Annotated in this window: 106 protein-coding genes and 1 riboswitch (2 of these 107 cut by a window edge); of the genes, 54 read left to right on the top strand and 52 right to left on the bottom strand. The window is 38.6% G+C overall.

Annotated elements, in window-relative coordinates; genetic code table 11:
* Positions 1–41, bottom strand: the 5' end (the start) of a protein-coding gene (locus BBI00_RS11630) for a BON domain-containing protein (protein WP_065398921.1). It extends 448 nt beyond the left edge of the window; 41 of the gene's 489 nt are visible here — the first part of the coding sequence; it begins with the start codon at positions 39–41; the stop codon falls past the left edge of the window.
* A 222-nt stretch (positions 42–263) separates the two neighbouring features.
* On the opposite strand from BBI00_RS11630, the gene BBI00_RS11625 reads away from it, so the two are divergent.
* Together BBI00_RS11625 and BBI00_RS11620 are read left to right on the top strand one after the other, a co-directional pair.
* Positions 264–1514, top strand: a complete 1251-nt coding sequence (locus BBI00_RS11625) for a dicarboxylate/amino acid:cation symporter (RefSeq protein WP_065398920.1) — start codon at positions 264–266, stop codon at positions 1512–1514.
* A gap of 3 nt (positions 1515–1517) precedes the next feature.
* Entirely contained in the window at positions 1518–2240 is a 723-nt protein-coding gene (locus tag BBI00_RS11620) for a phytanoyl-CoA dioxygenase family protein (protein WP_065398919.1), read from the top strand.
* Between the two features lie 174 nt (positions 2241–2414).
* On the opposite strand, the gene BBI00_RS11615 is transcribed toward BBI00_RS11620, so the two are convergent.
* Positions 2415–5216, bottom strand: a complete 2802-nt coding sequence (locus tag BBI00_RS11615) for a GH92 family glycosyl hydrolase (RefSeq protein WP_065398918.1) — start codon at positions 5214–5216, stop codon at positions 2415–2417.
* Positions 5217–5310: 94 nt separating this feature from the next.
* Here BBI00_RS11615 and BBI00_RS11610 point away from each other — a divergent pair, with 94 nt between their 5' ends.
* A complete protein-coding gene (locus BBI00_RS11610; RefSeq protein ID WP_065398917.1) occupies positions 5311–7653 on the top strand; it encodes an outer membrane beta-barrel family protein in 2343 nt (780 codons plus the stop codon).
* Positions 7654–7686: 33 nt separating this feature from the next.
* On the opposite strand, the gene BBI00_RS11605 is transcribed toward BBI00_RS11610, so the two are convergent.
* A complete protein-coding gene (locus BBI00_RS11605; protein ID WP_065399720.1) occupies positions 7687–8142 on the bottom strand; it encodes a hypothetical protein in 456 nt (151 codons plus the stop codon).
* Between the two features lie 209 nt (positions 8143–8351).
* Here BBI00_RS11605 and BBI00_RS11600 point away from each other — a divergent pair, with 209 nt between their 5' ends.
* The 4 genes from BBI00_RS11600 (at position 8352) to BBI00_RS11585 (ending at position 12849) form a co-directional block, all read left to right on the top strand.
* Entirely contained in the window at positions 8352–9272 is a 921-nt protein-coding gene (locus BBI00_RS11600; protein ID WP_065398916.1) for a hypothetical protein, read from the top strand.
* Positions 9273–9276: 4 nt separating this feature from the next.
* Positions 9277–11214, top strand: a complete 1938-nt coding sequence (locus BBI00_RS11595) for a metallophosphoesterase (protein WP_123902266.1) — start codon at positions 9277–9279, stop codon at positions 11212–11214.
* 231 nt (positions 11215–11445) lie between these two features.
* Positions 11446–12555 (top strand): Mrp/NBP35 family ATP-binding protein, encoded by a 1110-nt coding sequence (locus tag BBI00_RS11590; RefSeq protein ID WP_065398914.1) that lies wholly within the window; start codon positions 11446–11448, stop codon positions 12553–12555.
* A gap of 45 nt (positions 12556–12600) precedes the next feature.
* The gene (locus tag BBI00_RS11585) at positions 12601–12849 is read left to right on the top strand and encodes a NifU family protein (protein ID WP_045500144.1); all 249 of its coding nucleotides are present in this window, start codon (positions 12601–12603) and stop codon (positions 12847–12849) included.
* Between the two features lie 179 nt (positions 12850–13028).
* Here BBI00_RS11585 and BBI00_RS11580 read toward each other — a convergent pair whose 3' ends face one another.
* The 12 genes from BBI00_RS11580 to BBI00_RS11530 all read right to left on the bottom strand — a co-directional run bounded on the left by BBI00_RS11580 (position 13029) and on the right by BBI00_RS11530 (position 28901).
* Entirely contained in the window at positions 13029–13460 is a 432-nt protein-coding gene (locus tag BBI00_RS11580; protein ID WP_065398913.1) for a hypothetical protein, read from the bottom strand.
* A gap of 8 nt (positions 13461–13468) precedes the next feature.
* A complete protein-coding gene (locus BBI00_RS11575; protein WP_065398912.1) occupies positions 13469–14545 on the bottom strand; it encodes an efflux RND transporter periplasmic adaptor subunit in 1077 nt (358 codons plus the stop codon).
* Between the two features lie 12 nt (positions 14546–14557).
* Entirely contained in the window at positions 14558–17710 is a 3153-nt protein-coding gene (locus BBI00_RS11570; RefSeq protein WP_065398911.1) for an efflux RND transporter permease subunit, read from the bottom strand.
* Between the two features lie 15 nt (positions 17711–17725).
* Positions 17726–19111, bottom strand: a complete 1386-nt coding sequence (locus tag BBI00_RS11565) for a TolC family protein (protein ID WP_065398910.1) — start codon at positions 19109–19111, stop codon at positions 17726–17728.
* Positions 19112–19180: 69 nt separating this feature from the next.
* Positions 19181–19588 (bottom strand): HYC_CC_PP family protein, encoded by a 408-nt coding sequence (locus BBI00_RS11560; protein WP_065398909.1) that lies wholly within the window; start codon positions 19586–19588, stop codon positions 19181–19183.
* 333 nt (positions 19589–19921) lie between these two features.
* Entirely contained in the window at positions 19922–20314 is a 393-nt protein-coding gene (locus BBI00_RS11555) for a DUF3060 domain-containing protein (protein ID WP_083988481.1), read from the bottom strand.
* 172 nt (positions 20315–20486) lie between these two features.
* The gene (locus BBI00_RS11550; RefSeq protein ID WP_065398908.1) at positions 20487–23525 is read right to left on the bottom strand and encodes a choice-of-anchor I family protein; all 3039 of its coding nucleotides are present in this window, start codon (positions 23523–23525) and stop codon (positions 20487–20489) included.
* Between the two features lie 141 nt (positions 23526–23666).
* The gene (locus tag BBI00_RS23330) at positions 23667–23816 is read right to left on the bottom strand and encodes a hypothetical protein (RefSeq protein WP_165602518.1); all 150 of its coding nucleotides are present in this window, start codon (positions 23814–23816) and stop codon (positions 23667–23669) included.
* On the bottom strand, positions 23813–24466 hold the full coding sequence (locus BBI00_RS11545; protein ID WP_065398907.1) for an NAD-dependent epimerase/dehydratase family protein: 654 nt from the start codon (positions 24464–24466) through the stop codon (positions 23813–23815). Before BBI00_RS11545 ends, BBI00_RS23330 begins: the two co-directional genes overlap by 4 nt.
* 393 nt (positions 24467–24859) lie before the next feature.
* Complete coding sequence (locus BBI00_RS11540) at positions 24860–25744, bottom strand: Ppx/GppA phosphatase family protein (protein WP_065398906.1); 885 nt, start codon at positions 25742–25744, stop codon at positions 24860–24862.
* Positions 25741–27813: a polyphosphate kinase 1 gene (gene ppk1 / locus BBI00_RS11535; protein WP_065398905.1), complete on the bottom strand. Its 2073-nt coding sequence runs from the start codon at positions 27811–27813 to the stop codon at positions 25741–25743. Before ppk1 ends, BBI00_RS11540 begins: the two co-directional genes overlap by 4 nt.
* A 122-nt stretch (positions 27814–27935) precedes the next feature.
* On the bottom strand, positions 27936–28901 hold the full coding sequence (locus tag BBI00_RS11530) for a hypothetical protein (protein WP_065398904.1): 966 nt from the start codon (positions 28899–28901) through the stop codon (positions 27936–27938).
* Positions 28902–29062: 161 nt separating this feature from the next.
* On the opposite strand from BBI00_RS11530, the gene BBI00_RS11525 reads away from it, so the two are divergent.
* The 4 genes from BBI00_RS11525 (at position 29063) to dnaK (ending at position 38635) form a co-directional block, all read left to right on the top strand.
* Complete coding sequence (locus tag BBI00_RS11525; protein ID WP_065398903.1) at positions 29063–29500, top strand: T9SS type A sorting domain-containing protein; 438 nt, start codon at positions 29063–29065, stop codon at positions 29498–29500.
* Between the two features lie 15 nt (positions 29501–29515).
* Entirely contained in the window at positions 29516–35995 is a 6480-nt protein-coding gene (locus BBI00_RS11520; RefSeq protein ID WP_065398902.1) for a polymorphic toxin type 23 domain-containing protein, read from the top strand.
* A 26-nt stretch (positions 35996–36021) separates the two neighbouring features.
* Positions 36022–36555, top strand: a complete 534-nt coding sequence (locus BBI00_RS11515) for a hypothetical protein (RefSeq protein WP_123902265.1) — start codon at positions 36022–36024, stop codon at positions 36553–36555.
* 181 nt (positions 36556–36736) lie between these two features.
* Entirely contained in the window at positions 36737–38635 is a 1899-nt protein-coding gene (dnaK, locus tag BBI00_RS11510) for a molecular chaperone DnaK (protein WP_065398900.1), read from the top strand.
* Between the two features lie 104 nt (positions 38636–38739).
* On the opposite strand, the gene BBI00_RS11505 is transcribed toward dnaK, so the two are convergent.
* Together BBI00_RS11505 and BBI00_RS11500 are read right to left on the bottom strand one after the other, a co-directional pair.
* Positions 38740–39243 (bottom strand): SRPBCC family protein, encoded by a 504-nt coding sequence (locus BBI00_RS11505; RefSeq protein ID WP_065398899.1) that lies wholly within the window; start codon positions 39241–39243, stop codon positions 38740–38742.
* Between the two features lie 4 nt (positions 39244–39247).
* Complete coding sequence (locus BBI00_RS11500; protein WP_065398898.1) at positions 39248–39562, bottom strand: ArsR/SmtB family transcription factor; 315 nt, start codon at positions 39560–39562, stop codon at positions 39248–39250.
* A 238-nt stretch (positions 39563–39800) separates the two neighbouring features.
* On the opposite strand from BBI00_RS11500, the gene BBI00_RS11490 reads away from it, so the two are divergent.
* From BBI00_RS11490 to BBI00_RS11480, 3 genes are all read left to right on the top strand, one after another.
* Complete coding sequence (locus BBI00_RS11490) at positions 39801–40337, top strand: hypothetical protein (protein WP_065398896.1); 537 nt, start codon at positions 39801–39803, stop codon at positions 40335–40337.
* 224 nt (positions 40338–40561) lie between these two features.
* On the top strand, positions 40562–41041 hold the full coding sequence (locus BBI00_RS11485) for a hypothetical protein (protein WP_123902264.1): 480 nt from the start codon (positions 40562–40564) through the stop codon (positions 41039–41041).
* 191 nt (positions 41042–41232) lie between these two features.
* A complete protein-coding gene (locus BBI00_RS11480; RefSeq protein ID WP_065398894.1) occupies positions 41233–42372 on the top strand; it encodes a cytochrome-c peroxidase in 1140 nt (379 codons plus the stop codon).
* Positions 42373–42535: 163 nt separating this feature from the next.
* On the opposite strand, the gene BBI00_RS11475 is transcribed toward BBI00_RS11480, so the two are convergent.
* The 7 genes from BBI00_RS11475 to BBI00_RS11450 form a co-directional block, all read right to left on the bottom strand.
* The gene (locus BBI00_RS11475; RefSeq protein ID WP_065398893.1) at positions 42536–42889 is read right to left on the bottom strand and encodes a cupin domain-containing protein; all 354 of its coding nucleotides are present in this window, start codon (positions 42887–42889) and stop codon (positions 42536–42538) included.
* A gap of 17 nt (positions 42890–42906) precedes the next feature.
* Positions 42907–43329, bottom strand: a complete 423-nt coding sequence (locus tag BBI00_RS11470; protein WP_065398892.1) for a DoxX family membrane protein — start codon at positions 43327–43329, stop codon at positions 42907–42909.
* A gap of 123 nt (positions 43330–43452) precedes the next feature.
* Positions 43453–44247: a helix-turn-helix domain-containing protein gene (locus BBI00_RS11465; protein ID WP_065398891.1), complete on the bottom strand. Its 795-nt coding sequence runs from the start codon at positions 44245–44247 to the stop codon at positions 43453–43455.
* Positions 44248–44405: 158 nt separating this feature from the next.
* Positions 44406–44801, bottom strand: coding sequence for a DUF7674 family protein (locus BBI00_RS11460; protein WP_034699318.1), 396 nt, complete (start codon positions 44799–44801; stop codon positions 44406–44408).
* 51 nt (positions 44802–44852) lie between these two features.
* Complete coding sequence (locus BBI00_RS23680) at positions 44853–44984, bottom strand: hypothetical protein (RefSeq protein ID WP_262487256.1); 132 nt, start codon at positions 44982–44984, stop codon at positions 44853–44855.
* An 82-nt stretch (positions 44985–45066) separates the two neighbouring features.
* Positions 45067–45423 carry a DUF7674 family protein gene (locus tag BBI00_RS11455; protein WP_065398890.1) on the bottom strand — a complete coding sequence of 119 codons (357 nt, stop codon included), beginning with the start codon at positions 45421–45423 and terminating at the stop codon, positions 45067–45069.
* 11 nt (positions 45424–45434) lie between these two features.
* Positions 45435–45599: a hypothetical protein gene (locus tag BBI00_RS11450; protein ID WP_228394753.1), complete on the bottom strand. Its 165-nt coding sequence runs from the start codon at positions 45597–45599 to the stop codon at positions 45435–45437.
* A gap of 475 nt (positions 45600–46074) precedes the next feature.
* Here BBI00_RS11450 and BBI00_RS11445 point away from each other — a divergent pair, with 475 nt between their 5' ends.
* From BBI00_RS11445 to BBI00_RS11430, 5 genes are all read left to right on the top strand, one after another.
* Entirely contained in the window at positions 46075–47088 is a 1014-nt protein-coding gene (locus tag BBI00_RS11445; RefSeq protein ID WP_065399718.1) for a nucleoid-associated protein, read from the top strand.
* Positions 47089–47149: 61 nt separating this feature from the next.
* Positions 47150–48112 carry a hypothetical protein gene (locus tag BBI00_RS11440; protein WP_065398889.1) on the top strand — a complete coding sequence of 321 codons (963 nt, stop codon included), beginning with the start codon at positions 47150–47152 and terminating at the stop codon, positions 48110–48112.
* Between the two features lie 295 nt (positions 48113–48407).
* Positions 48408–48578, top strand: a complete 171-nt coding sequence (locus BBI00_RS23325; protein WP_165602517.1) for a bacteriocin-like protein — start codon at positions 48408–48410, stop codon at positions 48576–48578.
* Positions 48579–48664: 86 nt separating this feature from the next.
* Positions 48665–49510 (top strand): GLPGLI family protein, encoded by an 846-nt coding sequence (locus BBI00_RS11435; RefSeq protein WP_065398888.1) that lies wholly within the window; start codon positions 48665–48667, stop codon positions 49508–49510.
* Positions 49511–49636: 126 nt separating this feature from the next.
* Entirely contained in the window at positions 49637–50410 is a 774-nt protein-coding gene (locus tag BBI00_RS11430) for a cyclase family protein (RefSeq protein ID WP_065398887.1), read from the top strand.
* Positions 50411–50559: 149 nt separating this feature from the next.
* On the opposite strand, the gene BBI00_RS11425 is transcribed toward BBI00_RS11430, so the two are convergent.
* From BBI00_RS11425 to BBI00_RS11400, 6 genes are all read right to left on the bottom strand, one after another.
* A complete protein-coding gene (locus BBI00_RS11425) occupies positions 50560–51309 on the bottom strand; it encodes a succinate dehydrogenase/fumarate reductase iron-sulfur subunit (RefSeq protein ID WP_065398886.1) in 750 nt (249 codons plus the stop codon).
* A 13-nt stretch (positions 51310–51322) separates the two neighbouring features.
* The gene (locus BBI00_RS11420) at positions 51323–53239 is read right to left on the bottom strand and encodes a fumarate reductase/succinate dehydrogenase flavoprotein subunit (protein WP_065398885.1); all 1917 of its coding nucleotides are present in this window, start codon (positions 53237–53239) and stop codon (positions 51323–51325) included.
* Between the two features lie 11 nt (positions 53240–53250).
* Positions 53251–53907 carry a succinate dehydrogenase cytochrome b subunit gene (locus tag BBI00_RS11415; protein ID WP_065398884.1) on the bottom strand — a complete coding sequence of 219 codons (657 nt, stop codon included), beginning with the start codon at positions 53905–53907 and terminating at the stop codon, positions 53251–53253.
* Positions 53908–53923: 16 nt separating this feature from the next.
* The gene (locus tag BBI00_RS11410) at positions 53924–55354 is read right to left on the bottom strand and encodes an anion permease (RefSeq protein WP_065398883.1); all 1431 of its coding nucleotides are present in this window, start codon (positions 55352–55354) and stop codon (positions 53924–53926) included.
* A gap of 19 nt (positions 55355–55373) precedes the next feature.
* On the bottom strand, positions 55374–56540 hold the full coding sequence (locus BBI00_RS11405; protein WP_065399717.1) for a porin: 1167 nt from the start codon (positions 56538–56540) through the stop codon (positions 55374–55376).
* 171 nt (positions 56541–56711) lie between these two features.
* Entirely contained in the window at positions 56712–57761 is a 1050-nt protein-coding gene (locus BBI00_RS11400) for a linear amide C-N hydrolase (RefSeq protein WP_065398882.1), read from the bottom strand.
* Between the two features lie 359 nt (positions 57762–58120).
* On the opposite strand from BBI00_RS11400, the gene BBI00_RS11395 reads away from it, so the two are divergent.
* From BBI00_RS11395 to BBI00_RS11385, 3 genes are all read left to right on the top strand, one after another.
* Complete coding sequence (locus tag BBI00_RS11395; protein WP_228394752.1) at positions 58121–60343, top strand: ATP-binding protein; 2223 nt, start codon at positions 58121–58123, stop codon at positions 60341–60343.
* A gap of 20 nt (positions 60344–60363) precedes the next feature.
* Positions 60364–60915 carry a biliverdin-producing heme oxygenase gene (locus BBI00_RS11390; protein ID WP_065398880.1) on the top strand — a complete coding sequence of 184 codons (552 nt, stop codon included), beginning with the start codon at positions 60364–60366 and terminating at the stop codon, positions 60913–60915.
* A 116-nt stretch (positions 60916–61031) separates the two neighbouring features.
* Complete coding sequence (locus tag BBI00_RS11385) at positions 61032–61958, top strand: malate dehydrogenase (protein ID WP_065398879.1); 927 nt, start codon at positions 61032–61034, stop codon at positions 61956–61958.
* Between the two features lie 101 nt (positions 61959–62059).
* Here the strand turns inward: BBI00_RS11385 and BBI00_RS11380 are convergent, their stop codons facing one another.
* A complete protein-coding gene (locus BBI00_RS11380; protein WP_065398878.1) occupies positions 62060–62620 on the bottom strand; it encodes a hypothetical protein in 561 nt (186 codons plus the stop codon).
* A 73-nt stretch (positions 62621–62693) separates the two neighbouring features.
* On the bottom strand, positions 62694–63611 hold the full coding sequence (locus tag BBI00_RS11375) for an alpha/beta fold hydrolase (RefSeq protein WP_065398877.1): 918 nt from the start codon (positions 63609–63611) through the stop codon (positions 62694–62696).
* A 492-nt stretch (positions 63612–64103) separates the two neighbouring features.
* Between BBI00_RS11375 and BBI00_RS11370 the strand changes: the two genes are divergently transcribed.
* The 6 genes from BBI00_RS11370 to BBI00_RS11345 all read left to right on the top strand — a co-directional run bounded on the left by BBI00_RS11370 (position 64104) and on the right by BBI00_RS11345 (position 74431).
* On the top strand, positions 64104–65768 hold the full coding sequence (locus tag BBI00_RS11370; RefSeq protein ID WP_065398876.1) for a T9SS type A sorting domain-containing protein: 1665 nt from the start codon (positions 64104–64106) through the stop codon (positions 65766–65768).
* Positions 65769–65770: 2 nt separating this feature from the next.
* Positions 65771–69124 (top strand): DUF5977 domain-containing protein, encoded by a 3354-nt coding sequence (locus tag BBI00_RS11365; protein ID WP_065398875.1) that lies wholly within the window; start codon positions 65771–65773, stop codon positions 69122–69124.
* Positions 69125–69135: 11 nt separating this feature from the next.
* Positions 69136–73179: a DUF6443 domain-containing protein gene (locus BBI00_RS11360; protein ID WP_065398874.1), complete on the top strand. Its 4044-nt coding sequence runs from the start codon at positions 69136–69138 to the stop codon at positions 73177–73179.
* A gap of 5 nt (positions 73180–73184) precedes the next feature.
* Positions 73185–73667: a hypothetical protein gene (locus BBI00_RS11355; protein WP_123902263.1), complete on the top strand. Its 483-nt coding sequence runs from the start codon at positions 73185–73187 to the stop codon at positions 73665–73667.
* A gap of 179 nt (positions 73668–73846) precedes the next feature.
* Positions 73847–74143 carry a papain fold toxin domain-containing protein gene (locus BBI00_RS11350; RefSeq protein WP_065398872.1) on the top strand — a complete coding sequence of 99 codons (297 nt, stop codon included), beginning with the start codon at positions 73847–73849 and terminating at the stop codon, positions 74141–74143.
* A 3-nt stretch (positions 74144–74146) separates the two neighbouring features.
* Positions 74147–74431 (top strand): hypothetical protein, encoded by a 285-nt coding sequence (locus BBI00_RS11345; protein ID WP_065398871.1) that lies wholly within the window; start codon positions 74147–74149, stop codon positions 74429–74431.
* Positions 74432–74821: 390 nt separating this feature from the next.
* On the opposite strand, the gene BBI00_RS11340 is transcribed toward BBI00_RS11345, so the two are convergent.
* From BBI00_RS11340 to BBI00_RS11300, 9 genes are all read right to left on the bottom strand, one after another.
* Positions 74822–75544, bottom strand: a complete 723-nt coding sequence (locus BBI00_RS11340; protein ID WP_065398870.1) for a YwqG family protein — start codon at positions 75542–75544, stop codon at positions 74822–74824.
* A 129-nt stretch (positions 75545–75673) separates the two neighbouring features.
* Entirely contained in the window at positions 75674–76231 is a 558-nt protein-coding gene (locus tag BBI00_RS11335) for a putative glycolipid-binding domain-containing protein (protein ID WP_065398869.1), read from the bottom strand.
* A gap of 48 nt (positions 76232–76279) precedes the next feature.
* Entirely contained in the window at positions 76280–76855 is a 576-nt protein-coding gene (locus tag BBI00_RS11330; protein WP_065398868.1) for a Crp/Fnr family transcriptional regulator, read from the bottom strand.
* 8 nt (positions 76856–76863) lie between these two features.
* On the bottom strand, positions 76864–77412 hold the full coding sequence (locus BBI00_RS11325; RefSeq protein WP_065398867.1) for a hypothetical protein: 549 nt from the start codon (positions 77410–77412) through the stop codon (positions 76864–76866).
* Positions 77413–77544: 132 nt separating this feature from the next.
* Entirely contained in the window at positions 77545–77796 is a 252-nt protein-coding gene (locus tag BBI00_RS22960) for a hypothetical protein (protein WP_083988480.1), read from the bottom strand.
* A gap of 105 nt (positions 77797–77901) precedes the next feature.
* Positions 77902–78678 carry a GLPGLI family protein gene (locus BBI00_RS11315; protein WP_065398865.1) on the bottom strand — a complete coding sequence of 259 codons (777 nt, stop codon included), beginning with the start codon at positions 78676–78678 and terminating at the stop codon, positions 77902–77904.
* 4 nt (positions 78679–78682) lie between these two features.
* Positions 78683–79219, bottom strand: coding sequence for a GNAT family N-acetyltransferase (locus BBI00_RS11310; RefSeq protein ID WP_065398864.1), 537 nt, complete (start codon positions 79217–79219; stop codon positions 78683–78685).
* 8 nt (positions 79220–79227) lie between these two features.
* Positions 79228–79620 (bottom strand): VOC family protein, encoded by a 393-nt coding sequence (locus tag BBI00_RS11305; RefSeq protein WP_065398863.1) that lies wholly within the window; start codon positions 79618–79620, stop codon positions 79228–79230.
* 9 nt (positions 79621–79629) lie between these two features.
* Complete coding sequence (locus tag BBI00_RS11300; protein WP_065398862.1) at positions 79630–80430, bottom strand: hypothetical protein; 801 nt, start codon at positions 80428–80430, stop codon at positions 79630–79632.
* A gap of 105 nt (positions 80431–80535) precedes the next feature.
* Here BBI00_RS11300 and pafA point away from each other — a divergent pair, with 105 nt between their 5' ends.
* On the top strand, positions 80536–82182 hold the full coding sequence (gene pafA / locus BBI00_RS11295) for an alkaline phosphatase PafA (protein WP_065398861.1): 1647 nt from the start codon (positions 80536–80538) through the stop codon (positions 82180–82182).
* A gap of 58 nt (positions 82183–82240) precedes the next feature.
* Here the strand turns inward: pafA and BBI00_RS11290 are convergent, their stop codons facing one another.
* Positions 82241–83368, bottom strand: coding sequence for a tetratricopeptide repeat protein (locus tag BBI00_RS11290; protein ID WP_065398860.1), 1128 nt, complete (start codon positions 83366–83368; stop codon positions 82241–82243).
* Positions 83365–84960: a helix-turn-helix domain-containing protein gene (locus tag BBI00_RS11285; protein ID WP_083988542.1), complete on the bottom strand. Its 1596-nt coding sequence runs from the start codon at positions 84958–84960 to the stop codon at positions 83365–83367. The genes BBI00_RS11290 and BBI00_RS11285 overlap by 4 nt, the downstream gene beginning before the upstream one ends.
* A gap of 212 nt (positions 84961–85172) precedes the next feature.
* Between BBI00_RS11285 and BBI00_RS11280 the strand changes: the two genes are divergently transcribed.
* The 3 genes from BBI00_RS11280 to BBI00_RS11270 all read left to right on the top strand — a co-directional run bounded on the left by BBI00_RS11280 (position 85173) and on the right by BBI00_RS11270 (position 89759).
* Positions 85173–86486 (top strand): T9SS type A sorting domain-containing protein, encoded by a 1314-nt coding sequence (locus BBI00_RS11280; RefSeq protein ID WP_065398858.1) that lies wholly within the window; start codon positions 85173–85175, stop codon positions 86484–86486.
* Between the two features lie 134 nt (positions 86487–86620).
* Positions 86621–86796: riboswitch (cobalamin riboswitch) on the top strand.
* 33 nt (positions 86797–86829) lie between these two features.
* Complete coding sequence (locus tag BBI00_RS11275) at positions 86830–88671, top strand: TonB-dependent receptor plug domain-containing protein (RefSeq protein ID WP_065398857.1); 1842 nt, start codon at positions 86830–86832, stop codon at positions 88669–88671.
* Positions 88672–88688: 17 nt separating this feature from the next.
* Positions 88689–89759 carry a hypothetical protein gene (locus BBI00_RS11270; RefSeq protein ID WP_065398856.1) on the top strand — a complete coding sequence of 357 codons (1071 nt, stop codon included), beginning with the start codon at positions 88689–88691 and terminating at the stop codon, positions 89757–89759.
* A 158-nt stretch (positions 89760–89917) separates the two neighbouring features.
* On the opposite strand, the gene BBI00_RS11265 is transcribed toward BBI00_RS11270, so the two are convergent.
* The 8 genes from BBI00_RS11265 to gldB form a co-directional block, all read right to left on the bottom strand.
* Entirely contained in the window at positions 89918–91336 is a 1419-nt protein-coding gene (locus BBI00_RS11265) for a CCA tRNA nucleotidyltransferase (protein WP_065398855.1), read from the bottom strand.
* 37 nt (positions 91337–91373) lie between these two features.
* Complete coding sequence (locus BBI00_RS11260; RefSeq protein ID WP_065398854.1) at positions 91374–91718, bottom strand: nuclear transport factor 2 family protein; 345 nt, start codon at positions 91716–91718, stop codon at positions 91374–91376.
* A gap of 108 nt (positions 91719–91826) precedes the next feature.
* The gene (locus BBI00_RS11255) at positions 91827–92375 is read right to left on the bottom strand and encodes an L-threonylcarbamoyladenylate synthase (RefSeq protein WP_065398853.1); all 549 of its coding nucleotides are present in this window, start codon (positions 92373–92375) and stop codon (positions 91827–91829) included.
* 221 nt (positions 92376–92596) lie between these two features.
* Positions 92597–93109, bottom strand: a complete 513-nt coding sequence (locus tag BBI00_RS11250) for a DinB family protein (RefSeq protein ID WP_065398852.1) — start codon at positions 93107–93109, stop codon at positions 92597–92599.
* Positions 93110–93197: 88 nt separating this feature from the next.
* Entirely contained in the window at positions 93198–93644 is a 447-nt protein-coding gene (locus BBI00_RS11245) for a GNAT family N-acetyltransferase (RefSeq protein WP_065398851.1), read from the bottom strand.
* Positions 93645–93711: 67 nt separating this feature from the next.
* Positions 93712–94851, bottom strand: a complete 1140-nt coding sequence (locus BBI00_RS11240) for a cystathionine gamma-synthase (RefSeq protein WP_065398850.1) — start codon at positions 94849–94851, stop codon at positions 93712–93714.
* 111 nt (positions 94852–94962) lie between these two features.
* On the bottom strand, positions 94963–95286 hold the full coding sequence (gldC, locus tag BBI00_RS11235; protein ID WP_027374510.1) for a gliding motility protein GldC: 324 nt from the start codon (positions 95284–95286) through the stop codon (positions 94963–94965).
* A gap of 32 nt (positions 95287–95318) precedes the next feature.
* Positions 95319–96302 (bottom strand): gliding motility lipoprotein GldB, encoded by a 984-nt coding sequence (gene gldB / locus BBI00_RS11230; protein WP_083988479.1) that lies wholly within the window; start codon positions 96300–96302, stop codon positions 95319–95321.
* Positions 96303–96357: 55 nt separating this feature from the next.
* On the opposite strand from gldB, the gene BBI00_RS11225 reads away from it, so the two are divergent.
* From BBI00_RS11225 to BBI00_RS11195, 7 genes are read left to right on the top strand one after another with little or no spacing between them, the layout of a single operon-like run.
* Positions 96358–96990: a leucine-rich repeat domain-containing protein gene (locus BBI00_RS11225; RefSeq protein ID WP_065398849.1), complete on the top strand. Its 633-nt coding sequence runs from the start codon at positions 96358–96360 to the stop codon at positions 96988–96990.
* 12 nt (positions 96991–97002) lie between these two features.
* Positions 97003–97530, top strand: coding sequence for a GNAT family N-acetyltransferase (locus tag BBI00_RS11220; RefSeq protein WP_065398848.1), 528 nt, complete (start codon positions 97003–97005; stop codon positions 97528–97530).
* A 2-nt stretch (positions 97531–97532) separates the two neighbouring features.
* Positions 97533–98066 (top strand): GNAT family N-acetyltransferase, encoded by a 534-nt coding sequence (locus BBI00_RS11215; protein ID WP_065398847.1) that lies wholly within the window; start codon positions 97533–97535, stop codon positions 98064–98066.
* Between the two features lie 13 nt (positions 98067–98079).
* Positions 98080–98874 (top strand): NAD(+) synthase, encoded by a 795-nt coding sequence (gene nadE / locus BBI00_RS11210; RefSeq protein WP_065398846.1) that lies wholly within the window; start codon positions 98080–98082, stop codon positions 98872–98874.
* A gap of 31 nt (positions 98875–98905) precedes the next feature.
* Positions 98906–99421 (top strand): ribonuclease domain-containing protein, encoded by a 516-nt coding sequence (locus BBI00_RS11205; RefSeq protein WP_065399715.1) that lies wholly within the window; start codon positions 98906–98908, stop codon positions 99419–99421.
* 49 nt (positions 99422–99470) lie between these two features.
* The gene (locus BBI00_RS11200; RefSeq protein ID WP_228394751.1) at positions 99471–100091 is read left to right on the top strand and encodes a Zn-dependent protease; all 621 of its coding nucleotides are present in this window, start codon (positions 99471–99473) and stop codon (positions 100089–100091) included.
* Entirely contained in the window at positions 100088–100399 is a 312-nt protein-coding gene (locus BBI00_RS11195; protein WP_065398845.1) for a barstar family protein, read from the top strand. Before BBI00_RS11200 ends, BBI00_RS11195 begins: the two co-directional genes overlap by 4 nt.
* 166 nt (positions 100400–100565) lie before the next feature.
* Here BBI00_RS11195 and BBI00_RS11190 read toward each other — a convergent pair whose 3' ends face one another.
* Complete coding sequence (locus BBI00_RS11190) at positions 100566–101048, bottom strand: cytidine deaminase (protein WP_065398844.1); 483 nt, start codon at positions 101046–101048, stop codon at positions 100566–100568.
* A 99-nt stretch (positions 101049–101147) separates the two neighbouring features.
* On the opposite strand from BBI00_RS11190, the gene namA reads away from it, so the two are divergent.
* From namA to BBI00_RS11120, 15 genes are all read left to right on the top strand, one after another.
* Positions 101148–102200 (top strand): NADPH dehydrogenase NamA, encoded by a 1053-nt coding sequence (gene namA / locus BBI00_RS11185; protein WP_065399713.1) that lies wholly within the window; start codon positions 101148–101150, stop codon positions 102198–102200.
* 21 nt (positions 102201–102221) lie between these two features.
* Positions 102222–102500 (top strand): DUF2752 domain-containing protein, encoded by a 279-nt coding sequence (locus tag BBI00_RS11180; RefSeq protein WP_065398843.1) that lies wholly within the window; start codon positions 102222–102224, stop codon positions 102498–102500.
* Between the two features lie 210 nt (positions 102501–102710).
* Entirely contained in the window at positions 102711–103115 is a 405-nt protein-coding gene (tssD, locus tag BBI00_RS11175) for a type VI secretion system tube protein TssD (protein WP_065398842.1), read from the top strand.
* 151 nt (positions 103116–103266) lie between these two features.
* The gene (locus tag BBI00_RS11170) at positions 103267–105198 is read left to right on the top strand and encodes a type VI secretion system Vgr family protein (protein ID WP_065398841.1); all 1932 of its coding nucleotides are present in this window, start codon (positions 103267–103269) and stop codon (positions 105196–105198) included.
* 1 nt (position 105199) lies between these two features.
* Positions 105200–105376, top strand: coding sequence for a hypothetical protein (locus BBI00_RS23320; protein WP_165602516.1), 177 nt, complete (start codon positions 105200–105202; stop codon positions 105374–105376).
* A 23-nt stretch (positions 105377–105399) separates the two neighbouring features.
* Positions 105400–106773 carry a phospholipase effector Tle1 domain-containing protein gene (locus tag BBI00_RS11165; protein WP_065398840.1) on the top strand — a complete coding sequence of 458 codons (1374 nt, stop codon included), beginning with the start codon at positions 105400–105402 and terminating at the stop codon, positions 106771–106773.
* A gap of 81 nt (positions 106774–106854) precedes the next feature.
* Positions 106855–107895, top strand: coding sequence for a DUF2931 family protein (locus BBI00_RS11160; protein WP_065398839.1), 1041 nt, complete (start codon positions 106855–106857; stop codon positions 107893–107895).
* Positions 107896–108930 carry a hypothetical protein gene (locus BBI00_RS11155; protein WP_065398838.1) on the top strand — a complete coding sequence of 345 codons (1035 nt, stop codon included), beginning with the start codon at positions 107896–107898 and terminating at the stop codon, positions 108928–108930.
* A 137-nt stretch (positions 108931–109067) separates the two neighbouring features.
* A complete protein-coding gene (locus tag BBI00_RS11150; RefSeq protein ID WP_065398837.1) occupies positions 109068–109565 on the top strand; it encodes a DUF4280 domain-containing protein in 498 nt (165 codons plus the stop codon).
* A 3-nt stretch (positions 109566–109568) separates the two neighbouring features.
* On the top strand, positions 109569–112364 hold the full coding sequence (locus BBI00_RS11145; protein WP_065398836.1) for an OmpA family protein: 2796 nt from the start codon (positions 109569–109571) through the stop codon (positions 112362–112364).
* A 1-nt stretch (position 112365) separates the two neighbouring features.
* Positions 112366–112971 (top strand): hypothetical protein, encoded by a 606-nt coding sequence (locus BBI00_RS11140; protein ID WP_065398835.1) that lies wholly within the window; start codon positions 112366–112368, stop codon positions 112969–112971.
* Between the two features lie 5 nt (positions 112972–112976).
* Positions 112977–113687: a hypothetical protein gene (locus tag BBI00_RS11135; protein ID WP_065398834.1), complete on the top strand. Its 711-nt coding sequence runs from the start codon at positions 112977–112979 to the stop codon at positions 113685–113687.
* A 37-nt stretch (positions 113688–113724) separates the two neighbouring features.
* On the top strand, positions 113725–114495 hold the full coding sequence (locus BBI00_RS11130; protein WP_065398833.1) for a hypothetical protein: 771 nt from the start codon (positions 113725–113727) through the stop codon (positions 114493–114495).
* Positions 114496–114519: 24 nt separating this feature from the next.
* A complete protein-coding gene (locus BBI00_RS11125) occupies positions 114520–115173 on the top strand; it encodes a hypothetical protein (protein WP_065398832.1) in 654 nt (217 codons plus the stop codon).
* An 80-nt stretch (positions 115174–115253) separates the two neighbouring features.
* Positions 115254–115343: the start of a hypothetical protein gene (locus BBI00_RS11120; RefSeq protein ID WP_065398831.1), read on the top strand. Its footprint extends 693 nt past the window's final position; 90 of the gene's 783 nt are visible here — the first part of the coding sequence; it begins with the start codon at positions 115254–115256; its stop codon lies beyond the right edge, outside the window.

Here is a 115343-nt window from a genome sequence, read left to right as displayed (position 1 = left end):
ACAGCTACAGCTAATGCAGCCATTGCGATAGTTTTTTTCATATTGTATATTTATTTTAATGTTGTTATACAATCAAATGTAATAATAAAATTTGTACCAAAAGAATAAAAAGTCAATAAATCTTTCTTAAATTTTTTACAATATTTTATAAACCAGGGTTTTAATTTTTAGAGATTAAAAACTTAATGTAAAGTTAATCCGTTTTGAAGAAAATCTTCTGCCAATTCAAAAACCATTATATTTGCGCAAATTGAACTATATATATGAAAGGACAGAATAAACTTTTTATAGCAATTATCATTGCGCTTATTCTAGGAGTGGGAATAGGAGGAATTGTACATGTGAAGTATCCGGAAAGTGCAGAACCTTTTTCCAAGAATATCAAGCTACTGGGAACCGTGTTTATCAGGCTGGTACAGATGATCATTGCGCCTTTGGTTTTTACTACACTGGTGGTGGGAATTGCTAAAATGAGTGATATCAAAATGATCGGAAGGGTAGGAACAAAGGCAATGCTTTGGTTTATTTCCGCTTCTCTGGTTTCCCTTTTCATAGGGTTGATGCTTGTGAACTGGCTTGAGCCGGGGCATGTAACCAAGCTGCCTATCCAGGATGTAGCTTCTGCGGAAGATCTTTTGAAAAGCAGCAAGAGCTTTTCTATGGAAGATTTCGTAAAGCATATGATTCCTAAAAGTTTATTTGAGGCCTTTGCGACCAATGAAGTACTGCAGATTGTGGTATTTGCCATTATGTTCGGAGTGGCTCTGGCTAACCTGGGAGAAGAATATTCCAAACCTGTAGTTAAGCTTTTTGATATTATTGCTCATGGTATCCTTAAAATGGTAGGTTATATCATGTGGTTTGCTCCATTTGGGGTATTGGGAGCGATTGCAGCTGTAGTGGCTACCAACGGTTTTGAAATATTTAAGGTATATGCTATCTATTTAAGGGATTTCTTCTTTGCACTGGGAGTGCTTTGGCTGGTCCTTTTACTGGTAGGATATTTTATCTTGGGGAACCGTCTTTTTGACCTTTTAAAAAGAATCAAAGAGCCGTTACTGATTGCGTTCTCTACAACCAGTTCAGAAGCCGTATTCCCGAAACTGGTGGAAGAGCTTGAGAAATTCGGATGCAACAGCAGAGTAGTCTCTTTCATCCTGCCGTTAGGATATTCTTTCAACCTTGACGGAAGTATGATGTATATGACTTTTGCTTCAATCTTTATTGCGCAGATCTATGGCATCGAAATGACGATCGGGCAGCAGATCACAATGCTTCTGGTACTGATGCTAACTTCCAAAGGTATCGCGGGAGTACCGAGAGCATCTCTGGTAATTATTGTTGCTACCTGTTCCATGTTCGGAATTCCGCCGGAAGGGATTGCCCTGATCTTACCGATAGACCACTTCTGTGATATGGGAAGAAGTATGACGAACGTATTAGGAAATACACTGGCAACTTCTGCAGTTTCTAAATGGGAAGGACAGTTGACAGAACCTATAGAAAAAATTTAAAAGATGAGTGTAAAAAACTTAGAAACTTATAAAAGCCATATTCTTGAATATGGCTTTACTGTTATTAATGATATTTTTTCCCGGGAAGAAATTGATGCCATAAGCAATGTTCTTCAGAATATAGATACTTCAAAAGAAAACTTCAGGAAGTCTGAGGACCTATTTGCCATAAGGCAGTTTTTAAAGGAAATCCCGGACATCAAGGATCTTGTTTTTAATGATACGATCCAAAAAGTGATCAACGAGATCTTTGGAGAAAAATATTTTGTAGTGAAAAGCATTTATTTTGATAAACCGGAGACTTCCAACTGGTATGTTGCCTATCATCAGGATCTCACTATTTCTGTTGACAAAAAGCTGGGTTTACCGGGTTTCGGACCTTGGACTACAAAACAGAATCAGTTTGCCGTACAGCCTCCACTGCAGGTTTTGGAAAATATATATACCATCAGGATCCATCTGGATGATACCGATGAAAACAATGGGGCACTAAAGGTGGTTCCGAAATCACATGCCAAAGGAATCTACAGACCTGAAACGATTGACTGGACCATAGAAACAGAACATATCTGTAACGTAGAAAAAGGAGGCATTATGATCATGAAACCTCTGACCCTTCATGGTTCCAACCGGACGACTAATGGACACAGAAGGAGAGTCATCCATATTGAATTTTCAGATATGGAACTTCCTGACGGGTTGAGATGGTCTGAAAGAATGAATTAAAAATGCTCTTCGAATTTTCGAAGAGCATTTTTTATGGTTGGAAGCCGCATGCCGGTTGTTTCCAGATCAATATCAATTTGTTTTATCGACTTTCTGAAATCTAAATTTTTACAAGCGGACTTCAGAAAAGTAATCTGTCAAGCAGTATCTTCCATCTTCGTGCTCTCATCTTCCTTACTTTGCAGAAATCTCATCAATAAAAATATAAGCTTCCCCTCCGGCTCCCTGATGCCACTCCGGAAGTTTCCCAAAATAGTAGGCTTTTACTTTGATGTATTGAGCTTCTGTCGGAAGAATTTCAGCAGAGAAATCTTTGATCTGCACCTTTTCATCTTTCGGATCAATATCATTATCGATGGTTTTCAGAAGAATGAAATCTTTACCGTTCATAGAGGCATAGTATTCCACTTTTTTAGGCATCAGGATCCATGCTTTACTGTCCTGAAGGTAGGCAGATGACAGTTTTGTAATGTGTTGGGGAGATTTAAAATCAATAATCGCTTCGAAATTCTGCCCCTGATAGCCGTGCCATTCCCCTTTTCTCCAGTTTACCTCACCTCTGATCCCGTCAATGAGGGCAAGTTTTCCGTTGGCGGTATATTGAGGGGTGGCTTTAGACAGGATATTGATATCCCAGTAATTCGGTCTTCTGTTGAATCGGGCCGTGGTTACAGAACTTTTCTCACCATTTCTTTCTGAATAGGCATGAACCTCTGTGGTTTTACTGATAGAAAAAGGCCCTTTATAAGCTGTGAAGGTTTTTCGTTTATTACGGTCACTTTCATCCATTGTCATATAATAGACTTTATCTCCCGGATTGAGCGGAGTGATCTCAACTTTGGTGTTGAAATCAAAGATGCGGTCTGCGGCAATAACCGGAGAAGCAGTAAGCTGCGCATATTTAAAATCTTTAACCGGCTTTATGTTTTCAAATCCCAGCTTTTTCAGCTCGGCTCTGCCTGTATTTTTAGTAATCGTTCTGGTAGTTCCGTCTTCAAGATGAATTTTAATTTCATCAAAATAAGGGGTGGTGGTTTCCCATTCAGGCAATCCCGGCGTTACGGAATAAATTCCCATAGCACTTAAAACATACCACGCACTCATCTGGCCGCAGTCCTCATTCCCAATCAGTCCGTCCGGAGTATTTTTATAGAAATTATCAAGGATATATTTAATCTTGGCGTCTGTTTTTTCAGGCTTGTCTACAAAATTGTACAGGTAAGCGATATGATGGCTTGGCTCATTTCCCTGGGCATATTGCCCCATTAATCCCGTAATATCCACCTGCTCCCTGCCCGTTGTTTTGTCCGGTGCGGCAAAAATGGCATCAATAAACTGTTCAAACTTTTCTTTCCCGCCATGTGCTGCGATCAGTCCCGGAATATCCTGCTGCACAGAGTAGGAATAATGCCATGAATTGCCTTCCGTATAATTGTTATTGACTTCTCTCGGATCAAAAGGCTCATACCAGTTACCGTTCTTTCTGGGCTGCATGAAGCCGCTTTTAGGATTATAAAGGTTTTTCCAGTTTTGAGAACGTTTCATAAAGTACTGGTAATCTTCTTTTTTACCTAAGATTTTGGCCATCTGGGCGATACACCAGTCGTCATAGGCATATTCCACTGTTTTGGAAACACTTTCATGCTCATCATCGATGCTGATATAATTATTCTGTTTATAAGCGTTCAGGCCAAAGATATCCAGCATAGCAGAGTTTTTCGAAGCCTGAAATGCTTTTTCATAGTCAAACCCTTTAATTCCTTTTGCCATAGCATCGGCAATTACAGAAACAGCGTGGTAGCCGATCATACATTCTGTTTCATTGGAAGCCAGTTCCCAGACCGGAAGTTTTCCCCCCTGTTCATATTGTCTGATGAAAGTATTGATAAAATCAGCCGTTCTTTTTCTGTCGATTAAAGTCATTAAGGGATGTGCCCCTCTGAATGTATCCCAAAGCGAAAATACAGTGTAATAATCAAATCCATTGGCTGTATAGAGTTTATTATCACGTCCTCTGTATCTTCCGTCTGCATCCATATTGATGTTGGGTTGGGTGAAAACATGGTACAAAGCCGTATAGAAAACAGACAGTTTGTTTCTGTCATCAGATTTTACTTCAATTTTTGAAAGCTCTCTGTCCCAATCTGCTTCGGCCTGTTTTTTTACAGTATCAAAATCATCGGATTTTGCCTCTGCCAGCATATTTTTCTCTGCACCTTCATATCCGGTGGGGGAGACAGATACTTTGATATTGATTTTTTCTCCTTTTTTAACGTCAGCAGAAAAAGCCAGAGCGAGTCTCGTTCCGGTAAAAAGATTGTTTTCCTGTTTTCCGTTGACGTCTTTTTTAGAGATTTTCATGGGTTTTGAAAACTCAATTCTGGCATAGATATATTGATTGGCAGCCCAGGCTTCACTTCTTCGGAATACTTCAATGGTTTTGTCATCTATGATTTTTACTTCTCCTTCCAGCAGCTTATCCCTGTGATTCAGATCCAGAATAATATGGGCATTTCCTGCATTATTGAATTTATATTCGTGATAGCCAACCCTTTTGGTACTGGTAAGGCGTACATCAATATTATTTTTATCCAGCTTTACAGAATAAAATCCAGCTGCTGCCTTTTCATTTTTATGCGAAAATTTTGAAGAATAATCTTTAGGGTTCAGCCCCGGATTTCCCATCCCGGGCATCAGCATGATATCTCCGTAGTCAGAAACTCCGGTTCCGTTCAGATGGGTGTGCGAAAAACCATAGATCACCGAATCGGAATAGTGATATCCGCTGCATCCGTCCCAGCTCCCGTCAATTCTGGTATCCGGAGAAAGCTGTACCATTCCGAAAGGTACAATAGCTCCCGGGAAAGTATGGCCATGGCCGCCGGTTCCTATCATCGGGTTGACGTATTGTGAATATTTTTGGGCAGAAATAATCTGGGTGATCAATAAAGAAAATACAAGAATTCCTTTTTTCATGTTCTGATTTTATAAAGCGAATATATTGAAAAACGGACAAACCGATGTAATAAAAGACCTTGATAGCTTGTCTTAAAAGAAACTATCAGAATTCATGAAGAAAACATTACTTTCTGTAATTATGCTGCTGCCTATGGCTGCATTCTCCCAAAGTATAACAGGTAAAATCACTCAAACCGGGAATACTGTTTCCTATGCTGAGGTGGTAGCAGTCAAAGACCAGAAGAAACAGACGGCCATTTCGGATGAAAAAGGAAACTATTCACTGAAGCTTTTTGAAAACGGGAAATATACAGTCAAACTGATCTATGACGGTGAAGAATTATCTACAGTGGATGTTGTGGTAAAAGGAGATGTGAAACAGGATTTTTTCATTGAGAAAAAAAAGGAAAAACAGATTGAAGGAGTTACTCTTACTGCCAGAAAAAAACTTATTGAGAGAAAAGCCGATCGTCTGATTTTTAATGTTGCCGGCTCTGTTGCCTCCCAGGGAATGGATGGCGCAGATGCTCTGGCAACAACTCCGCTGATCAAAGTAGATGATAACTCCGGGGTTTCAATTGCCGGGAAAAGCGGCGTGGCAGTCATGATTAATGAAAGAATGCTGAATCTTTCAGGGAGCGAACTGATCACCTATCTTAAAAGCCTGAGGTCTGAAAATATTGAAAAAATTGAAGTCATTACAGCGCCTCCTGCCAAATATGAAGCCCAGGGAAACAGCGGACTGATCAATATCGTTCTGAAGAAAAACCAGAACCTCGGATGGAATGGAAGTATTACCTCATCTCTTCAGCAGCAGACCTATACGGGGACTTCCAACAGCGCCACCCTCAATTATCAGAATGAAAAATTACGGTCTTCACTGAAATTAAGACACTATCAGTATGAAAAACATTCTTATGAAAACTACAGGATAGAAGGAGCGGATGGTCTTAAAAGCTCGGATGACAGAAGAGATTTCGGAAATGGGCTGGGAGCCAATCTGAGCCTTGATTATCAGCTGGCCCCAAAATCAAATATCGGGTTTATCTATGATTACGGATCCGGACATTCTAACATGGATATCATGAATACTTCAGATTATTTTCAGAATGATCATTATACGAATTCCTTATTAACTTCTGCAGAACACAGAGCAAACAGTGCACAACAAATGATAAGTGCCTACTACGATGTGAAGTTCGGAAAGAAGGATCATAAACTAAGTATCACAGGAAACTATTTTTCGAATATCCCGAAAACGACCATTGATTTTACAACAACGGAAAATTCCGGAGATCAGTTTATTGTAAAGTCACCTTCACTCGTAGATTATAAGATTTATTCGGGGCAGGCAGACCTTACGCTGCCCTATCAATTTGCCAAAACGGAAGCCGGGGTAAAGTTTACAAACTTTGATAATGATTCTGAAATTTCCTATCAGAACCTCGAAGGCGGAAATTATATTACAGATCCTGAAAAGAGTAACAGTTTCAGATATAATGAAAAGAACTATGCCGCCTACATCAGTTTCGAAAGATCTTTCAATGAACAGTGGTCTGCAAAAGCAGGATTGCGTTATGAATATTCTATGGTAAACGGAAATTCTCTGACTTCGGGACAGCAGACTGAGACTTCATACGGAAAATTCTTTCCTACCGCTTACATTTCCTATAAAAGCAATGAAAACCATACCTTCAGCCTCAATTATTCAAAAAGAATCAACAGACCGGGATTCCGTGCTATAAACCCGTACCGATGGTATATCAATATCAACTCTTATTTTACCGGAAATCCTTTTTTACAGCCTTCCATTAATCATAATTTTGAGTTTTCATATGTTTATAAAGGAAAGCTGTCTGCTTCTGCTTACTTTCAGAGAAAATTAAACGCATCTGATCAGATTGTTATTCTTGAAGGTGAAAACAAAACCAGTACTTTTGCCAATTTCTATAATGCCAGCAGCATGGGGCTGTCCCTGAATTATTCCGACACGTTTTTCAGACTGTGGGAAGCCAATTATTCCGGGGATATATCATATATGGAAACCCAGGTCTTTGCCACTGATGCGGCCTCCAGAAAAGGAAGCGGATATGAGTTTAATTTCCAGAATAACATTTCTTTAAACAAAAGCAAAACCGTGCAGCTGATCCTTAATTACTGGATGCGCCTGCCTTCCAATTCAGGAAATGTACGCTGGGATTATCTGGGAAACTTTACCACCGGTTTAAAGATGAATCTTATGGATAAAAATCTGCAGCTTAATGTATTTGTTTCGGATATCTTCAAACAGTCTAAGAGCAAAGGCCAGATCTATTATACCACAGGAACCCATTACTTTAATAATTATTATGATGCCAGAAGACTTAACCTTTCGGCTACCTATACTTTTGGAAATAAAAAGATAAAAGGTGCGGATCGTAATGTGAAATTTGATGAGAAGAACAGAGCAAATTAAAGCTCAGAAGCTGGAGGCTGCAACTTTTCTTTTTCATACTTCTCCTTCAAAAAGATCAGCCAGATAATTTTTTTTATCATCCTCATCCTTTGTTGTTCCCAGATACTTTTTCCATGCCCGGGATTCATGATACACAATGCCCATTTCCCATACGCAGTAAGTAGGGAGGTGGGTTTTATTTCTGTCCCATATTTCAAAATTTCCGGAACCGTCGTAGTAAACACTTTCCCACAATTCATTTTCACTTCGCCAGGTACATACCAGAAGAAGGTAATTTTTTCCGCAACGGTGCATGATGACAAATCCCAGATCTTCAATATCCTGAAAATTTTCTGTCGCATTTTCTATACAGCGCTGTGCATTATAAATATCCTGTGGCGTAATTTCTGCCGGATCAGTGGCCAGATCGTACCATTTGAATTTTGTTTTCCCGACTGTGAAAAGTCCTTTGGGAGCAGCATATTTGGATGGGTAGGTACCAGATTTCATAGCTTGTTTTTTTGTGATGGGGGGAGCTTTCACAATAAGAAATATAAAATTGCTTACAGAAAGCTCATGCCGGCAAATCTAATGATTTTCTGCCGATTACGAATCTGGAAATATGTTTTTGTTGCAGCTACGGAATACTACAAAAGTGTTATTGGGTATCAGTAATTTATTCGTTACATTTGATCATAAACTAATAAAAACTGACGATCATGAACCTTCAATTAATTGAAATTGCTATCGGGCTTATCTTCGTGTATCTTCTGCTCAGTATTTTTGCCATGACTTTAATGGAGATCATCTCAACATTTTTACGCATGAGGGGAGAATTGCTGAAAAGCACCATTGAGAAAATGCTTTTTAATAAGGATAAGAGTCCGGAAAAAATCAATGAATTTTACAATCAACCTCTTATTCTTTTCCTTGGAGATAACGTATCCACCTGGTCCTGGCTGGATCATCTTCTTGCCGGCAAATTCAAAAAACTGCCGAGCTATATCAAAAATGAGGACTTTTATACCATCCTTTTAGGGTTTATCAATGATCAGAAATATTCAGACTCACTTGCAGAAATCGAAGAAAAAATAGAACAGGCCCCTTTCTCAGAGAATACCCGGTTGCATCTTAAGTTTCTGATCCAGAAATCCCGGGGAAATATTGCCGGGTTTAAACAGGAGGTTATTCACTGGTTTGAGGAATGTATGGAGCGAGCCAATACATGGTATTCCAGAAGAGTACAGTATATCGTGCTGGTATTGGGTTTTATGATTGCTTTTGCAGTCAATGCCGATACACTGCGAATGGTGGATCAGATGAATAATGATGAAAAACTAAGAAAGGAACTCGTGCAGTCTGCATCGGAATATGTGAAAAACAATCCGCAGGGAAACAGCAGTGCTTCAAAAGATGCTTTAGATACAAAAGTGAAGGAAGAATATCACACGTTGCTTAATGAATCCCATAATATACTGGGTTGGAAAAATGTAGAACTGCAAAGGTGCGGCTGGTTTTTCAGAATAGTGGGATTTCTGCTGACTGCCTTTGCCATAAGCCTGGGTTCCAGTTTCTGGTTTGATATGTTGAAAAAGATCCTTAATATAAGAACGCTGGGTAAGCCGACACAAACACCTTAATGCCATGAAATCAATATTTTTTTACCTTTTACTGTTGGTGGCCGTTACTTTTATTATCTTTTACCTTAAGGATTATCTGTATGCTTCCAGAAAAGTAAAGATCTTCAAAGACAGCAGGGGAAATTATCCTTATTACTTTACTCCCAGAAGACCTGTGAAATGGTTTGATTTTACCGGGCTTATCAATAGTTTTAAAATGGTTGCGCTTTCTTCGGATATACTTTCCATCATTGATAAAAGAGAGGTGCAGACTGCTTTGGGAAAAGATTCCGGAGATGAATTGACGGATCATGATGCGGATGAATCAGAAAAGGAATTCTGGTTTGATTTCATTGCTGATACCGGAGATGGCTTTGATGCTACCACCACGGTTTTTTTCCATTTGACAAGAGATACGTATACCTATTCGTTTAAAAATGAATTTGACCGCGATGCCGGTTCAGAAGTTGAAATCAGGCTGAAGAAAGGAGCAGCCCTGGTGGTGGGCGGAGATCTGGTCTATCCTGTAGGCTCTGAAAATAGTTACAGAGACCGGTTCAAAGGGCCTTTACGATTTGTAGCTCCGGACAGAAGAGAACCGGGGCCTGTTCTTCTTGCAACACCGGGAAATCATGATTGGTATGACGGTTTAAGCGCTTTCTTCAGGCTGATGTGCCAGAAAAGTAAAATCGGGAATTACCGTACGGTTCAGAACAGAAGCTATTTTGCTTACTCATTAAGGAAAAATGTCCATCTTTTAGGGGTAGATAATCAGCTGCTCGGTGATATTGATATTCCTCAGATGGCTTTTTTTACTGAATATGTGGTAAAAATATCCAGAATGAATGCCAGGAACCATATCATTATGCTTATTGCAGAACCCTACTGGTATCATTATGACATCAAAGACAGATATCAGAGAAGGCAAAGGATGGACAGCCTGGAATATATTATCAAAGCCCTGAAAGTAGCGGTTAAAAACCTGGAAGTGGACAACGTGAAGTCGGAAATTATTTTTGATGTGGTACTTACTGGAGATATTCATCACTATTCACATTACAAACTGGACGAAAGCTTCGAAGGCTATGATCAGGAGATCAAACATTATATTACATCTGGCGGCGGAGGGGCTTTCGGGCATATCACCGATTTTTTAAAAGATGAAATTACGCTTCCCATCCTGCAGAATTCAAAGACCACAGAACTGAAATATCAGCTGAACGGTATTTATCCTTCCAAAGAAAAATCATGCAGGAAGACATTATGGAATCTTATTTTCTTTATCATTAATTATGAATTTACCTTCCTGTTACTGGTGGTTTCCTTAATTGTTACCTATACCTATGCTTATTCGGATTCTATTTTTAAATGGCTGATATTACTTCTGATTCCCGGCCTGTTTGTATTCATAATCACAAAAGTGACCAATGCAGAAGTTTCTGCCAAAGAGAAATGGACCAGCCTGATCTTCAGAGGACTTTTGTTCTTATCATCTTTCGCTCTTCAAATATTGATATTAGTCCACGAATTCACCTTTCTAAGTGATGATCATTTTCCTTTCAAAGGGCTTGATACGGTGAAGAATTTTTTAAAAATTCAGGGATCGGATTACTTTATTTCCCAATGGATCATTTCTGCCATTTTGCAGTCAGTACTTTTCGGGTGGTATATATTTTCAGGATATCATTTATTTAAATTCTATGTTACCGAAGTTTCATCAGCAAAAGTCAATACCGGGAATAAAAACTTTCTGAAATTTAAAATTACAGATTCGGAAATTGTCATCTACGTGGTCAGAATAAAAAAGACTTACCAATGGATGAAGCTGTTGAAAAAGAAACGGATCGATGATCTTCAGAAAGAAATGCTCGGGAAAGATCCGAAGAAATTTATAAGAGAACATTTTAAAACAGATCCTGACAAAAATGTAAAAATTATTGATAAAATAACCATTCCGTTATAATTTCAGCTTCAATACCATTCCGCTGAAAAAAATCCCTTCATGTACTTTTCCTCCGTTAAATATTCAATAAAAAAACGGATGAAAATACCTTTTCTATAGCGGTTTCCGATAAGAATATTCTGATGGATAAAACCCTGAAGCCCTGTGTTTACAAAAGAATTTATCTATGATTGTGTTTACTTATTCTAAATAGGTAAAAAATCCGTAAATTTGTAAACAATTTATATTTATATGTTGACGAAAGAAAAGGTTCAGGAATTCCTTAAAGAAATAGAAGTAGACGATTTAGTAAACAATCTTCAGATCATGGGTAATGACGTATATATTGATATGACCGCTCATTCACCTGCAATGCACGAAAAGAAAAAACTGGAAGCTGCCATGAAGCAGGCTTTTGCCAGTGAATTTGGAGAAGATATTCATCTGAAACTTAAGATTGTTTCTCCGGAACCTAGTGAAATTCAGCAAAGTCAGATCAAAGGAAAACAAATTCCGGGTATTCAGAATATTATCGCTATTGCTTCCGGTAAAGGAGGAGTAGGGAAGTCTACCGTTTCTGCAAATATGGCGGTAACGTTAGCTAAAATGGGCTTTAAAGTAGGATTGTTAGACGCTGATATCTACGGACCGTCAGTACCTACAATGTTTGATACTGAAGGTCAGAAACCGATTTCTGTAGAAGTGAACGGTAAAAACCTGATGAAACCTATTGAAAATTATGGAGTAAAAATGCTTTCGATAGGATATTTCTCAGGCGCTAACCAGGCAGTGGTGTGGAGAGGGCCAATGGCTTCCAAAGCACTGAACCAGATGATCAGAGATGCTGCATGGGGCGAACTTGATTTCTTATTGATTGACCTTCCTCCGGGTACAGGTGACATCCACTTATCCATCATTCAGGAAGTTCCGGTAACAGGTGCAGTGATCGTAAGTACCCCTCAGCACGTAGCTTTGGCAGACGTAAGAAAAGGGATTGCTATGTTCCAGATGGAAAGCATCAACATTCCGGTTCTTGGATTGATTGAAAATATGGCGTATTTTACTCCGGAAGAACTTCCTGACAATAAATATTATATCTTTGGAAACCAGGGAGCACAATATCTGGCAGAAGATCTGGGAATTCCTGTATTGGGAGAAATTCCACTGATCCAAAGCATCAGAGAAGCAGGAGACGTTGGAAGACCGGCAGCGTTACAGGAAGATTCTAAAATTGCAGAAATCTATACTGAAACAGCAAGAAAAATGGTTGAAAGCTTAGTGGAAAGAAATAAAAACCTGCCTCCTACTGAAGCGGTGAAGATCTCAACGATGGCAGGATGCTCTCCAAAAGCAAAAAAATAATTAATTTCAATTACATTTGAAAAAACCGAATTGAACTGAAAAAATATGGAAACAAACATAACGCACGAAGATACAGTAACAAGAGTAATGGAAGCTCTGGAAAGCATCAGACCGTTTTTGAATAAAGACGGTGGTGATATTGAGCTTATTGATGTGAAAGATAATCAGGTTTTTGTAAAGCTTTTAGGTAACTGTTCCGGATGTTCACTGAACTTTTCAACCCTGAAGTTAGGCGTTGAAAATACAATCAAACAGCATGCTCCGGAAATCGAAAAAGTAGTGAACGTAGAGTAAAAACTACGACTGAGATATTTTTAAAGACAGACTTTTTTTAAGGTCTGTCTTTTTTTGTTTCAAGAATGACTTCCTTTGCGTTAATCATCTGAAATATTACTGGATAGCGGTAAAAATAAACCTGACAGCTTTCTGAAACCTGTCAGGTTTTGGTATATAAAACAATATAATTAATAAACCTATGAATTCTGAGCTAGAAACTTTTTATAGTTCTCCTCATTTTCAAAATAAGCCACTTCCCCTCCGTCACTGATCATGACAATGTAAGCATCGGCTTTATCCACGGTTTTTCCGGTATACGGATCTACAGCTTCTCTCACTTTCTGATCCTTTGGAATACGTTCCACACACATTTCACAGCAGCCGTAATAGATTTTTCCGTTATGGGGTACTTCTATCTGCTTTTTACCCATATAAGCGTTGTTGACCATACAGACCGTTTCATTAGGAACCTGATCTCCTTTGGCAAATTTTCCGGAAGATACGGGCTTTATATTCTGGGTCACAGAAGTTTCCTGTCTGCTTTTTTCGTGCTTTTTATCAGTACATGCAGATAAAGCAATAGTACTGAAAGCTACAATGAACATGTTTCTGATTAATAATGTTGTCATCTTTTATATTATTTAATTAAACTTCCTTCCATAATTTCTTCATTTCCTTTTTTGATGATCTGGTCACCTTCAGAAAGATCACCGAAAACTTCAATAGTATCATTCAGGATCCGCCCTTTTTTTACAGAGACAAATTTTGCCTTTCCGGCCTCTTTTCTGATGATATAAATTCCCATATTGCTTTCCACCAGTGCAGACCGTGGTATAAAGAATGTAGCTTCCGTATTCTGTAAAGGAATCATGGATTCAGCTACCATAAAAGGTTTTAATTCCCTGGAATGATTGATGAAATCAGCCTCTATTTTTTCAGACCTGAGTTTTAAATCCAGTGAACCGGATTTTCTGGAGATCCTGGCCTTAAAACTTTTCTCAGGAAGAGCACTGATCCGGAACGCAATAGTATCTCCTATGGTCAGATAAGGAACACTGGCTTCAGGAACGGATAAGCTGAGACGGAGTCTGGAGGTATTTTGTATTACCATCAGCGGTGTATTACCCATTGGCCCTACATAAGCTCCCAGATCTACATTTCTTTCTGTGATCACTCCACTGAAAGGAGCACGGATCACCAGATACTGACTGATATCCTGAATTTCACGATAGGCAGATTTTGCTGCATTCAGCTGAGCTTCATCAGAAAGTTTACGGGCTGTGATCTGATCAAGGGCATCTCTGGCAATGGCTCCTTTCGTTTCATTGGCTCTGTATGTTCTGTCGTAATTGGATTTTGTTGCCGCATATATTGCTTCCTGGGCCTGCCATTTCGCCTTGGCACTTGACGCCTGGGACTGTATTTCCGGAGCTTCCAGAACCATGAGGACCTGTCCGGCACTGACGTAAGAACCGATATCAACATTGATCTTCTTCACATAGCTCTGTACTTTGGCGAATAAAGCAGTTTCCTGGTCCGGTACCAGCTCACCCGGAAGTTTAAGTTCTACTTTGGGATTGCTTTTTTTCAGTGTTACTGTTTCCATTGCGGGCATCATCATAGGAGCTGCTTTCTGAGTTTCCGGTTTTTCTTTACAGGAAGCCGGAATTATGATAAGGCTTAATGCAAGGGCGGTGTATATAATATTTTTCATACGATGTAAAAATTAAGAGTTGGGATTAGAATAATGAATACTTTCTTCATCTTCAGGATCTAATGAAGGTGAAACGGTGCCGGCATTGTTCTGCATCCATCCAAAAACAAGAGGAAGAATGATCAGTACGGAGAATGTAGAAAAAATAAGTCCTCCGATCACGGCACGGCCCAGTGGAGATACCTGATCACCACCTTCTCCGAAACCTATGGCCATAGGAAGCATTCCGGCTGCCATTGCCAATGTGGTCATAATGATAGGACGGATACGCAGTCTGGCCGCTTGAATACCTGCTTCCGGAGCGTTCCCTGTTGATTTTCTAAGCGTTTCTGCATTACTGATCAGTAAAACGGCATTAGCAATGGAGACCCCCACAGACATGATCAGCCCCATATATGATTGGAGATTAAGAGTAGAACCGGTTAACTTCAATAAAGCTAAAGACCCTACAACCACAAACGGAACTGTTGTCAGGATAACCAGTGAAACACGGAAAGACTGGAAAGTGGCCGCCAGCATCAGAAAAATAACGGCAGCGGCAATTAATAATCCCGAAGAAAGGCTGCTCAGGGTTTCATCCAGGACAGGAGCCATCCCGGCTACTTCAATATTGATTCCTTTGGGCAATTCCCCCAGTGATTCAATTGCTTTTTTTACATCTTTGGAAGCCTGTTCCAGGTCTGTTTTATGAATATTGGCTGTTACAGTTGTATACCCCATTGTTCCCAGGTTGTAGCTTTCCCCTAATTCTTTTGCAGGAGTAATCGTTGCCACATCTCCCAAAACAGGCCTGTCTGAATTTTTCGATAATGGAAGGCCGGCCAACTCTTCTTTACTGTTCAGAATATTCTGTGGAGTCTGCACCTGTACATCATAAGCGATCCCCATCATTCCTCCTACCCAGAAATTTTTATTCGTATACCGGCTGGAAGCGGTGGCTGTTACCAGTGATTTTGCAATATCCTGTGCATCCAGACCCAACTGGGCCGCCCGTGTTCTGTCGATATTGATCTGCAGGGCAGGGTAGCTCATTGATTGGGGAATCTGCTGATCACGCATATATTCTATTTCTTTCAGTTTTACCAGGAGTTTTTCTGCATACATCCGGTTCATTTTTTTCATCATTCCGGAAATACGGATTTCCACGGGAGTATTGGTTCCCTGGCTCAGAATTTTTTCTGTCAGCTCTATAGGCTCGAAAGAGATCTGCAACTCAGGCATCTTTTCTTTGTAATATTTTCGGAGCTCATCTTTAAACTCATCGGAGTTTCCTTTAAACTCTTTCAGGGCCACCTGCATCAAAGCTTCATGAGGCCCGGCATTGTACAGATAAATAGGGCTCACGGCAAACGTAGAAGGATGCTGCCCGATAAATACGGAAGAAATGGCGATATTATCTTTTCCTACCTTATTTTTGAGGTGCTCCAGAAATTTCTTGACTTTAATTTCCGTTACCTCTATACGGGTTCCTTCCGCTGCTTTGATACGCACCTGAAACTGACGTGAATTAACAGCAGGCAGAACATCTTTTCCTGTGATCCGGTAAAGTCCCGCTCCAATACCTACAACTGCAGCAAGGCTGATGCTTACAACAAGCTTTCTTTTTCTCATCAGTGAAGATAAAAATGCAGTAAAACGATCCCGGAAACGGGTAAAACGGTCAGGCTTATGATTTTCACAGGTCTTCGGATCATGCTTCATCATCCAGTTGGCCATTACAGGAACAAAGGTTTGAGATAAAATAAAAGATACGATCATTGAAAAACCGATTGCCATTGCCAGAGGCATGAACAATGATCCCGGAATACCGCTCATCATAAAAGCAGGAGCGAATACTGCCAGAATGCACAGCATGATCAGCAGCTTAGGAAATGCAATTTCCCGGCAGGCATCCCAGATGGCCTGAGCTCTGGTTTTACCCATAGCAAAATGCTGGTGTATATTTTCGATCGTTACTGTACTTTCATCCACCAGGATTCCGATGGCTAATGCAAGACCCGATAAAGACATGATATTGACCGACTGTCCGAATAACTTCAGGAACAGTACTCCGGAAATAATGGATATCGGAATGGTCATGATGACGATCAGCGCTGCACGGCGGTCATTTAAAAACAGCATTACCATCAGTCCGGTAAGAAGAGCACCAAGAATACCTTCTATCACCAAGCTTTTCAAAGCATTTGAAATATAGACCGACTGGTCAAATTCATAAGAGATCTTTACATCATCAGGCATATTTCTCTGGATCTTCGGCAGAGATTCCTTCAGCTTATTGACAACTTCCAGTGTGGAAGCATTGCTGGCTTTGGCAATATTGATATAAACAGACCTTTTCCCGTCTATCAGGGCATATCCGGTGGCTACATCTGCGCCGTCTTTTACCGTGGCTACATCCCGGATGTAAACATTGTCTGCCGTTCCTTTGAAAAGGGGAATATCGCCAAGCTCTTCAACCTTTTTTACCGTATTGTTGGTAGGAGTCAGATAATTGGTTTCGCCAATGTATACGTTTCCTGAAGGAGAGGTGATATTGTTACGGCTTATGGCTTCCACAACCTGTTCCGGAGACAGATGATGTGCCCTTAGCTTGAGAGGGTCAACATTAATTTCTATGGTACGGGGGCTTCCTCCGAATGGCGGAGCTGTTGTGAGCCCGGGAATTGCAATAAGAAAAGGACGGGCATTGAAGTTGGCAATATCCTGAAGTTCGTTATTGGTCTTTGTATTGCTTCGGAAAACGAGCTGTCCCACGGGTTGTGAAGAAGAGTCGAAGCGGATAATAAAAGGCGGTGGTGCCCCGGGAGGTAAAAAGACCTGTGAACGGGTAGACAGGGCATTGATCTGGGCAATGGCTTCTCCCATGTTGGTTCCTTCATAGAAATTCACTTTCATCAGGGTGAGGCCCTGCGTGTTTTTAGATTCGATGCTTTTTATTCCGTTGGTAAAGAGAAGCATATTCACATACATTTTCGTGAAATAGCCTTCCATTTGCTGAGGAGTATATCCGTTGAAAGAGTGGGCTACATATACTACCGGAAGATTCATTTCCGGAAGAATATCCACCTTCACATCTTTGGCGGCCCTGATTCCGAAAAACAGCAGCCCCAATACCAATACCATTACAGATATTGGTCTGCGTAATGCAAACTTTATAAGATTCATGTTGTAAATTTTGGGTTATTGGGTAATTGCCTGAGTCAGAATAGAAATATCACCTTTCGATGCGGCTATCAGTAAAACAGCCTGCCAGGAATTGTTCTGGGCAATTTCATAATTGATCTCGGCACGGTTCAGCAGATACAGGGCCTGGGTAAAGTCAACAATGGTTGTCAATCCGTTTTCATACAATGCTTTCTGCTGACGGAAGGCATCGTTGGCAGCCTGCATCTGAATCCGGGATTCTTTCACTTTGGCCAAAGCATTTTTATATTGGGATTCTGAAAGGCTTTGCTGGCTGGATAATTCCTGCTGCAGCTGATGATAATCAAAATCCAGTGCTTTTGTAATCAGCTTCTGTTCGCTGACCTTAAAGCCGGTTCTGTAAAAATCAGTAAGGTTCCAGCTGAGGTTGACCCCGACAATATAATTCATCCTGTCTACTCCAACTCCCTTCAGGTAAGATTGTGAAAAAGCCGTATTATCCTGAACATAATTCCACCCGAAACCGGATCCCCGGCCCTGGAATGCCCCAAAGAGAGAAACTGACGGCAATTTTAATGTATTTAAATGAGTTTCCTGTTGTTTGCTTTTATTGATCTTCTGTGCAACCCATAGAGCGCTTGGATGGTTTTCAACAGCTGAGGTTTTCATCACCAGAGACGGTGTGTTTTTACTGAAATAATGATCCAACTGATAATCTGTAAAGTTTTCTGCCAGCAGATCTGCCAGTTTTTTATTGTATTCCAGTACATGGTCATTGGCATTGATGGTTGCAGTTTGTGCGCCGGACATTTCCGCTTTGGCAAGCGAAGCATCCACTTCCGGGATCAGGCCGCTTTCTGCTCTTGCTTTGGCAATAGTATAGATAACTTCTGAGCGTTTGTAATTTTCGTACTGAACATTTTCCAGACGCTGGCTTACAAGAAGATTAAAATAAGCTGCCGCCGTTTTTACCTGATGCTGAAAAATTTCCTGGTTCAGATCTGCTTTCTGTACTTCTGTATCTGCTATCTCAATATTTTCTTTGGATTTAAGTTTTCCAAAGGTGTAGACATTCCAATTGATATTGGTGAGATACAGGCTTCCGAATGCTGAGTTCCAGTTCTGATCTGCAAGAGGCATTGAGGTTGAAGAGATGCCGGGACCACCCTGGCTGTACATAGGACCATTCTGTGCATTGATCGTTCCGAAGTTCTGCTGAGCCATTAAGGTCACTTCCGGAAGATAATAGGTTCTCTGATGTTTTAGCCTTTCCTGGGAAGCTTTTATATTGATTTCCTTTTTTTTGATAGACTGGTAATTTTTTTCTGCCCTTAGCAATACGTCCTCCAGACTTGTCAGTTGGGCAAAGGACAGGGCAGGGCAGCCCAGCCATAAGATGAGTGCTCTGAATGATAAATTCATAGAATATTTTTAGAATTAAAATTGAAAAATAGGAGTCCCCGAAGGGATCACGTTATGATCCAACAGATTCTAAATTCTATAAACGCAGTGAAGGATAAAAAGGGAAGGGTAGTTAAGATGGTATTTTGAAGGGTCAAAATAGAAAGCATGTTTTTCAGCAGCAAATGCTGATGAATTGTCAAATACCGTTCCTAAGGTATAATACGGAATGGAAGCAGATAAAAACTTTACCGGTGAGGTTTTGTAAGAGTGGGGAAGGTTATCTTCTTTACAGATCTTTTTGACCTCCAGTTTGCAACAGCCGTTGTGGTCTTTTTGTTTATTGGCTTTGCATTTCGGGCAATCCAGGTCAGAAAGTTTTTTCAGCCCTACATGTATTTCGCTTGAATTTTCTTTACAGACGTGTCTGCTGGTAGTAAATCCTGAGGAAACTACTATATAGAGGAGGAGAAACAGTATGTGGAAAACCCTTTTCATTTCGTGGGGTAAAATTAAATTGAATATTGCTCACGATGTTATAGAATTATGGAGGAAATTTATACTTAAAAGGATTTTTGGGAGGAAGTCAGAAGCTGAAAACTGGGAGGTAGTATTATAGGATAATGCACAGAAGCTGTTTGGTTTTGGCAAATCACAGGGGACTGGAGGATTGACAATATTGATTATTGGGAAATGATTGTAATAACTTCTATGGGTGCAGAAGATAAATAAACCTAACAGGTTTCTGAAACCTATTGGGTTTTACAGACCAGAGATTTCAATCTTAAATAAAAAATAAAGGCTCAGATGATCAATCCAAGCCTTTTTTATTTATTGTTTTACTACCTTATTTCCCACCCCTGTAAGTGAGGCATCCGGTTTTCCTGATTTTGTTCCAGAAGTTCTGTAGTATACGGTATTGCCACCACCTTCTATGGCAACTTTATCTACCCTGTCGATATAGACTTTATTGCCTGTTCCTGAAACGGAAACCTTTTTGGCACTTCCTTTCACGGTAACCGTATTATCCCCTCCTGAAACTTCTACCGTTCCTCCGTTAAGGGTATAGTTAAGTTTATGGCCTACGCCCTCCACTTCTACTTTTTTATTGCCATCGGATTGTGCTACGCCTTTTATGGATTCTACTTTGCTGGATTGAGCAAATGCAACTCCTGTTCCGGTCAGCAAGAAGGCAAGAACGCCTATCGTTTTAATATTTTTCATTGTGATTTGGTTTTGTTGGGGATAAATATAGACATAAAATAAATTAAGTACTGCCAATTAAAAGTTAAATCATCTTAAATATTGAACTTTACGAAGGCAGATTTTCAATCGTTTCCATAATAAAAAAGCTTCGGATATCCGAAGCTTAAAAAAATTAAATTATAAAATAACCTTACTGTACAATGATTCTCTTCAAATGTCCTTCTGAAGTTTTCACAAGGTAAACACCTGCAGAAAGAGCTGCAGTATTGATTGTTAAAGCATTTTTCTCTTTTCCGATCAGTTTTCCTGACATATCATACAATTCATAATCCTGCTTTCTGTTGAAATAAAGTGTATTTCCTTTGTTCACAGGATTAGGGAATATATTGAAGGTTGCTGTTTCTGATTTTGTTTCAACCGTTCCTAAAGTTGGTGGCATTGCCACTTCATACATTGATAATGTTCCGCTGATCTCATTGGCAATGATGACATAGCCTTTATTGGTTGTGGTATTTTCCGGAGCGATGTAAATAATTCCTTCCGGGCCGTTGTCTCCGCCGTACGCAGAGGTAGAACGGGAATGTTTATAATCTGTGAAGGTAGGGTTGTTAGGATCTGTAATATTGTAGACCATTACTCCTCCGGTCCGTTCAAGGGTAATGAAAGCGTAAGTCTGTCCGTTAATGGTTCCTAATGCCACTCCTTCAGGTTCCGGTCCTTTTGCACGGCTTCTGTTTTTAACGGCATTGGATTCATTGTCAACATTGAACAGCAAAGGATGGCTGGCTGCAATATATCTTTCGAACTGGTCCCCGCTGTCATATACAATCTGCCTGGTATCTGCATTGAAAATTGAGAATGATCGTGCTCCCAGTGCCGCCATTTCTTCAAAGTCTGTATCTCCGTCCGTATTTCCGGTAGCAGATGAAACCCTGAATCTTCCTAAATTATGAGAAGCTTTTAATAGTGCTGAATTAGGGAAAATTGCCGGATCTAAAATATAACTGTTAGCTCCTACAGTTGTTCTTTCGCTATATCCTGAAAGGTCTTTTTCATCACCTTCATTAGCCGTTACAATATATTGGGTATTCCCGACCTTGTAATTCTGTACGGCATCAGGAACGTAATAGGCCTTTACCGGCCAGTTGGCGATCAATATTTCTCCGTTATTGTCTGAAGCATCGAAGCCATTACCCGGAAGGCTCATATCTTTTTTGCCCAGTCCCCAGATTCCGGTGATTGTTTTCGTGGAAAGATTAACCTCAGCGATAGCATTGTTTTCCTGCAGGGTTACCCATGCTTTCTGGCTGTCTGCACTGATGGTTACGTATTCCGGCTCCAGATCCTGGGAAAGAGTATTGTTGGTTCTTACTTTTCTTAATCCTGTAGCCGTTAATGCTGCCACCTGGGAATCAAAATTATTGAAATTAAGAGTGGTCACATGAGACTGGGTAAGGTTTCCAATTCCTCCTGAAATATCGATGATACTGATGGTCCCTTCAGGATCTGTAGTGTAGGCATCATTGGGTTCCCCTTCATTGGCCGTAACTACTTTTGTACCGTCAGGTGTGAAGGTAACCATATCCGGAAGAGCCCCTACAGAAACCTGCTTCAGGAAGTTTCCGTTGATGTCAAAGAATACGACAGATCCGTTTTGTTGCGGATTGGTATTCGGGGAAGCGGCAGCGATGATTCCGTTTTTCACAGCAATACTTGTAATACCTCCATACGCAGCCATGTTGACTGTTTTTACAACTGATGGTGTGGAAGGTGTGCTGAAATCAATAATATCAAAAACATCCGTAAGTGAGCTGATTGTAAATAAACGCTGGGTTGCAGGATCATGAACAACAATCTCCGTAGAGCTGCTATTGTTGCCTGACGGATCAAAACTTCCTATATAATTCAGCTGGATCTGCTGGGAAGGTACAGGGGCCTGTTTATCATTATCCACAATATAAACCGTTGCTGAATTATCTCCGGAAATGGTCGCTCCGGACGGATTTTCAAGGCTTACCACGAAATATTCAGCCTGCTGCTCTTCCAGGCTGTCGTCAATAATAGGAATAGTAACGGTATAACTGTTGGTGGAAGGCGTGATATTGATCGTTTGATTCACTAATGTAAAGTCATTATTATCTGCCGTGCTGAAAGGAGCCGGCTTCACAACAAGATTGACTGTAGCAGCTGAAGGGTTTGCAATATTGATTTTAAATGCCAGGTTTCCTGCATTTTCATTGACTTTAATGAAATTTTTATCTAAAGAAATGGTGGTACCTGCTGTGGTAAAAGTACTGGACGTTACTGACGTTACTCCATTATCACTGAAATCCTCAACCATATTGGGTTTAAGTGCTACATAATAGGTCTGTCCCGGCACTAAGCCGGATGCAGGGATTAGGGTGATGGTGTTGTTGCTGAAAGCAGTGGTGAAGGGAACCTGTGTACCTGTAGCATTTCCCAGACGGAATTCTACTAGGCTTTGTGCATTAGAATCGTTGATTGCTGAATTATCTGTAAGTCTTACATTTTCGTTAAAAGCGATTGTCGGATTTACAGCGGTAGAGGCATTATTGGTATTATGGGCCGGAAGATAGGTAACAGTGGGCGGAGTGGTATCCGCACCTCCTGCTGGGCTTGCGTCTACTGTGAAATTATCAAAGCGGTTGTTACCCCCTGTTCCTCCTCCGGTAGCGGTAAATTCAACTTTTAGTTTGAAATTGGGATTATCGGAAGCTCCCGGAACGGCTGAAAAATCTAAAGTAACCAGCTGTGGATTGGCATCCTGAGGATTCACGGTCTGATACGGAACAAACGTAGTTCCGTCTGTTGAGTAAAACCATGTCTGTGTTCCTGCTCCCTGACCGGATCTCCGGGTAGAAAACTTCACAACAATGTTCTGGTATCCCGTTGTCGGAATAGTAAACTGCAGGGCTCCTCCGATAGGATTGTTGAATCTCAGGTGAGTTCCGGAAGGATCACTGTTTCTGGCATTCAGATTATCCACATTAAAGTTCTGTCCGGTACCGTTCGCAAAATCGATGATACTTGTGCCACCCGCTATGGCTGTAAGGGAACCATTGACAAGGGTAGAAGAAGGAGTTGTGACAGAGGCTTCGGAAGTATTGTTGTTAAAATTCCAGTAATGGATCAGCGTCTGTCCGGAAAGTGCGCTCTGAAAAAAGAATGCGGCAATGACAGACCCTTTTAATAGGTAGTTGTTGATCATTTTGTACTTCAATTAGATACATACAAAAATGAACTTTATGTTTCGCAACTATTTTAATGGAATTTTAAGAAATGTTTAAAAAATAGGTTTGTTTCTGATACAAGATAAAATAAAAGTTCAACAAATAAAATACAGAGTCAGTTATCTCACTGATTTTCCTGAAAAGTTTAAAATTTTTCCTGCCTTGCTGCCTTCCAGCGGATGTTTCTGCATATAGAAAAATCCTGAAATTGCAGTCAGAACCAAGAGTACAAAAATAACCAGAACAATTCTTTTTAACATGTCTCTCATATCGCTAAATTTTTAATATCTCTAATTTCTAAAGTTGCTGTAGGATATCCCTTTTGTGTGACACTGATCATTGCTCTTCCTACTTCGTGTAAAGTTAATGATTTTGTCGGTAAAAAAACAGGGAAAATCCAAATAAAAGGTTTGAAAAACCATTTTACATTCAATTGGCCGTCAACAGGTTTCATAAATCCGGGTCTGAAATTGTAAGCTCCTCTGAAGTTCATTTTTTTCAGAGCATTCTCTGTTCTTCCTTTTACCCTTGCCCACATCAGCTTTCCGCTTTCTGTGCTGTCTGTACCTGCTCCGGATACATAGCTGAAAACCATTTCCGGATTCTGATGAAGTACTGCTTCTGCAAAGCGGATAGTGGTATCATAAGTAATTTTAGTATATTCATCTTCATTCATCCCTACACTGCTGATCCCGGCACAGAAGAAACAGGCATCATAGCCTTTCAGATTTTCATCATGGATATTGATTGACAGAAAGTCAGGGATGAGATATTCCTTCAGCTTAGGATGCTTTTTTCCTGACGGTTTTCTGCTTATACTGAGTATTCCGGAAACATTGGGATTTTCAAGGCATTCCATTAAAACACCTTCACCTACCATTCCTGTAGCGCCGGTAAGAATTATTTTTATTGAGTCCATTGTTTTGCTATTGATAGTTGCATGACGGATGGAACGGGGGAATTACTTTAAAAAAATATAAGATATTGCAATTATTTATACGGATATCAGTTGGGGCGGGCTTTAGCCCGGCCAGATTAATTTAAAATATTCCACTGGCTTTAGCCAAAACCTGAAAAATATGATGTTTTGTATGAATTATTCCTGTTTACAGTGATGATTAGATTGCTTCGCTTTGCTCGCAATAACGGAAGGGTAGTAAAGTATGGGAATATCCAGCCCCGATTGCAGCGGCATCCTTTTTCTGTCTGGGTATCAGGAAGGGGAAAAAGATACAGCGGAAAGCGGGAAACAGCTCCTGAAAAATAAAACCGGCTCAATATTGGGCCGGTTTTACTATATTGTTGTATACCGTTATTTTCTGTGCTGTAACTGGCTGTAGATATTCTGGATCAATCCGTCTGCAACTGAAATTTTCGGGACAAAGATGCGGTTGATATCAGACCATGACATGATATTGTTGAAAATGTTCAGGGCATGAACCAAAACATCGGCTCTGTCTTCTCTGAGGCTGTATTTTGTCATTCTTTCTTCCACAGAAAGCTCATTGAACTCTTTGTGAACCTTCTTGAGATGTGATAAAGACATGGGTTTGCCGTCTTTCGTCTTGCTCATGGAGAATACCTTATTGATATTTCCTCCTGAACCGATGGCTACGATTGGTTTTTTGCTGTTGATATTTTTTCTGATCTCTTCCTTCATTTCTTTCCAGTTGTCTATTGTAACCAGGTTGTTCAGAAGGCGGATCGTTCCGATATTGAAGGATCTTTCGTATACCATTTTACCGTTTTCATAGAAAGTAAGCTCTGTGGAACCTCCTCCCACGTCAATATACAGGTAGGCAAATTCTTTGTCAAGACCTTCAGCTACGTGGTTTTCATAGATCAGGGTGGCCTCTTCGTCTCCAGAGATGATCTCAATATTGATTCCGGAAGTTTCCTTCACCTGGCTGATGATCTCGTTTCCATTGGCAGCGTCACGCATGGCACTGGTGGCACAGGCTCTGTAGTGGTCTACTTTATAGATTTTCATCAGGTCACTGAAAATCTTCATAGAATCAATGACCATTTTTTCTCTTTCCGGGCCTATTTTTCCGATGGTGAATACATCCATTCCCAGCCTCAGAGGGATTCTGAGAAGGTTAAGTTTGATGAATTCAGGTTTTCTGTTGTTGATCTTTACTTCATTGATAAGAAGTCGGGCTGCATTACTTCCTATGTCTATCGCTGCTATTTTCATTTTTTATTCGTTTTAGCTTTCAAATATTTATAGGTTTCTATTTGTGATCGGCATTCTTTTTTATCATTTCTTACATATTCATTGCTCAGCCTTTTGTCTAAGATCCTTGCTTTGACGTTATCTCTGAGCTGGATGTCCAGGATATCTTTCAATTCTTTTTTAAGGTTTTTGTCTGTGATCCTGGCAGCGGCTTCTATTCTGTAATCAAGGTTTCTGGTCATCCAGTCTGCGGAGGAAATATACATATCTTCTGCTCCTTTGTTATAGAAATACATTACCCGGGCATGTTCCAGATATTCGTCAACAATACTGATGGCTTTAATCTTCTCTTTAAATTCCTTCTGGTTTACGGCACAATAAATACCTCTTACGATCAGTCTTATGATAACCCCTGCTTTGGCTGCATCATATAATCTTTCAATCAGCAGCCTGTCACTTAAAGAGTTTACTTTTACAATGATTTCTGCCTTTCTTCCTGCTTTGGCTTCTTCAATTTCCTTGTCTATATGATGAAAAATCTTATCACGCATAAACTGCGGACAGACTAATAAGTTTTTGCATGTTTTTAAAACCGGAAGAAAATCGTCCTTTGGTTTTTTCAGCACATTGAATACCTTATTAATATCTGCCATGATGCCCCTGTCAGAAGTCATCAGCAAATGGTCTCCGTAGATGCGGGCCGTTTTTTCGTTGAAGTTTCCGGTGCTTACAAATCCGTATTGAATGGTTTTATTGTGCGATCTTTTTTTGATGACACACAATTTGGCATGTACTTTTTTGTTAGGAATTCCAATAAGAACAGTAATTCCTTCCGGTTCCAGCATATCTTTCCATTCCAGATTGGATTCTTCATCAAACCTGGCCTGAAGTTCAAGCATTACGGTAACCTCCTTACCATTTCTGGCCGCATAGATGAGTGCGTTGATGATTTTTGAGTTGCTTGCCAGACGGTAAGCGGTAATCTGTATAGATTTTACATCCGGATCCATTGCTGCCTCACGCAGAAGGTCAATCACCGGATTGTATTTATGATAAGGGAAGGTAAGAAGTACATCTTCCTTCATGATTACATCTGTAACTCTTTCCCCATGCTCAAAAGCCTGGTGGGTAAATGAAGTTCTTTCTACAGGTCTTTCATAGGTTTCAAAGACGTCCGGAAAGTCCATGAAATGTTTGAAATTATGGATTTTTCCTCCCGGAATAATGCTGTCTTTCTTGGTCAGATTCAGTTTTCTGATAAGAAGTTCCAGCAGGGCCTTGTCCATATCTTTATCAAAAACAAAACGGGTAGGTTTTCCTTTTCTCCTGTTTTTAAGTCCTTTTTCTATTTTTTCTGCAAAGTTGGTCCTGATATCGTTGTCCAGATCAAGCTCCGCGTCTTTGGTTACTTTAAAGGCATTGGCGGCAAACTCATCATATCCGAAATATGAGAAAATATGCGGAAGGTTAAAAGTGATCACATCTTCCAGCAGCATTACATTTTTCTCTTCCGGATCTTCCGTAGGAAGCAATACAAACCTTCCTACAAAACGGGACGGGATTTCAATGATGGCATAATTGCTGGAATATTGCCAGTCTTTTTTTCGCATGGCTACCCCAAGATAAAGGCTCTTATCTCTGAGATAAGGCATCGGCGTATTTTCATGAAGAAGAATAGGAATTACATTAGATTCCACCACTTCATCGAAATATTGTCTTACAAATTCTTTCTGTTTGGCGGTCAGGTTTTTCGAATTCTTGATAAAAACCTTATGGTCAGCCATTTCTGTCTGGATCTTTTTCCATGTTTTGTCAAAGTTTTGCTGTTGCCTCATGACAACCTCATTGATCCGCTGAAGAATTTTGGAAGGTGGCTGGTAAAAAGACTCGGCAATCACTTTTTCTTTAAAATCCATGGCGCGCTTTAATCCGGCAACACGTACCCTGAAGAATTCATCCAGATTGTTGGAAAAGATTCCGAGGAAACGTATTCTTAAATGCAAAGGAACTTTTTCATCCATGGCTTCCTGTAAAACCCTTTCATTAAAGGCAAGCCATGTAATATCTCGTGGATTAAAGTGTAATGACATTCTAAATGTGTATATTTTACCAAAAATAATAATTCGTACAGATTTTACCGTATTTTTTAGGTTAAACTTTGATTAATTTTAATCCCTCTGAACAGTATTCTTTGTAATGGAGAGTAAGCTTATTATTGATCGTAGTTCTGTAATAATTTTTTTATTTCTTCAATTTTTTTATACATTTTATTGAAAAAAATATATCGGGCTTTATTATTGGCAGAAAGTAATTCGGAGTTTTTGAGAATCAATTCAAGGCTTTTTTCATAGTTTCTACAAACCCTTTCGTCTAACGTGTAGTAATAACTCAGGATGTTGTAAGGTAAAAATAGCATTTTCTGATCTGAAAACCTGATGAAAACACTATTATTCATGATGAGAAGGTCGTTTTGGTATAGTTTGAAAGGCGTTTTCTGTTCGGTGATTATTTTTTCCTCAATCAGGTTTAGCATTTCCACGATCTCTTTGCAAATCTTTAAGGCACTGTCAGTTGTAATCAGCTCGAGCTGGTGAAAATAAATAATCTGTTCAAGGAGGGTATAAATGGTAACATTGCTCCAAATCTCAGTAGAGCTGACATCATTATAAGCTTCAGACAGCAGAATGGCTTTCCGGGTAATGTTTTCCGGGATTTCAAAATTTTCAAAGTTTATTCTCTGTGAGAAAAAAGCAACATCCATCAGTTTCAGCCACGCATAGATTTTAAACTTTCTGAGATTTTCAAACCTCATAAAATAAAATAGAGGAATATCCTTGGCTGCATAAATAAATTCAACATCCGGTTTATTCTTTACTTTCTGAAGATTCCTGATAGAAGATTCAAAATACATTTCCAGGTCATCCATATTATAGATATCATGCGTCTTGTTTAAAACAACATTATTCTGATGGGAAGAATGGATGAGGTCCAGTGATATTCCAAAATGCGACGCAAGGGAAATTCCTTCGTTCAAAGTAATATGGCTCTTCCCGCTGATTCTTCTGTAAGCTGTGTCATTAGAAAGTGCCAGCTTATCAATCATTACATCTACCAGATTCTTTTTTCCTCCGGATTCTTTTAATAACAGATCAAAGAGGTTTTTCTGATAATTTTTCATGTGAATTAGTGTTTTATTATCAAAAATATCTAAAAAAAATAAATAATAGTTATTTTTTAGATAATTAATCTGATGTGACCTTGCGGTTCAGGATGTATTGTCCTTTCGCAGCTGATTTGTTTTCTGGATTTTTGTATATACTAATAATCTAAACAAAACTTATGGGAAAATTTTTATCGTTATTTCTTTTCTTATTGGTTTCAATAGGAGGGATAAAGTCACAGACGCTCACATTTGAATATGAAAGTGGCGGAAATCAGATTGTAAGGAAGTATTGTGCAATGTGTGTCGCTCTTAAGAATGCAATGACCGAGCAACGGATCACCCAAAAAGAGTTTCCTCCCGAGGAATACCAGGTTAAAATTTATCCAAACCCTACAAAAGGTAAAGTAAATCTGGTCTGGTCTGCTGAATTAGGCAAAATGATTCAAAAAGTGGAATTTGTTGCCTATAATTTTACCCAGTACCGGGAGCTTCCTTTTGACAGGAGAGAGAATAAGATCTTATTGGATCTTTCAGAACATCCGATAGGAATGTACGTTGTGGTTTTTCATCTGAACAGCGGAGAAAAACTTACTTACAAGATCTTGAAACAATAACCAACATCACACAACATGAGAATCAGAATCTACTTTTTAATAACCTTGCTTTTTATATCAGGGTTATTCAACGGACAATCTGTAGGTCAGACACCTGGTGATTTGTCTGTTTCTTCATCGGGAGCTGCTAATTATACAATACCTATTGCCAATCTTCCGGGAATCAAAGATATGGTACCGGGGATTTCTTTAGCGTATTCCAGCCAGAGCGGCAATGGCCTTGCAGGATGGGGATGGAATATTGCAGGGATATCATCTATTACAAGAATACCATCTACAAAGTTTCATGACGGGATTATTGACGGGGTAGACTATAATGATAAGGACAGGTTTGCGTTTGACGGGCAGAGGCTTCTCTTAAAATCCGGAACTTATGGAGCAGACGGAGCAGAGTATCAGACGGAAACGTATTCCAATATTAAAATAGTTTCGCATGGTAATGTAGCCAATGGGCCGGAATATTTTATGGTATATTATCCAGACGGTAAAACCGCCAAATACGGAGGACCGAGTGGCTTTTTGGGAATGAACAGCTTTGAATGGAAAATCAATTATATAGAAGATGCCCAGCAAAACAGAATCCGGTTTACCTACGACAGTTTCAATAATTATATTTATGTTCAGACGATAGAATACGGGAATAATGCAGCCATTAATCCTAATGACAGTCCGAATAAAATAAAGTTTTACTATAAAGATGCTGCCAGAACAGACCAGGCTTATATTTTTGGTTCCCGGGATATTTATTCACACAGAAAACTGGACCGGATAGAGGTAACGGGCAACGGACAGCTTTTCAGAAAATACCAGCTTACCTATAATGTAACGTCTTTAAATTACGAAAGACTTGTATCTGTTCAGGAGTATAACGGGAGTAATGAAAGTATTAAACCTGTTATTTTAGAATATGACACTACAGATAACGGAATTACCAATAATTCAAAAACAATAACGAGCGTTTCTCCGGCTTACGACAGAAACAACTGGCAGTATACTTCGGGATATTTCGATAATGACAGTTCGATAGATTTTATGACTTATCCTAATTCCAGGGATCAGCTTTACAGATTCAATTCCAGTCAGTTGACCAATTCCAGTTCCAATGTAACGGGCACCCTGATTAATGTAGAAAAATTCACGAATATTTTTTCAACGAAATTAGTACTGCCCAATAATAAATTTTATAATCTGGATGCAGTAACTACGGTAATTGCTGACAATACGACCCCTGTTACTGATGATGAGATTATAAAAATAAACAATTATACTTCGAGCAGCAATACCAGCTCGCTTGAGCTGGTATTCACAAATTCTTACAGATTTCCGACTGCTTTGAATGAAAGATGTATTGTTATTAACGGAAGTAATACCTACAATACCAGAATCCCCAAGACTTATCTCACAGGAGATTTTGATGGAGACGGAGTATCTGATATTCTGGCTGTAGTTCGTCCTTACTCCGTATCCCAGACCTATTACTGTGGTCCTGCGAAACAAAGTACAGATGCCAACAGACCACCGCCGGATTGCTGTACACAGGGTACAACGATTGATATTTCCCAGGTTTTTTTACTGAAACTGGATCCTAATAATTCCAGTGTACAGACACCGGCTACTCTGGGATACAATTATGTCGTAAAATCAGATTCCAGAATTTACGTTGCCGATTTTGAAGGCGATGGTGTTGCTGATTTATATATCATCAATCCCGGCCAGCTCTATGTATATGGAATGAAAAACGGAGCGTTTGTTCAAAAAGCAACTTTTTCCAGCGGCCTTATTAAAAATGAATATCCATGTTATCTTGCTGATTTCAATGGAGATGGTAAAACTGATATGGTAACTCCTATAGAAAATGCAACTACCAACTGGTATTTTATAATCAACTCCGGAGAGACATTTATGGGAAATGTAAGGGATATAGGGACCAATTATTTTAAGCCTCAGGTAATCAACTCCTGTTATCCGGCTCCGTCAGGCGGTAATATCTGCGGATATATGCTTCAGCAGACTTACTATACTTTTACAGACATCAACGGAGATGCAAAAGCAGATTTGTTCTATCACGATATCCTGACTCCGCATAATGTGCCGGAAGCAGGACCCAACGCGAATGGTGCTTATCTCGCTTATGGAGATAATTACAGCATCAGAGATAAAGGAGGGGTGAAGTACAATATGGGAAGCAATGTCAATGGTATGCCTACTTTTTCAGCCTATATAGATGGCTGGCAGAATAATTTTACCTATGGAGGAGCCATCAATAAAGGGACACCGATATTTTTGAATAATCCTAATATTGCCAATCAGAACTTAGATTATGCTTTTTTTGGTGGGGATAAGATCAAATATGTTTCGTTCAAAAAAGATAACCGTATAGATGTTACTTTGAAAAGAATCAAAACCAATGATCTGGTAACGGAAATTACCTATGATACCGCAATAGATAACGGGAGCGGTTCAGGAACCTATACCGGAGATTCTTCCGAGTTGTATCCTTATATCAACCTGAATATTGCCCCGTCTATGAAGCTGGTAAGAAAAATTGAGAAAAGCTTTAACGGAGAAACCAAAATCCAGGAGTACAGATATAAAGGCGCTGTAATGAATTTGCAGGGGCTTGGCTTTATAGGATTTAAAGGAATAGCCAAATCTTCCGTGTATGGAGGAACTGTAACTCAGCCTTTATGGGCAGTTTCTTTACAGGACCCACAGAAAAGAGGTGCTGTTAAAGAGAGTTACATGAGCGAAACTCCAGACTTCAATTCTCCGGGTTCTTTTGTTTCAAAAACGATTAATACTTATACCACATCGCTGTTGCCTAATAAGGTTTTTGTCAATTTACAGTCACAGATCCAGCAAATTGATAATCTGACAGGGACGACGACCAATCAGTATGTAGACATTTACGATTCCTATAATAATCCTAAAAAAACAAGGATCGTAGCCAATGGTGGTGAAAAAATAAACCTGATTGACTATGAAGATAACCCAACCGGAACCGGTTCTCAGTATTATATAGGAAGACCTGTGAAAAAAGCTGAGACACAGACGTTAGGAACAGATGTTTTCTCTAAAGAAATGCTTTTCACTTATACCAACGGACTTGTTACACAAACCAAAAGGAAAGGAAATAATACAGATTATATTACCGAAGATCTGGAATATGACCAGTTTGGAAATAATACCCAGAAAACCCTTTCTGCACCTGGTATAGCTCCAAGAATAGAGAAGACTCAGTATGATACTTCCGGAAGATTTGTCATTAAAACCACAGATATTTTAGGAAACTCAACTTTGTTAGCTTATGAGTCTAATTTTGGAATCTTACTGTCCAAAACCAATCACCTGAATCAGACCGTATTGTTTGGGTACGATACCTGGCAGAGAAAAGCACAGGAAAAAGATATTTATAATAATGTTACCGAGTATTTCTATGAGTGGATTACTTCAGGAGATTTTATAAATGGTATCAGATCAAGAATCGTTGACGCTTCAGGAGCAACCAAAGAAACATTAGTGGATAACTGGGGCAGGAAACGTCTTGAACGTGGGCTTTCTATCAACAGTAAATGGATAGAAAAAAGAACGGAATATGATGTTTTGGACAGGGCTTACAAAGTAAGTGAACCCTACTTCTCTACGGTTTCTCCAAGCAAATGGACGATTACGGAATATGACCTGTACGGAAGACCTGTCAAAAATATATTCCCGACCGGAAAAATTATTACCACATCTTATAACGGTTTATCCGCAACTGTGGTAGATGGACAGCGAACGCAAACCATTACTAAAGATGAATGGGGAAATAAGGTTAAAATGTCAGATAATGGAGGGGTAATTAATTATACTTACTATGCCAATGGAGGTCTGAAATCTACAAACTATGCAGGGCACGTCATCAGTGTAGAACAGGACGGATGGGGACAGAAAACCAAAATGTCTGATCCTTCTGTAGGGGGTGATTATACCTATGTTTATGATAATTTAGGACAGCTTTTGAAAGAAGAGAACCCTAAAGGGAAAACAGTGTTTGTATACGATCAGTATGGAAGAACCGTCAAGAAAGAAGTTTCCGGAGCCAATACAGACATCAAGATTACTTATAATTATAACGCCCAGGGTCTTCTTGCTTCCGAAACAGGAACCTCTGACGGGGTAAACAACTCCTATACCTACAAGTATGATAATTTTTACAGAGTCGCAGAACGTGAAGAAAATAATGGCTCAGCAATCTTCAGAAATCATTATACTTATGATGCTTTGGGAAGGATCAATAAAGAAACCAAAGAAACCATTTTCGGCAACATTTCCAGTATTTTTATTATTGAAAATGTTTATGCTTCCTGCGGTTTACTGGTAGCCATCAACGACGGTAACGGGGATGCAATATGGAAATTAGGAAGTGTAAATGAAAAAGGGCAGGTGATCTCAGCATATTTCGGAAATGGAACGGATATCAACAATACCTATGACGACAATTATTTTATCGAAAAGATAAGACATAAGAACAGCACTTCAGGACTTATCCTGGAAAACGAATACAGCTTTGTAGGAAGTACAGGACTGTTGAAAGGCCGGAAGAATTTGGCTGTAGCCAATGGCTGGAATGAGGTTTTTGAATACGACACCTTACAAAGACTGGTTTCCTGGAGTAATCCTGCTGGAGTTCAGTCCCAGACCTATGATTCGTTTGGAAGAATTGATAACAACAGTACCGTAGGAGATTATAAATATGCAGATACTAACAGGTATAGAAAAACAGAAATTAATCTGAACGCTGTGGGGGATGCATATTATAAAGTGAATCAGCTTCAGATGGTATCTTATAATGCCTTTAAAAATCCGGTCACTATTTCGCAGGATGGAAATGAAATGGCAAAATTCGGGTACAATATCCATCAGACAAGATCATCGTCAGATTATAACTACAATCTTGATTTCGCATACTATATGAGGCATAAGATCTACTCGGATAATACTTCAGTAGAAATTATTGAAAACTCCTTTATGGGAAAAACTCCTCCTCTTTTTGTACGGACAAGGATTGTAACATATATCGCAGGTGATCCATATTCTGCACCGGCTGCTTATATTGAAGATTTCGATCCTAATGACGAATCAATAAACAAGGGGCTGCATTACCTTCACAGGGATTACCAGGGAACCATTATGGCAATCTCAGACAGGTCAGGAAAAATTGAAGAAAGAAGACAGTTTGATCCATGGGGAAATCTGGTATATCTTGAAAAGAACGGGCTGAAAATAGATCTTAAAAAAGCAAATCCTGACCTGCTGATAGAGCGTGGATATACTGCTCACGAACATTTCTTCCAGGTAGGTCTTATTCATATGAACGGCAGGATGTATGATCCTAAACTGCATACCTTCCTGTCTGTAGATAATTTTATACAGGATCCTTTCAATACACAAAATTATAACAGATATGGATATGTGCTGAATAATCCTTTGATGTATACCGATCCCAGTGGTGAGATATTCTGGCTGGCGGTTCTTGCCGGTGCCATTATTGGAGCTGTTACCGGTGCCGCAAGTTATATAGGGCAGGCAATACAGACGGGTGACTGGAGTTGGGGTAAATTCGGAATGTCTATTTTGGGAGGTGCATTTACCGGGGCTGTTATGGGAGCTATCGCACCATATGCAATACCGGTCGGCACATTAGGTGGCTTTGCACTGGCAGGCTTTATGGGATCTTTTATGCCGAGCTTTAATGTCAATCTGGGTGGAGGATTCAGTATAGGAATATCCCCTAGTATAGCGCTGGGAAACAGTAGCAGTCTTGGACTTAATTTCAATATGTCCTATAAAAAAGGGAACTGGAATATTTCTGCAGGTTTCAGCATTGCCAATCAGTCTGAGGCAGCAGGCAGCGGAGCTTCATTCTGGGAAAAAAGATACTCCGGAGGTATTGGATATGATAATGGTAGACTGGGATTGTCCATCTATTCTACAACCTTTAGAGGCGGTGGATTTGATCAGAGAATAGGAGGATTAATGATAAGACATGGTGATTTTAGTTTCAGATATGAAAATGATGGGATGCCATTTTCTTTAAAGAAAGGTTTTCCTTATCTTGGTGATGGAAATGACAGCTATCGTACAGCTTCTGCTCATTTGGGATATAAACAGTTCGGAATCGGGTTTAACTTATTTACCGGATACAGAAGTGATTATAGCGGAGATAATGAGAAGATAGGGCAAGGAGTATATGGTGATAATGGGGAATTTTATCCAAACAATTTTGTGAAAGAAGAAGGACCTCAGTATAGAATGGGAGCTGTATATATGAATGTGGGAGCTATGCGTATGGGGCAGGATTCCGATTGGTTCAGACATGCCATTCAGGACCGCTGGGCCCATGATATGAATAACTTTTTGATAGACACCAGACAACCGGGCTTTAAAATGCTTAGTGGCGGATATACCAATTATATGCAGTATCAGACAATTAATCCTTTTTCATTATGGTAATTTTTAAAAGTATAGGGATCTTTCTTATGAGTTGGGCTTTTGGGCAAAGTACACCGGACAGATTGCTTGATGATGGTGTTACCAGAGTTCCTGTAAGCTTTGAGAAGATAAAAAAGAAGCAACAGCTCACCCGGAATTTTTTTTCAGAAGACAGTCTTTATGAACTGCAGTATCTTACAAAAGGAGATAAAGACTACAGTATTCCCGATGAAAAAAATATATGGACCTATGACACCAAAGAATACCTTTACTTTTATAAAAACGGAAACCTGAATTTATTTACCAACCTGAAAGGCAGTTTAAATCTTAACCCGGACTATAACGGAAGCAGAGGGTTTTACTATATTCAGGAAAATGGAGAGATTATCGTATTTATTTATCAGAAAAAAGGAGAATGGAATATGAAATGGAGCTACGGATACAATAAATATTTCGGTACACTAAAAGAAAACAGGCTTTACATGAGAAATAATGAGACCTATGCCGGAACAAAGCTATACAGAATCAGTATTTATAACAACACGGGCATCGGAAAGAATCATTATTCAGCATCATGGTAATTTAAAACCAGTATTTGGTTATTATTTATAAGAAAAAATGCCTTATAATTTTTATTTAAACCCCGACTTAATCGGGGTTTTTATTTTTATTGTGTCATTTTGTCACAATTTTTTGAATGGTACAGATATTGAGAAATTGAGAGTGTAAATTAAATTAAAAATAGAAAAAATATAAAATATTATGAGTAAAATAATTGGAATTGACTTAGGAACAACCAACTCTTGTGTTGCTGTAATGGAAGGTAAAGATCCTGTTGTTATCCCTAACGCAGAAGGTAAAAGAACAACCCCTTCTATTGTAGCATTTACAGAAGATGGTGAAAGAAAAGTAGGTGATCCTGCAAAAAGACAAGCGGTAACGAATCCAACTAAGACTGTTTACTCTATCAAAAGATTTATCGGAACACACTTTAAAGATGATGCTTCTGAAATCTCAAGAGTACCTTATAAAGTGGTTTCCGGACCTAACGATACTGTAAAAGTAAAAATCGACGATAGAGAATATACGCCACAGGAAATTTCTGCAATGACGCTTCAGAAAATGAAAAAAACGGCTGAAGATTATCTTGGTCAGGAAGTGACAAGAGCAGTAATTACTGTTCCTGCGTACTTCAACGATGCACAGAGACAGGCTACTAAAGAAGCTGGAGAAATCGCAGGTCTTAAAGTAGAAAGAATTATCAACGAACCTACAGCTGCAGCATTAGCTTACGGTCTTGATAAAAACCATAAAGATCAGAAAATTGCTGTATATGACCTTGGAGGTGGTACTTTTGATATCTCTATCCTTGATTTAGGTGATGGTGTATTCGAAGTATTGTCTACAAACGGTGATACACACTTAGGAGGTGATGACTTTGATGATGTGATCATCAACTGGATGGCTGATGAGTTCAAAGCTGAAGAAGGAGTAGACTTAAAAGCTGATGCAATCGCTCTTCAAAGATTGAAAGAAGCTGCTGAAAAAGCAAAAATCGAATTATCTTCTTCTCCACAGACTGAGATCAACTTACCATATATCACGGCTACAGCTACAGGTCCTAAACACTTAGTGAAGACTTTAACTAAAGCTAAATTCGAACAATTATCTGCTGATCTTGTAAGAAGATCAATGGAGCCGGTTGCCAAAGCATTAAAAGATGCAGGTTTATCAACTTCAGATATCGATGAGGTAATCCTGGTAGGAGGTTCTACAAGAATCCCGATCATCCAGGAAGAAGTAGAAAAATTCTTCGGTAAAAAACCATCTAAAGGAGTAAACCCGGATGAGGTTGTAGCTATTGGTGCAGCAATTCAGGGAGGTGTATTGACAGGTGATGTAAAAGACGTATTACTTCTTGACGTTACTCCACTTTCTTTAGGTATCGAAACAATGGGGTCTGTATTCACTAAATTAATTGAAGCGAACACTACAATCCCAACTAAAAAATCTGAAGTATTCTCTACAGCTTCTGACAACCAGCCGGCTGTAAGCATCAGAGTAGGACAGGGAGAAAGACCAATGTTCAACGATAACAAAGAAATCGGTAGATTCGACCTTACTGACATCCCGCCGGCACCAAGAGGAGTCCCTCAGATCGAAGTAACTTTCGATATTGATGCAAACGGTATCTTAAGTGTATCTGCTAAGGATAAAGGAACCGGTAAAGAGCAGTCGATCAAAATCCAGGCTTCTTCAGGTCTTTCTGACGAAGAAATCGAAAGAATGAAAAAAGAAGCTCAGGAAAACTCTGCAGCAGATGCTAAGAGAAAAGAAGAAGTTGAGATCTTCAACAAAGCTGACGGTTTGATCTTCCAGACTGAAAAACAACTGAAGGAATTCGGTGAGAAACTTTCTGCTGACAAAAAAGCAGCAATCGAAAGTGCAGCAGCTGAATTGAAAACAGCTTTCGAAGCTAAAAATGCTGATGACGTAAAAGCTAAGACTGAAGCTTTAGATGCAGCATGGATGGCAGCTTCTGAAGAATTATATGCAGCAGGTCAGCAGCCGGGTGCAGATGCAGGAGCTCAGCAGAATGCAGGGGCTAACAATGCAGGAGGTGAAGATGTACAGGATGCAGACTTCGAAGAAGTGAAATAATAAATGTAGAAAACACTAACATTTAATTATAAAACAACCCGGCGGTAAACGAAGTTTACCGCCGGGTTTGTATTACATCTGTAGTTTTACGAAGACATAACCCACTATTTTTTCAAAGTGGGTAACAATTCGTCCAGATTTTCCATGCACATGGTAAGACCTTCCCTGAATCCCATGGCAATCATTGTTTCAATATCTTCATAGCTGTCATGCTGAAGCGTGATGCTGACCAGCGTGATGCCGTTTTCTTCCGAAAAAATATTAGTCCAGTGTGAGCGGGGTTTTTCTGTATTTTCTTTTCCGTTTTCGTCACAGAAAGCATCCAGCCAGGTCACAGATTTCAGGATTTCTATTTTTTGATATTCTGCTTTACACCAGAGTTTTTCGTTTTCCGGGCTCACCATGGCATACAGCCACATTCCTCCTTCGGTAAAGTTTAGGGATTTGGTCTCCACATGGTAGGGTTTAGGTGCCCACCATTGATCCAGCAGTTCTGCTGTTGTCCATGCCTGCCAAACCAGTTCAAGGTTGGCATTGAATTCACGTTTTACAACAATGGTATTGTTTTCCTTGTTTACGGAAAAATCAAATAAGAGGTTGCTTTTCATTGTATTATTTTTTGATGGTTGCTAATAATTCGTCCAGTTGGCTGAACTTTGTTTCCCAGATTTTACGGAATTGCTCCAGCCAGTGATCTATTTCTTTCATTTTGTCTATTTCCAGCGAGTAGTAAATTTCCCTGCCCTGATGTCCCTGTTTTACCAGTTCACATTCTACTAAAATGCGGAGGTGTTTGGATACGGCCTGCCTGGTGGTATCAAAATGTTCTGCGATAGCATTAGGTGTCATTGCCTGTACTGCGATAAGCCCTATGATTGCCCTTCTGGTAGGATCAGCAATCGCCTGGAAAATATCTCGTCTTGTCATATCTTTTTATAAAACTTTATCACTGTAAATTTATATGAAACCAAACGGTTGCGCAAATTTTTATTATCTTTTTTTTGAAAAAAATGCTTCACATTTGTATTGATGGGCTTTGGAAGATGTTCGGTTGCGGATAAAGTTCAGAATGAAAAATTGAATTACATCTGCTATAATTCCTGTATTCAACGGCCGGATTGTACATTTTACTGTATATTTAGGCTGAAATTTTATTATAAAATATATGAAAAAGATCATCGGTATATTATGTTTGGCTGGAACGTTGGCAGGTTGTAATAAGTCGGAGACTGAAGTACGTACAAAAGATGAACTGAGAAAAGAGAAAACTTTATCTGAAGAAAAAGAACCGGCATCTTCAGGAACAGGAATTTCAAAAGAAGAAGCTGTAAAATTGGCCATGAAACAGTTTGAAGAGTATTTGCCAAATATCCTTAAAACTTATGACGGGGTTATTGATCTTCAGGAACCAAACGTTGGAGATTTTACAGGTGATGGGATAGATGATGTTGCTGTATATTGGGATATTGTACCTGAAGGTGGAAATGCCCTCATCGGACAGGGGCTGTCACTGTACAGAAATGACGGGCATAAAGTGAAGGTGATTGCCGGATATGAACCGGATTATCTGTTTGCTTTTGACACCATCAAAAATGGAAAAATCATTGTTGAAAAACTTGAGTACGCTGAAGAGGACGGAAGGTGCTGTCCTTCCATAAAGACCAAACATGCCTTAACGATCAAAGGAAATAAGGCTTATTAAAATTTAAAATGATTTTAATATTAATCGCTGAAAGCAAAAATGTACCAGGGCTCATAGCGGAGTAGTAATTATCACGGCATCATAGAAAAATATGGATGATGAAAAATGTTGAAAAAGTGTGAATCTGTAAAATAAGATATGAAAGAATTTTTTGTATCTTTTTTGCTGATTATCAGTATGAAATTTAAATAGTATTTTTCTTATCACACTAAATCTGTCTTATAATGAAACACCTGTCAATATTATTTGCATTATGTCTTCACTTAGCGGTGTATGGACAAAAAACACCTGAATCAAAACAGGAAACACAAATGCGGTCCGAAGAATTTACCCAACAGCTGATCACACTGATTGAGAAAAGAGATATTGAGGCTCTAAAGAAACTCACGACTCCGAAATTATACTGCTATGTATGTTTTGATGCCGCACCGGAAAAGCCCCCGATTGTTGATCAAAAGACTTTTTATACCAGATATTTAATTCCTGTTTTTAATAAAGACCTGCTGGAAAGACTGAAACGGAAAGAAATAAAGTTTTCCGTTGATAAATATAAGGCGAGAGAAGGCGGGAGAGATTATATTGTACTGTATACAATAGACAGACCCAATGAACTGGGAGACGGCCACGAAGGAGTACAGTTTATTTTCTGGCTGAAAGATGAAGAAGACGGTCTTAAACTTTCAGGATTAGAAACTGTACCTTAAAAAATTAGCTGTGGGAATTGATACCTTCCGAAAAGAAATTCAATGTATGCTCTTATCAAAGGACAAAAGAAAATATATTTGTAAACCAATAATACAGCCTGACTTTGAGGATAGTTCTATAAAAATAAAGTGGATGATAACGGAAAGACAATCAGTTGGCGTCTGTAAAGCTGAATGTTTATAATTAAAAAATGAAAGACAGATATCTAGCTATTCTGGCGGTTGCCGGTATAATATCTTTATTGAGCTATACTTCTAATGACCCTACGGGATATACCGTAGAAGAGCTGCGTACCCTTTACAGCAGTGGAGACCGGTCCAAGTGGCCTCTTCCTCATTTATTCAGTGAAGCTAAAGATGGGTTTGAGGATATAGGAGCTCTGCCTGAAATGAAATTTCCTGAAGATAATCCCTATTCCGAAGATAAAATGGAATTGGGGAAAATGCTGTTCTTTGATCCGATACTTTCGGGAAGCGGGCAGATCTCATGTGCCAGCTGCCATAACCCTGAAACAGGATGGTCAGACGGAAGCAGGGTTTCCTCCGGTCACAACAGGCAGACAGGAACCCGGAATGCCCCTACCTTGCTGAATATAGGATACGCAAAGACGTTTTTCTGGGACGGACGTGTGACAACACTGGAAGAACAGGTAAAAGCCCCGATAGAAAACCCGGTGGAAATGAACCTTCATATGTCGCTGGCTGTAAAGAATATCGGAAAAATTAAAGACTATAAACCTTTCTTTGTGAAAGCTTTCGGAAACGGGGAAATTACCGAAGATAAAATTTCAAAAGCAATTGCTACATTTGAACGTTCCCTGATAAGCTCACCTTCAAAATTTGATCAGTTTATTTCCGGAAAAAAAGATGCCCTGACGGATTCTGAAGTAAACGGCCTGCACTTATTCCGGACCAAAGCGAACTGTATCAATTGTCACAATAGCCCTTATTTTTCTGACCAGAAATTCCATAATCTGGGTCTTACCTATTATGGCGAAAAATATGAAGACCTGGGCAGATATAGTGTGACCAATAAAAATGAAGATGTCGGGAAATTCAAAACTCCAACCCTGAGAGAAGTTTCTGAGAATAAACCTTATATGCACAATGGGCTTTTCCCTGAGCTGGCGAATGTCGTTATGATGTACAATGCCGGAATGGGCAGCGAAACCCCAAAAGAAGAACAGATCAATGATCCCCGATTTCCACACAAGTCTGAAATGATCAGAAAACTGAATCTGACCGATGAGGAAATATTTGATATTGTGGCATTTTTAAAAACCCTGAACAGCTACAAATACAAAATGCGTCCGCCGGAATTACCAAAATAAAGGGGATGGCATTTATTCAAAATCTTTATAGATAAGCAATTTGAAGTGTTCGGTAGAATTCAAATATATCTTTGACTATTAATAGCTGTAATAAAGAACAGGAAAGTATCCTGAATCCCTAAAAGGTATTCTTTATTACAGCTTGTTGTGATATGGGAAATATCTAAAGAATTTCCACTTCTTCCGGTACAACGAAAAGAATGATACAGCCATGCTCAGACTTCACAGAATGTTTGAAATTGGGGGGTGTATACAGGTAGTCTCCTTTTTCCAGGTGAGCTCCTGCAATGACAGCATCCCCTTCCATGACAAACAGTTCTTCTCCGGCTGGATGATTGTGATAAGGGTAGCCTGCTCCCGGTTCAAACTTTAAAAGAATAGTAGTGGAGCGGTTCTTGTCCGGATCAAACTTTAATGATTTTACGGATATACCTTCATAATGAATGCCTTTCTCAATAAGTGGCTGCCATTCTTTCTGTTCTGTTTTTACGATATAATCGTGGATGTTGGTATTCATGATCTTGAATTTTTAAATTATGATTGATGTAAAAGTTGTTCTAACGTCCATTTATAATGAGGAAATGTACTCAACAGAAATCCGCCGGCACTGAATACAAATACCGAATAATCCAAAGGTTCTTTAATCCCAAAGGAAATACTCATGGCGATGGCAAATAATAAAGTCAGAATAGAAGCGCACCATGCGGCCCTTTTTACCTGATACCCTACAAGAAGTAATATTCCGGTGGACAGTTCGGTAATGGTTGATAGTACAGTAATCGCAGAAGCCCATGATTGTGGTAAAAACGAATTGGTTTCTGCGGTATAATGTACAAAGTTTTGCCAGCCTGAAGAATGACTTCCCCAAAGGTTCAGCCTGCTTGCTACTGCTGATAGAAATCCTGCTGCCAGTGTTATTCTCAATAAGAAAACGGCTGTGTCCTGCTGAGTTTTCATTTTTTTATGTTTTGATTACAGGGACAAAGTTCCGGGAAAAGTGCGGTCCGGAGAATAGACAATGTTGAGAAAAGCATGTAATATTTTAAAACCGGAAAAAGAAGCGGGCCCCGGTTTACCAATTTATGAGGAAGTGATTATCGCTTTCTGATAATCTTTAGGGGATTTTGAAGTATGTTTTTTAAAAAAATTGGAAAAATAAAAAGGATCATTGAACCCAAGCCGGTACGCAATTTCCTTTACAGTCAGTTTTTCATAAAGAAGCAGTCTTTTGGCTTCGGAAACTGTAAGACTGTAGATGACATTCTGCGCAGTTTTATTGGTGTGCAGCTTGGAAACTTCATTCAGTTTAGCTTCCGTAGTTCCCAGGAGATCCGCAAAATGTGAGAGCTGATAATTGTGTGAAAAATGATCCCGCACACTTTCCAGGAATTGTAAAAACAAAGCATCCGGTTTCCAGATTTCATCACCATTTGCAATTTTACTGCGGTTGATTTCCACCAACAGCAATTCCACCAGAGCATGGGTGGATATCAGATATTGATAAGGCTTTTCATGAATTTCTTTTTCAATACGGCTCAGAATTTCCGAAAATAAGGAAGAATTGTGAACCCTGATCATTTCATTCATTCCGAAATGACAAAACAGCCCGTTGTGAAAGATCAGCTCAATATCACTGTCGCTTTTACTGAAGAAATCTAAAGTAAATTCAAGAGCGGTAAGTTCCCCCTCCACAGATCTCAACTGATGAAACTGCCCCGAAGTAATGGTCACTGCATGTCCGGTTTTCAACATGAAAATATTTTCATCAATCAGAATTTCAGCACTCCCGTTGTGGCACCAGAACAACGTATATTTTATAACCCGTCTTGGCTCAGGATGCACTTCCTGATTCGAGTATTTCCTTATTTCAATCATGGTGAGAAATTGAGTCTGTTCAACAGTTAAAATTAACTAAAATTCTATAAATATTGTTCCTGGAAACAAAAAAGAGCAGATTTTAATCTGCTCTTTTTACTTATACATTGAATTGTTCTTTGCTTTCTCAGCCTTCAACGCTGTAGTTTGTTGAAAACTTACTTCCCGAAATACATCTGATCCTGCTTCTGCTGTTCATTATAAATGATCTGAAAGCTCACAGGCATGTATTGGTAAAGGAGTTTCCAATGCTGGATCTTGGCGTGTTTTTTAAAACTTTCGAAAGATCTTACGAAAAGGTTTTCGATCATCGTTCTTACATACGAATTCCCGTTTCTGTAAATCCAGTCCATCAGTTTGATGTGATGGGCAATGATATTGATCTTCGATTCCTGAAGAAGATTTTTCAGATAATTGACCGTAGCCTGCATAATCCCGGCGAAATTATCCTGTACAGATAACTGTGTGATCTCATTGCGAAGTGGCGGATAGAAAAATTTTAAGTATTCAACAGCTATTTTTTGATTAATAGTTTGCATTTGTACTTTCATCATAATTAAGAATTTTTCAAACACTTAGTATTGCAGCGAAATGTATACCAAAATTTAAATACAGGCCGCAAAAATAAATACTCCTATGATCACCGCAATGTGAGTGAGCAATATCTCTGTATTGTGTCTGCTGGTCGTGGTTTTCCAGGTTTTCCAGTCCGAAATTTTTCTGATTTTATTTTTCATAATCTATTGATTGTGAGTTATTTTTAATTTTGTTTAATTTAAACACTTTGTAATGAAACGGATAAAAAATGTAACAAAAGCTTTATATCCCGTGACTGTAAATTTGTCTGGAATAGATCTTCTGAAGGTCAGGAGAAATATGACTAAAGATCATTTTTCTGTACTCTGCGCTGCAAAATGCTGTAAAATTGTCCAGAGAATAGATAAAAGTGGTCTCAATTGCATTTTTTAAGACAGCGTCTCCGTCAGTGTAAATTTTGTCCATTTTTTGTAAGCTTCTGAACAGCAGATTACTGTCATTCTGGCGGATCATATTTTTTATACGTTCTGTGAATGTCCGGATGATGCTGTATGAGTTCTGGATGGTGATATCTTTCACTTCATTTTCAAAACCGGGAACCACTTCAGTGATTTCCTTTACCGCTTGTAAATAGTTCATAGTATTATATTTTAATTGTGATTTTGTTCCAGCAGTTTCATGAATGCTCCAAAGATGAAAACGACCAGGAAAGCGAAGAAGAGCATATGGTAAGGCTTCAGCCATGCCGGAGTTTTGGGACCTCTGCTTTTTAATCTTCTCAGTGTATCAATTCTGTTTAATGTTTTTAAGTCCATTTTCTGATGTTTTCAAATCATGATGCCAATGGTATTCCGTTGAAACTGAATTCTATTTAAAATATTGATAATGATTATGTTGTGGTTTTTATATGTGAATTTTTTAGACAGAGAAGCATGTCAAAATGATAAGGTTATTATCAAATTGGAAAAAACCGGAAGTTCTTTATCTTCAGAGTTTCATGATTAGCCGTATTTGTTTAGTAACAAAAGTATTATAACACTTAAGTTATTTGAAGTAACAGGCTTTATGGAGAAGAAGGGCACTGAAGTTTTTGAAAATCTTTGATTTTCTTAATTGTATTTTTTAAAGCATTATTTTCAATTTTCTGAAGTGAATTGAAGTGTTTAAAATAAAAGCTTTTATGCCTTTTATGGTTAAGAATCCACTGTAACCCAGGATAAGATCAATCCTATTTTTCAGTTTCATGTGAAGGATAGAATGAATATCTTTGCAGTCCAAATATTCAGAAAAATGTTTTCAAAAATAGTAGTACACAGAGTAGGAAATAAGATCAACGGAGATTCCCTGACACTTTCACAAGAGGAATTGAAGCTGGAAGAAGGAATGGCAGAATTGCTGGAAGATTACTTCTTAGGATCATTCAAATCGGAAGAAACCTTCCATTTTTACAGTGATACCTATCTGGTAAATAATCCGGTTTACAGTGCGGTATCAGAAATTTTTGATGATAAATCCAAATTCCTTTGGGAGTCTGAAAATATTGCAAAACACCTTTTCGAAGCGGCAGAGAACCCAAGGGTTCAGAGCGGAGAATTGTTTATCGTCCTTTTTGAAGACGAGAGCGACCGTCCTGATAAAGTAGACAAGATCGGGATCTTTAAAACAGAGAAGAGAGAATCTTTCCTGAAAATCAATCCTGCAGAAGAAACATTTGATATTGAAAAAGATCAGGGAATCGGTTTGTCTAAAATTGATAAGGCAGCTTTGATCTACAATAATAATAAGGATACAGGGTATGTACTTTCCGTTGTTGACAACAACAAAAACGGGGATATGTATTACTGGTTCGAGGATTTCTTAAAAGTAAAACAGCGTGATGACGAATATTTCCACACGCAGGAAGCTTTGATGGTTTACAAAGATTATATTACCAAGCAGCTTCCACAGGAATTTGAGGTTTCAAAAGCTGATCAGGCGGATTTCCTGAATAAATCGATTAACTTCTTCAAAGAAAAAGAAGAGTTTAAGTTGGATGAATTTGCGAATGAAGTATTGGGAGATGAGCATGTGATTGAAAGTTTCGTAAATTTTAAAACAGATTACGAACAGGATATGCAGGTGAATATTGCTGAGGAATTCCCGATCAGTGAAGCCGCAGTAAAAAAGACGCAGAGACACTTTAAAAGTATTATTAAATTAGATAAAAACTTCCATATCTACATCCACGGAGACCGGCAGAAAATAGAAATGGGTGAGGATGATAAAGGAAAATACTACCGGCTTTATTTCGAAAAAGAAGTATAAAAAGAGATCTCCGGTTCCATAATAATATCATAACTTTATTGCTGATTACAAAATAGCAGCTATGAAATTTCTGATTATTTTCTGGGGAGCTTTTTTCATTTTTTTCTGCGCTCCTTTTCCTATTTTATTATATATGCTGACTGAGGAGCTGGCAACAGAACCGAGAAATTCATTAGCGGTGAGCTATGGATATCTCGGTTTTTCTTTATTGATATGGGGATACATAATCATTTTCTTTATCAATAAGCTTTTCATTACCACTTTTAAAGAGAAAAATACGATAAAATCTATTCTTCGGAACGGAATTCCAAGAGAAGCCGAAATTATTGATTATAAACTGCTCAAGTATTTTCCTGAAAAGAATATGAATCTCATTCAGGTTATGCTTTCATTCCCCAATCTCAGCAATACGGTGATAGAACATAAAATGATGTTTCATGATTCCAGGCCACAGGAAAAAAGATTTGACGTCGGAAACAAGGTCAAAATATTGCTGAATCCTCAGGTATCAAAGGAACCTTACTTTATTTTAAGTGATCAGAAAGTAGGATTGAACACATCAGGGATGATGCTGAGAATTATTTTTACCGGATTGCTGATAGGGTATGTCATTGGCTTATACTGCTATTTTTATATGAGGGAATCCTTTGATTTTGGCTGGAGGTTTCTGACATTCATGCATCCGATTATTTTCAGTGGAGTCATGACGATTATCTACGTATTGGTTTTTCAGTTGATTTTCGGCAGGTTTTTTAAAAATACAAAAGAAGAACGCATTCTTTTTTCAGGGAGAAATGCTGAAGCCCAGATCATCAGTGTAAGTGAAACAGGCCTCACAGTGAATGATCAGCCTCAAATCATGTTTCAGTTAAGTTTTAAAGATTTCAGAGGAACCGAACATATTGCTGTATATAAGAAAATTGTCAGCCGTCTGAACCTGTCATCCGTTCCAAAAAAGGGAACCGTAGAAATCATGTATGATCAGAATGACCCGAAGAAGATTATGATCCCCAGAGGCTTTTAAGGTTACAAGGCTGAAGCTGAAAGTTCAAAAACCATACACACGCTCAACTTAACTTTAGCTATGAAAATTTCTGTTCGGGATTCATTATTTAACCTATACAAAAATAATCAAAAGCATTTTTTTAACAACTGCTTTTTTGTTTAAGTAATATCATCAAATCAGTTCAGTTTTACACGAAAAATTTTCAAGTAAAAAGTATGTTTTTCCAGATAAACAACTGCTTAACATAATAAAAAACATCGTATGGATATGAATTAGTTGTATATATTTGAGACTTAATTAAAAAACATATTGTATGAAAAAAATTAAAAAAATGACTCGTGAAGACCTTAAAACTGTAAAAGGAGGAACTAAACAAGTTTGGATTGCAGAATTTTGTGGTCAGACTGCTACTACAACCCAAGATTGGACTCCTCAACAAGCTAATCAGTGGCTTGCTAATCTTGAAGCAAATTATTGTAATTAATATTTGTTTCATATTAATTATTTGCACTTATAACTTTTATTATTGGGTTATAAGTGTTTCTTTTTTTTGCATTCAAAAATAATTCTATGTTTTACAATAAAAAACTACTTCAATTATTAACCTTATTTTTTAGTGTTTTATTTTTTTCTCAATTACATAAAAAAGATACTCTGAGGGGGGAGTTTACCTATTTATTAAAAGCTAAATTAAATACATTAACTCCTGATTATACACATGAAGAATTTTTTTCATTACAGATAGGCGATCAACGTGCTTTTTTTGTGAGTATTCAATCACTGAAAAGAGATTCCGTATTCCAAGCACTTCCAATAAAAACTTTGGAAAATGGAGCAAAACTGTTAAGCTCGAAAGGAGTATCCATCCCAAAAACAAAATTTTCCTTTACCATAATACAATCAAATGAAAATATACAGTATTTTAACTTAGTTGGAATGTCCATACTCACCTATAAAGAACCGATCATTAAAGATTGGAAACTGAGTAGCGACACAAAAATAATAAACACAATTAATTGTAAAAAAGCAGAAGTTACCTTTAAGGGACGAAATTGGATCGCCTGGTATTCTCCCGAAATTCCTTTACCCTATGGGCCATATAAATTTAGCGGGTTGCCTGGATTGATTGTTAAAATAACGGATGATAAAGAAGAGTATGATTTTGAGCTTGTAAACTCTATAAATGCATCTAAATTAAAAGGTAAATTAATTAAGATAAACGAAAACCGATATAATAAAGCTATTGAAACAACTCAAGCGAAATTTGAAAAAGCGTTAAAAGATGCTAATGCAAATTTAATTGGTATCCTTCAAAGTTCTGAAACCACTATTATAAAAGGTCAGGAAATGATAAGGCAAAGACAAAAAGAAAGAGAAGAAAATAGAAAATATGAAAACCCGATAGAGTTAGAATAAAGTGGGCAATAAGAAACTGAAATTTTATTTTATTAAAAATCTGATGACTCCAATCCCAGATAAAGAAGCTTACATCTGTTCGTATTTTTGCCTTATTCACTATCTTTGTTTTCTTAGCTGAATCATATGAAAACAACAATTGTCGATCTTACAAAACCCATTCAGTACAATGCAGGAGACCCCTGGTTCATGAGAGTAAAGATCAAACATAAACCTCACAGAAAATCACATTGGCTGATCCGGCTTGCCCTGAACCTTCCCTTCAGACTTTTTCCCAAAAACTGGACAGGCTGGGCAGATGACACAATTAAAAATATGGGCCTTCATGCTACCACTCACATTGATGCTCCATGGCATTACGGGCCGGTAGTAGAGGGAGAACCTGCCAAAACGATAGACCAGATTCCGCTGGAGTGGTGCTATGGAGATGGTATTGTGATCGACTGTACCCATAAGGAAGACTTTGTTGCCATCACTATAGATGATCTGAAGAAAGATCTGGATAAAAACGGAATCACCATACAGGAAGGAAATATTGTACTGATCAGAACCGATCGCGACAAACTGATGGGAACTTCAGATTTTGTAGAAAAAGGAACAGGAATGAGTAAAGAAGCTACAGAATGGCTCATCGATCAGGGCGTAAAAGTAATGGGAATTGATCAATGGGGTTGGGATCTTCCTTTGAAATATATGGCCAAAAAAGCCAGAGAGCTCAACGATCCCGAATATTTCTGGGAAGGCCACCGTATAGGAATTGAAAAAGAATATTTACACATCGAGCAACTGACCAATCTCGGTGCATTACCGCCTTCAGGATTCAAAATCTGTGTATTTCCCCTGAAAATTGTGGGCGGCTCCGCAGCTCCGGCAAGGGTTGTGGCCATCATGAACGGGTAAACAAGAACGGAAGGTTGAAAAAGCAAAAAAGACAAATTCACTTATGGGTAAATTTGTCTTTTTATATATTGGATTAATTTCAACTTTATAAAGACTGTATAGAAATCTATGAAGTTGATTTTTAAAAGATTAAAAGCCTTTATGCTGAATTATTTCTTTTTGAAAAACAACGCTCTGTTGTATTCATAATTCATCCGCGCAATATTCAGAACAGAAATACCCTGTGGGCATTCCACTTCGCAGGCTTCCGTATTGGAGCAGTGACCGAAAAGTTCGCTATCCATCTGGGCAACCATATCCAGCACACGTTTGCTTCTTTCCTCCTTCCCTTGTGGCAGGAGTGCCATATGCGTGATCTTTGCAGAAGTAAATAAGGCTGCACTTCCGTTTTTACAGGTAGCCACACAGGCCCCGCATCCGATACATGCTGCAGAATCGAAAGCTTCTTCAGCCGTTTGATGGGTAACAGGGATAGCTGTAGCATCAGGTGCCTGCCCGGTATTCACAGAAACGAAACCTCCCGAAGAGATGATTCTGTCGAAGGCAGATCTGTCTACTTTAAGGTCTTTTTTTACCGGGAATGCTTCTGCCCGGAAAGGTTCTATCAGAATCGTTTCACCATCTTTAAAAGACCTTAGGTGCAACTGACAGGTGGTTGTATTCTTTAAAGGGCCATGAGCAATGCCGTTGATCATCATTCCGCATTGTCCACAGATTCCTTCACGGCAGTCATGATCAAATTCTACGGGTTCATCGCCTTCGGTGATCAGTTTTTCATTCAGACTATCCAGCATTTCCAGGAAAGACATATGAGGATTCAGGTCTGTAAGGTCGTAGCTGACCAGTTTTCCTTCACTTTTTCTGTCTTTCTGTCTCCATATCTTAAGATGTAAATTCATAATTTCTGTTTTTTTATTTGTAACTTCTTACCGTTGGCTGAATTTCTTCAAAGATTAAAGGTTCTCTGATCAGTTCAGGCTCATTATTTTCACCGGTCCATGCCCAGGCAGAAATAAACTGATATTCTGCATCATTTCTCATGGCTTCTCCGTCAGGAGTCTGGAATTCTTCCCGGAAGTGCGCTCCGCACGATTCATTACGGGTTAAAGCATCATAGCACATCAGTTCCCCGATTTCAAAATAATCGGCAACACGGCCTGCTTTTTCCAGCTCAGCATTCATTTGATCTCCCTGGCCTGATACCCTTACGTCTTTATAGAATTCCTGTTTCAGTTTTCTGATTTCCCGGATGGCGTATTGTAATCCATCTTTATTTCTGGCCAGCCCGCAATAATCGTAAAGCAGTTTTCCCAATGTCTTATGGAAATAATCGACGGTTTTGGTTCCTTTGATATTTATTAAACCTTGAATCTGGTTTTTAACGGCATTTTCAGCCTGCTCAAACTCAGGAGTATCGGATGTAATTTTCCCGGTATGAATTTCGTCTGCCAAATAATTCGCAATCGTATAAGGGGCGATGAAATATCCATCCACAGAAGCCTGCAAAAGTGAGTTGGCTCCCAGCCTGTTGGCCCCGTGATCTGCAAAATTGGCTTCACCCAGCGCAAACAGTCCCGGAACGGTAGTCATCAGCTCATAATCTACCCAAAGGCCACCCATTGAGAAGTGGGCTGAAGGAGAGATCATCATGGGTTCCTGATAGGCATCATATCCTGTAATTTTAAGATACATATCGAATAAATTTCCATATTTCTCTTTGATCCTGTCTTTTCCCTGTTCTTTTATCGCTTTAGAAAAATCAAGATATACCGCATTTTTCAACGGACCGATTCCGAAGCCTGCATCGATTCTTTCTTTGGCAGCACGGGATGAAATATCTCTTGGGGCCAGGTTTCCAAAAGCAGGATATCTTCTTTCCAGGTAATAATCCCTTTCATTTTCAGGAATATCATTGGGTTTTCTCTTTTCATCCGGTTGTAAAGGGACCCAGATTCTTCCGTCATTACGCAATGATTCAGACATCAGAGTGAGCTTAGACTGATAATCTCCGGATTGCGGAAGGGAAGTGGGATGCACCTGGATCCAGCTTGGAGAGGCCATTAAAGCTCCTTTTTTGTGTGCTCTCCAGATGGCAGAACCATTACAACCCATCGCTAAGGTTGAAAGATAATAGATCTTTCCGTAACCTCCCGTTGCCAGTACTACTGCATGGGCAGCGTGCCTTTCAATTTCTCCTGTGTCTAAATTCCTTACGATAATTCCTCTGGCTTTACCGTCTACAGTGACAAGGTCAAGCATTTCATGTCTTGAAAACAGCTGTACGGAACCTTTTCCTACCTGGCGCATCAAACCCTGGTAAGCACCCAGAAGCAGCTGCTGTCCGGTTTGTCCTCTTGCATAGAATGTCCGGCTTACCTGAACGCCTCCGAATGAACGGTTATTGAGGTAACCACCATATTCCCGCCCGAAAGGAACTCCCTGCGCAACGGCCTGATCGATGAGGTTTAAAGAACATTCCGCCATACGGTATACATTGGCTTCACGGGCTCTGAAGTCACCGCCTTTCAGGGTATCTACAAACATTCTGTAGACACTGTCGCCATCGTTTTTATAATTTTTAGCCGCATTTACACCTCCCTGTGCTGCTACGGAGTGGGCTCTCCTCGGGCTGTCCTGGAAACAGAATGCTTTCACATTGTATCCCATTTCACCCAGTGAAGCTGCAATAGAACTTCCTGCAAGACCTGTTCCTACAACAATTACATCCAGTTTTTTACGGTTGGCAGGATTCACGAGTTTTGCTTTCTTTTTATAATTTTCCCACTTGTGTTCCAGTGGACCTTGTGGTATTTTTGAATCTAAAATCATGATAGATCTGTTTAATGATAGGTAAAGAATACATAAATAGGCATCAGTGCAAAGCCTAAGCTGATGATAACAGAATAGGCTGTTCCAATGATTTTAACCCATTTCACGAACTTAGGATGGTACAGCCCAAGTGTTCTTACGGAGCTGTACAACCCGTGGATCAGGTGATAGCAAAGAGCAACCATGGAAAGTACATAAATAAGGACGTACCACCATTCCTTGAAAACCGTTACCACCAGAATGTATAAATCTTTATTTCCGTTTTCGTCCAAAGGAGGGTTCCCGAATTTGTAGATATACCAGAAATTCTGAAAATGAATGACGAGGAAGATCAGGATTAATGTTCCCAGGATTCCCATATTTCTTGAAGCCCATTTACTGGCTCTTCCACGTCTGTCAGCCTGATAGCCGCCTCCGGATTTTTTATTTTTTAAAGTAATGATCAGCCCATCCACTGCATGCAGGATAATACTTGCATACAAAATATAAGAGACTATTTTGATGATGATATTTCCTGATAAAAAATGTGAATAAGCATTGAACTGCAGGTGAGCCTGCTCCTGTGGAAGAAAAAGCTGAAGATTTCCGAGGAAATGGATCAACAGGAAGAATCCCAGAAAAAGTCCTGTAAGACACATCAGCATTTTTCTTGACAATGTTGATAACATATGTTTGATTTAATAATTAATAATATCCTAAAACTTTCATCCATAATCCACCTACAGCCATGTAGATGATCAATAAGACGATACCTATTTCAAGACCTCTGAGCCACCAGGCTTTCAGGTCAACATAACCGCTTCCGAAGAATACAGGAGCCGGACCGTGGCCATAGTGGGTAAGTACTCCGTAAATTGAACCCATGAATCCCAGCATCATGGCCAGTAGCATAGGCGGAATTCCTAAAGAAACCCCTACACCCAGCAATGCAGCATACATAGCTGCTACGTGAGCTGTAGCACTCGCAAATATATAGTGGCTGAAGAAATAGACTATGATAATCACAGGGAAAGCTACCTGCCAGCTCAGACCTCCGATCTGAACTTTAATAAGGTTACTGAACCAGCCAATGAAGCCCAGCTCATTCAGAGAGCTTGCCATCATTACCAGAACAGCGAACCAAACGATGGTATCCCATGCTCCTTTTTCACCTTTTACATCTTCCCAGGTCAATACTGAGGTCAATAGCAACAAGGTTAATCCGATGAAGGCTGTTGTAGTGGCATCAATAGAAAGGGCACCGCCAAAGATCCAAAGTCCGAGCAGAATAAAGAATGCCAGTAACATCAGCCATTCATTTCTGGAAATAGGTCCCATTTCTTTTAATTTCTGGGCAGCCATTTTCGGAGCATCACCTGTTTTTTTCAATTCCGGCGGATACAATTTATATAATACCAAAGGGACAATAAAGAAGGCCACAACTCCTGGTAAAAAACCTGCAGCTGCCCATGACATCCAGGTAATATCAATACCAAGATTGGCCGCAAACTTCTGACACATCGGATTACTCGCTGTCCCCGTAAGGAACATGGAAGAAGCGATGAGGTTCATATAATAACTGTTCAACGTCAGGAATGATCCTAATTTTCTGTGGGTTTCCGGTTTTTCCGGTACAGAATCAAAGCTGATGGCCATAGATTTCATGATAGGGTAGATGATTCCACCGCCTCTTGCCGTATTACTCGGAATGGCAGGAGCCAGACAAACGTCTGCCAGCCCAAGCCCATAGGCTAATCCCAGTGAGCTTTTACCAAAAACTCTTATGAACAGGAAAGCAATACGGTTTCCTAATCCTGTTTTGATAAATCCTCTGGCAATAAAGAATGAAATCCCGATCAGCCATATTACTTTATCTCCAAAGCCTGAAAGAGCCTTTGTAATTGATTTTCCCGCATCTCCGGGAGCAACAACCTGTGTCAGGGCTGTAAAGGCAATCGCCATCATACACATGGTGCCCATTGGAGCAGCCTTAAGAATGATTCCTAAAATGGTTGCAGCAAAAATGGCAAACAGATGCCAGGCATTTTCCGCCACTCCCTCCGGAGCAGGAATGAACCATATGATCAACGCAACGGCAAAAGTGATCGCTACGTTTCTGATATTTATTTCTTTCATGATAATAACTATTTAAGGATTAGAACCTACTTTGTACCTGTACAATGAATAGATTATTGTTGTATTGTGAGGTGTTTTCCACCTGATATTTGTATCGGTCAAACTGTACACCGAGCTGGATTCTGGCTCCGTAATTCTTCAGGAACTCTAAGCCGAACATTGGAGTAATGGTCTGTCTTGGGTTGGAAGCCATCCTGAAGTTGGTATCAAGATATTCGTAACGGCAGGATAATTCGAAGGCGCTGAGGTTTTTGTGGTTGATTTCATATCTTACATTCGGAAGAAAATAGACCCCACGTACGAGGTATTGGTCGGGATTATCAGGTCTTAGTTCAGGAGCGATGGAATTGTAAAGTACGTGGTTCGTAGCCTGTTTAGCTTCCAGCTGCATATCCAGACTCCATTTCGGGTCGAATTTGATCAGTGAACTGAGATCAATACCCAGGGCATATACTTTTTTACTGAATACTTCCCCGATCCCTCCGTTCAGACCAACATTGAAGTTGTATTTCTGAGACAGTCCGAAAACCATACGGGTAGAATACTGTTTTCCGTTATCATTATCATTGATCTGGTTTTTACCATTTCCATTCACTACGGAAACTGCATATTGGAATGGAATTTTTCCTAACTGAAGTTGCCCTGTGGCAGACATCCCGATCTGGAAACTCGTCCAGCCCAGTTTTCCAAACTCAGAGTACTGGTTAGACCAGTCTAATGATTTGATAATGTCAATAGGATAGGTTTCCTCAATACCGAACCAGGGTCTGAACTGCCCAACGGTGAATGCCAACTTGGGACTGAAGGAATATTTTAAATAAGCATTTTCCAGCACCCTGCTTTTCGGATCATTTTTAAAATCGGCAAGATTAGCCAGGGCTACCACTTCCGTGCGTTTGCTGATCTGTGCCCGTACCTGTACTCTCATGTACTTGAGCATGAAGTTATTGTCAGTCCCGGAGCCATCGGTATGATGAAGTCCGTTTACATCTACATCCCTGGACATTCCTACGAGATAGCGTGCCTGGAAAAGCCCTTTAATCTGCAGCTGCGGATATTTTACATTGTCTTCTTCCTGTTGAGGAGGCTGGGTCTTCAGAGAATCCTGGATCTGTGCATTCGCTGCCAATCCACAGGCCAGCATACAGAGGACCAGACTTTTCTTTTTGATTGAAAAAAAGGCCATATCTTTTTGTTTGTTTTTTTGTTTATTTAACCATCCTGTCAAAATCAAAGATGTGACAGTCCCAAGGAGGGAGATGGTTGCAGATTCAGTGATTATTCACGTCTCTGTCCGTTCATATGCGGAGGGCAGATGATTATGAATTACGCTGTATCGTCTTTATTGCTGAAATGTCTAGTTTAATCCCAGGAACTTGAACGGTGCCGATTCTTTAAAATTTGCATTTGATTTGCCGTTGTAAGTCTGGTTGTTGCTCAGATCCAGTTTCATAACTTTTCCTTTTGCACTCAGGTCAAAATCTTTAAGATCTACCCAGAAGGTATTCGGAGTGAAAACCGTTTCAAAATAATACACAAGGTTCTTCTGGTCTGAAACAGAACGCCATCTTGTAGAAGAAATATTAGGTTCTGTGGGGGAAGTGATTCCGTAAGGTACAGAACAGTTTCTGATCACACTGAAAACGCTGGCTACAGCAGTACGGGTATCGGCAGTCTGCGGAATGGCATTGATATAGTAAGAAGCTCTTACGAAACGGTCTGCGGCACGGTTGGTTCCCGGCAGCATTACCGTTCCCGGAATACCTTTCCAGTAATTGTTGAGCGCCAGCTGTTCCTCAAAAACAGGAGAGTTGGTCATTACCGTATAAGACGGATCATGGTGAATGACAAGTTTACCGTTGATGTATTCAAATACGGCATTGTCTCCGGAAGCATCGGAAATAGAAAGATGGATTGTGGTAAATCTTTCCGTTCCCGGAATATAATCACTTACTACCACAAATGGTTCTTTTCTTGAAAAGTCAACCGCTTCCTTCACTGTTGCAAAATTATCAAGATAATACTGTGCCCATAATGAGATGGCAAGTCCCTTTTTACTTCCTTTAGGATCGAATTTCGGATATTGCGATTCTCCCAGCCAAAGCAAATTGGCTACCAGTCCTTTTTCGTTCATTCCATCTGCTGAAGCAATGTCCCATGAAGAACTGATAAGGCTACCGTATTTAGAGGTCCATTTTATAGATTTAGGGCCGGTCTGGCCAGTGCGGTCAATGCCTTTGGGCAATACCCAGAGATTCGCCGGGATCTCATCACGCCAGTCCATGGAACGGGCAGTAAGAACGGTATTCTGAGGGCCTTTATAGACCACTCTTGTACATGCTTCTGATGGATTCCATAATCCTACTGATAGAATCAGGGAAAATAAAATTAATGGGAACTTTTTCATAATAGTATTATTTGAATTTAAAATTTATATTGAAATTATTGTGAATAATTCAATGAATTTTTCTCATATTCATTATTTGGTGATATAAATTTAGCTAAATTTGTTTAGATAACATAATTATTTTAGCTGATAATGTGTAATTCATGTTATGAATCATGCCTAAAGCATAAAATATTTGATTACTGGATTTTTTTTTGTAACTTTTAGAAATATCGTATTAAAAAGTGGTAAAAAAAGAAAATTTTTTAATGCAATAATCCTGATGGTCAGAAGCTTGAAACCGGCGGTGTCCCTCTATTGATGCCTGCTTTGAAATTAGCTACCACAAAAGAGAGAGCTGATCGAAAAAAGCGCTATATTTGATAGATAGACTGAAAAGAGATATGAATTTTGTAGAATGTCATGAAGAACCTATCCATATTCCGGGTTCCATACAGAGTTTTGGTTATTTGATTGGCATTGATGCAGAGTCCCAAACCATTACTTTCTTCAGCAGGAATATTGCGGATATATTTAAAATCGAACGTTTGGATGAGCTGTTCGGAAGAGAGATTTCTGACTTCCCGGAAAGTTTTCAGAGCATTATCGATTCCGAGATCTATACGTCATTGGAACAGTTTACCAGACGTAAAAATGAAACGTATTTTGATAAGATTTTCATTGACGGTAAAGACTATCATTTTTCAGTATATCGAAGTGACGCCTATATTTTCCTTGAGTTTGAAGAGGTGATCATCAATCCGGATAAAAGGATTTCCAACAAATACGATAATTTTTATATCATTGACAATGAGCAGGAGCTTTGGGATCATCTCCTTGAGACACTTTCAAAGGTAGTCAACTATGACCGGATGATGATCTATAAATTCATGATGGACGGATCCGGAAAAGTGATCGCTGAAAAAAAGAATGAAGATATGGAAAGTTTTCTCGGTCTTCATTACCCTGAGTCTGATATTCCCAAACAGGCCCGGCAGCTTTATCTTAAAAAAAGAAAAAGAATCTTCAGCAATGTATATGCTGATACCGTCCCTATTCTCAGTAAAAAAGAAGAAAATATTGACCTTACGTTTTCTGCATCCAGAGCAATGTCTCCTGTGCATGCACAATATCTTAAAAATTCAGGAGTAGCATCAAGCTTCAGCGTATCGATCATCATTGATGATCATCTCTGGGGACTGGTGACCTGTCAGAATATAAAGCCCAAGCATATTGATCTTGAGGACAGAGTACAGGCAGGGATTTTTACGGCCCTGGCAGCAAATGCCTATTCTTCATTTAAATCAAAAAGTGAACTGAATTATCGTCTGGAGCTCAACGAAAAGCTGTCTCAGCTGAAAACAAAATTTTTAAAACACAACCATTTATCCGACTCTCTGATCGAAAGTAAAACAGAGCTTAAAAACCTACCGGAGGCTGATGGTCTTGCCATTGTTTCTGATGAAAGTATTGTAACAGCAGGAACTACTCCCGATTCAGGAAGTATAGACAGGATTATAAAATGGGCACTTGCCAATACGAAAGACCGTATCTATGTGAGCCGGAATTTTCTTAAGGATCATGGTAAGGAATTGAATCTTTCTGACGATGCGGCCGGCATTATCATTTACTTTATTGAACGTGATAAAAATGAAATGCTGATCTGGTTCCGGAAAGAATTTGATGAGCACATCAACTGGGCCGGAAGTCCGGAAAAAACAGTAAGTGTGTTCTCTCAGAACGGAGAAGAAAGACAGATGGTATCGCCAAGAACTTCTTTCCGCATTTTTACAGAAAATATCAAAGGACATTCCAGAAGATGGAATTCAAGAAATATCAGTGCCGTTCAGGCAGTAAGGGATCTGATTTTAGAGACCTCCCATAAAAATTATAATGCGATCAAAAGGCTTAATGATGAGCTTAAAAAGGTGAACGAAGAGCTTGACAGCTTTTCTTACACAATTTCACATGACCTTGGAACTCCTTTAACGGTAATGAAGCTTAATGCACAGATGCTTTTAAATAATCTTAAAGATGATTCCGAAAAGAGCAAAACCAAGATCAATACCATTATTGAAGAGATTGATAATATGGCCGAAATGATGCATGATGTGCTGCAGCTAAGCCGTGCCAAATACAGTGAGATACAGCTTGAAAGTCTGAAAACAATTCCTACCATCCGGAAAATTTCAGAAAATGCAAAAATGACCTATGGCAGTCCTACGAGCGAGATTATCATTAAGGAATGCCCGGATGTAATGGCTGATAAAACCATGCTGCACCAGGTATTTCTTAATATCATCAACAATGCTGTGAAATATTCTTCCCACAAAGATTATCCTAAAGTTGAAATTGAAGGCACGGAAGACGGACAAACCATTATTTACCGTATTTCTGACAACGGAATCGGTATTCCGGAAGAGGAAAAGCATAAAATGTTTAAAATTTTCAACAGAATGGATAATGCGAAGAAGTTTAAAGGAAATGGAGTAGGGTTGTCTATTGTACACCGTATCATGAAAAGGATAGGGGGAAATGTGGATTATGAGAGTAATAAAGAGGGAACTTCTTTCATTTTAACGTTCAAAAAGCCTTACATTTGAGAAACTTTTAAAACGTTATTATGGTATCAGAATATCTTAAGCAAAATACGGCAGACTATCACGATGCAGCAGAAAAACTCTTTAATTCTGAGAAGATTTTCAATAAAACTTTCACCCTGGAAGATTATAAAAAAATCATCCATACCAATTATCTGATGCTTCTTCACAGTGAAGATAAAATATTCAGCAGCCTGGCGGATAAATTTGGCGAAAAACTTCAGCTTGATGAAAGAAAGAAGCTTTCACTTATTGAAAAAGACCTTACCAGCCTTTCTCTGAAAAACCAGACTGCCTCTTATGACCTTGAATTTGATAATGAGCATGAAGCACTGGGAGCGATGTATGTGATTGAAGGTTCAACTCTCGGTGGAAATGTAATTGCCAAACAACTTTCCAAAACGGAAGGTTTTGATGAGGTTACCTTCAACTTTTTCGGATGTTATCAGGAGAATACGGGACCGATGTGGAAGAATTTTAAGGAAGTTCTGGATACGGAAGTGGCGGAAGAAAACTACAGTAAAGTCCTTTCCGGAGCGAAAAAACTATACACGTTTTTACTGAACGTCAACTAATTTATTTTAATTCTAATTAAATTCCTGAAAAATTGCGCATTTTTTCAGGAATTGTTAAATTTGGGGAGTTTCAAATTTAAACTTAACTAACAAAAAATAATTTAAAAAGTAACAATATGAAAGTAACTGTAGTAGGTGCAGGCGCTGTAGGAGCAAGCTGTGCAGAATACATCGCAATGAAGAACTTCTGTTCAGAAGTAGTTTTGGTAGACATTAAAGAAGGGTTTGCTGAAGGTAAAGCAATGGATTTGATGCAGACAGCATCTCTTAACGGATTTGATACAAAAATTACCGGAACAACAGGAGACTATAGCAAAACTGCAGGTTCTCATGTAGCTGTAATCACTTCAGGGATTCCAAGAAAGCCTGGAATGACAAGAGAAGAATTAATCGGTATCAATGCAGGTATCGTAAAAGAAGTTACTGAAAACTTAGTAAAACATTCTCCGGAAGTAATCATCATTGTGGTTTCTAACCCAATGGATACTATGGCTTATTTAGTACACAAAACTTCAGGTCTTCCTAAGCACAAAATCATCGGAATGGGTGGTGCATTAGACTCTGCAAGATTCAAATACAGATTGGCTGAAGCTTTGGAAGCTCCGATTTCTGATGTTGACGGGATGGTAATTGCTGCTCACAGTGATACCGGTATGCTTCCGTTACTGAGCAAAGCTACAAGAAACGGTGTTCCTGTAACTGAGTTTTTAAATGATGATCAGCAAAAATATGTAATCGAAGAAACTAAAGTAGGTGGTGCTACCCTTACAAAATTATTAGGTACTTCAGCCTGGTATGCTCCAGGAGCAGCTGTTTCTGTAATGGTTCAGGCCATTGCATGCGATCAGAAAAAAATGATCCCTTGTTCTTTAATGCTTGAAGGAGAGTACGGACAAAACGATATCTGTTTAGGAGTTCCTGCGATCATCGGAGCTAACGGAGTAGAGCAAATTGTAAACGTAACATTGACTGCTGAAGAGCAATTGAAATTCGCTGAAGCTGCTAATGCAGTGAGAGAGGTGAACGGAGATTTGAAATTCTAATTATTAATCGCTTAAGCAGGGATTATAATAAATAGCAACAGTCTGTTTCCATCTGAAACAGACTGTTTTATTTTTTGAGAAGTTTTAATTTAAAGGAATTCTTATTTTTTATTATTGAATTTATTATAAAATTCTTGTCTTCCTTTTTTATTGTAAACATACGGATCTATAAAACTCTCTGTCCAGGTATTGGTGATTTCCGAAAAATCTTTTCTTATAAATTTTTCTAATTCTTCTTTTTTGACATTAATGTTATAATTTTCATTTTCAAATGGAATCGTAATTTCTACTTGGTTGATAAAATCAAGATTTTTCATAAGCTTTACAGAACCCTCTACTAATGTTTTCTGAATAGCATTTCCACTTGACCAATATTCTTTGAGCTGTTTTTCTGTGACATTAGACTGTGGATTTAATTCTTTATATTCAGAATAGTTTTTTACGTAGGTAATGGTAGCTTTTCCATCTTTCAATTCAACATTTTTTACAGACCCTCCGCCTCTTAGTCTTGAAGCTTCTGTTTTTAACTTTTCTAAATCTGAGCCAATCTTTGTATGATTCAATGTGGTTTCATTTTCTGCTTTTTCTGTTTTCTTTCCATCGTTGCAACTCAGCGTGATGAATGTGATTGCAGATAGAATTAAATTAAATTGTAACTTCATTTTATGGGTTTAGAACTGTTCAAAACTAAAAAAAAATGAAGTTTTATGATTACGGAAAACCATAATTGTCTTTTTATTTTACTTCACGTACAAATCTTTCAATTTCACTCACAAACTCCCTATTTCTCTCATAATACAAAAGATGTCCGCCATCGATAACTACCACTTTCTGATGGGGGAACTGAAAGGTCTTATAGTGCAGGGTTCCTACGGCTTTATCTTTTTTTCCTGTAATTACCAGCACCGATACTTTGATGTCTTTTGTTATTGGTGCGTAATCAGCATAATATTCCGGAAATTCTTCAGGCTTTGAAATCACAGCCATACCGAAATCAATAATTCGCGGATGGAGAGAATCCACTTTATCCATCTTTTTAATGGTTTCAACATCCTCTGTGAGGAATTTATATCCGATTCTTTTCTTTCTTAATGCAGTGCTTATTTTTGAAAGTTCTGCAGAAAGACTGTCTTTAGGAATGGCTTTGTTTTTACGTTGTAAAAGGCTGTTTCCATATTCAATCTGTTCTTTTACAGAGTCATCATTCAGAAAGTGAAGGGTGATATTGGAGAGGATGAGTCCTTTGGTATGCTGAGGATATTTTTTGGCGTAATTAACAGCAATAATTCCCCCAAATGAGTGGGCAAGCAGAAATACTTTTTTCAGTTTCAGATGTTGTCTCAGTTCTTCAATATCCTGAAGCATTGTATCCAAATGATAGTCTGCAGACTTTGCGGATTTTCCTGAGCCTCTCTGGTCCATATAAATCATCTGCATATTTTTTTCAAGACTGCTTCCTCCTAAAAGTTCAAATGACGGATATCCCTGTCCCGGTCCTCCGGGAATATAAATGCAGGGCTCTCCTGTTCCGGAAACCTTGTACTTTATCCTGACATGGTCTGAGGTCTCATAGAAGCCTTCAGATCCTTTGCCTTGAGCTGAAACAGTAATGATGCTGGTGAATAAAATAAAAAATACGATGAGTGTTTTCATATAGTTATAACAGTTGAAGAACAGAATTTATTACTTCTGTTGTACGGAGTAATACATTAGTTTTTTACATTAAGGATTAAATAATACGACACGTTTTGTCGCAACGTAGGAGTAGCTTTGCCTCAGTCATTAAAATAAAAGATATTCATATGTAAAACCTGCAGAAAACTGATGATTTTTATATTAAATCAAATTCATGTGACTTTAATAACATTTAAAAGGATTAAATTTGCAAAAAATTATTAAACCAGCTACTCAATCAGAAATAACCATGATAATCCAATACTTTCGGGGTATTTTATCCATATGCCCAAACTTCTTACATCGAAATACCAGAATCTTTTTTTGAATTAAAAACATCAGAATAGGATCGAAATTTAAAATTATTCTATAAAAATACCTATCTAAGTATCAATATTGAGCAATTACAGCTGATATGTTGACCGGTACTTTATGAAAGCATTAATTTTCACCGTTTAAAAAAACATAAGCATGAAAAAACTCTACACAGGTGCATTTACCTTATGCACAATCCTTGGGGTATCCGCCCAGGAAGTGGTATGGCAGAAAGACATCCAATCTTCCACCCAGGATTTTCTCAGCCAGGTTACCACCACCATTGATCAGCAATACCTTATCACGGGAAGCTCTATTCAAAGCAATAAGCAGCAGGCTTCAGGCAGTAAGCAGAATAATGGTTACGATTTCCATCTGGTAAAACTCAACCAGCAGGGAGATCAGGTCTGGGAAAAATATTTCTCGGGGAAGAATCATGACTATCTGTCAGCCACCGTTACCACCCAGGACGGAGGCTTCCTTCTGGCCGGAACCTCCTATTCTGGGAAAGGACTCGATAAGAGAGAGAATTCCAGAGGAGGATCCGATATCTGGTTGATCAGGCTTAATGAATTCGGCGATGAACTATGGCAGAAAACATTGGGAACTTCCTCAGATGAAGAAGCCCGATCAGTCATTCAAACCACCGATTTAGGATTCTTTGTTGCCGGCAATGTCCAGAACTCATCCAAAGGCTACGGTTCCAAAGACGTCTGGATCACAAGACTTGATAAAGATGGCAAAGAACTCTCACAGCTTATTTTAGGCGGAAAAGGTCTGGATGAAGTTGAAAAAATGATTCCAACGAAAGACGGTGGAGCCTTACTGGGAATTTATTCCAGGAGCTCCGAGTTCCGTGATTCAGGTTCCGGTATCAGCACCTCTGAAAGCAAATCATCAACTACAAATACTGCAAGCCGTAACCTTTCATCTGCCACCTCTACAGCCCTTAGCCAGATGCCAAAAGCCAGCAGCAACTTCGGTGAAGGCGACTACTGGATTGTAAAACTGGACAAGAATGGAAAAGTAGAATGGGAAAAGAACTATGGCGGGAAAGGAGATGACCATATCAGAACTTTAGCCTTGACATCCACTGGTTATGTCATTGGTGGCGAATCCAGATCCGAAAGATCGGGAAACAAAACAGTAGGTATCCAAGAAGGTACTGACTTATGGTTAATCGCCCTAAACGAAAGAGGTGATGAGCAGTGGCAAAAATCCTACAACTTCAAGAACCGAGATGTTCTGATGGGAATGAGTGTGATTACAAAGAGCCAGGAATCAAGAACCAAGAGCCAAGATGTTACAACAGGAATATTGCTGGGTGGCTACACTCAGGCTGAAGGCAGGATAGAAAAAGATGATGAAACCTTCTGGATGCTGTATCTGGATCAGAATGGCAATGAGCAGTGGCGAAAACATGTGGCAGGAGAATCAAGACAGAGAGAAGAAAGACTTTCAGATTTGAAACTGAACCGGGATGGTTCTATAATCCTGGCCGGGACCAGTGCCAAAGAACTGGGGAAAGAAAACTGGAAGATTATAAAGCTGGGAGACAAGCAGGTTAGTCAGCTGATCGAAAAACAGGATATCAGGATTTATCCGAACCCGGTCTCCGATTATACTTATGTAGAAATCGGCTTTGATTTCAAAGAAGCTGAAATTCTGTTGTATGATATGAGCGGAAGGCAGCTTCAGAGTCTGAAGACAAAGAATAATGTGACCAAGATCAATACACAGAACCTTGTACAGGGCGCTTATCTGGTGACGATAAAAACGAATAACAATAAAACGGCAAATTCCAAATTGATTAAAAAGTAACAATGAAAAATTATATATACAAAGCCTTAATCACAATGATTATGCTTTTCTATGCAAATTATAAGGGGCAGAATGAACCGATAGAACTTCAAAAAAACGATCATCTAAGTAATTCTAATGTCAATGTTCATAATGGAATTCCAGATATAAGTCTACCTCTTTTTAATATACCTGCATTATCAAATATTAATATTGGAATATCAATTTCTTACTCTGCTGAAGGTGTTTCTGCCCATAAAATGATTAGTGATGTAGGAAAAGGCTGGAGCTTACAGTATGGGGGAAGTATTTTTAAAAATAACCTGAAGAATGTCAATGATTATTTAAGTTCAGATACAACCAAAGAATCATCTTCAGAAATTTATTATTATAGCTTTTTGGGTAAATCCGGTAGATTTTATATTGGAAAAGATCAGGCTTCAAATGAACTGGTTGCTGTAGAACTACAGCCTTCGAATAATAAAATAATCATTACTAAAAATAGTGGTACGACAAATAAAGTTTCTTCCTTCAACATTATTGACGAAAACGGAAATTCATATCTTTTTGATAAAATCAATATTGATAAGTTTCATTTTGGATACCAAAATACCCAACAGGAGCTTCCATCAAATACCAAAGTAGGTAATAGTGCCTTTTTACTATCATCAATAACAAATAATAAAAATCAGCAGGTTGCCACGTTTGAGTATGAAACTACAACAGAATTGGTGAGTCAATTTATTGGAACAGTACAAGATAACAAAATCAAAAAAATAAATGTTACTGGGTATGGAAGCATTGAATTTAAATATAAATTTAATCCTGCTCCGCACTCAGTTCAAAATAAAGGAAACGCAGATTGGTATCAGGTGGATAAATTAATCCTGAGAGACAAAAATAATAATATTATTAATCAATATGCTTTCCTGGGTGATGGAACATTTTTGAATTATCTTCACAATCTTGATAAAAATAATAATATTGTGAGTAAGCATACATTTGAGTATAACAGGATTTTTGGGGTTCCAGAGAATGTTGATACTTTTGGATATGTTAATTTTTATGATCCCTGTAGCTTGGATGAAGGGGTTCTGATCTCACCATCAGGGACCAATCCAAAAACAGCAAATTTAAATTCTTTAAAAACTATAAATTTACCGACAGGGGGGCGTATTGAATATGAATTTGAAAGCAATTCGATAGCAGAAGGAAATGCTGCTTACAATGATCTTTGTACTGGTGGTGCTTGTTATGATTATTATGATTTGGATAAAGTTTATACCCTCAATTTTGATACTAATGATCCTTCGATCAATTATGATTTAAATTTACCATCTGGATATAAAGGAAATCTATATGTAAAGTATTCATATTCTCTATATCCCTATCCTCCTTCAAAGCCAGGTGTTTCAAATGAAATACAATACGATCTGTTACAGCCTGATGGGAGTGTTTCATTTTCAAATGATTATATAAATCCCATGTCCACCTATCCATGCCCGTCAATTAGAGTTTTTCCATATTCGGGATCAAAAGTCTTTTTATCCGGAGCAAGACGAGGGTATGGAAAACTGGAATTTTATAGGATCAAAGAAGCAAGAAAGCACAATAATAAATTGGGGTATGGACTAAGAATAAAAAGTATTAAAAACTATGATGCAGAATCGGTGGTGCCTTCAAAATGGGTAGAATATGAATATAATAAATTCTCCGACCCTCTGATAACAAGCGGAGAAAGCATTGATGAAGATTTAGGAATTCCGGGCGATTATTTTCAAGAAAACATATCAAATAGAATCATTGGATATTCAAATATTAAAGTAACTAATAAATTAGATCATACCTATATAAAGTATTTTTTTTATAGTTCTGATGAAATATTTAATCTTTCAGGATTGACTTATTCATTTATAAACTTTAGCGGATATTTGACACGGGCGGGCCTCATGAAGAAAAAAGAAATATATGGAAATAATAATGATCTTATACAAGAGTCAGAATTCTCTTATCAGCCCGAAATTTTAACGTTCAGCAATATTAAATATGACGGACAGCCTATTAAAAAGGTCATTATAAAAAAAGAAACTAAAACAATAAAAGATAAAATAGACGGTGTTTTCTTAACTAATACATTAGAAAATCAATACGAAAGCCTATACAATAATGTAATTTCCCGTAAACAAATATCTTATGATGGATCGGTAATTGAAAGTAATTTCAAATATGCTAACGAAAAAAACATTCAAAAACTTCTTAATGCTAATATCGTGTCAACTCCTTTAGAAACAGAAGTTAAGAATGACGGAATAGTTGTGGGCAAATCGGAAGTGAAATTAGATAATCCGTCTACATTATATCCAACATCGGCATTAACATACAATGTTCAAAATCAAAATTCTTCAAAAAAAATCACTTTTAACAACTATGATGATAAAGGCAATTTAAGAGAAACCAGTGCAGAAAATGGTATTCCAACTGCTACTATTTGGGGATACCACCAAACGCAGGCTATAGCTAAAATAGTAGGGGCTACTTATACCGATATTGCAAATCTTAGTTCTGTTACTGCTGCTGTTTCTGCTTCAGATGCTGATGATGACGATTCCTCTAATGAAGCAGCATTGATTCTTGCTCTTGATAATATGAGAAAAGATATTGCGTTAAAGAATTATCTGGTTGAAACATATACCTATGACCCCATCGTTGGAGTCACAAGTAAGACTTCTGCCAATGGGTTTAGGGAAATTTATGTGTATGATCCTTCTCATAGAATATCTCAAATTTTAGATAAAGACGGAAAAGTTCTAAAAAAATATGATTATCATTATTCTCCTACGATTTATGCAAATGACGAAATGGGTAATGAGTATATTGCTAATAACTGTTCCATAGGATATTTACCTAATAAATATACCTACTTAGTTCCTGCCAAGAAATATTTTTCGTTAATAAGCCAGGATGATGCCAATCAAAAGGCACTACAGGACATTCAGGCTAACGGGCAAAATATCACTAATCAGAATGCAGGATGTACACCATTGTCATGTACGATTTCTAAGGGATATGATATTGCTGTATTAAATAGTGCATCTCTAACTATGCCAAATACATCTAGTTTTAGATTACAGATGAACTTTCCTTATGATAGCAGTCTTTCCTGGGCAATTGGTCAAACGGTTGGGAAAATAAATGGGAATTGTATAGAAGCTATAACAGGCACAATGAGTTTTGCAGGAAGAACATTTACTTATGGAAATTGGAAAATTACTATTTATCCTAATGGAAATATTTTTGCAAAGCTTACAACAGGATCATCATCATTGCCTAATGGTACAATAGTGAATTTCGATATTACATTTCCAATTAGTTTTTAAAAAGAAAAATCATGAAAAAGATAGTATTTATCGGAAGTTTTTTGATGACTTTTGGACAAATATTTGCACAGAGCATTTCGCCTTCCAATACAAAAAACTATATATATACAAAGGACTGTCTGGATGCCGATTGTATAAAAAAAGCAGAAACCGTCCAGTACTTTGATGGATTGGGAAGGCCTAAGCAAATCGTTGGGGTAAAAGCTTCCCCAACACAGAAAGATGTAGTAGGCCATATAGAATATGATGCTGACGGAAGGATTTCAAAATCATACTTGCCTGTTCCACAAACAGGAACACAGAATGGAGCGATCTATGAAAACCCTCTGAATAATGCGGCCAACCCTGAAATTTATGGTGCAGAAAAAATATATTCTAAACAGGTTTTGGAAAATTTTCCATTGGCACGAGTAAAGGAAACCTACAATGTCGGAAACGCATGGTCTGATAAACCTGTAAGATATGGTTACAGTACCAATACTTCAGCGAGTGAAGTTAAAAAATATGGTATCTCCACTTCGTGGGCAGAGAACAGAACAGATTCCCAATTAAGCTTTAGCGGGGCTTATTATCCTGTTAATTCTTTAATGAAAACATCCGTTACTGATGAAGATGGAAATGTAATGACGGAATATAAAAATGGGAAAAATCAGGTTATACTGATCAGAAAAAATGATGGAGCACATAACCTTGATACCTATTACTTATATAATGAATACAATCAACTTACTTTTGTTATTCCTCCATTGGCGTCGGTTTTGACAATAATTGATGAAACCAAACAAAATAGTCTTTGTTACCAATATAGATATGATGAGTTTGGAAGGCTGGTAGAAAAGAAAGTACCCGGAAAAGGCTGGGAATATATGGTGTATGATAAACAGGATAGATTGGTTGCTACTCAGGATGCTGAATTAAAGAAGAAAGGACAATGGTTGTATAACAAATATGATCTGTTGGGAAGAGTGGCTATTACCGGGGTATCTACAGGAGGGGAAAGATCTCAGGAACAAAATATAGTCAACGGATATGGTTCAAACAGTGTCAATAGAATCAATACTGCATTTTTTGAAAGACAAGGCATGGATGTCTATTATGATAATCCGGATACCACCTATCCCAATTCAACGAAGTGGGTAACCTTATTATCTTTAAACTATTATGATACCTATCCGCCACTTCCTTCAGGTATGATTATCCCTGCTCAGATTTTAGGTCAGGATGTATTATCACAGGATGCACAAAATTCATCGATCAGTACAAAATCATTACCTACTGCTTCTTATGTGAAAAATGTAGAAGATGACCGATGGACTAGGATGTATAGCTTTTATGACACAAAAGGCAGAAGTATAGGAGTGTATTCTGCTAATTATTTAGGAGGATATACCATAACTGAAACTGAAGTTGACTTTATGGGAGTAACTCAGCGTTCAATTACAAAACATAAAAGAACAAATGTTGATATTGAAAAAACTGTTACAGAAACATTTGAATATGATCCCCAAAGCAGATTATTAGCACATAAACATCAGGTAGACAGTAATCCTGTTGAAATTTTGACTCAGAATACATATAATGAGCTTTCTCAGGTGAAGAATAAGAAGGTGGGCGGAACTTCCACGGTTGGCTCTGTGCAGGATATTGATTATGCTTATAACATCAGAGGCTGGATGACGAAGATCAATGATCCTAAAAACCTGAACGGAAAATTGTTTGGTTATGAGATAAAGTATAATCAGGTAGAAGGATTGCAAACTCCAAATGCTGAATATACTGATCTTCAGGTGAAACCAAGATACAACGGAAATATTGCTGAAGTAGATTGGAAAACAGCAAGTACCCCGAACGATAATTTACGAAGGTATGGATATACTTATGACGCTGCCAATAGGCTTTTAGCAGGTTTTTATCAGAGGGACGACAATCCGTCTGCACAGGAATATTATGAAAAAGTAGATTATGATTTAAATGGAAATATCACTAAATTAAAAAGAACCGGAGCAAAAGCAAATGAAACAGTAGCCGCAGCAATAGATAACCTTACTTATGATTATGCAGGGAACAGACTGCTGACCATTACTGATTCTTCCATGGATTACAGAGGGTATCCTGATACTTCTGCGAATACTAATGTGATGACGTACTATGAAGAAAACGGAAATCTGAAAAGCCAGAAAGATAAAGGTATTCTTGATATAAAGTATAATTATCTTGATCTTCCGAATTATATTACGTTTGATAAAACATATATTCCCCGGTTTATACTTGAGGGAAATGAAAGAGTAAATGTTAACACCCGATACTTGTACCGTGCAGATGGAGTAAAACTTAGTAAGACTTATACGTACGGATCTGGAAAAACAAATCTGGAAACCTCTTCAATAACAGATTATTTAGATGGTTTTCAGTATGAACGGATCAGCACGGGAGGAAAGCTGGACCAACCTGTATCTTTAAAGTTTGTTCCTACCTCAGAGGGATATTATGATTTTGAGAATAGCAGATATATTTACAACTATAAAGACCATTTAGGAAATGTACGTTTGAGTTATTATAAAAATACGAACGGCAATATGGAAGTTCTTGAAGAAAATAACTACTATCCTTTTGGTCTTAAACATAACGGATATAACCTGATGGCCGGAAATCCAGGTTACCGATACGGATATAACGGTCATGAGTTACAGGACGAAACAGGCTGGTATGACTATAGCTTTAGAAATTATATGCCTGATATCGGAAGGTTTGGAGTGATTGATCCATTAGCTGATACAACTTTGCAGTCCTATTCCTATGCCAGCAATAATCCTATTCTGTTTATAGATTTTCTGGGGCTAAAATCTACACCTCCAAACAACAGTAACGGATATTCTATCGGCCAGGTATGGACAGACGGAGAAGGCTGGTGGCAAAGAGTGGATAGTGGATGGAAAAACACTAAAACTAATGAAATGGCAGTTGATGAAATTGAATTAAGCGGCGGAGGTGGCGGAGGCAGCGGCTTTTCTCTTGCAGGCATAATTTCCAGCGCCATTATCAGCATGGGAGATAGCGTAAACAGCATGCTTACAAGCGCATTTTTTGGATTAAGCTCAAACCAGTCTATGCGTAATTACCAACAAAACCTTTCCAATTTTCAGCTGGCAGTAAAAAACAGTAAGGCAGCACAAAGTACTGAAGAAGCAGAGCGATTCTTGTTTTTGGAGCTTCCTGCATCTTTTGCAGGTGGAGAACTTATTTCATTGGGTTGGAGAGCGGCCAATCTTAGCCGTTTTATTTGCAGACCATTAGGAAACTTAAGCAAAGGGTTGATAAAATTATGCTTTAGGGAAGGTACTTTAGTAGCCACGGAAAAAGGAAGCAAAAAGATTGAAGACATACAAGAGGGAGATCTTGTCTGGAGCTACAATGAAGAAACAGGCAAAAAAGAACTGAAGAAAGTAGTAGAACTATCCCGCAATACTTCTTCTTCATTAGTGAAAATCTCTGTAAACGGAACTGAAATTACCTGTACACCGGAACACCCGTTCTATGTAAACGGAAACTGGGTGGAAGCCAAAGACCTTATTCAAGGAATGCTTTTAACTACTTTAGATGGCAAAACTTCTCCTGTAGAATCTATAAAGTTCTTGGATGAGAAAGTAAAAGTCTATAACTTTGAAGTAGAAGGTAATCATAATTATTATGTTTCTGAGAAAGGCATTTTAGTGCATAATGATTGCCACTTTACAAATGAACTTTTGGGTTATGTTGGAAAATATACTCAGGTTTTTGATGGTAGTGTAAATATGGGGTGGCTAACTGGTGATATAATGGAAGTACAGGTTAGTGGTATTGTAAGGGCTAATAGTGCGCCGAAGAATGCCGTATTTAAAGCATTAACAGAAGGAGCTGAAAGCATGGCAAGAAAATATGGTATGAGTGAAGTAAGAATACAATTTAATATGGTAATGAACCAAAATCTTAAACATAATTCCCTTTGGGCAAGAGAGTATGGTTATTTTTTTAGTAGAGAGGGGGATACCGTTTTTTGGGAAAAAGTTTTACATTAATAATTATGGATATAAAAGAATTTAAAAACAAAGCGATCGAGATTAGTCTTAACTGTGTAGATAAAGCGCCAGAAGATTGGCTTACTTTTAATGATAAAATAAATACTCAATTATTAGATGATAGCTATGAATCCAAATTTGTGTCACTAGAAAAAAATGAATTACCTATTTTAGATTGTAGTTTAAATAATTCATATTTATTAGTTACAACTGAAAGGATTATTTCAATAATAGATAATAATTATGAAGAGGTCTATTCTAAAGACTTTGAAAGATTATGTAATGATTATGAAAAATTTAATTATAAAAAAGAAAATAATCAGTATCCTAAAACTAATTTTATATGTATTGAAAAGACCGATAAATCAAAGTTATTAGCAATAATAGATTCTTATTATCCAGCTTTTTTCTCTAAAATGTTAATCTGTAATGTATTATTGTATAAAAAAGAAGGAAGGTGGTTTTTAAATCCGAGTAAGAAATTATAAATAGAAATATTCAATTTAGTAATAAAATAAAGAGATAGACCAATAATCTAATCAGTCTCTTTTATTATTTAAAAGTAAAAGTCTATAACTTTGAAGTAGAAGGCAACTATAATTATTATGTTTCTGAGAAAGAGATTTTGGTGTATAATGATTGTGGTGTTGGTGCAATAATTGATGCAATGCCATCATCTTTTAAGAAAATATATCAATGTAAAGAATTTGCCACAGAATTAATGACAAGAATGACTGGACAAGGCATGAAAGGAGAAATGGTTGCTTTAAAATCTGATACTGGATACATTTGGTCTGAAACTTTAGGTCGAAATATTTCTACCAATGGAGACCATGTAGGAGTAAAAGTTGGCAATATGATATATGACAATATGTTTCCTAAAGGTGTGCCTTACAATCAATGGTTATATGATTTGGGTGTTGGATTTCCTAAAATGCAACCACCAATAGTAACTCCATTTTAAATCATGAATATAGAAGAATTATTACCATGCATTGAGAAAAGACCTCAAATGTATTTTCGTGAAAAAAATGTTTTTTTTTTAGAAACATTCTTAGGAGGTTTTTTTTTAAATGAACATTATAAAGATGATTTCAGATATGATTTTTACAATTGGTTGCAAAAAAAGTTCAATTTAGAAAATAATTCGACTTGGGCTGATTTTATTGAAATAATAAGTAAAAATGAAAATTTAAATTCTGTAGACGTTTTTTTTAGAGAATATTATTTATTTAAAAAAGAAAATAAATAATAATACATATTCCTAGCTCCCGCACGATTGCATCGTGTGGTGAAGTAAGAATAATAACTGTAAAAAATCTGCCTCAAAAAATTGAGACAAAATTAAAATAAATATTTTATGAAAAGAGCCCCGTACAACAGGGCTCTTTTCTTTAAATCAAGCCTAATTTTATCGCTTATAGTTTATTTCACATTATTTAAGTGTTTTTCTCCTGATTCTTTCATAATACGCCTTAATTTCAGCATCATGTCTTATTGAATAAAGAGAAGTTAGATTAAGAATTCATTTCATTGTCTTATTCCCTTGTTAGTGCAAGTATCTTGCTCGTATAGAATAAATAAAAACAAGCCTTATAGAAATAGGGCTTGTTTATTTTAGAAGCTGATAATCTTCTCAAACTTAATAAAAATCATAATACAGGCTCCATTCTCCGGTGTCTTTGTTTTTGGCAAACATAAAACTTCCACTGTCTACTACATTGAGATAAGCTTTTTCGTCTGAAGAGATCTGGAAAACGAATTCAGAACCTTCGCCGAAACCATCTTTGAAACCGATGCCGGGTTGGCAGAAGGAAGGGTAACCACCCAGTTTAGTACAGTAGCTGTGGTTGATAATGTCGAAATAACTGTTGAAAAGTCCTTCTGTTTCTAGCCTGACAATTTCAGAAATTAAACGGTAGTCGATATCCTCAATTCCTCCGCCATCCCATAACGGTGCATCTTTAGGGAACAATTGGGAACGCATTGGAAAAGGTTTTAGATAAGATGTCGGGCTTTTGAGGTCTTTGATGACAATATCCTCCAAATTATCATATTCCCTGATCACCCAGTTGGAACCCATTTTTTCAAGATTTTCCGGGAAATCATAAGACATAAAAACAGTGATCAGCTTTTTATCTTTGATGAGTTCCGGCACAAACGGCTGATTGGGGAGATAGAGCTGTAAAAGCGGCATCATGGGGTTGCCTTTCTGATCCAGAGGAATCTCTTCATGTCCGGCATATGCAAAAACACGTCCGATCCATGATTCCTCCAATGTATTTTGCGGTCTGAATCCCCCGGTGATAAATTCCGTGGCAGGCCGTTCTATGATGTCTTTGATCTTTTGTATTCTCGGATCCATTTTTGTATTACATTAATTATAGTAAAGGTTAATCTTCTTCCTTTTCCTCATCAAACTCAGTCATCAAAAGATGATAATTATTGATCTCTTCTTTTTCTTCCTTGAGTTTTTATAAACAGGAGGGGAAAATCAGGACTTAAATTCCGCTGTTTTTTTAAACAATTCCGGGTAATCAATAACCAGCCCGTTTTCATCCACTAGAATTTCTGCTGTAAAATCAGTCTGGATATTTTCATAGAGATAGCGGTCTGGGAACGTTCGGGTATATCGTTGCTGAGCCGGTCTGATCTGATGATTCAGGACATCAATATAAATAACTTCAATTTCCTGAGCCCCATTTTCCGGCAGTTTCAGTTTATTGACCGGTAAAGTATTTGTAAAAGGAGTGAGAGAAATATCAATATATTGAAAGCCTTTAAAATCAGGATTGATATGGCCATTAATTTCCCATTTATCCTGTTGCTTTTTACCTGTCAGCCTGTTTTTAACGGTATTAACTTCAGATTCGATGAAAAACTCAAGAATATTCCAGTTGAGATCAATCGTAAGGTGGTAATCCACACTATAGATCTGGTCTTTAAGGCAGCCGATAATTCTGGAGGTTACAGCATAATTTCCATTATGTTCTTTTAAAGTAAAGTGCTCAAGGGACTGATAAAAGATTCCCTGCCAGAGTAATGTTTTCATTATATTTTGTTGATGTTGAATGGTTTTGTGAATGTCTATAAAGCGTTGTTATTTTCCGGAAACTCTCCTTTTTCTGATCCTGCTAAGGGTTTCTCTGGCAACACCCAGGAATGAAGCCAGCTGGGAAAGAGGTATCCGTTGTATCATTTCAGGGTAACGGGTTTCAAGATAGTTCAGTCTTTCCTGCGCAGAATACAGCTTGAAAAGCCTGGAAAATTCTTCCTGTTTTGAAGCAAACTGGCGGATACAATGCCGGCCCAGTGTTTCAATTTCAGGCACCTCTCTGGCAATTTCAAATAATTTTTCCTTATTAAAAACAATTGTGTGTACTTCTTCACATGCAGCGATATTGAATTCCGATTGTTGCCCGCTTCCAAAACTGCTGATATTGGTGGCTATTTCATTTTCAAAGAAAAATCCGGTATTCTTTACTTCACCTTCTATCTCATAATAGCTTTTACAGAATCCCTTGCTGATGTAAAACAGAACATTACATACTTCGCCTTCCTGCAGCATCAGTTCTTTCTTTTTATAAATTTTTTCTGACAGAACAGGCTGAAGCAGAGCCCAGCTTTCATCAGAAAATGGTGCAAGTGACCGGATGTATTTCAGAAGGCTGTTCATGTAAGAGGTTATACTTTTTTGTTTCCGGGGATTTTTAACAGAAGGACAAAAGCCCAGGCCTGAAGAATTAATTGTAAAACATTTATAGCTCCCAAAACAGGATTGGTGCTTAGATGAGCGATCAGTGTTGGAATCCCGATAAGACCTAATACAAAGAAAATGATGAAAACATATTTGGCCACTTCATTTCCTTTTCCAATCATATACCCGGTTCCAAAAACAAAAACAAGGACGGCTGCAGCAATAAAAACAGACATTCCGGAATTCAATTGTTCCGATGTCCAGATCAGCGAGCCAATGCCTGCAGCTCCTGATAAGTAGATCAGGTTGGATGCCTTTGTGTAATCAGGGTGTATTCCTTCTGTTTTTTGTTCTCCAGCCCTCGAAATGATGGAGTTGATATGCTCTTGCTCGTGATGAGTGAATTTTCTTCCTCTTGACTGTAAAATCTCATATGCATACAGGATGGCTTGAGGAACGAATCTGCTTTCCGGCTTTATATATTGCTCAAGCTCATGATCAGACAATTTTTCAAGAACATTTTTTTTGGTATTCATCTGCTATAAGTCTTTTTTTGCTAAAATACTCAAATTGTATTAAAACTAAAAGCTCATGAAAACTCTTTAACGATAAAGGTTTTAAATAAAAAAGAGCGGTAAAAGCCGCTCTTATTGATAAAACAAGTGTTTTTATATGTAAACACATCCACAACCTGATTCTCCTTCCATACAAAAACGTTGAGGTTCGTTACAATGAGTTCCTCCGCCTCCGGTTCCACCGCCAGTTCCGCCTCCGCTGAGGTTTCTGTAGCAGGTATCTCCGCTGCAATAATAATATCCATGGGTTGGAGGACATACTCCATCTACGCAAAGTGCATAAGCAGTATCACCACCGCTGATCAATACCAACTGATTCCTCTTTAATTTCTTTAAATTTTTCATAGTAATTATGTTTTAATTTGTTGAAATACTAATGTATATAAAAATTAAGACACCGACAAGTGTTTTAATTTTTTTAATAAAAATTTATGAAATGTAAAGAACAGCTCAATCGAGGAAGACATTTATTTTCTGAAGCCTTTCTTTTATTTTATGGGTGATTTCTTTTCCGGCAGCGTCAAATATTTTAATGTTTCCATTATACAGAGAAGGATTATCGATGTAGTTTTTCCTTGCTTCCAGATACTGTTTTTTGGTTTTTGCTTTTACGACAGATGTATAGGGAAGGGGAGATATGGTTTCTTCATTCTTTTGTATACTGGCGGCAGAAATTTCAATGGTCCTGCTCTTATTATAAACTTCCAGCACCATCCCGGAAAGCTCTTTGAACCGGAAAGGTCCTTCCGGAATGGGGATGTCTTCTGTATACCAGGCGAAAAAAATATCTCCGGTATCGGTTGTTGTTTGGGCCAGCCGGCAATAATAATTCTGTACTTTTTTAGTATCGTTGAGGATTTCCCACTTCAGGTCAGGCTCTTTAAAGCTGAAAATGTACTTGCCTACAGGAAGAAAAGCTGTAAGCGTGTGATCAGATTTATAGATGCTGTATTCTGTTTTGGGATATTTCGGAATAACTCCTGCGGTGGTCACAACACCTGCTGTTTTATCAGATCTGGTATAATAATTCTTAGCCTCCGGGCTATAATATACAGATTCGGTGGCGTTGCAAAGCAGGACCATTTCGTATTGCTGTGCATTCTGGCGATTCAGGCTGTCAGAAATGATCCGGGTTTCATAGGTGATCTGCATGACTGCTTTCCCGTTTTGGGAAAAAAGAAGGGCATAAAGCTGTAAAAAGCCAACAACAAGTAAATTTTTCATCATATGCTTATTCCAGATCTAAGGTCATGAAAAGGGCTATTTCTTCAGAATTTTCATACAGTCTTGTATTCAGTCCTGTGATATTAAATCCCATTCGTCGGTAAAACTGTATGGCTGGGTAATTGGTATTTTGGGTTTCAAGCTCAATGACTCTGCAGTTTAATTTTCGTGCTTCTTTAATTGCATTTTTAATCAGCATGATACCAATACCCTGTCTCCTGTGTTTCTCATCAATCAGTATATTTTCGATATAAAAGCTGTTGTTCCATGTCCTGTGTTCACAGATGATCCAGCCGGCCAGCTCATTATTGACAAAAGCCCCGAAAGAGTGGTCTTTTTCAATGATTAGATTCAGTTCATCAATATATTCCAAAGTTGTTTCCCAGGCTTTGGTGTATGGCAAATGCTTTTCTTTTAGTAAAAATTCAAAAGAACCTGAAAATTCAATGGACGAGAGTGAGTATATGGTATTTGTTGAATAGCCGTTGTGTCCCCATTCTGAGCTGGGATTAGCTGTTAATTTTTGTAATTTTCTTATTTCCATAGAGACTATTATTGAATTTCAGTGCAGATTTCTACCAGATAATTATCAGGGTCTTTGATGTAGGCTGTTTTTTGCCCCCAGGGTTTTACAGCAATATCTTCATAGAGAATAGCTCCGTTTTTTACTGCTTCTGCAACCAATGTTTCTACATCGTCGGTTACAAATCCCAGTTCTATTCCGAAAGGTTTTGCATTTGCTTTTGAAGTTAAAAAACCTTCTTTGATATTGGAACTTGCCAGGTTTACAGAGGCAAATGAGATTGTGGTTTCTCCGGTAATCAGTTCTCCGTAATCTTTTTCAGGAGTGATAAATTTTATTTCTGTGTTGAAAGTATTTTTATAAAAACTCATGGATTGCTCCACATCTTCTACGTATAGGATAATATATTTGAATTTGATCATACTATTGAATTAAAAAGGGTTTTGTTTTTCATTTAAAATATAGTCTTCATCTACCATCAGCCTTACATGGGTGTTATGGACCGGATAGTATTTAAAACCTTCAATATGGCCGAAATGGAGCAGAGGATATTTCTCAGTAAGATGGCGTACCTTACTTCCGAAGGAATTGATATGCACCTTTTGGATACTGTCTTTTTCCTGTCTGCCATTGGTAAAGAAAAGCATCAGGTTACAGTGATTGTTAAAATCAGCATCATGATAATAAAACACATTGATATTTTCTTCCTTGCAGATCTGAGCGAGATCTTCAATGAGAGCACTTTTATCCGTCAGAGGCAGATTACAGTCGATCCTGACAGAATAATTTTCAGCATTATTCCTTTTAAAGTCAGAACCTACCATTTGAATAAAACGATGTTCTATGGTTTCATATTCCTGATTTTCAGGGCGGAAAACCTTAGTGGATTGTATTTCGATAGGAGTCCGGCTGTCGAGTAAAATGGCATTCTCACGGATCAGCAGCGCTTCTATTTCTACAGCAAACTGAAAATTGTAATCAAAAAGCATATGATCACCTGTACTTATCACCAGTCTGTTATTACAGATATGAATGTGCAGATAGGTCCGGGGAAACTGGGCTTTCAGGTCTTCCAGTTTGGTGAGGATATCACCGGTATTCTTTACTTCTACTTTTGTTTCCAGTTCAGCAGGGTTGTCAGCATGGCCTCCATAGCCCGGCAGGAATCTGAAAAATTTAAAATGATACAAATGCTCAGGAAATTTAAAATACCAGTATACGCCTAAAATCATAGAGGAATAGATTGATGAATTGCACAATAATTCAAAATTAAATAAAATTTCACACTCCAAAACTTTCAAAACCCTTAAATTTGTGGTCAATAAAATTTTACTTGGATGCTTAGGAATATTTCAATTGCGGCAGCTACTTTTTTGTCCGTAGTTACAATCAATGCACAGAAGAACAGAAATACCCAACTCGAAAGACCGAAATTAGTTGTAGGACTGGTTGTAGACCAGATGCGTTGGGATTATTTATACCGTTTTTATGGTAAGTATGGAAATGACGGTTTCAAAAGATTACTGAACACAGGATATTCTTTAAACAATGTACACATCCCTTATGTGCCTACCATTACCGCTTTGGGGCATACATGTATCTATACGGGATCTGTACCTGCCATTCACGGAATTGCCGGAAATGACTGGACAGACAAAGAAACAGGAAAGGGCGTATATTGTACAGCAGATGAGAACGTTCAGCCGGTAGGAACCACCAATATCAAAACGGGAAGCCACTCTCCGAAGAATCTTTGGTCTACTACAGTAACCGATGAATTGAGACTGGCAACCAATTTTCAGGGAAAAGTAATCGGGGTTTCATTGAAGGACAGAGCCTCTATTCTTCCTGCAGGCCACACGCCCAACGGAGCATTCTGGTTTGATGACAGTACCGGAAATTTCATTACAAGTACATGGTACATGAATGATCTTCCTCAGTGGGTAAAATCTTTCAACGCTCAGAATTTACCGGAGAAACTGGTAGCCAACGGCTGGAATACCTTACTTCCTATCAGCCAGTATACAGAAAGTGCACCGGACAATTCTCCTTGGGAAGGATTACTGGGAAGCTCCAAAACACCTACTTTCCCTTATAATAATTTAGCTCAGGATTATCAGACCAAAAAAGACAATATCCGATATACTCCTTTCGGAAATACATTGACACTGAAGCTGGCGGAAGCTTCTGTAGAAGGCGAAAAACTGGGTGGAGATAATATTACAGACTTTTTAGCGATCAACCTTGCCTCTACGGATTATGCAGGGCATAAATTCGGTCCCAATTCTATTGAGGTGGAAGATGTTTACATCAGGCTGGATCAGGATCTGGCGGAATTCTTCAAATACCTGGATTCAAAAGTTGGAAAAGGTGAATATACCGTTTTCCTTTCTGCTGACCATGGTGGAGCACATTCTGTAGGTTTCCTTAAAGAACATAAGATCCCGACAGGTTTCTTTGGCGAAGATGCAGAAAAGAACCTTAACCAGAAGCTGAAAGATAAATTCGGAGCCGATAAACTGATCAACGCAATCGATAACTATCAGATTTATTTTGACAGAAAAGTGCTGGCAGATGCTAAACTTGAATTGGATGATGTAAGAAATTACACTGTAAAAGAGCTTGAAAAAGATCCTACCGTTCTCTATGCCGTTTCTGTAGATAAAGTACAGGAATCAAGCATTCCGGAACCGATCAAACAAAGAATTATCAATGGAATCAACAGACAGAGAAGCGGGGATATCCAGCTGATCTCTCATGATTCTATGCTTCCTCCATATTCGAAAACAGGAACTACGCACAGCGTATGGAACTCTTACGATTCACACATTCCTTTGATCTTCATGGGATGGGGGGTGAAGCAGGGAGAAAGTAACAAGGCTTATCATATGACTGATATTGCCCCTACTGTCTCTTCTTTACTGAAAATTCAGTTCCCAAGCGGAAGTGTAGGAAATCCTATCACGGAAGTTATGGGTCAGTAAATTGAATATAAACGATACAAAAAAGACATTCCTGCGGGAATGTCTTTTTATTTAGATGCTATAGTGTGCGGATCATTTGCTGTATATCCTTTTGATAGGTCCTGTTTTGTTTTCTTATTTTCAAAATAAAATATAACAAAACACTGATGATCAGGATTCCGGTAATACCGGCAATAATTTTCACAGAGCGGTAATAAGATTTCAGTTTTTTGCTTTTTACAGCACTTTCTTTATTATAGTTATCTATAGACTGATTAATGGAAGCCAGTTCATTTTGCTTCCTTTTGAAGTGCATCTCAAAGTATTTCTTATTATAAAACTGGTACAGGTCCTGTTTTCCCATTGCCAGATAATTATCTGCCATTTCCTTATAAATTCCTTCATTGAGGATAATATCGCCGGTATTTCTGCTGAGGTTTTCAGCCTTTAGCAGAAGATCCAGCGCTGTCTGGTTTTCACGTTTCTGTTTGTGTACTTCCGCCATTCCTTTCAGGGCAAATGCTTCCAGACTTTTAGCATGGTTTTTCCGGGCATAACTGATGGATTGTACAAATGCCTGTTGTGCCTTATCAATCTGATCCAGGTTGAGATAGCAGTAACCAATATTATAATACACAACACTCATATTGGAATAAGTAGTTGTCTTTACAGGTACCTTTTCGAAATTGGCTATTGAGATCAAAAATTTTTCCAGGGCAATTTCAGAATTCGACTGGCTTTTATAGATCATTCCTCTTATGGCATAGCTTGTGGCTGTTTCTATGTACTTTTCCGGTGTTTTCTCCGGAATCTTAGCCAGATACTGATCCGCTTCATTCAGGGTTTCAAGGCTTTTGCTGAAAAGTTCCATTTGCTGATACTGTATAGCAACCATCACCAGAACGCTGGCCTGCTTTTTAGGATCATTTATTTTTTGTGAAAGTTCTTTAGCTTTTAAAATGTATTTCAAGGATTCATTAAAGTCCCTCTTGGCAATATTGGCCGTTGAAAGCAGGATATATATTTCAATGGAAGCGTTGACATCATTGTTCTTTTTTAATAAATTTTTTCCGATCCGTATGGCGTTGTCAGGGTTATCATAAATTTCAAGACGGGCTTTTTTTATAACGGTATTATTTCCGCCAGGTTGCGCCTTCATAAAGATACAAAAGCAAAGGCAGGCAATTATTGTAAAGACATGCTTCATGATGTTTTGTTTTTGCTGATTTCCTGAATATAGGCATTGGGAGACATTCCGGTAACTGATTTGAAAACCGTAGTAAAGGCACTGTGCGATGAAAATCCCGAATATTCAGCCAGATAACTTACTTTATAATTAAGAAACGACGGTTCTGTCCTCAGAAGGTGAGCAATATGATTGATTCTTAATTCATTAATATACCCGTTGAAATTCTTTCCTTTGCTGGTATTAATGACTTCCGAAAGGTATTTGGTATTGATCTCCATTTGAGAAGAAAGTGCGGAAAGTGACATACTTTTGTTCAGATAACGGTCAGACTGTTCGAATTCCTCGAGTTTACGGAGAATTTCTTCCTCTTTTTCCTTTGAAATTTTGCCGGAGTCTTTACCCTGGACTTTTTCCAGCACTTCAGCCTTTTCTGTTGAACTGTTTGTTACAGAGTTGTTTTTCTGTTTCAGTTGGCTCTGCTTTTCAAAAAAATCAAATTGCTTTTTTAAGTCTTTATTTTTGTTTCTGATGATCAGAAAAAAGACCAGCAATCCAATGATGATCAAAAGTAAGGTAAGGATGAAGAACCAAAGTGATCCTAAGTAATTCTGCTTCTGAAATTCAAGGTTTTTGTTCTGATTGGTTTCCATGAGTTTTACAATATACCGTATTCCTTCTCTTGTATGAGCATCGTTCTGGGTCTTCAGATCAGTATAGGATTTATTGTATTGGTGATACTTCACATCGTCATGGAGAGCAAAATAATTCCTTGAAAGAGATTCATAGATTTTTATTTTTAAATTGTTGAAAGGAAGTTTTTCGATCAATGAGAGTCCGGTTTCCAGTTTTTCAGCTGATGTTTTATAATCCTGTTTTAAAAAATAATACCGGGATAAGCTTTCATAGGCTAAACTGAGAAGGAAAGGAGAGTTTTTCCTTTGTTCAAGATCTGAAATCACATGTTCTATGAGCTGTTTAGAGTCTTCCGGGTTATTTTGTCTCATCAGATAGGAAGAACGGAAGATATTGTTTTCAATCCTAATGATCCTGCTCTCTTCGTCATGATGGTTCAGGTATTGATCGCTTTTAGCAAGATTTTCCAATCCTGCACGATAATTTTTATTGATTCCAAAGTTGATAGCCTGCAATTGGAAAAGCTTGGCAGCTGTTGTTTTTAATTTCGGATCCGTACTTTTCAGTAGCCTGGAATCAGATAAAAGGGCCGTAATAATTTTCTTTGACTGGCTATACAATCCCAGATTCTGATATTGATCTGCAAGGCTGTAATCTCCAAAAACCTGTAAGAAATAAGAAAGATCTTTCTTCAGACCGGCATCTTCTTTTTGAGAATAAATATTGACAGACTGTACGTAGTCACCTTTCATGGCAAAAGCTTGCGAAATGATGTTCTGAAGTATTATTTTATGCTCCGTTCCCTGATCACTTACAAGAAGCCCCTGTGAATAGCTGATGCAGTCGTCAGGATTCTGATAGAGTTTCTGGAAGGCCTTATCTGCCAGAATATTGAAGTCGGGACCGGATTGTCCATTGATGACGATGGAATACAATATAAACAGCAACCCTAAAACCCGTCTACTACTTTCAGTCATTTTTACGGATAATATATTGCTTTTTAATTTTTTTTGAATGATTCTTCTGAAATCTGTCTTCAAAACGGATTGTTTTTATGTCGTTTGTTATCAGTGTTTTATGTTTTTAATTCTTTTGAAATTCATGAATTGTGAAAGTCAAATTCTTTTATTTTGGTAAATATAAGATTAATATTGTTTTCAATAATTTCAAATACTAAATATAATAATATATGAGAAAAATTTACAAAATGTCAATGAAAGTATTGGCGGCTTATTTCTTTCTTAATTTTAATATTGCGGAAGCACAGCTTACGGTAATGGGCTTGGGAAATTATAATGTAGGCTCAGTTTCTGACAGTGGAATCGTGAGTATGCATACCAGTGCCGGCGGAATATATAAATGGACTGCCGCCGGAGGACTTGAACAGATAGGAATGATCTCCAACGGATATCCGGCTGCAGGAAGAACCGTTGTTTCTAATGACGGAAAGAAAATAGCCTCTTCAGTTACCAATACCGCAACAGGATTTAATGAAATATCAACTTATGATATAGCAACTTCCACATGGGTAAACAGGGGAGGCCTTGTACCTACCGGCTGGGATGGGAGTGTAAGCTCTACATGGGGAATGTCAACGGACGGAAATACGATTGTAGGGCTGGGCTTTCTTACTGCAGCCAATGCACATGCCGTGAAATGGGATGAAACCGGCGGAATGGTAGACCTGGGAAGTATAGTACCGGGAAGAAGTTCAAGGGCAAATGCCATAAGTGCCAACGGAATGGTGATTGTAGGATGGCAGGATGAACCAACAGGAACAAGAAGCGGTGCAAAATGGGTAGATGGAGCCGAGACCTTCATTACAGATGGTAACGGGAATAACGTAGGTGAAGCAGGGGGCATTTCTGCGGACGGAAACACGATTATAGGAGCCGGAAACCCTAATCCCTATGTCTGGAATGCTACAAACGGGCTTACTTATATAACGCATCCCAATGCCTCATTCTTCTTCAAAGGAGGCGCTACAGGAATTTCTGCAGACGGTACAAAAGTCATTGGCTATTACAGGGCATTCGGAGCACCGCCAATGTCAGGAGAAGGTTTTATCTGGACATCGGAAAGCGGACGTATTAATCTTAATGATTATGCAGTAGGATTAGGTATTAATACCAACGGGGTAACGATGGGGCTGCCTCTTGCCATTTCCCAGGACGGAAAGAAAATTGCAGGTATGGGGACCGATTCTTCCAATCAGATGGTTGCTTTTTATCTGGATCTTACCAGCTACCTGTCTACCAAAGAACTATTAAAAGATAAAAATACAATAAGTATTTATCCTAATCCTGTTGCTGATATCCTGTATTTCAAGGGAACAGAAAAAATTGAAAAGGCGGAAATATATAATATGGCAGGACAAAAAGTAAAATCATATGATGCTGTAGAAGACCGTATTGATGTATCATCTTTATCCAATGGGGATTATATTCTTCAATATTCGGTAAAAAGAGGAAAACAGCAGACTTATAAATTCATCAAAAAATAATTTCATATTAAATACAAGTAGTGGTATGAACAGCTGTTTTCAGTAATGAGAGCAGCTGCTCTTTTGTATATATGTCGGAAAAACATAGTGCTTTGGGCGATATGTCTGGTTTTTGTCCAATACATATAAAAAACTATCTTTGCAAAAATTTTGGTTTCCAGTATTTTGGAATGAAAAGGGAATCGGGTGTAACTCCCGGACTGTCCCCGCAACTGTAGATCGCAATAAAAATTTCTGTAAAAAACCACTGTGAAAACGGGAAGGTGCAGAAAGCGAAAGTCAGGAGACCTGCCGGAATTATAATTTAAAAAACATATTGCTTTCGGAGGAAAAGTAAAAGAATATGGGTATAAAAAGATCTTTAGTACTGTTTTTTTCGTCTTATGGCTGTTTTCTTTTAGCACAGGAGAAGACCATAGATACTATTTATGTTTTCGACAATCAGATGAGCAGAGTGAAGCTCTTTCATCCTGTAAAAACCATCTCAGCAGAAGAAGTTGAAAAAAACTCAACCAACCTTTCCGAACTTCTCAGATTTCAATCTCAGGTTTATATTAAAGAAAATGGCCGTGGAGCGGTTTCTTCTCCATCTTTCAGAGGAACTACTGCTCAGCAGACTGCTTTTGTATGGAACGGCATTAATATCAACTCTAATTTTTTAGGACAGGGAGATATCAATAATATTGCTGCGTTCGGCTATGACCAGATCGGAATAAAAGCTGGCGGAGGGAGTGTTATCTACGGCAGCGGAGCCATTGGCGGGAGTATTCACCTCAATAATACCCTTGATTTTAATAAAGGTTTTCACGGGGCCCTATTTTCTGAGGTAGCATCTTTTAATACCTATAATAACTTTGTGAAAGGTTCTTACAGTAATGATAAGTTCAGTTTTAAGGTTTCGGGAAATCACTCGATAAGTAAAAACGATTATACAGTTGAGGAAGATTACAGAAAAATTTATAACAATGATAATGGACAGTATTATAATACTAATATTAATATAGCAGTTGCCTATAAGATAGCTCCGAAACATCAGGTTTCCTGGATATCAGAGATTTTTGATGGAAAACAACATTATCCTGTTCATTTCGGAGATCTGGAAAATAAAACAAAGTATGAAACTCAGAATCTTCGGAGTCTTGTTTCATGGGATTGGAATAATACAAAATTCAGTAATTCATTCAGGGCTGCTTACACAGAAGAGAATTTTCAATATTTTGGTACTCTTGGCAAGCCTGCAAGTAGTGGAGGAACAGGAAAAAACTATATTTTAAAAAACGATTTCAATTATTTTCTAAATTCAAAATGGAATATCAATATTATTGGTGAATTTCAGACCAATAAAGGAAAAGGAGAGGGGAGTTCAGGAATTGGAGATATTAGTAGGAATGCAGGGGCTGTTTCGGCCTTACTTCGTTATTTCCCAACAAAGGATTTACGTTTTGAAGCTGGAATTAAAAAAGATTTTGTTGAAGACATAAGTTCGCCAACTTTATTTTCTTTCTCAGGAAAATGGAATACAGCAAAATGGTATGAGCTGGAATTAAATGTTTCAAGAAATTTCAGAGCGCCTTCATTTAATGATTTGTATTGGGCTCTGGGAGGAAATAAAGATTTAAAACCTGAAACCTCTTATCAATTTGAGTTGAGAAACCTTTTTAAAATGGGAGTCTTTAAACTTTCTGTAGCTCCTTATTATATGAAAATTCAGGATATGATCCGTTGGCTCCAAACTCCTGCCGGATATTATGCTGCTTCCAATACTAATAGAGTGGAAGCATATGGACTGGAAACTCAGTTGGAATTAGAAAAACAGTTTGGAAAGCATATTTTGAAATCTAATCTGGGATATTCCTATACCAGGTCAACAGATCTCGATATTCAAAAGCAATTGATGTATGTTCCCTTACATAAATTTACCGGAAATATAGATTATCATTATGATTTTATGAAATTATATGTGCAGGGGATGTTTAACGGATCAACTTATACCGACTCTAATGAGACAAAAGCTTATGCTCTCACTCCCTATTTTGTACTGAATGCCGGGGTAGAAGCAACTGTTTTTAAAAATTATACGATAGGATTTAAAGTTAATAATATTCTTAATGAAACATATTATACAATGCTTTCTTATCCGTTACCTAAAAGAAATTACAGTATCAATTTAAATATCAATTTTTAGAATAAATTAATTTACATATGAATATTAGAAAAATTTTATCTCTTGTAGCTGCTTCCATGTTACTTTTCAACGTTTCATGTAGCACTGACAGTAGTTTTGAAGAAACAATTGACGGAACACTTAGATTTGACTCCGGAGTGATTATTTCCAACGAAGGTGGGTTTACAACGACAACTTCTGAAGTTTCTTATATCAGCAATAATCTTGCAACGGTATTTAATAAGATCTATGGCGTAAATAATAATAATGAGCCATTAGGGAAGGTACTTCAAAGTATAGGTTTCAATGGAGACCGTGCTTATTTGGTTTCTAATATCCCGAATAAAATTGACATTGTAGATCGCTATACATTCAAGAAGCAGACTACTGTAACCTCAAACCTTGACGGAGCAAGATATATTGCTTTTTCAGGAAAACAATATTATGTAACTAATAGTAATTTTGATACACATAAGAGAAAACTTAATATTTATAATATTTCAGATAACTCTTTCGTAAAAAGTATTGATCTTACAAATGCTGCTGAAAAAGTAGTTGAAGCAAATGGCAGCATTGTAGTACAATCCGATGGTGTAGGCTACGATGCCAACTGGAATGCGATTCCAACGGGATATACTGTTACTATTGTAAATCCTTCTACAAATGTAATCAGCCAAACAGTAAATCTTCCCAATGAAGGAATTATCAGAGACCTTATTTCATATAAAGGAAATGCTTATGTACTGGTTTCGGGTGATACTAATTCATTCATTTATAAAATTAACACCGCCAATGGAACTTATGAAACAACAACTTTGACGGCAATACCAAAAGTACAAAAGCTTAGCGCTGATAATGATAGATTTTATTTTATCACCAATACAAATAAGATCTATGCAATGACTATCGGATCTTCAACTATTCCGGTAAAACCTGTTGCAACGGCTGTAGGTGATGTTTATGGATTTAATGTAATTGACGGTAAAATTTTTGCAGCGGATGCAAACTATACAACAGATGGTAAAGTAAATGTTTATGATGCTGTTAACGGTAATTTATTAAGAAATTTCACTGCAGGAATCGGAACTAATGGATTCTATAAAAATTAAAAACAACGCTTAGGCGATATATAATTTTTTATTTTTTTTCATCATTTGTGTTTTTTTCCGGCCGGTTTCTTCGAAACCGGCCGGCTTTGTTTCTACTAGAAACAAATAGCCCGGCGGGATGGAACATCCCGCCGGGCTATTATTATATTCAATAAAGATTAAATTGTTAATCCCAGTTTTTCTGCTTCAGCAATCACAAATTTCGTAGCTTCTTTCTTTTCATTAGGAATCTCACCTTCCAGAATTGCTTCCTTTACTTTCTCTTTCAGAATTCCGATTTCACGGCCCGGTTTAAGATTAAACATGGTCATAATCTCCTCTCCGGTGATAGGGGGCTGGAAATTCCTCACCTGGTCCTTTTCTTCCACTTCTTTGATCTTTACCGCTACATATTCAAAATTCTTTTTGAACTTTTCCTGCTTTTTAGAGTTTTTGGTTGTAATATCAGCCTTGCAAAGAGTAAAAAGATCCTCAAGATTTTCTCCGGCATCAAATAAAAGCCTTCTTAATGCAGAATCCGAGGCATCATCCGTAATCAGAGCGATAGGACGGGAGGAAAGCTTTACCATTTTCTGAACATATTTCATGTCACTTCCCAATGGCAGTTTCAGGCGCTGGAAAAGAGCTTTTACCATTTTTGAGCCCAGAAATTCGTGCCCGTGGAAAGTCCAGCCTGTCCCTTCTACAAACTTTTTCGTAGGAGCTTTTCCAATATCATGAAGCAGTGCAGCCCAGCGAAGCCAAAGATTATCCGTATTTTCAGAAATATTGTCAACAACTTCCAGCGTATGGTAGAAGTTGTCTTTATGGGTCTGTCCTTCAACCTCTTCTACACCTTTTAGTTCGATCAGTTCAGGAATCACCAGTTTCAGAAGTCCCGTTTGCTCCATCAGCTTTAAACCGACAGAAGGCTTTGAAGACATCATGATCTTATTAAATTCTACCATGATCCTTTCCATAGAAACAATCTTGATTCTTTCTGCTTCCTGTTTGATCGCTTGCAGAGATCCTTCTTCAATAGTGAAATGTAAAGTAGAAGCAAAACGTACGGCTCTCATCATCCTTAACGGATCATCAGAGTACGTCTGGGCAGGCTCAAGAGGTGTTCTCAAAATCTCTTTTTCGAGGTCTTTAATCCCATTGAAAGGGTCGATGAGGTCACCGAAATTATCTTTATTTAAAGAGATAGCCATTGCATTGATGGTGAAATCCCTTCTCTTCTGATCGTCCTCCAGGCTGCCGCCTTCCACTTCGGGTTTTCTGCTGTTTTCCGTATAACTTTCCTTTCTGGCCCCTACAAACTCCAGTTCAAGATCTTTATATTTGATCATGGCTGTTCCATAGGTTTTGAAAATGGAAACCTTTAATTTGGGATCGATATCCTGAGCGACATTCTGAGCCAGCTCAATACCGCTTTGTTCCGTCACAAAATCGATATCTGTAGATGCTTTCCTTTTCATCAGGAGATCACGAACGTACCCGCCTACAATATATACAGACTGATTGTTCCTTTCCGCAGCTTCAGAAATGATTTTGAAAAGTTTTAAATTTTTATTTTGGTTAAGATTAATTTTCATCGTTAATAATAGTGTCAATTTCTACCCTTGCAGCTCATTAATCATAATGAGCATACATTCTGTTAATTTTCCCTTCCTCATCAAAAAACATCACCTCTACGGCATGCTTATCCATAATAGATTTATAAAATAATGCCACGGAATCTACACCTGCTGTGGAATGGATCAGTTCAAAACGAAGATCCGGAAATTTATCCAGCGCCTTTTTCCAGTATTCACGAACCGCTTCCTTCCCCTGCAGAGAGCTTTCTTTACCTCCTGTAGCCAGGGCTATCATAGGAGTCGTGATTTCAATATCTTCAGAATAATGAGAAAGGATATTCTCCAAATCATGAGAATTCCATGCATTGACCCATAGTTGAGCAAAATCCTGATGATTCATAGCATATATTTTTATGAGTTGAATGTGCAAAGATAAAACTAAAAAAAAGAAATCCTGCCGATATAACCAGGCAAGACTCCGAAAAATAAACAGACTGATACAGAATTCTTATTCTCTGAGAACCTTTATCCTGTTATCACTCCATATTTTAATTACCGAAGAACCTGAATATTTCGAAACTTTTTCCCTGTCTTCTTCCACAGCATAATCTACAAGTTTTACCATTTCTTCTGAAATATCAGAAAACTTCAACGGACTTTTTTCCCCACTGAAATTAGCCGAAGTAGAAACCAGAGGTCTGTTCAGTTTGGAAATCAGTTTTTTACAGAAATCATTTTTCACAAGACGGATTCCAATGCTTCCGTCTTCTGCAAGAAGTTCTTTAGGCAGACCTCTTGGATTTTCGTAAACAATAGTTACCGGCTTTTCACTCAGGTCAATGATTTCCCATGCCATTTCAGGAACATCTACCAGATCCTGAAGTCTTTTCTCAGACTCTACGAGAATGATCATGGATTTGTTCTTTTCACGCTTCTTGATGTCAAAAATTTTATTGACTGCTTCTATATTGGTAGCATCACAACCAATTCCCCAGATCGTATCTGTAGGGTAAAGAATCGTTCCGCCGGATTGTAATATCTCGATAATGTGTTCCATATTTTTATACCATTCAAATCGCTGGGTAAAGGTAGATAATCTGTGAATTTTAGACAAAAAAATGCGTTATAAATACGATGGTGTTGTAATAGGTTTGGGCTAAAGCCAACGGAACATATGTTTTTAGAAAAACGGGCTAAAGCCCGTTCCTATTAATGTTTTCCGATTGAAATATTGAAGACATTTGCTTTATTCAATAGAAATGGGCTTTAACCCATTTATTACATGAACCCCAATTTCGATAAATACCTCTCCTCAATAATATTCAGGTGATGATAATTATGGCCCACAATAAGTTTTCCGATGGTTTCTACGGAAATTTCATGGCCATTGGCAGTTCCTTTGTTTTGTAAAGCGGAAGGACGAAGGTTTTCCAACAGGATCTCAGAAGATTTTCTGACCAGTTTGTATTCTTCTAACAGAGATTCAAGACTTCTTTCCTCTGCAAAAGACTGATCGGCGTATTCATTTTCATCAAATCCCGGAAGGTTATTTTTATCACCTCTTGCAAAAGCGAGGATCCGGTATTGAAAAACCCTTTCCGTATCGGATAAATGTAACAGTAATCCTTTCAAGGTCCATTTTCCTTCGGCATAGGCAAATCTGGACTGTTCTTCAGTAAGGTTGGCATAGATTCCGGCTGTTTTCTCTCCTGAAATTTTTAATTGCTCCAGCCAGTTTCCTGAAGGAATCTGATCTAAATATCTTTGAATGTATTTCTGAAAATCTGTCATATGGTTTGTGTTATAAGTTGTTAGATGTTCGTGATGCGGGTTAAGTGATTCAAGTATAAATTATTACTCATTAATAATTACTCATTACTTATGAATTGCTCCACTCATAGAAGTTTACCGAATCATAGAGTTCAAAACCACATGCAGGATACAGCTGATTTCCGATGTCATTGCTTTTTCCTGTTTCCAGAAGGATACCGCAGGCTTTTGATGACCGGCAAAGGTCTTTAGATTCTTCGATCAGTGCTTTGGAATATCCTTTTCCTCTGTGATCCTGGTTGACATATAAATCATTGAGCAGCCAGTAACGCTGCATTCTTGTAGATGAAAATATGGGATAAAGCTGTACAAAGCCCGTAAGATTGCCATTCTCCTCTGCAACGAAAATTTCAGAGTCTTTATTCTCAATTCTTTCTCTGAGAAAATTTTCTGCTGCCTGAAGATCAGATTCTTTATGGTAAAATATTCTGTACTGATCAAATAATTCAGCCAGTTGCGGAAGATCGGCTGAAGTGGCTTTTCTGGTATTTTTCATGTTTAGTTTGTGATGATAATAAAAATGAGAAGAATTAATCAATCCTTCTCATTTCATGTATTGTATATTAAGAAAAAGCTTTCTCAAGATCTGCAATAAGATCTTCTGCATCTTCAATACCAACGCTCAAACGTACCAGGTCATCGGTAATGCCCAGTTCAGCACGTTTTTCAGCAGGAATAGAAGCATGGGTCATTAAGGCCGGGTGATTCGCTAAAGATTCCACACCACCTAAAGACTCTGCCAAAGTAAATACTCTTACCTTTTCTAAAAATTTAATTGCATCTTCTTTCTTTCCGGATTTGAAAGTGAATGAGACCATTCCTCCCGATTCTTTCATCTGAGATTTTGCCAGTTCATATTGAGGGTGAGATTCCAATCCGGGGTAGATTACTTTATCTACTGCAGGATGAGATTCAAGATATTTTGCTACGGCAAGACCGTTGTCAGAGTGTCTCTGCATTCTTAAGGCCAGTGTTTTGATCCCTCTCAGTACCAGGTAAGAATCGTGAGGTCCTAAAATACCGCCACTTGCAAACTGAATGAAGTGGAGCTTTTCTCCCAGCTCAGCATCTTTGGCTATAAGAGCTCCGGCGATAACGTCAGAGTGTCCGCCAAGATATTTCGTTGCGGAGTGCATTACGATATCAGCTCCCAGATCAATAGGTCTCTGGATATAAGGAGTGGCAAAAGTATTGTCTACAGCCACTAAGATATCTTTTCCTTTAGCAATTTCCACTACAGCTTTGATGTCTACCAGTTTCATCAGTGGGTTGGTTGGAGTTTCCACCCAGATCAGTTTGGTTTTGTCTGTGATCACATCTGCAATTTTAGATACATCATCAAAATTGATAAAAGTGAACTTCAGCTGATATTTTTCAAAAAGTCTGGTAAACATTCTGTAGGTACCTCCGTAAAGATCATCTACAGCAATCACTTCATCACCAGGGTTCAATAATTTCAAAACACAGTCGATGGCAGCCAGTCCGGAACCGAAAGCCAAACCTCTGGCTCCGTTTTCAATACTTGCCAGAGAATCTTCCAATGCCTGTCTTGTAGGGTTGGCAGCTCTTGAATATTCATATCCGGAATGTACACCCGGGCTTTTTTGTGCAAACGTAGAGGTCAAAAATACAGGAACATTTACAGAACCCGTTGCAGACTCATGATGCTGCCCTCCGTGAATTACTTTAGTATTAAAATTCATATTGATATAAATTGATAATTTGAATATAAGGTCATTTGAAAATAAATAAGCCTTATAAAGATAAGACTTTCATTTTCAAATTCTAAAATTGACACATTTTCAAATTTGTTGTTATTTAATTGCCGATTTTACTGCAAACTCTTCTGCGATTTCTTCCATCCACTGTGCTACATCTTCTTCTCCGGTAGCTCTCTGGTACGTGTTTCCTAAAGAAATTAAAATCTGGTGGATAAACATTTTCATCTGGTCTACAGGCATTTCTTTAGTCCAAAGATCAATTCTCAGAGCCTCTTTTGTCTTGTCATCCCATACAGAAATCATTGTTGCTTTGGTTTCTTCCTTTTCAATCCCTCCGTCCTGTGCATTCCAGGTGATGTTTTCAGGAACGTGGTTTTCATCCAGCTCTACATCTATCGTAATCTGAGTCTTTCTCATTTTTTCTATTTTTCTAAATTCTAAATTTTCTATTATTTAAGTTTCGGTTTATAACCGGACTGATTAAATATGGTGGTTGCATCCATTTTCAGGAAATCAGTCAGTTTTGTTTCAGGTTTTTCTTTAAGGTAAGCCTTGCAGATCTGCCATCCTGTAAAAATTCCGATTTGCGGTGAAGATTCGTTGTCAATCTCCGTATAAAACTTTGAAAAAGGTCCCGGAGCGATAAAACGTTCTCCCAGTCTCGGATCATCACCGAAGATCAGGTTGCTTTCCACAAAATAGTTCCAGATATTGGCTTCATTGCCGGTGGCCCATTCATACTGTTTCTGGGTATAATTCATTTTCAGATAATCCGGGAAATCAGGAAGAAAAGCATCCTGAAGGATCATCACTTTTCCGTTCAGAATGATCTGATCAATGAATTTCTGGTGGTCTGGAGATTCCGTAACAATGTTTTCCGCAAAAAGCTGTGAAACCTTAGGCACGATATTCTGAGGATTCATTGATTTCTGGAAGTATAACTCCAATCCTTTATAATGAGTATTTCCTTCTCCCATAAAGCCGGTAACATCTATAAACAGAAGGTTACCTTTCTGATCATAGAAGATAGGATCCTGAACCATTTGCAATGCAGATGAAAACAGGTAAACTTTAGGACTTTTAAACTTCGGAAAGTAATAATGAATATGTGAAAATAAACTCTGAAGCTCATTTTGAAGCTTAGCCTGGTCTATTTTACCGATGGCTTCCCTGTAGATTTTTATTTCTTCAGCATCAGCTCTTCTCTTTCCGAAATCAGCATCAGAAACGCTTCCCTGAAACCATGGGAATTTAGCTTTAAATTGCTCCAACGGAACATTCTGGTCATAGAATTCTTTGGAAATATCTGTGATCTCCACTTTTTCAGCAGGGGATTTTACCTCTACCTTCCATTGGTTTTCAGATTCTTTTTTACAGGAATTCATGCCTGCAACTAAAATAGAAGAAAGTGCGATATATCTAAAAATCTTCATTATTTTTACATGGATTTTAAGTTTACAAAAATAAGGATTAAATAGACAATATGAGATGAAAATTAAAATATTTACAGCGCTCAGCCTTATTTGTGGACTTCCCTTTTTCTACGGACAAAAACCTGTATTTAAAGATAAAAACTTTGAAAAAGCAGTCCTTGAAAACTTTGATCAGAACAGGAACGGAATACTGGAGCCTGTGGAGTTGAATACGATCTCGAATCTGTTCCTGGCTCACAAAGGAATCTCTTCGGCAGATGACCTGAACCTTTTTAAAAATGTAAAAATGGTGGTGCTGGATGATAATGTGATTTCAAATATTGCCGTCAGCAATCTTGATCATCTGGAGTTGTTTTCATGTACAGGATGTAAAGCTGTCGTATTCAAAGGAGAAAATCTGAAGAACCTGACATCTTTATATCTGGATAATAATCTGTTGGAAAGTGTTTCATTGAATGGAACACCAAAAATTGATCAATTAACATTATCTTTAAATCAGTTAAAAACAATAGATCTTTCCAGCCTCAAACATCTGAGAAAAGTGAACCTGGAGCATAACAGGATTCAAAAGATCGATATATCCGGAAATCCTGTTTTGCAGACCCTGAATGTTGCCGGCAATGCTGTGAAAGAAACAGATATTAAGAAAGGTATGAAAACAGATGTAACCATTTTTGGTGCTGAATAACAAACTGATAACATGAAAATAGAAACCAAAAGACTGATTTTAAGAGAACTCGAAGACGCTGATTTTGAACAGATGTTCCTGATGGATTCCGATCCTGAAGTAATGAAATATATTGGCGTTCCTCCATTGACGGACATCAACGAGTCAAAGGAAGTGATTAGGATGATCCGTAAACAATATGAAGAAAACGGTGTAGGAAGACTGGCCGTCGTTGAAAAAGAAACCGGGCTGGTGATAGGATGGAGCGGATTGAAATTATTGACAAAAGAAGTGAATGGCTATCAGAATGTGCTGGAGCTTGGCTACCGTTTTATTCCTGAATCCTGGGGAAAAGGCTATGCCATGGAATCCGGGGTGGCTTCTCTTGAATATGGTTTTAATGAACTGAATGCCGAGGCTATTTATGCATATGCCCACTCAGAACATGATGCTTCCAACCATATTTTAAGAAAGTTGGGCTTTCAGAAAACAAGTGAGTTTGAAGAACCTGACGGTATTTGCTTTTGGTATGAACTGAAACGTGAAAACTATATTGAATAAAGATGATAACAATAAGACAGGAAGAAGAAAAAGACCATCAGCAGGTTTTTCAGCTTACTGAAGAAGCATTCCGCGAAATGGAGCACAGTGACCATCAGGAACATTTCCTTGTTGAGAAGCTTAGGAAATCTGATGCTTTTATTCCGGAATTGTCATTGGTGGCAGAGAATGAAAATGGAAAAATTGCAGGGCATATCCTGTTTACAAAAATAAAAATTGTCAACGGTTCAGAATCTTTTGAATCATTGGCCTTAGCCCCTGTGTCCGTTAAACCGGAATTTCAGAACCAGGGACTTGGAGGTAAATTGATCACGGAAGGACATCGTATTGCCAGGGAATTGGGATATCAATCCGTAATCCTGATCGGGCATGAAAAATATTATCCGAGGTTTGGTTACGAAAAAACAAGTAATTTTGGGATCTCTTTTCCGTTTGAGATTCCGGAAGAAAACGGAATGGCGTTGGAACTGGTAAAAAACGGATTAAACAATAGAAAAGGGATCGTAAAGTATCCTGAAGAATTTGGAATAGATTAAAAAAATATAAACGATGCAGACACAAAAAGTGATAGATCATATCGTAGGATGGTTAAAAGATTATGCTACAAAAGCCAGAGTGAACGGATATGTGATAGGAGTTTCCGGAGGTGTGGATTCCGGAGTGGTTTCCACACTGGCAGCAATGACCGGCCTGAAAACATTATTAATAGAAATGCCGATTCGTCAGAAAGCCGATCAGGTAGACCGTGCAAAAGACCATATGAACGATCTGAAATCAAGGTTTCCTAATGTGGAAATCATGTCAGTAGATCTCACACCTGCCTTTGAAGAACTTTATAAAACCTTTGACGTAAAGGATGATCTGTATCCTAACGAAAAACTGGCTTTTGCCAATACAAGATCCCGTCTTAGAATGCTTACCCTGTATTATTACGGGCAGCTGAACGGGCTTTTGGTATGCGGAACAGGAAATAAAGTAGAAGATTTCGGAATCGGATTTTATACAAAATATGGCGATGGCGGGGTAGATGTTTCCCCGATCGCAGACCTTTATAAAACAGAAGTGTATACCCTTGCCAAAGGACTGAACCTGATCAAAAGCATCCAGGAAGCCATTCCGACAGACGGACTTTGGGATGTGGACAGAACTGATGAACAGCAGATTGGGGCAACCTATCCGGAACTGGAAAAAATTCAGAAAGAATACGGCACCAAAACAGCCGAAGACTATGAAGGAAGAGATAAAGAAGTCTTTCTGATCTTCGACAGAATGCATAAAGCAGCCAAACATAAAATGGAACCTATCCCGATCTGTGATATTCCTGAGGAATGGAGAGAAGGATAAGGAGCCTGTAATTGTTACTTATAAAAATATGATGAACAGCAAAATAAGAGCCGTACTTTTTATGTGTCTGGGACTTCTTTTCGGAATGTCTGTGATGTATGTCTACAAGAATTTTATTGAAGACAAAAAAAATCAGTCAAATCCAAAGTCGGAAGCCGTACACTATGGCAGCAGCTCTACGGATGGTCAGCACAGTGCCGGAACTCCTGCCACACAGGTTTCGATTGACGAATTGACGGAAGAACGAAAAGTGATCAGCTATGTAAAAAAGAATCATCAGCTGCCGGATTATTATATCACCAAGAACGAAGCCAGAAAACAGGGATGGAATCCTTCAAAAGGTAACCTTTGTGAGGTGTTGCCGGGAAAAGCTATCGGAGGAGATAAATTCGGAAACAGGGAAGGAAGGCTGCCGGACGGAGAAAAATACTTTGAAGCGGATGTCAACTACCATTGTGGCGGAAGAAATGCAGACCGTATCATCTTTACCGGAAACGGCGATGTATACCTTACCAAAAACCACTATAAAAGCTTTGAAAAACAGTAATAGTCCGTTCGAAATGACTGAATAATGAGTTATTAAATTATAAGAACTTTTGAAAATCAGAAACATTTTTTACCTTTCATCAGTTTTCTTTCTGACGCTATCGTGTTCAGAAAAAGAAGCGGTAAGGAAAGAAATAGAAAAACCGGCTGTAATCATACTTATACAGCCGTTCAAAGATCTTGAATCTGATGCCGTAGACAAAATAACGGAAGGAATAAAAAAGGTATATCCGAATGTGAAAATTCTGAGTGCAATAGACTTTCCTGAAAATGCTTATTATAAAGAAAGAAACCGGTACAGAGCAGATTCAATCATTAAGTTTTTAAACAGCAGAACAAAAGACGGGTTTGTGACCATTGGCTTAACTTCAAAAGATATCAGCGCTGCCAGAGGTAAGATCAGAGACTTTGGCATTATGGGACTGGGATACAGACCCGGAAAAGCCTGCGTTGCTTCAAAATACAGGCTGAGCAGAGAAAATACAGATGAGCAGTTTTACAAACTAGCCATACACGAACTTGGTCATACACAAGGGCTTCCGCATTGCCCAGAAAAAATGTGTTTTATGAGAGATGCAGAAGGCAAAAATCCCACCGATGAAGAAACGGGTTTCTGCCGGAAATGCAAAACTTTTTTAATCAATAAAAATTGGAAATTTAGTTCAATATGAAGACAGTATATATCGATTTTACAGACATCGGCGATTATGAAGATTTTTACGCCCAGTTAAAGGAAAAAATTCAGTTGCCGGAACATTTCGGAGATAATCTGGATGCCCTCTTCGACACCATTACGGGAGATCTTGAAATGCCCCTACACCTGGAATTCGTCAATATGACCGTAGATCAGCTGGAAATTTTCGAAGACCTGCTGACCACCCTGGAGGATGCGGAGGAAGAAGTGGAAGATTTCAGCTTCAGCTACTATCTTGAGCAGTACGAAGATGATGAGAATGAAGAAGTAGAATCTGAAGAATAAAACAAAAAAACAAAGCTGTTTCCGGGATGGGGCAGCTTTGTTTTTATTAAAATCTGTAGAGAATCTGATGTGCCAGCGGTTAAACACAAAAATAGTTTATCTCCGATAAAATTGAGTACTGCGTTATAACCGCCACAAATAGCAAATAAAATGATTATTTCCGTCCTTACAAGAACGTAGAATCAAAATAAAAAGGCAGCAGATCCTTTACGGCATGTACCTTTACCACCTCTTCATTCATGCTGGAGAAATAAAGGTCAATGTTTTCATTCTGCTTGGTTTCATACTCTATCAAGCTCTGGCGGCAGGCTCCACAAGGAGGAATAGGAGGGTTCTTCTCATGAAATTCCTTGGGACCTCCTACGACGAAGATCTTTTTTACTTTCACATCGGGAAAGTTGGCAGCAACCCAGAACAGGGTCGTTCTTTCAGCACAAAGTCCTGATGGGAAAGCCGCATTTTCCTGATTGTTTCCGGAATAGATTTCTCCGTTTTCCAACAGCACTGCACATCCTACGAAAAACTGTGAGTAAGGTGCATAGGCGTTCTCACGGGCTTCTTTGGCTTTTTCAAATAATTTTTTCTCTATATCGCTCAGCTCGCTGCTATTCTTAAAATATTCGTAACTGATCTGTATGTCTTTTTTCATATATTGTAGACTAAAAAAGGGGGGTAAAATTAGTTCTTTTTAATGAAGTGGGCAATATTTATTCTTCCGGAGCAACGTTTAAATTTTTTAAAAGATACAATGTTATATACACCAATACAATTCAGAAATGTAGAGTTAAAAAACCGATGGGTAATGTCTCCTATGTGCATGTACTCCTGTGAGAACGGGCTGGCTAATGATTTTCATTTCGTACATTACGGAAGCAGGGCACAGGGAGGAACGGGTTTGATCGTAGTGGAAGCTACCGGAGTAGAACCGAGAGGCAGAATTACAAACCATTGTATGGGAATCTGGAATGATGAGCAGGCAGAAAAACTACAGAAAATTGTAGAATTTGTCCACAATAATTCAGAAAGTAAGATCGGGATTCAGCTGGCTCATGCAGGAAGAAAAGGCTCAACCTGGAATAATCTGCAGATCCCTTTGGAAGAAGGCTGGGAAACCGTAGCACCGAGTCCGATTCCCTATCATCCGTCTGAAAGGATTCCTCACGTGTTGAGTACAGACGAGATCAAAGATCTTGTTCAGGATTTTAAAAAAGCAGCTGCAAGAGCTGTAAAGGCTGGGTTTGATATCATTGAAATACATGGTGCCCACGGCTATCTCATTCATCAGTTTTTGTCACCTTTATCCAATGTAAGGACCGATGAATATGGGGGAAGCTTTGAAAACAGGATCAGGTTTCTCATTGAAATCGTAGAGGCAGTCAATGAAGAACTTAATGAAAATACAGCTCTTTTTGTAAGAATTTCCGGAACAGAATACGCCGAATACGGGTGGGATATTCAAAGCAGTGTAGAACTTGCAAAAGTGTTGAAAGAGCATTCCGTTGATCTGGTGGATGTATCCAGCGGAGGAAATATTCACGGGGCGAAAATCCCAGTTTTCGATGGCTATCAGGTACCTTTTTCCTCGCAGGTACGGAATGAAGCCGGTGTAAAAACCGGAGCTGTAGGCTTAATTAAAGAAGTGGGGCAGGCTGAAGAGATCCTTCAGAATGGCGATGCCGATCTGATCTTCGTTGCAAGGGAAATTCTGAGAAATCCGTATCTGGCAGTTCAGGGTTCATTTGAAGAGAAAGAAGACTGTTTCTTTCCCCATCAGTATACAAGAGCAAAGATTTCATCATAAATTAAGTTATACAACCGTAAAATGAAAGTGGAAGACTTCATGCTAACCTGCCCCAGTAAGAAATTTCTGGGTGTGGAATGTCTTGGATGCGGCGCCCAGAGAGCTGTTGTTCTCGTTTTTGAAGGGAAATTTTCTGAAGCGTTTCATCTGTATCCTGCAGTATATACTTTGTTGCTGTTCTTTTTTACCCTGGGGATAAGCTTTATCGACAGGAAAAGAAAGTACAGCAATATCCTGCTGGGCATGGGGGCTGTCAATCTCGTTATTATGGTTATAGCTTATGTTTATAAACACTATTGATTCATTGCCAGTGATTTATCTCTGTTGATGCTGAAATTGTTTTTACATTAAAAAATAATCGGAACAGCGGTCAGATCCCGGATTTGTCGTAGAACTACGACAATTTCTGAAACTCTTGTCCAAAAACTTTTAAAATTAGAACATGTAGTCTATCTTTGTTTCATAATCGTATATACGGAAACAATCATTAAAGATTAAAATGTAAGAAAAATGGCAGGAAATTCAAGAGGAATCTTAAAATTCAATGGAGGAGAAGGTCAGAAATTATTAAAACTTAACTACAGTGTATCAAGAGCTACAGATGTTTCAGGACGTGTAGCATCTGATCCGTCAAATGCATTGGTTAAAGTAACGATCGAAGCAACAGAAAAATCTGATGTTCTGGAAAGTTTGCTTAACAGTAAATATAAGCCGACAACCGGAGAAATTACGTTCAATAAATCTCACGAAGAAGGAACACTGATTACTTTGAAATGGGAGAACGGATATGTGATCCAGCATGAAGTAGATTTTGATGCTATAGACAGCAATAATATGCTGATCAGTTTTGTAGTAAGCGCAGAAAGCATTACGTACGGAAACTCATTCTATGAAGGACTTTGGCCTTTAAGCTAAGTCTTCTGAACTACAATATAAAAAGACTGTCCTTATAAGACGGTCTTTTTTTACCCATTATAAAACCAGATTACAAGAAAATTTTGATTGTTTTAAGAATTTTCCGTTTCGATTGAAGAATTTTTAAAAACTTAAACTGTCAACACAAAATATGTTAAATAATCCTGAAAAATTAGGAGCATCATCTTTCCGTCCTACCCAGAACGCAGATGGCGTATCCGAAAATCATCATACAGGAATCAACCGCCTGGTAAAACTTTCCCTGGTCATAGAAGGGAAGATTATCAAATACTATAAACACTTTAAGCTTACACAAAGCACCAGACGCCATCACAAATTTACTTTGACCCTGGCTCATGATACTTTGGGCAACAGACAGACCCATTCCCTGGAAGATGCCAATAAATTCCTTGGGAAACGCCTTACAGCAGTCATCTCATATAAAGATATAGACAACAGCCCTGAAAGAACTTTCGTAGGAGTGATCACCGGAGTAGGATTCAGCCAGGAGCAGATGAGCCTCGGAAACATTGTACTCACGGGGCATAGCCCTACTATTCTTCTTGACGGAGCGCCGCATATTCAAAGCTTTGGAGGAAGCCAGCCCGTGAATATGGGGATCATCGCAGAAGAGGTGATCAGACAGGGAATTGATAAAAGCCGTTTTGACATCAGGGTAGAAGCCAATAATTTTTCTCAGATCATTTACAGCAGCCAGTATGATGAAACCCATTATAATTACCTGGCAAGAATGGCTGAAGCCTATGGTGAGCAGTTCTACTATGATGGTGAAGTCTTACATTTCGGAAAACTTCCGCCTCAGAATAAACCTATCATTCTTACGTATGGAAGCAGTGCCCAGGACATTAAAGTTGAACTGAAAGCAGTGCATACCAGACCCCAGTTCTATGGCTACAACAGTAATAAAGATGAAAAGCTTACGTCAGGAGCAACACCGGTAAAGCATGTAGGTGACCTGGCCAAAACAGCGTACAGTCACAATGATTCCATTTATAAAACACCTGCCTTACAAATTGCTCCGATCAAGGCAAGCACGCATCTCGACGTAGAATATGCACAGAGAAGTGCCTCAGGAAGTGAGGCGGTGAATGTATTTACCGTGTCAGGAAATACTACTGTTCCTTTCCTGCATCCCGGTTGTGTAGCAGATATGCAGATGCGTAAACCGGATTCCAATGAAACTTCCTATTTCACAAGGATCATGATTACAGAAGCAGAACATGAGATTGATGCTATAGGACATTATAACGGAAGCTTTACAGGAATTGCAGCAGATACAGGATTTTTACCGAAGCCTGAATTTACCGTTCCAAAGGCAGAGCCACAGACAGCAACGGTGATTTCCAATACAGATCCGGAAGGACAGGGTAGAGTACAGGTAAGATTCGACTGGCAGACTAATGATACCACTCATTTCATCCGGATGATGAGTCCTGATGCCGGGGGAACAGATCGGATTACCCAAAACAGAGGTTATGTGGCGATTCCTGAAGTGGGAGATCAGGTAATGGTTAATTTTGTACACAGCCATCCGGACAGGCCTTTCGTTATGGGAGGAATGTTCCACGGGAAAGTAGCTTTAGGAGGTGGTATCAACAATCACCTGAAGTCGATACAAACCAGAAGCGGAATCAGGATTTTAATGAATGATCAGGAAGGAAGCGTAAAAATTCTTGACCCCAGCGGAAATACTTATTTTATGGATGGGAAAGGGAATATCAACATGACTGCTCCCAAAAATTTTACGTTGAATGCAGGGGATAACATCACAATCAATGCAGGAAAAGAAATTTCAATCGGCGCCGGAAACAGTATAACAAGCACAGCCAATGACGATATCATCTCTACGGCAGGACATGATATTGTACAGACCGCTTCCGGAGATATCAGGGAAGCTTCGGATACCCGTACAGAAATGGTGCAGAAAGAATTCAGAAGACAATCTGAGACCTCCAATGAGATTGCGGGAGAAATTTCCATGTTCAGCGAACTTGAAAATATGACGATGCAGAGCGGTAAGATTGTGGAGTTCAACAGTGCGGAAAAATCAAAACTTTTCTGATATGGCAATAAGAAAAACAGCAACCAATATAAAGATCACCGTTCATAATACTTACCATCTCAACGTAGGAAAAAAGGTCGAGAAAATTGCCCAAAAGATTAATGTGGAGGCAAAAAGCGAAAACCTGATCCTGGCAAGCGTGAAGAAAATCGTATCACAGGGAAGTAAAAGCAAATAACATAATAAGAGCTCTTAAAATCTATGTCAAATATAGTTTTTGGAAATTATACACCTGCCGAAGAAGAAGATGATGGGATACAGGAAGTGGTCATAGGCGTTTTTTTTGACGGTACCCTGAATAACGAAAGGAATAGCTACCTGCGAAAAGAATATCAGAAGAAAAAAGCGAAGCAGCCTTATGATAAAGAAGCTGCGGATGCTTACCCTGTTATTCAGATTGATGCCGATAGCTATGAGAACGACTTTTCCAATGTGGCCAGAATGTACCATTTCTATGATAACAACAGCCAGAACTCCATCTATGTAGAAGGTATAGGAACAGAAAACGGATCGAGAACAGACGATACCCAGGGATATATTACAGGAACCGGAAGCACCGGAGTTCCGGCCAAAGTGAAAATAGGCTGCAGGCTTGTAGCGGATAAAATTAAAAGTTTTGCCACCAGGAAAAAAACTGTCAATCTTATTCTGGATGTCTTTGGTTTCAGCAGGGGAGCAGCCGCTGCCCGTCATTTTGTGCATGAAGTAACAAAGTCTAGAAACGGAAAAAACCCGGCAAGAGGAGTACTGGGACAGAGGCTGGAATATTACAACATTCAGATCAATAAATTTCAGATACGATTCGTAGGACTGTATGATACCGTGTCTTCATATGGTGCAGACTTCGGCGACGATGTGGAAGATCTTGGGCTGGATGCTATCAAGAACAGTTCTGTAAAAAATGTTGTGCAGTTCGGGGCAGGGCATGAATGGAGGACGAACTTCAGTCTTACCGATATTACCAGCGCTGGGGAAAAAGGAAAAGAATTTATTATTCCCGGTGCCCATGCCGATGTCGGAGGATGTTATGAGAGTGAAGTCTTTAAACAGGACCACAGTCCTTCCGTAACTCCGGCAAGGGTTATCAATGATCCTGTGGAGTACAACCGCATTGCTGAAGCTAAGAAACAAGTCTTCATTGATCAGGGGTGGTATATAAAAGGGCAGATCAAGACAGGTCCGCATTCCAACAAATATGTCAATCATATTTATTTGCAGGGAGAAAGGTATATTGACAAAAGATATAGCTATATTCCCTTACATTTTATGTGCCAGATGGCCAAAGAGAAAAAATCAGAATTCAATACTTCTTCCCTGGAATTCAAATTTCAGATTCCACAAAAGGCAGGTCAGAACGGAACCCACCTGTTAAGCTATGTGAAAAGCAGGCTGCAGAAATATATTGATGAAACCAAAAATATGAGTGCATTTGAAAGAAATAAAGTTTCCTACAAAAAGTACCTCGATTTTGAGAATGAAAAAAAACTCATCAATTATTATGTACATTGGTCTGCTACAGGGAAAATGGGGCATGGCCCAAGAAAAGACGGAAGAAGAGAAATCATAAACGGCTGATTCATGAAAAAAATAATACAAATATTTCTATTATCTGCAACACTGAGCAGTTTGCTGTATAATTGTCAAAAAGCTAATGTTATGAACGATACGTACATGTACGAAACCGGTTCGGGATGCGATGAGAGCTATCCTATAGATACGTACCGCCAGGTATTTTATTCTGAGGATAACGAAATGATCCAGATTGATGGAATGGGCTTTCAGAGAGGTCCGTGGGGGAACGGAGGCGTTACCTATGTGAAAAATGAACAGAAAGATAAAAAGCTTCCTGCTACCATGAAAGTAGGGTATTATTCTTATGCGGAAGATAAATTCTATGAAGGAGAATTCAGTCTGCCTGTTGAGAAGATCAGAGAATATCTTAACGAAAAATCTGATGATCCGGAATACGCCAATAAGAAAAATGAAGAGAGCAAAGACGGTATTTTTCATAAATATAACCGCATCGAAGTAGGCTTTACGCTGGGCGGAATGGTTGTTCTGTGGATGAAAGGCGAAGACGCCCAGAAAGTGCTGGCCACATTCACGGCCAAAGAAGCCTTCCCGGACTGGAAATCTGTTTTTGAAGACTCAGACCGTAAGGAAAAAGTAGAATACGGACTGAACAATGATGTATACACCCCGAAAGTTAAAAATGAAATCCTTACCAAAACCCTTCCTTTAGACCTTTGGAAGACCTATGATGACCGTTTCAACTGGAATGTGCTTGTCAGCCTTCCATCAGGAGGTAAGCTGGAAAATATTTCAGTGAAAACGATCAATGCTGAAACAGAAACATTATACAAGGCTGATCAAGGAAATAAGAAAAGAGCAGTGCCTTACAATATCGAATTCTTCTGGTCTCTTAACGGTAAACAATACAATTCCAGAATTGTTTTTGGGGAAAATATGAATTATTACAATGCAATTTATAAAGCAACCAAAGCTTCAGCCAGAGAAGCAAGGCCTGCAGATTTCAGACAGGAAGAAGTATTTAAAAACTTTCATCAGCTGAAGCCGGCAGAACCTGCACAACTGATCATTAATGTAAGCAATGACCAGTCTCTGAGCGTTTCATTAAAGCAGGGAGATCAGAATCTTCCTTTCAAAAGTATCATTGCAAAAACTTTTGGCCAGTAAATGACGCCTTATAATAAACATGCCGTTCAGAAAAATGAAACCCTGAAGACCGTTGCAGCCCTTTACGGACTGGAGCCTGATGCTTTAAAATTATTTCATAATAACCTCTGCAGCGTAAAAGATATGATTCTTATAGAGCTGACAGGGCAGAAAGAAATTTTCATTCCAAGGAATGCGGTTGAAGATCAGAATAAGCTGGTGAAATTCGGGCATGGAAACAAACTGGCTTTCAATCCCGGAAAAATGTCTTCAGGATATGGTGTGATCATCAGTATTGAAAAAGGAGATCATAAAAATGAGCTTAAATATGAAACTTCCGTCCGCTGGCTGAAAAGTGAAAACAACCTTCATTATTTTGAAATAGACAGAACCTCAAAGCTGTATCTGAACGAAGAAGAGGTCAATGAAATTGCTGATATGCTGGCTTACCGGACTTCACAGGTTTTATATCCTTTGCAGATCAGCGTAGATCAGAAAGGGAAGTTTAATGCCGTAGAAAATATTGATATTTTTAAAAAAAGATGGACTGCGGTAAAAGAAGAAGTCTATAAAGAATTTGATGGTGAAACCGTAGACAGATACTGCCGGAAAATAGAGGAAGTTATAGAAGCGCCTGAAACGATCAGTTTTTATCTTAAAAGCGATTACTTCATCAGAACTTTATTCTGGGGGATCTATCAGACTTTTGGTCCGGATTTTCAGATTACAGGTACAGAAAGCTTTCCGGTCGTGGAAAATCCTGTTGAACCCCAATACGAAATAAAGCTGGAGATCGATCCGCTGAAAGATGAGCATGGCCTGATCCGTATTGATGGAACCGGAACCCTGAGTGACGAAAGATCTTCTTATGATTTTATAAGCGGTGCTCCCTTTTCAATGCTGATCAGTGATAACCCGGTGATTAACAGGGAAGGTGAATTCAGGATGAGGTATTATCTGAACGGCCAGACAGCATTTCCTGAATCCGTATATCTGGAATGCAGTATAAAGCTGGAAGAAGAAAAGAAAATATCGGTAGTGGTGGCTGCCCTTTAAAAAAACAAAACAAAATGAAAATAAAATTAAGCAGGAGACTTTCCATTCTCCTTTTGATCATAAACTTTGGCCTGTGTGTAGGAATCCGGCAACGAGTACCTTACAAGGACTGTTATTTCCAATAAAGAATTTTAACCATGGCAGAAAAACATGTTGTAGTACAGGGAGCGATGTGCAGATGCCAGTTCGGACAGGCTCCGGACAAGCTGAAAGTGCTCACCCACCAGAAAGAATACGCCAATGATAAAGCCGCTTCCAAAAAGCTGATCGTTACCACGAAAGAAATCGGAGGGGCTACATTTGAAAAGAATACCTTCGGAAACTGTACCAAAATGGGAGGCCCGCCGCCGCCCTGTAAAATTATGGTTACAGAATGGCAGAACTTTTATGATAAGGTACAGCTCAGCAACGGTGGGTTTATTATTGTAGAAGACAGCAAAGCCGTTTGTGCAGTTGCAGGTACACCGTGCATTGAGATCATTGATCACGGGCAGAGAGCAGAAGCGGGTTCACAGAACTTTAAAAATGCGGATAAAGACGTACAGCAGCAGATCAATCCGCTGGTGGATGCTGAAGAAATGCGTAAAGAAGAAAAAAATAATGATGACACAGCCGGAGACACTTCAATAAATTAGGGTATGGCGAATAAAGGAATTAAAAAAATTGGTATCGTTCCAAGAGCAGACAATGCCAGGATCATATACAATAACGGTGAATATATATCTGTAGAACCGGGTAAGCCTATACGTTTCAGCGTTTCGGAATGGTTTCCGGGTACCCCTGATGCCGATAAGAAAAAAGAAATCGTCTGGATCCGCCAGAAAGCCGGCAGAAAAGGAATCATAGAACAGCTCAGAAGACCTGCAGGCTTTGTATATGAATACAAATTCACCAAAAAAGAATGCGGAATTGTTGCCTATTACATTGAGGCCAGCTTAAGCGGAAAACCGGATACCGTCAATAAAGTGGGAGTTAATATTCTCGGATACTGCCCTCCGAAGATCGTAGATTCCAGATGGAGTACCACAGAAGGAGGCAAAGATGTCAGACAGACATTTTATTTCAGCTACGGACATATCATCCATCTTTATTTGGGAACAGAAGGCCTGAACGGAAGAAAAGACCTTATTGTAGAAATATACAGGAGAATCAGAATGGGAGGGGGGACAAGCGATGATCCTCTGATGAGAAGCTGGACGAATGTAGAAGTGAATGATGGCGAGATCAATGTTGTCGTTCAGAATACATCCCAATGGAAAGGCACCATCAAAAACATCAAAAATGTTGAGGAATTATACGTCAAAGTAAAAGATCCCAGAACCGGAAAATACATTGTTGACGATAATAATGACGATATTCACGGGCGTTTCCTGAGAATGAAAAATGAATTGGTGGCCAAAGCTCCCAAACCGCCGCAGAATGTGGTTCCCACCAAAGTATATATGCCGGATAAAAACCTGGAACGATACGAGCCCTGTAAATTTGAAACCATCAGGATCACTGATATCACCTTTGATAAAAATGGTGAGGTGAAAACCCCTGTCATGGTTTTTGATAATGGAAAAGGGGTGAAAAATATCGCCGGAAAAGAAACGATTCATGCAACGATCTTTTATGAATTCAATTCTGCGATCATAGAAGGAGATGGCGAGAAAAAGCTTAATAATATCCTTCGGTTCCTGTTGGAACATCAGCATTCTACGATTACGGTAGACGGCTATGCCTGCGTGATCGGTAAAATGGAATACAATCAGTCTTTATCCCAGAAAAGATCTGATATTGTAAAGAAATTCTTTACAGACGGAGGGCTGGATGTAAAAAGAATCAGATCTCTGGGAAAAGGGGAAGTCAATCCTACAGATGATAAGAACGGGAAAGACAACATTAAATTCAAAGACGAAAAAGAATATAAAAATAATCGTAGGGTAGATATTTATTTTGAGTATTTTCCTCACGATGCCAATACCATTATTTATGAAACGATAGCTCCTACCGTTTCTACCAGAAGAAATATTACCATTGACGTTACAGACTATGATACCAAAGCCTGCTTCAGAAATAAAAATCTGCATACCAGGGAAATCAGGCTGCTGGATGTAGGACAGGCCATTGATGCGGGAGATAAAGAAAGAACATTTGCCCCGCCTACATTTAATTACGGAATATATTCTGACCTGTCAAGATTTTCCGCCCTTCCTCTGCAGTACATCTGGCCGGAAGCCACCACACCGAACAAAATTCATCTGCATGCTCATAGCTGCAGGTTTTATAGTAATACAAACAGGGTTACCGTTTTAGTAAAAGCATATCCCGATATCAAGTGGGATTTCCATTTCTCCATGAACCTGAGCAATGAGCTTAGTGTCAAATGGCAGAACCTGCCGCCGGCAAAGCATAAAGAAATGCAGAGTAAAGCAGGAAAAATAGGAAACGAAAAAAGCAAACAGTATACAGCCGTAGACTTCGGCGTTACCTTGGAAGCCAACTGGGACAGAACCGCAGAAGACAAATATAACGGCCATTTTGATGCTACCCTAAAATTTGAGGATAAGATAAAATGGATGTATAAAGTATTCAGCTCACTGAAAGAATTTTCTACCGGAGTTACAGACCAGACAAAAGGAAAGATCAGAAAGCGCAGCTTTACCAGCAAAATGCCTCTGACCATAGAAATGAAACCTCCCAACTTCTGTATGGGAGCAGAATGGCAGCTGGAAAGAGGGCAGAAGAACAGAAAACCTCTACAGACCATCGGTACCTCACTGGAACTGTACTTTAAGGCAGAGCCTATCATCGGGCTTGAATTGACCATCGATCTTCTTGATATGCTGATCCAGGCCGGAGTAGGCGTAGTGAGCGGAGGAACTGCCAATATTGCGGCCAAACGGATCCTGAATGAAGTAAGAGCATGGCTGGCTGACGACGATCACCCTGTAACCCTGAATATGTATATCGATCTGAAACTTTTCGGAACCATTTCGGGAGAAACCAAGCTGAATTTCAATACCAATTCCGATGCGGGAGGAGCAAGCGGAAAGCTGGATACACAGATTGGTGTGGAATTGGATGCAGGAATAGAGGTAAAAGCGAAATTTGTGATCATCATTGCCGAAGCCTACGCCGAAGGAAAATTGAAAGCTACAGGAAAAGCTACAGCTACTTTTGGCCATCGCTTGGTTTATGAACAGAAGAGCAGTACTCAGAAAACCTTATATTACAGACCCGAAGTAAAATTCGAAGGGCTGATAGCCACTGTACTCGTAAAAGCGAGCGTGGGCTTATACATTAAAAAAGGTTTTCTGGAAACCGACAGAAAAATAGATCTGGTGGATTTTGATAAAACCTATGAGATTATTCCTGAGTTTGACGTCATTAAAAAACTGGAAAAGCTTACAGGATTATCTGCCCAGATTCCATTCATTCAAAAAGGATAATATGAAGAAAGTAATAATGATCAATGCATTGATGCTGTTTAATTTCTGCAGCGTTCAGTCCAGAACAGATCTGTCTGCCCTGAAAACAGGTTCGGCAAATGACCTGATCGTTAAAAATACGACAAAGCAGACTGACCTGGAACAGACTACCGGATATCCGTATTACAGCACATTTAAAGTAGATCAGTATCAATACGGTGGAATTAATTTTCTGGTAGACTATCCAAAAGAAAAAAAATACCTTAAAAGTGAGATCGGATTTCTGGTCAATAATCAGAATGATAACATACTTCAGGGATATTACATCACTACAAAAAACTTTCAGGAGAGTGATGATCTTATGGCAGGTCTGAAGAAAAAATACGGCGAGCCCACAGTGATATCCGTGGCTACGGACGCATGGCCCTACTCAGGATATTACTGGAAAAATACCAGGGACGGCTTTGATATCTTACTGGAACAGATCAGAAATAAGGTGATCACAGGTCAGAAAGAAACAAAAGGATTTGAAACCAATCTGTATTTTGTGAAAAGCGGCATCCGTTACGGGAATATGAAAGACCGTGAAACCGTTTTACAAAGTTTTATAACCAGTCATGAACAATAAACAATATGAAACAGTTAAAATACATCCTGATACCGGCAATCTGCGTGGGAATGGCATCATGCAGCCCGAAGGAAAAAAAGAATGATTCTCCCACTGTAGCAGAAACCAAATCTGCGGCCGCAATTTCAGACCTGGCATCACTCGGCATGGGAGAAAACATCAATGATATCTTACAATCCGGAGGATGGGCAGTGAAAGATACTGTACAGGCGGATGATATAACTTTGATGGGAAATGAAAGGCTTGCTTTTGCTTCAGGAAAACTACTGAAGTATGATGGGACCAGCCTGGAAGGAAAAAATGACTACAATACCAATAAGGCTATTTTCCACTACGGAAAAGTAGAGAAAGAGTTTGGGCCGATTGCTAACGAAAAAAATGAAGAACTGGGAATGTACCAGCTCAATATCTATTCTGAACCGCAAGCAAAAGCCCTTCTTGAAAACCTGAAGAAAACCCTTCAGAAACCGGTTTTTACAACTGTTCATGAAAGCTTTGATTCCGAAGTGAAAGACAATACTATCATCCCGACTCAAAATAAATTCATACAGGAAGTAGCCATCTGGAAAGTCAGAGATCTGGTGTATTACTATTGTGAAACAAAAATAGAAAACAAGCCGGAAGAATACAGATGCAATATGTTTGTTTTTAAAAACCGTGAATGGGTAAACCTGTTGCAGGGTTCAGGATACCCTGACCTCAATAAAATCCCTTAAACCAATTAAAAATATTTTTAGAAAGACAAAGATTCCTATGCAGCAGCCTTATTATGTAATCGATTTCAGTGCATCAGCATGTATGCTGGAGATCAGGATCAATGATTATCCGGTCATCCATATGAATATCCCGAACCAGATTTCTACCATGATCCCCATCAACTATGCCATTCTGGAAAGCGGTGAGCAGAAGATTACAGCCAGCATCCTGCCTGTCGCCGGACAAACCGAAATTGATAAGCAGGCCGGATTGAAATTCAATATCAAGCTTTTCGATGTTACCGGCAATTTTGTATTTGACAGCCAGTTTGGAGACTACCAGTCAAAACCCGTTGAAAATAAAAAATTACCTGTCATAAGATACGACAGTACCTTTAAAGCCGAAGTTCCTTATCAGCTTAAGGCATGGCAGGACGGTATCAGTCTTAAAGACCTTAAAAACTGCAGGGAAAAGCTGGAATCCGCGTATGAAAAGATCATCAGGGTCATTCAGAATAAAAGATATGATGAGTATCAAAAGATGATCTCCCGGAGAGAAGAAAACATGGCAGCATCGATGTACCTTTCAAAAGGAGAATCGGAGGGAAGGTTTAAAGAACTGCTTCAGGAGTTCAGTTCCGGGATGGAAATACAGCCTGTTCCCCAGGATGCCGTAATGTTCCTGCATGCAGACAACAGAACCGCTGTTCTGAAAAGACTCAACGGGGATGCTGCATTATATCTCGTAGATCCTAAAACCAGAGAAGAGCTGATGCTGGACATCACTTTTTATATTCCTGCCGGAAAAAATGAATTTGAAATCATATAGCGTCCCGGATTATATCTTAAACATATGACGGTTTTCGGATACTTCGTTTTAGCTGTAGCCCTGTTCTCATTATATATAGCATACAGGATTTTTGAAAAAATTTCAAAACAGAGAAATGATGTAAAAGGAGATGCCGGTCTTCTGGAAAAAAGTGCTGTCCTGTTTTTTATCTGTCTTTTGACTGTTGGTCTCAATTCGCTGACAGCTGTCCTGTCCTATACATTCTTTTGGGAAAAAGCATACAGGGCGGTTAACGAAAATAAATACGAAGCTGTAGTGGTGGGGTATAAAAAAGAAACTGTAAAAAATCAGAACTTCAGGAATTCTACTTACGATACTAAAGTCGTTTATTTTCCGGAAGTGAAATACACAGATTCGGAAGGAAAGGAAGTGATCAAAACCGTAGACATTACAGGCAATCAGCCTTTGGCAATCGGACAGCAACTGAAAATAACCGATGGAGGATCCAAAGACAGTGCTAATTCTATAGAACTGGATTGGATTTTCCTGATTTTCGGAGGCGTTTTTACCGGAGCCACAACTTTTTTTGCAAGCCTGCTGGCTACCTACAGTACAAAGTTGACCTTCAAAAGAAGACTGACATTATCTTCATACATTACAGGTATCATGGTGTTGATTAATATAATGGGTGTAATTCTTATTTATCTTAAACAATAATTCAGACAGCATTCATTAATAATAATGTATTTTTGAATTCACAACCAAAACTTAACATTCAGGGAAAATAATAGCAATACATGGAGAGTAACAGAAAAAAATCATATATAGCCTATGGGATTCTGGGAGCGATTGTGTTTTGTTTTCTTTATTTTATACTGTGGACTATT

It is taken from the genome of Chryseobacterium arthrosphaerae, from assembly GCF_001684965.1.
GTDB classification, from domain to species: domain Bacteria; phylum Bacteroidota; class Bacteroidia; order Flavobacteriales; family Weeksellaceae; genus Chryseobacterium; species Chryseobacterium arthrosphaerae.
Note: the sequence above shows the minus strand (reverse complement) of the source record. Positions and strands in the feature narration are given on the sequence as shown.

Bases quoted from the DNA above. Each gene is read 5' to 3' on its own strand.
- BBI00_RS11330 (WP_065398868.1), bottom strand. From the start codon at position 76,855: ATGAACAGCCTTCTGAAATACATCCGGTCACTTGCACCATTTTCTGAT.
- BBI00_RS11155 (WP_065398838.1), top strand. From the start codon at position 107,896: ATGACGCCTTATAATAAACATGCCGTTCAGAAAAATGAAACCCTGAAG.
- BBI00_RS11250 (WP_065398852.1), bottom strand. From the start codon at position 93,109: ATGACAGATTTTCAGAAATACATTCAAAGATATTTAGATCAGATTCCT.
- BBI00_RS11505 (WP_065398899.1), bottom strand. From the start codon at position 39,243: ATGAAAAGCAACCTCTTATTTGATTTTTCCGTAAACAAGGAAAACAAT.
- BBI00_RS11525 (WP_065398903.1), top strand. From the start codon at position 29,063: ATGGGAAAATTTTTATCGTTATTTCTTTTCTTATTGGTTTCAATAGGA.
- BBI00_RS11190 (WP_065398844.1), bottom strand. From the start codon at position 101,048: ATGAAAAAAGACATACAGATCAGTTACGAATATTTTAAGAATAGCAGC.
- BBI00_RS11310 (WP_065398864.1), bottom strand. From the start codon at position 79,219: ATGGAAATAAGAAAATTACAAAAATTAACAGCTAATCCCAGCTCAGAA.
- BBI00_RS22960 (WP_083988480.1), bottom strand. From the start codon at position 77,796: ATGAAAAATTTAAAGAAATTAAAGAGGAATCAGTTGGTATTGATCAGC.
- BBI00_RS11485 (WP_123902264.1), top strand. From the start codon at position 40,562: ATGAAACACCTGTCAATATTATTTGCATTATGTCTTCACTTAGCGGTG.
- BBI00_RS11625 (WP_065398920.1), top strand. From the start codon at position 264: ATGAAAGGACAGAATAAACTTTTTATAGCAATTATCATTGCGCTTATT.
- BBI00_RS11620 (WP_065398919.1), top strand. From the start codon at position 1,518: ATGAGTGTAAAAAACTTAGAAACTTATAAAAGCCATATTCTTGAATAT.
- BBI00_RS11465 (WP_065398891.1), bottom strand. From the start codon at position 44,247: ATGATTGAAATAAGGAAATACTCGAATCAGGAAGTGCATCCTGAGCCA.
- BBI00_RS11255 (WP_065398853.1), bottom strand. From the start codon at position 92,375: ATGGAACACATTATCGAGATATTACAATCCGGCGGAACGATTCTTTAC.
- BBI00_RS11170 (WP_065398841.1), top strand. From the start codon at position 103,267: ATGTTAAATAATCCTGAAAAATTAGGAGCATCATCTTTCCGTCCTACC.
- BBI00_RS11460 (WP_034699318.1), bottom strand. From the start codon at position 44,801: ATGATGAAAGTACAAATGCAAACTATTAATCAAAAAATAGCTGTTGAA.
- BBI00_RS11440 (WP_065398889.1), top strand. From the start codon at position 47,150: ATGAAATTTCTGATTATTTTCTGGGGAGCTTTTTTCATTTTTTTCTGC.
- ppk1 (WP_065398905.1), bottom strand. From the start codon at position 27,813: ATGTCATTACACTTTAATCCACGAGATATTACATGGCTTGCCTTTAAT.
- BBI00_RS11385 (WP_065398879.1), top strand. From the start codon at position 61,032: ATGAAAGTAACTGTAGTAGGTGCAGGCGCTGTAGGAGCAAGCTGTGCA.
- BBI00_RS11180 (WP_065398843.1), top strand. From the start codon at position 102,222: ATGAAAGTGGAAGACTTCATGCTAACCTGCCCCAGTAAGAAATTTCTG.
- BBI00_RS23680 (WP_262487256.1), bottom strand. From the start codon at position 44,984: ATGAAAAATAAAATCAGAAAAATTTCGGACTGGAAAACCTGGAAAACC.
- BBI00_RS11225 (WP_065398849.1), top strand. From the start codon at position 96,358: ATGAAAATTAAAATATTTACAGCGCTCAGCCTTATTTGTGGACTTCCC.
- BBI00_RS11520 (WP_065398902.1), top strand. From the start codon at position 29,516: ATGAGAATCAGAATCTACTTTTTAATAACCTTGCTTTTTATATCAGGG.
- BBI00_RS11410 (WP_065398883.1), bottom strand. From the start codon at position 55,354: ATGAAAGAAATAAATATCAGAAACGTAGCGATCACTTTTGCCGTTGCG.
- BBI00_RS23320 (WP_165602516.1), top strand. From the start codon at position 105,200: ATGGCAATAAGAAAAACAGCAACCAATATAAAGATCACCGTTCATAAT.
- BBI00_RS11205 (WP_065399715.1), top strand. From the start codon at position 98,906: ATGAACAGCAAAATAAGAGCCGTACTTTTTATGTGTCTGGGACTTCTT.
- BBI00_RS11340 (WP_065398870.1), bottom strand. From the start codon at position 75,544: ATGGATCCGAGAATACAAAAGATCAAAGACATCATAGAACGGCCTGCC.
- BBI00_RS11390 (WP_065398880.1), top strand. From the start codon at position 60,364: ATGGTATCAGAATATCTTAAGCAAAATACGGCAGACTATCACGATGCA.
- pafA (WP_065398861.1), top strand. From the start codon at position 80,536: ATGCTTAGGAATATTTCAATTGCGGCAGCTACTTTTTTGTCCGTAGTT.
- BBI00_RS11555 (WP_083988481.1), bottom strand. From the start codon at position 20,314: ATGAAAAATATTAAAACGATAGGCGTTCTTGCCTTCTTGCTGACCGGA.
- BBI00_RS11500 (WP_065398898.1), bottom strand. From the start codon at position 39,562: ATGACAAGACGAGATATTTTCCAGGCGATTGCTGATCCTACCAGAAGG.
- BBI00_RS11515 (WP_123902265.1), top strand. From the start codon at position 36,022: ATGAGTTGGGCTTTTGGGCAAAGTACACCGGACAGATTGCTTGATGAT.
- BBI00_RS11130 (WP_065398833.1), top strand. From the start codon at position 113,725: ATGCAGCAGCCTTATTATGTAATCGATTTCAGTGCATCAGCATGTATG.
- BBI00_RS11435 (WP_065398888.1), top strand. From the start codon at position 48,665: ATGTTTTACAATAAAAAACTACTTCAATTATTAACCTTATTTTTTAGT.
- BBI00_RS11215 (WP_065398847.1), top strand. From the start codon at position 97,533: ATGATAACAATAAGACAGGAAGAAGAAAAAGACCATCAGCAGGTTTTT.
- BBI00_RS11450 (WP_228394753.1), bottom strand. From the start codon at position 45,599: ATGGACTTAAAAACATTAAACAGAATTGATACACTGAGAAGATTAAAA.
- BBI00_RS11195 (WP_065398845.1), top strand. From the start codon at position 100,088: ATGAAGACAGTATATATCGATTTTACAGACATCGGCGATTATGAAGAT.
- BBI00_RS11600 (WP_065398916.1), top strand. From the start codon at position 8,352: ATGAACCTTCAATTAATTGAAATTGCTATCGGGCTTATCTTCGTGTAT.
- BBI00_RS11160 (WP_065398839.1), top strand. From the start codon at position 106,855: ATGAACGATACGTACATGTACGAAACCGGTTCGGGATGCGATGAGAGC.
- dnaK (WP_065398900.1), top strand. From the start codon at position 36,737: ATGAGTAAAATAATTGGAATTGACTTAGGAACAACCAACTCTTGTGTT.
- BBI00_RS11560 (WP_065398909.1), bottom strand. From the start codon at position 19,588: ATGAAAAGGGTTTTCCACATACTGTTTCTCCTCCTCTATATAGTAGTT.
- BBI00_RS11530 (WP_065398904.1), bottom strand. From the start codon at position 28,901: ATGAAAAATTATCAGAAAAACCTCTTTGATCTGTTATTAAAAGAATCC.
- BBI00_RS11545 (WP_065398907.1), bottom strand. From the start codon at position 24,466: ATGGACTCAATAAAAATAATTCTTACCGGCGCTACAGGAATGGTAGGT.
- BBI00_RS11365 (WP_065398875.1), top strand. From the start codon at position 65,771: ATGAAAAATTATATATACAAAGCCTTAATCACAATGATTATGCTTTTC.
- BBI00_RS11575 (WP_065398912.1), bottom strand. From the start codon at position 14,545: ATGAAAAATATTATATACACCGCCCTTGCATTAAGCCTTATCATAATT.
- BBI00_RS11350 (WP_065398872.1), top strand. From the start codon at position 73,847: ATGCCATCATCTTTTAAGAAAATATATCAATGTAAAGAATTTGCCACA.
- gldB (WP_083988479.1), bottom strand. From the start codon at position 96,302: ATGAAGATTTTTAGATATATCGCACTTTCTTCTATTTTAGTTGCAGGC.
- BBI00_RS11415 (WP_065398884.1), bottom strand. From the start codon at position 53,907: ATGTTATCAACATTGTCAAGAAAAATGCTGATGTGTCTTACAGGACTT.
- BBI00_RS23325 (WP_165602517.1), top strand. From the start codon at position 48,408: ATGAAAAAAATTAAAAAAATGACTCGTGAAGACCTTAAAACTGTAAAA.
- BBI00_RS11275 (WP_065398857.1), top strand. From the start codon at position 86,830: ATGGGTATAAAAAGATCTTTAGTACTGTTTTTTTCGTCTTATGGCTGT.
- BBI00_RS11370 (WP_065398876.1), top strand. From the start codon at position 64,104: ATGAAAAAACTCTACACAGGTGCATTTACCTTATGCACAATCCTTGGG.
- BBI00_RS11325 (WP_065398867.1), bottom strand. From the start codon at position 77,412: ATGAATACCAAAAAAAATGTTCTTGAAAAATTGTCTGATCATGAGCTT.
- BBI00_RS11165 (WP_065398840.1), top strand. From the start codon at position 105,400: ATGTCAAATATAGTTTTTGGAAATTATACACCTGCCGAAGAAGAAGAT.
- BBI00_RS11445 (WP_065399718.1), top strand. From the start codon at position 46,075: ATGTTTTCAAAAATAGTAGTACACAGAGTAGGAAATAAGATCAACGGA.
- BBI00_RS11585 (WP_045500144.1), top strand. From the start codon at position 12,601: ATGGAAACAAACATAACGCACGAAGATACAGTAACAAGAGTAATGGAA.
- BBI00_RS11220 (WP_065398848.1), top strand. From the start codon at position 97,003: ATGAAAATAGAAACCAAAAGACTGATTTTAAGAGAACTCGAAGACGCT.
- BBI00_RS11335 (WP_065398869.1), bottom strand. From the start codon at position 76,231: ATGAAAACATTACTCTGGCAGGGAATCTTTTATCAGTCCCTTGAGCAC.
- tssD (WP_065398842.1), top strand. From the start codon at position 102,711: ATGGCAGGAAATTCAAGAGGAATCTTAAAATTCAATGGAGGAGAAGGT.
- BBI00_RS11400 (WP_065398882.1), bottom strand. From the start codon at position 57,761: ATGAAAAAGTTCCCATTAATTTTATTTTCCCTGATTCTATCAGTAGGA.
- BBI00_RS11300 (WP_065398862.1), bottom strand. From the start codon at position 80,430: ATGATTTTAGGCGTATACTGGTATTTTAAATTTCCTGAGCATTTGTAT.
- BBI00_RS11345 (WP_065398871.1), top strand. From the start codon at position 74,147: ATGAATATAGAAGAATTATTACCATGCATTGAGAAAAGACCTCAAATG.
- BBI00_RS11610 (WP_065398917.1), top strand. From the start codon at position 5,311: ATGAAGAAAACATTACTTTCTGTAATTATGCTGCTGCCTATGGCTGCA.
- BBI00_RS11480 (WP_065398894.1), top strand. From the start codon at position 41,233: ATGAAAGACAGATATCTAGCTATTCTGGCGGTTGCCGGTATAATATCT.
- BBI00_RS11265 (WP_065398855.1), bottom strand. From the start codon at position 91,336: ATGAAAATTAATCTTAACCAAAATAAAAATTTAAAACTTTTCAAAATC.
- BBI00_RS11565 (WP_065398910.1), bottom strand. From the start codon at position 19,111: ATGAATTTATCATTCAGAGCACTCATCTTATGGCTGGGCTGCCCTGCC.
- BBI00_RS11135 (WP_065398834.1), top strand. From the start codon at position 112,977: ATGAAACAGTTAAAATACATCCTGATACCGGCAATCTGCGTGGGAATG.
- BBI00_RS11285 (WP_083988542.1), bottom strand. From the start codon at position 84,960: ATGACTGAAAGTAGTAGACGGGTTTTAGGGTTGCTGTTTATATTGTAT.
- BBI00_RS11240 (WP_065398850.1), bottom strand. From the start codon at position 94,851: ATGAATTTTAATACTAAAGTAATTCACGGAGGGCAGCATCATGAGTCT.
- BBI00_RS11595 (WP_123902266.1), top strand. From the start codon at position 9,277: ATGAAATCAATATTTTTTTACCTTTTACTGTTGGTGGCCGTTACTTTT.
- BBI00_RS11420 (WP_065398885.1), bottom strand. From the start codon at position 53,239: ATGATTTTAGATTCAAAAATACCACAAGGTCCACTGGAACACAAGTGG.
- BBI00_RS11150 (WP_065398837.1), top strand. From the start codon at position 109,068: ATGGCAGAAAAACATGTTGTAGTACAGGGAGCGATGTGCAGATGCCAG.
- BBI00_RS11315 (WP_065398865.1), bottom strand. From the start codon at position 78,678: ATGATGAAAAATTTACTTGTTGTTGGCTTTTTACAGCTTTATGCCCTT.
- BBI00_RS11615 (WP_065398918.1), bottom strand. From the start codon at position 5,216: ATGAAAAAAGGAATTCTTGTATTTTCTTTATTGATCACCCAGATTATT.
- BBI00_RS11405 (WP_065399717.1), bottom strand. From the start codon at position 56,540: ATGGCCTTTTTTTCAATCAAAAAGAAAAGTCTGGTCCTCTGTATGCTG.
- BBI00_RS11140 (WP_065398835.1), top strand. From the start codon at position 112,366: ATGAAGAAAGTAATAATGATCAATGCATTGATGCTGTTTAATTTCTGC.
- BBI00_RS11355 (WP_123902263.1), top strand. From the start codon at position 73,185: ATGGATATAAAAGAATTTAAAAACAAAGCGATCGAGATTAGTCTTAAC.
- nadE (WP_065398846.1), top strand. From the start codon at position 98,080: ATGCAGACACAAAAAGTGATAGATCATATCGTAGGATGGTTAAAAGAT.
- BBI00_RS11280 (WP_065398858.1), top strand. From the start codon at position 85,173: ATGAGAAAAATTTACAAAATGTCAATGAAAGTATTGGCGGCTTATTTC.
- BBI00_RS11290 (WP_065398860.1), bottom strand. From the start codon at position 83,368: ATGAAGCATGTCTTTACAATAATTGCCTGCCTTTGCTTTTGTATCTTT.
- BBI00_RS11360 (WP_065398874.1), top strand. From the start codon at position 69,136: ATGAAAAAGATAGTATTTATCGGAAGTTTTTTGATGACTTTTGGACAA.
- BBI00_RS11430 (WP_065398887.1), top strand. From the start codon at position 49,637: ATGAAAACAACAATTGTCGATCTTACAAAACCCATTCAGTACAATGCA.
- BBI00_RS11470 (WP_065398892.1), bottom strand. From the start codon at position 43,329: ATGAAAACTCAGCAGGACACAGCCGTTTTCTTATTGAGAATAACACTG.
- namA (WP_065399713.1), top strand. From the start codon at position 101,148: ATGTTATATACACCAATACAATTCAGAAATGTAGAGTTAAAAAACCGA.
- BBI00_RS11145 (WP_065398836.1), top strand. From the start codon at position 109,569: ATGGCGAATAAAGGAATTAAAAAAATTGGTATCGTTCCAAGAGCAGAC.
- BBI00_RS23330 (WP_165602518.1), bottom strand. From the start codon at position 23,816: ATGAGAGACATGTTAAAAAGAATTGTTCTGGTTATTTTTGTACTCTTG.
- BBI00_RS11550 (WP_065398908.1), bottom strand. From the start codon at position 23,525: ATGATCAACAACTACCTATTAAAAGGGTCTGTCATTGCCGCATTCTTT.
- BBI00_RS11305 (WP_065398863.1), bottom strand. From the start codon at position 79,620: ATGATCAAATTCAAATATATTATCCTATACGTAGAAGATGTGGAGCAA.
- BBI00_RS11270 (WP_065398856.1), top strand. From the start codon at position 88,689: ATGAATATTAGAAAAATTTTATCTCTTGTAGCTGCTTCCATGTTACTT.
- BBI00_RS11580 (WP_065398913.1), bottom strand. From the start codon at position 13,460: ATGACAACATTATTAATCAGAAACATGTTCATTGTAGCTTTCAGTACT.
- BBI00_RS11425 (WP_065398886.1), bottom strand. From the start codon at position 51,309: ATGAATTTACATCTTAAGATATGGAGACAGAAAGACAGAAAAAGTGAA.
- BBI00_RS11490 (WP_065398896.1), top strand. From the start codon at position 39,801: ATGAAAAAGATCATCGGTATATTATGTTTGGCTGGAACGTTGGCAGGT.
- BBI00_RS11380 (WP_065398878.1), bottom strand. From the start codon at position 62,620: ATGAAGTTACAATTTAATTTAATTCTATCTGCAATCACATTCATCACG.
- BBI00_RS11125 (WP_065398832.1), top strand. From the start codon at position 114,520: ATGACGGTTTTCGGATACTTCGTTTTAGCTGTAGCCCTGTTCTCATTA.
- BBI00_RS11570 (WP_065398911.1), bottom strand. From the start codon at position 17,710: ATGAATCTTATAAAGTTTGCATTACGCAGACCAATATCTGTAATGGTA.
- BBI00_RS11475 (WP_065398893.1), bottom strand. From the start codon at position 42,889: ATGAATACCAACATCCACGATTATATCGTAAAAACAGAACAGAAAGAA.
- BBI00_RS11605 (WP_065399720.1), bottom strand. From the start codon at position 8,142: ATGAAATCTGGTACCTACCCATCCAAATATGCTGCTCCCAAAGGACTT.
- BBI00_RS11260 (WP_065398854.1), bottom strand. From the start codon at position 91,718: ATGAATCATCAGGATTTTGCTCAACTATGGGTCAATGCATGGAATTCT.
- gldC (WP_027374510.1), bottom strand. From the start codon at position 95,286: ATGAGAAAGACTCAGATTACGATAGATGTAGAGCTGGATGAAAACCAC.
- BBI00_RS11375 (WP_065398877.1), bottom strand. From the start codon at position 63,611: ATGAAAACACTCATCGTATTTTTTATTTTATTCACCAGCATCATTACT.
- BBI00_RS11590 (WP_065398914.1), top strand. From the start codon at position 11,446: ATGTTGACGAAAGAAAAGGTTCAGGAATTCCTTAAAGAAATAGAAGTA.
- BBI00_RS11245 (WP_065398851.1), bottom strand. From the start codon at position 93,644: ATGAAAAATACCAGAAAAGCCACTTCAGCCGATCTTCCGCAACTGGCT.
- BBI00_RS11455 (WP_065398890.1), bottom strand. From the start codon at position 45,423: ATGAACTATTTACAAGCGGTAAAGGAAATCACTGAAGTGGTTCCCGGT.
- BBI00_RS11540 (WP_065398906.1), bottom strand. From the start codon at position 25,744: ATGAAAATAGCAGCGATAGACATAGGAAGTAATGCAGCCCGACTTCTT.